This window comes from Spirosoma sp. 209 (assembly GCF_002006735.1).
Lineage (GTDB): Bacteria > Bacteroidota > Bacteroidia > Cytophagales > Spirosomataceae > Spirosoma > Spirosoma sordidisoli.
In genome coordinates, this window is record NZ_MVEC01000003.1 from 173,015 (window position 1) to 288,357 (window position 115,343).

The window sequence follows — 115,343 nt, forward strand, 5'->3', positions numbered from 1 at the left end:
GTTATGATTGTCGGGCTGATCCAGATTCAGGGAGTAGGTACTGTCGAAAACATAATCGGCGATGTATGGCTCATCATTAGCAATGACGAACCCACCCTGGGGAGTGTCCTTGATCCGGTTAATGGTTGCCTGCTGCCGCTCTACATTGGGGTATTTGGCCAGTTCGGCCAGTACAAAGCTGTAGAAATCGATGCCCCGCAGCATCTTGTACCGGTACTCGCCCAGTTCTAAAGGGCCGGTATAGGTTGTGCCATGAAAATGTACGGTTTGCCACGTCTTAAACAGAATCGACTCAAACGGGCCGGTTCCCCGCTCCCAGAAGCACCACGTTCGATCATTACGATCTTTCTGTTCGCGATCAAGAATCAGAATAGAATGGTTTCCCAGCGGAGATTGTGTCAGGTAGTAGGCCAGGCTTAATCCTGCCATACCTCCTCCGGCGATGATGAAGTCGTATTTTTTCATGCAGCAAATAAAAAGCCCGGACGCATAGCCCGGACTTTCGTTAGTAGGCAGTTAGTAGAACAAAGCAGGAAGTGGGCTGCTGCTAACAATACGGGCCTCCAGAGGCTACCGCCCGACAGCTTGCTATCACTACTACTCGATTATACATTCACATGTTTTTCGGCATGGTAACTCGACCGGACCAGTGGCCCCGATTCAACGTATTTCAGCCCCCGGCTTAACCCTTCTTCCTTGTACATGGCAAAGGTTTCGGGGTGGATCCACTCGATGACTTCGTGGTGCATTTTGGTCGGTTGCAGGTACTGGCCGAGGGTCAGCACATCCAGTCCGTTTGCCGCCAGATCGTCCATGGCTTTAAATACTTCGTCGTGGGTTTCGCCCAGACCCAGCATAATCCCGGATTTGGTACGCTGCCCATACTCTTTCGTGCGTCGGATCTGTTCCAGGCTGCGCTCGTAGCGGGCCTGGGGTCGTACACGCCGATACAGCCGCTCAACCGTTTCCATGTTGTGCGAGACGACTTCCTGGCCGGCAGAAATCATGCGGGTCAACGCTTCCCAGTTGCCTTTGGTATCCGGAATCAGCGTTTCGATCGTTGTTGCCGGCGACGCTTCCTTGATCAGACGAACGGTCTGATACCAGATTTCAGCACCCCGGTCTTTCAATTCGTCCCGGTTGACGGACGTAATCACCGCATGTTTCACCTTCATCAGCACGATGGCTTCGGCCACACGACGGGGCTCGTCCGTATCGTACTCGTTAGGACGCCCGGTAGCCACGGCACAGAACGTGCAGCTGCGGGTACAGACGTTACCCAATATCATGAACGTGGCCGTGCCGGCACCCCAGCACTCACCCATATTAGGGCAGTTACCACTTTCGCAAATCGTGTGTAGCTTATGTTCATCGACGAGCTTACGGACTTTGGCATATTCCGGACCGATCGGCAGCTTAACGCGCAACCAGTCTGGACGTTTCTTCCGTTGCTGTTCGGAGGGTATTACGGGTAGTTCGATCATGGCACCTCAATCCTTTCCAACAAAATTCGTTTTTCCGGCGTAAAGTTCATAAAAAAGCCAGAAAGGCGCCGGCGGAAGAGACGGGCCGGGAAAGCGATAGCCAACTCCCGAACCGTCTCTTCCGCCGGCGCCTTCCGGCGCGCCTGGCTTACTTCTTACTGCCAAAAAACAAGGTTAGATAGCCCGAGGTAAAGAAGCTGCGGTTGCCTATGCTTCGATCTCCGCCCTGTGTCTGATTGGGGATGATCACGATCCGCTGGGGGAATGCTTCGGCCAGAAAACCGATCTCGACGCCGGTTGTGTTGCTTCGGAAGGCACTCAATTCAAAACTGAGGGCGGCTTTAACGTTTACCCCCACGGTTAGCTTGGACTGACCAAACCCCTGAAAAAAACTACCGGCTCCGGTTACTGTTTCGCCGGTTGCGGTCGCGAAACCGTTTACTTCAGAGGCTGGCACCGATCGGGTCGTGTTGCCGAACGAAACTTCCAGGTAATAGGGTTTTATAATCCCCAGCGAAGGACCTGCTGCCAGGATACCGCTTACCGCGATGCCTTCATCATCGTCCCGCTGAAATAACTTCACCTCCCGACCATACTGTGGCCTCACAACAAACAGGTAATTCTCTTTGCCGCTTATATAACGCGACCCAACCGAATTGATCGACGACTGTATCTCCTTGGGATGCTTTACATTGACCACTTCCAGGCTGATGTAATGGTACTGACGCATACCCAGCAACTCACCCGAAGCGAGTCTCGACTGGCGAAACGAGAAGCCACCCACAATACCGGAATTGGTATTGGTCGTGATGCCAAACGTAGTAATGGTATTGTAGTTTTCCTCTTCCGTTTCGGCGGCTGATGGCCGGACGTTTTGTCCCAGCACAGACAGGCTGCTTAGTACGAGGCTAAATAAAACGTATATCGTTCGCATTGTCGTAAATTCCTGAATTAAAGCTAATCAATTTGCCCGTCTCCACAAAATCGGGTACGCTATTAGCGTAACCAATTCATAATTTATATGTTTGAGGAAAACACCCACAGCAAGGAAAAGACCTCCCGGCGGTAACCTCCTCAGTCTTTGTACATTCTCCCTTTTTCTATGGCAACCATTCACATAGCTTACGTAGGCGACCTGCGCACGGATTGCACCCATATTCAGTCAGGCACGCATATCAACACCGACGCCCCCACCGATAACCAGGGCCGGGGCGAAGCCTTCTCCCCCACCGACCTCGTAGCCAACGCGCTCGGCACCTGTATTATTACAACCATGGCCATCTTTGCCCGGCGCGATGGCATAGAGCTGGCCGGCAGCTCACTCGATGTGACCAAGATTATGAGCAGCCAGCCACCCCGGCGCATTGCCCGGATCGACGTTGATCTGGTTCTCCGCGCTGACCCGATGCCCGACGCCGACACATGCGCCCATCTGGAAAAGATAGCGCATACCTGCCCCGTGGCCATCAGTCTGCACCCGGATATAGAGCAGGCCGTCACGATCCGCTGGGAAGCCGTAGCCGACGTGGCCGCGGACTAGAAACCGGGTTTGCCAGCCTGGTATCAGGCTGGCAGTTTCCAGCCGTTCTGGTAGTTGGCTTTCAGCAGTGCATTGGCCTGCGGGTCGTTACTGAATTCTCCTTTTTCCATATCCCAGAACAGACGCCGACCCGTCCGGAAAGCAATATTGCCCAGATGCGAGTTCAACGCGGCTCCCTGCGCCACGTCGGTATTGCAGGTCGGCTGTTTCCGGGCTTTGATGCACTCGACAAAATTGACCGCGTGATTGTCGAGACCGTTCCCCTGTGGACTTTGCCGGGGAAGCTGTTCCAGTTTATACCTGACAATCCCTTTTTCAGTTACAGTTTCGGGGTAGAGTTCCCAGCCGCTCCGGTCAACAACCAGCGTACCGTTCTCCCCGATGAACGCTATGCCGTGTGGCCGGTTATAGTTGGCTCCGTTGATACCGATGGTATGCTCCCAACTCATTGTCACATCCCCAAAGTCGTAGATCGCCTGCTGAGTATCCGGTGTTTCGCGCGCATCGGTAGGGTACCCGTACTTACCTCCCAGCGACATAATTGATTTGGGGGCGGTTTGCTTCATTCCCCATAAAGCAATATCAATCAGGTGAACACCCCAGTCGGTCATCAGCCCACCCGCATAATCCCAGTACCAGCGGAAGTTGAAATGAAACCGGTTTATATTAAAAGGACGCCTGGGTGCCGGACCCAGCCACATGGCGTAGTCAACGCCGGGCGGTACCGGACCATCGGGCTGCCTGGGCACTTCACTTTTCCAGCCGATGTATGACCACACTTTTACGATCCGTAGCTTGCCCAGCTTCCCGGAATGCACGTAATCGATGGCGTTGTAAAAATGAGGACTGCTCCGCTGCCACTGGCCAACCTGCACAATTTTGTTGGTCCGTTTGGCAGCAGCCATCATTCGGTTACACTCCTCGATGGTATTGGCCAGCGGCTTTTCGACGTACACATCTTTACCGGCTTCACAGGCGTCGGTCATCATCAGACAATGCCAGTGGTCGGGCGTGCCGATAATTACGGCATCGATGTCTTTGTTTTCGAGCAGTTTCCGGTAATCGCCGTACGTCTGCGCTTTTTTACCGGTCTGTTTCTCCAGCTCAGCAGCCCGTTTTGTCAGTACGTTCTGGTCTACATCACAGAGGGCTACGACCTCAACGCCCGGCACTTTCAGATGCGCCTGCACATCGGACCAGCCCATGCCGTTTATGCCGATCGCCCCGATGCGGAGCCGGTCAGAGGGAGCAACAACAGGAGTGGCAGCTGTTGACGCGAGGGCTGGCAATGACAGCGCGGGCGCTGCTGCGGAAGCACTTAAGCTCGTTCGGAGAAAGTCTCGGCGGGTGGTCATGGTAGCGAAGATCGTGTGCGCTGATAAAGACCCGCCCGGTTTTATTTTACTGACCCGGCAGTGCGCTTTCGCAGGAGATAATAGTATCGTTCAGCAGCCCCATCCTTATCCGAATTTATATGCGACGATACCAGTTCCCAGCCATTACGGACCATAAAATTGAGCGCATCCATCGACGAGCCGAAACGAATCTGCTGCCTGTCGGTACCGCTGATTACCTGTCTTCGGGCGTAAGGAGACGGTTGCCCGTAGTCGATGTAAGCATAAGTTGAAGCCGTTGCCCGGGCAGAGCCTGTAAGCAGCTGGCAGTAGGTAATCTCTTCTTTACTAATATCTACCCCGTCGACAAAGACCTGGGCCGTAGCCCAGTAACTGAGGCTGGTGAGCCAGCCGATGAGAAAAACAGTTTTCATAGTCTGAATGCATTACTTGATTGAGGAAGGGAAATATTATCGTCGATTCCCGAATAGGTTGAACAAGCCTTTACGGCCTTTCAGCAAAGCAACCGGTTTATCGCGATTTTCGGAGTTGTAACGGGTAATGATGTCGACTTCAAACTGCCGAAAAAATTCAGGATCGAAGTTTGCCTGGGGCAGGTGCTCAATGACGTGCTTGATCGACTTCCCCTCCCGAATCCATTGTTGCCAGACGTCCTGCCGCTGCCGCAGGCCTAACACGTTCATGCCCGTTACGGCCTGATCGCTGACCCGGTAGTTAATCCGGATGGCTACATTCTCTGTAGCATGCTGCCAGTAGAACGACTCTTCAGGGCCGTCGTCAGGCAGGAAATTAGCCACATTCCCGTAGGTCTGGTACTCGATATCAAAGAATTTGGCCGAGTTGAAGAAGACCCCTGGCTGGTAGGGTGTGCGCGTACCCAGCAGGGTTTTGGCCACCGTTTCGCCCATAATTCGTCCTGTATACCAGATTTGCTCCAGCGGCTTCCGGCCCGCTGGTGGATGTCGGTGCTGCACACAGTCGCCGATAGCATACACATCGGGCAGGTTCGTTTCCAGGTATTCGTTTACCAGGATACCTCGGTCGGTGTCAAGGGGTGTCTCTTTCAGAAAGCCAATGTTCGGGCTGACCCCCACGGCAACGCCGACAAACTCGGCGGGTATTGTTTCGCCCGTTTTCGTGATGACGGCGTCGACCCGGCCCGCTCCATTGTCGCGCAGTTCAGCCATTTCGGTATCGATCCGCAGGTCGACATGATGGTCGCGGATGTGGCGGGTTACCATCGCCGACTCTTCGGGGGGAAGAACGCTGCTCCAGAACGTCTTTTCCCGAACCAGGAACGTAACCCGAATCCCGCGCGACAGCAGCATTTCGCACAGTTCGATGCCAATCAGTCCACCGCCTACCACCACCGCCTGCCGAATGCCCGCAGTAGAAGCTTCCATCCGATCCAGATCAGGTTTTCCATACAATCCCTGCACGCCCTGCAACTGCTGACCCGGCCAGTCGAAAAAATTGGGTTGCGACCCCACGGCCAGAATCAGGACATCATAGGTGAGCGTCTGACCGCCGGCGTACTGAATCAGTTTGTTGCTGAAATCGATGGTATCTACCCTGACCTGAAGGAGATCGATGCGATTTTTGGTCCAGAACCAGTCTTCGTAGGGTTTGGTATGCTGAAACTCCAGATGCCCCATGTACACATACATCAGTGCCGTACGGGAAAAGAAATGGGGCGTTTCGTCTGATACTACTGTAATCTGGTCATCAGTATGTTTTCGCAATTCACGGGCGGCCGTAATGCCTGATATACCGTTACCAAGAATAACGATGTGGCGCATAAAGTAAAGAGAAGACAGGCTGCAGAGTTTCGGTTGCGAAAACGTTGATTGGCAAACATACCGTAATTGCACAAAAAAAGCCACAATCCGTAGAAAGTGGCTTGCTTACTTATAGTAATCGGCAAAAAGGCAGCTAGTTCCGCTTCTCGCGGGTCATGGTAAGTGACGCACCCGTACCGCGCCGGGCCTGCATTTTATGCAGATGGGCTGCTTCCTGTTGCGAAACAAGCTGAAGAGCAGCGTATTCGGTCTTACCGGTAATCAGCGGAAAACCGGCTACCCGCTGCACCGACGAACAGGGCACGCAGGTACGGGCGGTAGGCAGCGCTTTCAGACGAGCATCCGGGATGGTAGTACCGCATTTCACACAATACATAAGGCGATCTGGTTAGTTATATAGATAACCAATCAGATGCCCGAATCGTGCAAAATTCAGGCTGAACCTACAGCATCAAACCACTGATTTACAGTATTTTGAAAATTATTTTTCAAAATACTAGTCTTCCCAGATCACGGTTTCGGTTCGGCTGAACCAGGGCTCCATATGGGGTTCGTAGTAAGACTCGATCACGTTTCGTTTAATTTTCATGGTGGGCGTCATGCGGTTGTTTTCGATAGTCCACGGGTCTTTTACCACCACCACTTTTCGAACGTGTTCGTACGCGTGCAGGCGCGGGTTGAGCTGCGACAGGGTTTGCTGAAGACTGGGTTCGACCACCTGACGACCCGCCTGACGCCCGGTCTCTGATAGTACCACCAGCGCAATGGGTTGGGGCAAATGCTGACCGCCCACACAGATCTGCTCAATGTAAGTGTTATCGGCAAATCCAAACTCGATCTGAGCCGGAGCAATGTATTCACCCTTCGGACTTTTATACATCTCCTTAACCCGACCCGTAATGCGCAGATAGCCGTCATCGTCGACCTCGCCCACATCGCCGGTAGCCAGCCACCCGTTCTTCAGAACCGCTTCGGTCAGGGCCGGTTCGCGGTAGTAGCCCCGCATCAGCCAGCCACAGCGGGTTAGCACCTCGCCCGTTCTGGAATCGATCCGGACATCGACACCCTCGTACAGTTGGCCAACGGTACCGTCTTTGACGCGGCTGACAGGCATGATCGACACAGCGCCCAGATTCTCAGTCATGCCGTAGGCTTCCTGGATGTGAATATCCAGCTTCCGGAACCAGCGGATCAGCGAAATCGGCATGGGGGCCGCGCCCGTGATGATTAGTTTGGCCTCGTTAAGGCCCAGTCCCTGGCGTATCTTTCGCTTGACGATGCTCGATAAGAAAGGAATTTTGAGCAAGGTATCGAGTTTGTGCTGTGGTAGTTTAGCCAGTACGCCCTGCTGTAGTTTCGTCCAGATACGCGGCACGGCCAGGAAATGGGTAGGGCGCGCGGCCGCCAGATTACGGGCAAAGGAATCGAGCGATTCGGTAAAGTAAACAGTACCTCCCGTTGCCAGACTGGTTGCTTCCACAATGTTCCGTTCGGCCACGTGGCACAGGGGCAGATACGAAAAGAAGCGGGTCTCAGGCAGGTCATGACCCATGCGGTAGCGCGTATGCCCAATAGCCTGACGTACCGCCCCATAATCAACCATAACCCCTTTCGGATTGCCCGTCGTGCCGGATGTATAAATGATCGTGAACAAATCGCTGTCGGCAGGTACGGGATGGCCGGGGTACGGTTGGTTCGTTGCCAGTATCTGGTCCCATTGTGCATAGTCGGGGTCCGGCGCGGAGCTGTTGGGGCGGTAATCCGGAAAAGCAATGCCGTGAACAGTCGGCGGAACACCTGGTTTGATAGCCTCCCAACTGTCTATCTTACCCACAAAAAGCACCCGGCACCCACTATGCTCGAGCACCTGTTTGAGCTGCTCAGCGGTAAGCGTTGGATAAAAAGGTACTGATACATGGCCACTTAGCAGGATGGCAATATCGGCAATGAGCCAGTGTGCGCAGTTTTTCGAAATCAGGCCGATATTACTCCGGGGTGGTAGCCCCAGCGAGTGGATATAAGTTACCAGCCGACGAGCCTGCTGACCAACCTCAGCCCAGGTAAAATCGATATAGGCATCACCCACGGGCTGGCGCAGGTACACTTTCCCGGGTTGCTGTTGTTCCCAGCGATAGAACGACTCGATCAATGTTTCGGCTCCCTGCCTTTCCGTGCTACCTGTGTTCATCTTCGTGCTTACATCTGGTGAAATGTAATTTTACACGAAAATAATTTAACAAAAAAAAGTCAGAGCGATATGTTATCACCATGCTTTACACAGCAATCATTGACGGCAGCACGGCCCCATTTCAGGTACACAAGACTGGTTATCAGCAGCAAACCTTTATATTAGTATCTCCTGACTACGTAGCCTCGTCGTACCGGTTTTCAACTTGCTGATAAAGCTACCTCACCCGGTCGTGACCGATTAGGCGGTTGGTATGGGAATTTCGGAGCAGGAGCCCAGAACAGCCACAATTACTTTTTCTGTTTTCTTTTCTTCCGCCAGTATTTTAGATCGGCGGTCAGGTTTTCCAGAAAGAACGAAGGACCCACTGAAATGTAGAAGCCGGTATAGTTGATCTGACTCGCCGGCACGTCTTTCTTCAGAATAAATCGATACCCACCCAACACGTTGAAGCCGAACCAATGCAGCGGGCGAAACCATCTGATTCGTGGAAACTGGTAGGCCGTCAGAACCCCCACGCCCAGTGGAATAAAGACACCACGCGCTACTTCTTCCTCGGTGCCCCCGTGGCGTTCGTAACGGGAATGGCCATAGCCTAACTCGAGCGGCAAACTTACCTCCAGCGCTTTTTTGCGGTAGAGATATCGTTCGTAGTAGGCCGTAGCGATGCGCAGATGCCGGGTAACCGACTCAGATGTATTGGGTAGCAGTCCGGGCCGGTTAATATCCTGGTTCACGAAATAGAACCCAAGTCCGGCTTTGAAGCTGGCCGAACGCCCTCCCGACAGCTCAGGGCGGGCGTCGTGGGGCGGAAACAGGAAGCCAGCCCGAATCCCGTATACGCTCACCGGTGTGCGTCGGCCATTTTCGTTTCGCGTGTCGCTGAAGAAGAAAAACCGCTGGTCGGTAGAGGCCGTGAAGGTAAGTGACATCGGCTTTACTGACTGCACAGACACCGTATCGGGCTGGTTGGTCCGTTTCAGATCGGTTGGTTTTCGGACGGTGACGTTGGTCTGGGCCAAACCGGTCAGGCTGGTAATAAGCCAGAGACAGACCAGCCAACCAAGCGGGTATAGGTTTACTTTATCTTTCATAACGTTCAGTGTGGACATAACTCAGCCGACGAGCAATGGTTACAAGCCAATAGGCAGAAACAAGCCCGCTGGCCTGGATGTTGCTAGCTCACAAATACCTGTCTATTCATGTTGCCAACGCCCCGACATCAGATGAACGCCCCTCCCCCCTGGACCCTTACTGGCTATGGTCTGATTCTGGTTGCCCATTTTCCGGAAGCCTTTGTTCGCCGGCATGGGTTTCTTCAACCCTACCAGCAAGTAGCCTATCGGGGCTGGTTAGGTACGGTCATGCTGGTGAACTATCAAACCTCTAACGTTGGCCCTTATGCCGAGCTGCTCTTCATACCGGGTCTGTTTCGCTTTGGAAATACAACCAGCTTTTCCATCGCCAAAATTTATGTTTCAACCGAGGAGAGCGTTGTGAATGGCCGGCTTAACTGGGGCATTCCGAAAGAGCGGGCCGACTTTGCTTTTTCAGAACCGGCCCGTGGCTATCAGCAGATCTCGGTCAGTCGCAGGGGGCAGCCGTTTCTGTCGGTACAGGCGAAAACGTGGGGGCCCCGTTTTCCGATTTCTACCGCCTTCGTGCCTGGCTTTCGGGTCGTGCAGGCGTCATTATTCGAGGCATCTGAGCCTGCGGCCAGTGGTCTGCTCTTGACGAACCCAACGGCATCGGGTTCAGCCAGACTAGCCTCGCTGACCAATGTGACTATTGATAGTACCTTTTTTCCAGATTTAAGTGCAATAAAACCGATTATTGCGCTGTCGGTAGAAAATTTCAGCATGCAGTTTCCCCATCCCAGGCAGATACGGGGCTGATTTTGTGGTTTTAATTCGAAGGCACCTGTCTAACCCCATGGATCAACGACAGGTGACATAAGTAGAACTCCTCAAAGCTCACCCTTTAAGACAAAAGTCAACATCTAAAACGTGCATCAGAAACCATACGCTGCCTACAGCGCCGAGGAGTTTGCCCTCGACGACCTGTTTGTCCGGTGGGTACAACACCCCGACGACGAAGAGGTAGTGGCGTACTGGGAGCAGTGGTTGCGTAATAACCCCGCCTGTTCAGAAACAGTTGATACGGCGCGCATCCTGGTCGAGACCGGTAGTCGTCCGATGCTTCCCTCACTCACGTCCGATGAGATTTCGACGGTTTGGGGACGCATCCGCGAATCGCTCGAAACGATGGAAGACGTTCGTCCGCTGCAACCCGATGTACGGGCCGTGGTTGGCTGGTGGTACTTTTTCCGGACCGTAGCCGCCACGCTGGGTCTAATCCTGCTAGTAGGCTGGGCGCTCTGGATGCAGTACGGCCCCGAGCAATCAGTACAGGTAGTACGAACAAATGGTGGCCAGACACGCAGTGTCCGGCTACCCGACAACTCAACGGTTACATTACATCCGAACAGCGTAGTTCGGTTTGCCCGCTGCTGGCACGACGAATCGCCGAGGGCGGTCTGGCTGCAGGGGGAAGCTGACTTCGCGGTTGTTCACAGACCTGATACCAGTTCGTCGAGACTGTTTCGGGTACATACAGCCGACCTGACCATCGAGGCTGTTGGTACCACGTTTCGTGTACGGCAACGGCCCAAAGGCACCCGTGTGGCGCTCCAGTCCGGCCAGGTTAATCTGCTGATCAGTCAACAACAATCTATTCGCCTGCAACCCGGCGATTCTGTTGAGGTTGCCGGAGGGTCGATTCAACCCTTACCCTGAGTTATATAATTTGTTGTCCTAAACCTGTCTAAACCTGTTCGTTTATGAAGTTAACAACTACCCAATTTATTGGGTTGTCGTGGCGTCCTGTTGCGATGCTAACGGCACTTACGTTGTTGGGTCAGCCTGCTTTCAGCGCCCCCCCTACTCATCGCTCTGTTCTTGTCGATCCGGCTCAGGAACGCGTCATTACCGGTCGCGTACTCTCGACCGATGACAACAACCCTTTACCCGGTGTCAACGTTGCCGTGAAGGGAACCAACCGCGGTACCACTACCGATGCCGAAGGCAACTACCGCATTGGGGTTCCCGCAGGCGGAACCGTACTGGTCTTTTCATCAGTGGGCTTTATCAGTCAGGAAGTTACGATTGGCAATCAGGCAACCATCAATCTAAGCTTGAAAACCGACGACCGCTCCCTGAACGAGGTCGTTGTTGTGGGGTATGGTACGCAGAAAAAGAGCCAGTTGACGGGTGCTATCTCGTCGGTATCGGCAAAAGAAATCGCTGAATTACCCATCACCAACGCGCGGCAGGCCTTACAGGGCCGGGCAGCGGGGGTTGACGTTATTCAGAACGGGAGCAAGCCGGGAGCCGGCGTAACCGTCCGGATTCGGGCCCGTCGTTCCATCAACGCCAGTAACGACCCCCTGTATGTACTGGACGGGATTCCGCTGGCCGGGAACATTGACGACGTTAACCCGAACGACATTGCGGGTATGGAGGTCCTTAAAGATGCGTCGGCTACGGCTATCTACGGATCGCGGGGCGCCAACGGCGTAGTTATCGTAACGACCAAACGCGGCAAACCAGGCGGTACCGTCGTGGCTTATGACGGCTACTATGGCACATCCACTTCGCTCGGCACCATCGACGTAATGGATGGCCCCCAGTTTGCTGAGTATAAGCGGGAGTCACGCCGGGCGGTCAATGCCTATACGACCGATGCAGCCCTGTTTGAGCCCATCGAGCTGGACGGCATCGCTAAAAACCGGACAACCGATTATCAATCCTATTTACTGCGTCAGGGCAGCATCCAAAGCCACAACGTTTCGGTGCTGGGTGGCTCCGAAAAAACCCAGTTTGGCCTGTCGGTCGGGTATTTCAACGAAAAAGGGATTATCTACAATCAGGACTTTACCCGGTATAACTTCCGGCTGGCCATTGACCACCAGATCAGTAAGAAAATCAGGGTGGGACTTACGTCGCTGGGCGCTTATGGCCTGCAGAATGGCGAAAACTTCAACCCCTACGGCGGAGCCCTCCAGGAAAACCCGCTCGGCAAACCGTATGATGACAACGGCAACCTGATTTTCCTGCCCACCTCAGACGGACTTCGGACGAACCCGATTGCCGAGATTATTCCGGGCGCCCAGATCGATCTGGTTAAACGAATCCGGATGTTCAACAGCCTGTATGGCGAGTGGAATATCATCGATGGCCTGAAATACCGGGTCAACTTCGGCCCTGACTTCACCAACCGGCGGGTTGGCCGCTTTGTCGGTAGCCAGACAAACGCCCGGCGCGGTGGCGACCCAACCGGCTTTACAGGCTATAACTACCAGTTCAACTACACGCTCGAAAACATCCTGTCGTACCAGAAAACCCTGGCCGACGTACACAACCTGAACATTACGGCGCTTCACTCGCTGCAGCGCGACGACGTGGAAGAAGGGACGATGAGCGTAACGGGTATTCCGGCCGAGACCCAGCAGTACTTTAACCTCGGTCAGGCCACCATCATTAACGGGATCGGGACCAACCTGACCCAGTGGACGCTGAACTCGTACATGGGTCGTATCAACTACGACTACAACGACAAGTACCTGCTCACGCTTACCGCCCGGGCCGACGGATCGAGCCGTTTCGGTGTCAACAACAAATACGGCTTTTTCCCCTCGGCAGCGGTTGGCTGGAACCTCAGCAACGAATCGTTCCTGAAAAGCAGTACCTGGGTCGATCTGCTGAAACTGCGGGTTAGCTACGGCTCAACCGGCAACACGGCCATTAACCCATACCAGACCCAGACGCTGCTTACCCGTACTACCTATGCGTTTGGCAGTACACCGGCCTATGGCTACCGTCCCAACAGCATTGGCAACCCGGATCTGAAATGGGAAACGACCACCACCGGTAACATCGGTCTCGACTTCAGCTTATACCGGGGTCGCGTGTCGGGTACGATCGAAGTATACCGGGCCAACACCCGCGATCTGCTGCTGTCTGACCAGCTTCCGTTTACCAGCGGCTACGGCAGCGTACTCCGCAACGTGGGTAAAACCCGTACCGAAGGGGTAGAAGTAACCCTCTCGACGGTCAACGTCAGCACAGCCGGCGGTTTCCGCTGGACAACCGACATCCAGTGGGCCCGCAACCGGGAATCCATTGTCGAACTCTTCAATGGAAAGGTCGACGACATTGGTAACGCCCGTTTTATTGGTCAGCCCCTGACGGCCTACTTCGACTACAAGAAGATCGGTATCTGGCAGCTCGGCGAAGAATCGGCCGCAGCCAGCTTCGGTCGTAAGGTGGGTGAAATCAAAGTAGAAGATAACAACGGCCGGGCCGCCGATGGTACGCTGACGGGCAAACCCGATGGCAAAATCAACGCCGACGACCGGGTCATTATCGGGTCGCAGGTACCTGAGTTTACCGCGGGTATGACCAACCGGTTCAGCTTTAAAGGCTTCGACCTGTCGTTCTTCCTGTTTGCGCGGGTCGGCAGCACCATCCGCAGCGGCTTCCATACGTCGTTCAACTCGCTGGCCGGTCGGTACAACAACCTCGATGTCGACTACTGGACGCCCAACAACCCAACCAACGAGTTTCCACGGCCCAACCAGTCGCAGGAAGCACCCGTATTCCAGTCAACGCTGCAGTACTTCAGCGGCAGCTTCCTGAAAGTCCGGAATATCAACATCGGCTACAACATTCCCGAGTCGGTTACCAAACGGCTGCGGATGAGTAGCCTGCGGGTATTTGCGTCGGCTCAGCAGCCGTTCATCTTCTCGGAATACCGGTCTAAATACAAAGGCATTGATAACGAGTCATTCGATTCGGTCAACGAAAGCCAGACGCCAGCCGTCAAGCAATTCACGTTCGGAGTCAACGCCAAATTCTAACTGCAACCTATCCATGAAAAAGTCATATCTATTGGTGAGTGCCTTGACAGCGGGCTTACTCTTCAGCACAACCTCCTGCAAAGACGTACTGGAAGAGGTACCTGTTTCGCAGGTAGGCGCTCAGTACATCAACAGCGCAGCCGGGTTCGAAGCCGCGGGCCGCGCAGCCTATTCAACCCTGCGCAACTTCTACGGTCGCGAGATCGGGATGAACCTGACTGTATTCGGCACCGACACCTATACGATGGGGGCCGATGGGAGTTACAAGTTCATGAACCAGTACCTGTCGCAGTTTGACGGGCGGGTCGACCTCATGCGCGACCTCTGGAACAACTTCTACGTGGGCATCAACACGATGAATATTGTCATCGATAATGCCGCTACGGTTACCGGTCTGGATGCGAACCTGGTCAAGCGCCGGGTCGCCGAGATGAAGTTTCTGCGGGCTCACCATTATTTCGTGCTGGTACAGACCTTCGGCGGTGTTGCCTTAACAACGAAAGGCAATCTGGAGCCAACTAAAGTGTTCACCCGGGCTTCGGTCAAAGATGTGTATGCTTTAATCACCAGCGATCTGGAATCAGCCATACCGGATCTGGGTACACCGACTTCAGACTACGGCCGGGCTACCAAAGGCGCGGCCGAGCATCTGCTGGCCCGTGTCTATCTGACCAAAGCGACCTCAGAAGCCGCTGCCGCCGACGACTACGCCAAGGCAGCTACCTACGCCACGAACGTCATCAAAAATTACAATTACGCGTTGTTGCCTGATTTCGCAAGCGTATTTGCTCAGGGGGGCGGTGAGATCAACAGCGAGGTTATTTTCGCTACCCAGTACACGTCTGATGCATTAACTAACATTGGCGTAGCCGGTGGCAGCCCTATTGATGGCAACAACCCGAACCAGGTTCAGGGTAACCAGACTCACCTGTATTTCGGTATGGAATACGATACGCAGGCGGGTATGCAACGCGACGTGCTGGGTGGCCGTCCTTTCAAACGTTACCGCCCAACGACGTACATGCTCGAAACGGTTTTTGCCCAGGCAAACCGGGTCAATGATTCGCGCTACAAAAAGACGTTTAAGGATACCTGGCTCAGCAACCGCCCTGGCACCTACACCAACATGTTCGACGATTCAAAAACGTCGGCCACCTTTGCCGCTGGCGACACCACGATTTTCATTCCGGGTTTCGAGATGTCGAAAGCGGATCGGGCCAAGCGTAAATACCAGGTGCTGGTGCCGAGCAACTACCGCCCCAACCTGTTCCCAACCCTTCAGAAGTTCCTGGACCCCCTCCGCCCCGACCGGACGTACGAGGCCGGTAGCCGCGACTTCCTGATGTTCCGACTGGCTGAAACCTACCTGATTCTGGGCGAGGCACAGTTCAGACTGGGTAAGCTCACCGAAGCAGCCGAAGCCATCAACGTAGTCCGTCGGCGGGCAGCCTGGCCAGGTCGGCAAACTCAGATGGAAATTACCCCCGCTCAGCTGAGTATCGATTTCATCCTCGATGAGCGCGACCGCGAGCTGGCCGGCGAAATGTTCCGCTGGTTCGATCTGAAACGGACGGGTAAACTGATTGAACGCGTAAAAGCCCACAACCCCGATGGCGGTCCGAACATTAAGGATTTCCACGTACTGCGGCCTATTCCGCAGGATCAGATCGACCGTACCACCAACGGGGCTACTGCCTTCCCGCAAAACCCAGGCTACTAATCGCGTTGGACCATAAGTAGTAAAAGCACCGGAACCCATTCGTTTCGGTGCTTTTTGCTTCTATCCCCGCCGGAATAAGTAGAAAAATGGCATTGGCGTCTTACACAGATGCATGGGCGTACAGCATGCTCTGTTTAACCATCAGTATTCGGTTCAGCCTATACTGATTATTCCTAACTCTTATCACTATGAATGAAACTGTAAATAGACGACAGTTTCTGAAAACCACTGGTATTTCGGCTCTGGCTCTCACAGCCGGAGCCGATTTTTTGCTGGCTCAGTCAGCAAAAAAGTCTGGTTTGCAGATCGCTTATTCAGCCATCACCTGGGGCGGCAACGACGCCCAGGCCATTGCCGACCTGGCCGCTCTTGGCTACCGGGGTGTTCAGTTGCGAGCCAATACCTTTGGTCCCTACAAAGCCAAACCGTCAGAACTGAAAGCGTTACTGGATCAGCATAAACTGAAGCTGGCCATGTTCTCGAGCGGTAACGTAGAGATCGATCCCGCCAAAGAACAGAGTACGATCGATATGCACGTGGCTCACGCCAGCTTCGTGAAAGCCCTAGGCGGATCGGCCATTCAGCTCACCAACAGTGTTCGGCCCAAAGATCGGCTTCCAACTACCGACGAGCTGAAACGGCTGGCGGCCGTCATGAATGAGATCGGCAAACAGACTGCCGATATGGGTGTACAGGCGGCCTACCATAATCACATGAATCAGCTCGGCGAAACGCCGGAAGAAGTTGATGTCATTGTGCAGGCCATGAATCCCAAATACTGCAAGCTGCTGCTCGACATTGCCCACTACAAACAGGGCGGTGGACAACCCGAACAGGCCGTGAAGCAGTACAAGGACCTGCTGTATGCGCTGCACCTGAAAGATACCATGTCGCCCCTGCCGGATAAGCCCGACAATCCTAAAGCTTACAAGTTCGTTGAGCTGGGCCGGGGGAACGTCAACGTGCCCGCCGTATTCAGTGCTCTCGACGAGATCAACTTCAAAGGCTGGGGCATCATCGAACTGGATGGCGTTCCAGAAAAAGACAAATCAGCGGCCCAGTGTGCCCAGATCAATAAAGACTACATTACCAAAACGCTTAAACACAACCTGTAAGCCAGTGCACCGGGGTTTACCTCTGGCGCCCGGACGTTAATCTGAACACGTATGAAACACCTTCTTGTAGCCGGCATCCTGTCGCTGAGTCTGATAGCTGCCGAAAAACCCCAAAGCCCCAATACCCTAACCGATAAAGAACGGAAAGAAGGCTGGAAGCTGCTTTTCGACGGTAAAACGACAACCGGCTGGCGCGGAGCCTACAAAGACAAGTTTCCGGATAAAGGCTGGTCCGTACAGGATGGTATGCTAAGTATTCAGAAATCAGACGGATCAGAGTCGCAAAGCTTTGGCGACATTGTTACGACCGGCGAGTACGGCGATTTCGATCTGACTTTCGATTTTAAACTCACCGACGGAGCTAACAGTGGCCTCAAATACTTCGTGGTTGAGCAGCAGCCGAAACCCAAAGGATCGGCTTTCGGTCTGGAGTTCCAGGTTCTTGATGACGACAAACACCCCGACGCCAAGATGGGTCGCGATGGTAACCGAACAATCGGTTCGCTCTACGACCTGATCACAGCCACCGGAAAAAAAGCCAACCCCATTGGCGAATGGAACACGGGCCGGGTGGTGTCAAAAGGGCAGCACGTTGAACACTGGCTGAACGGCAAAAAAGTGGTCGAATACGAGCGGGGCAGCGAAAAATTCCGGGAGCTGGTTGCGATGAGCAAATACAAAGCCCCCGAGTACAACGCCAACGGCCGGTTTGGCGAGGCCCCTAAAGGTCACATCCTGCTTCAGGACCATGGCGACCAGGTATCGTACCGCAACATCAAGATAAAGACCCTCTAAGACCGGGCACCTCACCCGAACAGGAGATCAGCCTTTTGCCACAATTCTGAGCATCAGCCAAGTAAAGCACCTGCCAGTCATGACTTTGTCTGAATAACGTCAGGCGAGTAACAGGCTGATGATGAAGTAACGGCATACAGCTTATTTTATAAACCAGAGATACTACGTCACTATGGAAAATCGTCGCGATTTTATTAAAAAAACGGCCGTGGCCGGCCTGGGCCTTGCGCTGCCGACGGCCAGCTTCTCGGCCAGCAGTTACGCTCGTATTCTGGGCGCAAACGACCGGGTTCGGGTAGGGATCATCGGTTTCTCGGACCGGTTCCGGCAATCGCTGGCGCCGTCGTTCATGAACCACGCCAAAGACATGAATTTTGCGTTTGTGGGCGTTTCGGACATCTGGAGCCGCCGTCGCGATGAAGCCGAATCATTTCTGAAAGGCAAGGGCTGGAACGACAGCGCCTTCTTCAAAGCCCGCAACAACGACGAGCTCCTGGATCGAAAAGACGTGGATGCGGTCATCATCAGCACTGCCGACTTCCAGCACGCGCTCCATTGCGTCGATGCCGTAGAATCTGGCCGGGATGTGTACGTCGAAAAGCCGTTTGCCGAATCGCTGGAAGATGCCCGCAAGGCCTTGAAAGCGGTTGAAAAGTCGAAGAAAATCGTACAGGTCGGTTCGCAGCGCCGGTCGGCTCCCAACTACCATGCCGCCAATGATTTTATTCGGTCTGGTAAATTTGGCGATATCAGCATGGTAGAGATGACCTGGAACGTAAACCAGCCTGGTCGGTGGCGCCGGGCCAAACTGGTTTCCGAAATCCGGAAAGAAGATACCGACTGGACCCGCTTCCTGCTCAACCGCCCCAAAGTAGACTGGGATCCGCGCAAATACCTCGAGTACCGCCTGTTCTACCCATACTCGTCTGGCATTCCGGGTCAGTGGATGTCGCACCAGATCGATACCGTTCACTGGTTCAGCGGTCTCGAACATCCGCGCTCGGTAGTCGCCAACGGGGGTGTGTATGTCTGGAAAGACGGTCGGGTAAACCCCGATACGTTTACGGCCGTGTTCGATTACGGTCCGGACAACGACAAAGCCAAAGGGTTTCAGGTGCTGTATTCATCGCGGATGCACAACGAAGCAGGTGGCACGAAAGAATATTACTACTCGAACGGCGGCATGATCAACCTCGACACCAACAAGATTACCTCGGAGGGTGGTTTGCAGGCAGGTCCGGCCAAAGAGATGGGAATGGAGCCAAACCTCCTGGCTACTACGGAGCTCAAATCGATGGGCCAGATGGCAACTGGTGCCAATACCGGAGCCGACCCCATGACGTCGCTGCACATGCGCAACTGGATGGAATGCGTACGGAGCCGTAAAGAGCCCAATGCGCCCGCCAAAGCAGGCTTTAACCACTCCATTGCCAATATCATGGCAACCATGGCGCTGCATACCGGTAAGCGTGTCACCTGGGATGCTACCAAACAGGATGTTGTAGTCAGCTAACCGACGGCTTACTCTATAAAAAAGCCGGGCCGTTGATGCGTAATAGCGTCAACGGCCCGGCCTTTTTTATGTCTGCTCAGGACAATCCTATTGCTTGACTACCTTAAGCACGACGGTCTGCTGACCGGCGGACAACCGCAGCAGGTACAGACCCGCGGGCCGACTACCCAGCCGCACCCGTTCCAGCTGATCAGCAGTGGTAACAGGTACCGAGGAGTCGACAAGGGCATTACCAGCCAGATCGGTCAGCACGATTCCGACGGTTTTACCCATCGCCCCGCTGATACGAACTGTAAACTCCTCGCCTACCGGATTCGGCAGCAGCGTAGCCGTCAGGGTGGTACCGGGTTCAGCCGCGGCCGCTAACCGACCATTTGGGTTGGTAAACGTTAGCGTAAACGAGGTGCGTACTGACTGACCAGCGCCATCGATGGCCGTTACCGTAATCACGCGCTGATCGGGCTGGCTGACGGTTCCCACGATGGTCTGGTTGAGGTACATCAGTCCACGGGGCAGGTCACTTACATCGATGCCCGCCACGGGGCCGGAGAACGTACCGGCCGGGATCGCAAAACTGAAGGGCTGGCCAACCGTACCGGTCTGATTGGGGATCGACTGCGCTACCGCCAGGCTTCCGCTGTTGCTACCCTGATTCGGGCTGGTAAACGTAAGCAGGAACGTTGTCTGCACCTGATTCCCCTGTCCATCAACAGCCGTTACGGTAATATACCGCTGGTCGGGCTGACTAACGGTACCATCGAACAAGCGGGTATCGCTGTAGTAAAACAGCCCGCGGGGCAGATCGCTTACATCAATAGCAGTAACCGGCCCGGAGAAGGTACCCGCCGGAATAGCGAAACGGAAGAACTGACCAACGGTACCGGTCTGATCAGGTATGGTCTGCGCTACGGCCAGACTTCCCTGAGCGCCCGTCGAGAACGTAAGCAGGAAACCGCTTCTTACGGTGTTGCCCTGGCCATCCGACGCCGTTACGTTTATGTACCGCTGGTCGGGCTGGCTAACCACCCCACTGATTGTCCGGGTGCTGCTTGTATACATCAGCCCACGGGGCAGATCGCTTACATCTACCGAAGCAACGGAACCGGAGAAGGCGTCGGCGGGAATCGTGAAGCTGAACGACTGCCCTACCAGAGCGGCCTGATTAGGAATCGGTTTATTCACCGCCAGTGCCCCATTTCCCGGGGTAGGCCCGGCCGCCGACTGAATCGTAAACACGAGCGTCAGGCTGTTGGCCCCGTTTTGCGGGTCTGTGGCCGTAATGGTTGCGGTGAAGCTACCCGCCTGGGTTGGAATGCCGCTGATCAGCCGCAGGTCAGGCGGGGTCTGGCTCAGACCGGCGGGCAAACCAGCCGCGCTCAGGGTCAACGGCTGACTTTCCGGATCGGAGAAGGTGCCATCGGGCAGCTTATAGCTGAAAAACTGGCCTACTGTACCCGTCTGGGCAGGTAATGTCAGGTTTACGGCAGGCGGCAGATTCGCTCCCTGCGTACGGCAATAAGCCCCGAAATCGAATTCGTACGTAACCTCGGCGCCACTCTGACGAGCCCGGAGCAGAATGGTGGTGCCGCTGTTGGGATCCGAGCGTTTCTCGGCATCGATCGTGCCGTTCGGGTTCGTTGTCCAGGTCGGGGTAATGCCCAGTCCGAAAAACTCGATGGGCGTACCATCGCCCCCGCTGGTTCGGAAGGTAATGCCCCCCGTCTGACAGTTGTAGAGCGGCATCGTAAGAGTCAGTGGCGTAGCAACCGGAGCCAGGTTGAAACGGGCAACGCTAGGGTCGTGATCGCTGTCCTGATCGTTGAACTCCGAGTTGATATGCACCACATCCATGCGGTCGAGCCGATTGCCGGTCAGGTTGTTACTAACCAGAATGTGGTCAATGGCCTGCGCGTTGCCTTCAAAATTATAGGTATAGCGTTCGTTGGCTGGCAAGGTCTCGATCAGCGCAGTTAGCGGAGCGGCCTTCAGGATATTGAGCGGACTGGCAAATTCAAAATCGTTCAGGTCACCAGCTACAATGACGTTGGCACTGGCATCGACGGCCAGAATAGCCTGCACGAAATCGCGTATCACCGTGGCCTGTTGATTGCGCTGGGTCTCACTACTCAATACGGGAGGCTGCACATTTCCGAACAGCGGATTGTCGCCCCCTTTCGATACCAGGTGGTTACCAATCACGAACACGGTCTGTCCGTTGAAGAGGAACTCACCAGCCAGCGGCTTCCGGCTTGCGCTGTTGGCGCCCCCCCCATCGAAGGCTGGGTTCGTGGGCTCAACCCGCCCCGGGCTGAACGACAGTTGTGGCTTTCCGCCAACGTTGTTCACGGTCGTGGCGCTGGTCGATGTGCCTCCCGGACGATCGACGAACGTAACCCGGGCCGGATTGAACAGAAAACCTACCCGAATATTGCCTCCCGGCTCTCCGCCATCCTGGTTGTTCACGGGGTTAATCTGTCGGTATTCGTAGGTGGGCCCACCAGCCGTAGTGATGGCATTGATCAGCAGGCCAAACGTCGTTGACGCATCTACAACCCCGTTATTCGTTGGGCCGCTGTTATCCTGAATCTCTTCCAGCAGCAGAATGTCCGGTGAGCGCAGATTGGTAACGATTCGACCCGCAATGGCCGAGAACGTAGCATCGCCCGGGTCCAGGTTCTCTACGTTGAAGGTGCCAAACGTCAGTTGACCGGTCGTACCGGTCAGATCAGTCACCTCTTTGGTCAGCGGGTTAGAGACCACCACCGGCAGGGATGTAGCCAGCACCTCGTAATTACCAGCCGCATAGTTGACAATCCCGGTAATCGTGTTGAACAAGGCGCCGGTGTTGACCACAGGCGTGACAAAACTATTGTTGGGCGGGTTCAGCAGGTTGTCGTCAATCTGGATGCGCTCCGGGTTGAAGTCAGCAGCGCTGATGACGATACCTCCCCGTGCTGATCGGCCGGTTACGTTAGCGCCATTATCGGCCAGCACCCATACTTCACCCTGGGCTGCCCCACTGGTGACTGTAGGACTGGCTGCAACCGGGTTGTTGATCTGTACCCGCATCCCTTCCAGACTCTCGTAGAAATCAATACCGTCGGTGGCGGGGTCGAAACTGCTGAAATTGTCGTCTTCGATGATGGTAGTCGGAATAGCCCGACCGCCGGCACCCACTATCGTTGCGGCTGGCAGCGTTTGACCTTCCGACAGCTCAGTTACCGTAGGGCTGGTAATCTGCGTAATGGTTAGGTTAGTGCCCGTGCCAAACTCGCCAACGACCCCGCTTACCTGCACGCCGTCACCAACCAAAATGGTAGAAGCCGGCGCCGTACCACTGCCCGTAAAAACGAATATCCCTTCTGACGTCCGGTCATCAGCGTCCGGCTCGGGATCCTGCATGTAAAACCCGTTCGACGCACGCGCCGTTACGATGCCGGTTACATTGGTAACCGTTTGTCCGAACAGGGGGGATCGATGTGAGGTACCCTGTATGGTCCGGATTCGGGTTACGGGCGCACTTTCATTATCAGTAATAACAACCGTTGCCAGGTTGTCAGGACTGGCCCCAACGGCATAGCTGGTCGAACTGGCCAGCGTCAGGGCAGCCGTCTCGGCGCCTTCCGAATCGGAGTCGTCAACGGGCGTTATGGTGATATCGGCAGAAGCTGCCCCAGCGGCAATGGTAATGGTGCCACTCAGAGTCGGGGTGTAGTCGGTGCCATTGATAGCAGTGCCTCCCACCGTATAAGTTACCGTCAGCGGATCCGTTGTAGCACCCGTACGGGAGAAACGAAACGTGCCGGGATCAGAACCGGCTTCCGCAGCGCTGGCGTCAATGGCAGCCAGGGTTACCGTTGGCAGGGCTACCCCACCGCCGGTCGACGCCGTTACCGTCAGATCATCAATGGCCAGACCGTGATCATTGCCTGTATCGTTCGCATCTGTCCAGCGAAGTAAAATTTGCTGACCAGCCTCAACGGGCGTTGCGAAGGTGATGGTTTGGGTCAGCGTTGTCCGATTGGCGGCCAAATTACCATCCAAAGCACTAGCCGCAACGCCTGATATGGGACTTATAAAATCAAGTGCGTCTACAGGAGTACCCGTTGAACTAAGCGTGGGCGAAGGCCCGACAATGTAGGCAAATGTTAACCGCTGAGGACCTGCGGGTGGATTGCCTCCCCCAACGCGCCACTGCTCGCCCGTGTAGGTGATGTTTAACGAGGTAATAGCGGTACCGGTGTTATTGGAAAAAACGACGCCGAAAACCGATTGCAGCGTTCCCGAAGCCAGCGCCCCCAACGCACGATCAGCATTGCCGGTTGAACCGTAGCTATACGTATCGCCCGTGTTTCCAGTGCCCGCATCGGCAGCATACTGTTCGTTATCACGGCCTCCTCCTCCGCTCTCCTGCAACAAAAACCCGGCAGGCAAATCCGCATTGGTAGTGCCACTGGTGGCCAGCCCGTTAAAATTCTGGGTGTAGGTCAGGTTGCCCGCCGACAAAGACACCTGAGCCCGGGAGTCGGCTGGCCTGAGCAGCGCCAGCACAAACAACCCGCCCACCATCGTTGATGAGAGTAGTTTGTAGATTTTATACATATTGTTTTGGGTAGAATAAACAACCAGGGTACGCTGGTCAGTTACAAAGGTATGCCGGAGGTCAGGACCTATCCGTTAATAAATCTTTACGTTTATAGTTTATGTATAGATTCTTAGCAGGTGGAACGCTGGTGTAATTTATCCTTTCAATAGTCCGGCCCCAATCTGGCAGCTGAGGCATTTCTTCTGGGTGCAGAACTCATTGTACAATTCTATACCCGCCTGCGAGTCGAAAGCTGTCTGAATGCCCATACCCAGTTTGTTCCAGCCTTCGGTCAGTCGGTTGTGTTCAGCGGGGAGCTGCTCCAGCAAAGCGATGGCCCGATCGAGATAGGCGGGTTGGCCCCGGTGATGAGCATAGGCAGCCAATAGTGGCACAACCGTATTAATAACAATATTACGACCCAGCGCCGGGGATCCCCTGTCGGTAGCTTTCCCGAACCGGTAATGTGTCTGCCAGTAGTCGGAGGGCGTAACCTGTAATGCCTGAAGGATTAGTTCAACATCGGTAGTTGCCACAAACAGCGAAAACAGACTCGCGTGCCGGGTAAGCAGCCGGGCCAGCTGAGCCAGCCGAAGCGTAGGAAAACTGGCCGGTCGCAGGCGGCCCCACTTCCAGGCGTGAGCCATCACCTGTAGCCCGGTCAGTTGGTATTTGGCGGCCAGAAACCGGTATTCCCGCTGCAACATGCCGCCGTACTCATCAGGATCGGTTAATTCATCGAGCAGGCCGGCGGCTCCAAACAACATGGCTTCGGCCTGAATAACCTTATCCCGATGCTTAAGAATAGCTTTCAGGGGGACAGCCCGGCTGAGCTGCTCCATCGGCTCCGCATTCAGCTTAAACCCCATGTTTACGGCCAGCATCCGATACGCCGTTTCTTCCCAGTCCGATCCTGTCTGGTCAAATATGGCCTGAACGGTGGCGGCTTTGCGCTCAAGCCGTTGCAGCATGGCTTTATCCAGCATCGACGTTATCCGCAGCGGCTGCACCGACCGAAACTGAGCAGCACAGGGAATTGGCGCAGCGGAATCGTGAAGCTGCCCGAACCGATCGATCAGCGCCCGGTCGGTGAGGGGTTCAAGAACCAGTGTCGGAAGGGGTGTGCCATCGGTGCGCTCGACCCGGCGACTGCTGGCCGGCTGATCATCCTGCCAGACAACATGCAGTATGACATTGTCGTAAGCGCGGTCGTGCTGATGCCGATGGGCCAGCCAGTCGGTGGTTCGGGTGTGCATCTCAACGGTGCCTCCCCATTCCTGTCCACCTATGAGCAGCCGCGCATTAATGAAATCGGGACCAGCCCCGTGGTTTCTGAAACCCGGATGCAGCACCTCAACCTGCTCACCATCGGTCGTGACGAGCAGGCTGGGGTTTATGTACTGATATTGCCAAAGGAAATACAGAAACGATTCGGGCACGATAGCTGGCTACTGACAAAAAAGTCAGTTACTGCAAATATACACAAACCTGAAATTAGCTCACTACCCTTAACGTATTGCCTGTAAATGACGGGCCATTTCCTGTTGCAGACTCACGGCTTCGGCCCGCGCCCGCCTGGCAAAGTCGGTACCGCCGGATGCGTACAGGATACTACGTGAGGCATTGACAAGCAGTCCGCCGTCGGTTGTCAGCCCATAGCGCGATACATCTTCCAGCGACCCTCCCTGCGCCCCTACCCCCGGCACGAGCAGAAAATTTTTGGGAGCCAGCTGCCGGATACGCCCTAACTCAGCGGCCTGGGTGGCGCCCACGACAAACATGATCCGGTCAGGGCCTGCCCAGCTGTTGGCGGTTTCTATAACGGCTTCGAACAGTTCCTGCTCGCCCAGGCTTTGCCGCTGAAAATCAGCACTCCCCGGATTAGACGTCAGAGCCAGCAAAATGACCCATTTTCCTTCGTAGTCGAGAAAAGGCGTTACGGAATCGTGGCCCATATAGGGCGCTACGGTAATGGAGTCGAAATGGAGCCCGGCGGCTGCAGGGTCAAAAAACGCCCGCGCATACAGGCCCGACGTATTGCCAATATCGCCCCGTTTGGCATCGGCAATGGTGAAGCAGTTGGCCGGGATATAATCGAGCGTTTTCTGCAGACTTTCCCAGCCCCGGGGGCCCTGTGCTTCGTAAAAAGCAATGTTGGGTTTATAGGCCACCGCGAGGTCGGCCGTGGCATCTATGATGGCCCGATTAAACGCAAAAACCGGATCGGGTTCTGTCAGCAGGTGATGAGGCAGCTTCTTGAGGTCAGTATCGAGGCCGACGCATAGGTAAGATTGCTTCTGTGCAATCTGTTCGCTTAACTCCTGGTAGGTCATTCTGATAAAAAAGCCATAGACTAAATAGCTTCCGCCCAAAAGTACGAACTACCAGTCCGGTTTCATACATTTGTAGAAGTCTCCTGTATTCGTATCTACCAAATCTCCTATGCAAGTTCGGCAAACGGCCATTGAGGGCCTGATAGAACTGATTCCACGCGTTTTTGACGATGAGCGTGGTTATTTCTTCGAATCATACAACAAGCCTATGTTTGCATCGCTGGGCTTACCCATGGACTTCGTTCAGGACAACCAGTCGTTTTCTGTGAAGGGGGTACTGCGTGGTCTGCACATGCAGAACGAGCCATTTGCTCAGGGAAAACTGGTTCGTGTCATTACCGGTCAGGTGCTTGACGTAGCCGTTGACCTCCGCCCCGATTCGCCTACGTTTGGCCAGTACGAAACGTTTCTGCTGGATGCGCGTCTGGCTAACATGGCTTACATTCCGGAAGGATTTGCCCACGGATTTGTGGCCCTCGAAGACAGCATTTTCAGCTACAAATGCACGAATGTCTACAACAAAGGGGCCGAATCGGGGATTCGCTGGGACGATCCCGATCTGAATATCGACTGGGGTGTCAGCAATCCTATCGTTTCCGAAAAAGATCAGGAATTAAAGTTGCTGCGGGAGGTTTTCCCGAACGTAGTGGTCTAGAACAGGAGGCACGGTATGCACCGTGCCTCTTTTATTTTTCATACATTTCTTCCATCACTTTCCGCCCTACTTTACGCGCCGACAGCGGGTTCTGGCCCGTTACCAGTCGTTCGTCTACCTCAATGTAGGGCAGAAATGGAATGATGCTTTTGCTATAAAGCGCGTTTTTCTGGCGCAGCGCATCTTCAAGTAGAAACGGCACCTCTTCATCGAGCCGAACGAGTTTTTCTTCCATGTTGGAGAAGCCGGTTATCTGCCGGTTATTCACCAGCAAAGACCCATCGGATAACTGCACGTTCAGGAGGCCGCATACGCCGTGGCAAACGGCGGCTACCATCCCCCCGTTTTCGTAGATATCCCGGGTAATTTCCAGCAACCGCGGGTTGTTCGGAAAATCCCACATGGTCCCGTGCCCACCCGTCAAGTACAGAATCTGATAGTTGGCCGGTTCTACGTCGTCGAGCCGGATCGAATTGTCGAGTTTATCCCTGAATACAGGGTTACTGTACCATTTTTCGTTGACGGTATCGCGCCGGTCCATACTTTTCTCATCGATCGGTACAGGACCGCCCAGAGGACTGGCTATGTCGTAGGGCAGGTTACGGTCAGCCAGCTCATCATAAAAGTGAGTGGCCTCGCTAAGCCATAATCCTGTTTTGTGCGGTTTGGTCGGATAATCGGTGTGATTGGTACACACGATCAGCGCGCGATAGATAGGGTCCATAGAGGGGCGGGTCTCGGTTATCGGTAGGCGGTAAAGTTAAGCGTGTTACATGAATCCAGCACAGGCTGTCTAAAAACTGGCAGGTCTGCTATATCTTCCGCGTCGCTACAGGCCCCAGTTCCAGATTTAACACGCCCCGCGGACAAACGGCGGAGCAGATGCCGCACCCTACGCAGGACGAGCGCACTATATCCTGACCGCGCTGGGCATAGGCCCGCACGTCGATTCCCATTTCACAATAAGCCGAGCAATTGCCGCAGGATATACACTGACCACCGTTGGTCGTAATACGAAACCGGGACTTAAACCGCTGTACCAGACCCAGATAGGCCGCCAGCGGACAACCAAACCGGCACCATACGCGGTTGCCCATCAGCGGGTAGAAACCGGTCCCAACAACCCCGGCAAACAGAGAGCCGATGTAAAAACCATAGGCCGAGCGCACGGAATAACTATCCAGAAAGCCCAGTATGGCAGGCTGTCCGGTAAAATAGGTATACAGCACCAGCAGGGTCATGCCGACTGCAAATACCAGCACACTATGCACAATTACCCGCTCCGCCTTCCAGGCTTTCAGGCTCTTGTCTGACAGATGGCGGTAGGGATCTCCCAGTGTCTCGGCCAGGCCGCCACAACCACACACCCACGAGCAGTACCAGCGCTTACCCAGGAAATACGTCAGTACAGGCACCGCCACCAGGGCCAGCACAATACCCCAGACCAGCATAAAGATGCCAAGTGAGCCGGCCTGTAGCTTTTCATTGATACGATAGTCGAAGAAAAAGGTATAGTCGAGAGGCCATATATTCTTCAGATCCTGATAAGGCTGGTTGAGCCGCTGCATGATTTCAGGGATCAGAAAGGCAAAGCTTACCTGAAAAAACATGACCGATACCGTGCGTAACTGCTGATAGCGGCTGTGCCGGTAGTTGACCAGCATGCGCACTCCCATGACCAGAATAACGAGGGTGTACAGAAACCCGTACAGAAACCACCGACTGGCCGCACCAGCGTTCAGGGCGCGACTAATAGGATCGACCAGTAGCACCCAGTTGGTCAGGTATTCAGGGTAAAAGTAAAGCGCTATGTAGAAACCAATCAGAAAAACGCCCACGCTGATCCCGATCCAGCCCCGGTCAGTAGCCGGGTGCCGGTATTGTCGGTTGTTGTCGATGCCGGGGAGCCGTTTCAGCCCCGTCAGCGCATAAACCAGCCCGCCGAGGGTAGCCAGCCCCAGACTCAGCCAGAACCAAAGCCAGACCTTACCGTCGTGTAATACCCCCAGCGAGGCATTTTTTGTTATGTCGAAAACGTAGTCGTCGTAAATGACTTTATCCCACGCCTTCTGCGCCCTTACCTCCTCATTGTACGCGTTGACAGCTCCCCGAAAGTCGCTGATAAAGGACCAGTTGTTGGTATATACTTTGTTGGCCATGAACGCGGTCCGCTGGCGCAGGATGTCGCGGTGCTCAGGTTTTACTGACGCATCGAGTATAGAATCCGTGAGCTGGAACTGGCTCAGGGTCAATGTAAAAATCCAGAGGGCAAATCCGGTCAGGAAAAGGGATAACCCCAGCCATTTGATGCGTGTCATGGTTGAGCAGATTTCAGACCTGAAAGTTACTGTAATTGTGCAATGCTTTTTGTATCCGGCCAATTGAGTTTTTATCCAGACGAATTAAACCTTTTTTGTACTATACCACTCTAATCATCGGCTAAACGACCATTTGACAGATTAAAATTTTACAATAGCAGGACTTAACCAACTATTAACTCAATAGGATCAGTATATTTGTTCAAACCGTAATGTACATATTCCATGAAAACCATCACCTATGAGTCGCTCCGGGCCGAGCATGCCTGGATGATCGTTTCAGATCAGCTTCAGCAGCGTAATAACATGCTGGCCAAAAGCATTTCTTACATGGAGCGCGACCCGGCCGAGCTGCCAATGGCCAGCCGGCTCATGATTCTGCGCTATCACCTCAAAATGAGTTTGCGGCAACTGACTCACGAGGCCCGTCAGACTAGCCGGTCGACCCAGGAAGTAGCTCAGCTGCATCAGCAATGGCTGCATGTTCACCAGTTATTCTTTCTGCTCCGACAGATCGATCGTGAGCTGAACCGGGCTACCGGCGAGAACGATACCTTACGCAACTGGATGCATCAGCTTGAAGGCCGCGTGTATCGATCAGCCCTTGTCCATCTGAATTAATACGTACCAGCCACAAAAAAGCGATACACCATGTATGGATGTATCGCTTTTTTGTGGCTGGTACATACCTTATCGAATTCTCGTAACCACAATAGTTACACACTTAGGCTGGCATTCGTTGGTTTTGGGGGCCTCCGCCACCGGGGTTACCGGAACCACGGGAGCTACCGGAACCACGGGAGCCTGGTTATCGGGCTGTTTGACCGGGACCGGGGTCGGGGTAACAGGTGGGACTATAACCTCCGTAACGGGCGAATTTATGGTTTCCGTTACCGGACCATTGGGAGAGGTGGATATCCACTCGATTTCGAGCCACCCGTTTACACGAGGCCCATCAGGGGCGGGCTGCAGCTCGATCTGCCCAATATTCTGGCTCATCCAGTTCTCATTCTTACTCAGATCGATCTCATAGGTATGGTACTGCCCGTCGTTGTCGAGCGCGAAATTCATTCGCCGATCATCCGTCCGCAGGAGAGCAACGTCATCTGGCCGGCGCCAGCTCAGGCGAAAAGGAGACTTAGTATCCTGACTCTCGTTGTTTCTGAATGCCGCCCGAATGTATATCTTGGGCACCTCCCTACCCTTCCAGAATACGAATGGCGATTTGATATGGTTATTGGGCGTGTTGTTCAGCAACACCCGTAGCTTACCATTAATTGGCCAGCCCGTATCCTGCGTATTGTAGTAATACCAGCCTTTACGCGACGTATCGAACCGATAGTTTGGACCGGCAACGGGGCGCGGCTGCGCGTACACGTACGATCGAATTTCGTTCAGATGCCCCACGATCAACGCGTAATCCCACTCATGGACAATATTATGATCGAGTAAAACGAAGTTGGTGGCAGCAATGTATGACGCAACCTGGCTATATTCATCGCCGTCCAGATCGGAACCGAAGTAGCCTTTCTTCCAGTCGTAATTGTTGGGTACATACAAGCCGACTCCATACTGGTTCACGTTGGTTGAGGCCATCCAGGGTTCGGTTGGATACACGTCGCCAAAGGGAACCCGCTCTTTGGGCGGCACGGGACGAATAACATCAGCAGAAGCGTTTGTAAACGGGTCGTTGCCTTTGTAGTACCACATGTTATGGTATTCGCCGTTCAGGTAAACACAGGGCATCTCCTGCTGACGGGCCTCGTACTGTGTCTTGTCATTTCGGGAAAGCACCACACGGGCATGTACTTTAACCACGTTTCCCTCCAGCCTGATCCAGTGTTCAATGGTGGCTTCTCCGTCTTCGTTGTTAAGGGCAAACTGCTTGGGTACGCACTTTACATAGAGCAGGTTATCCTGCTTCTCGAACGCCGTAACCCGGGATGGATTATTGTAGGTATCACCGGCCTGAATGGGATCCCAGCCCAGACCGGTCCAGGCCGGCGCCCCGTTCTTCGAATAGTCGAGCGGACCGCCGTACAACGCAATCTGTACCTGTCGACCCAGATCGGCATTGTTGATCATGTTGCGGGTACTGACTTTTCCGCCCTGGTCGTTCCGAAACGCCAGGTAGGTCATAGCCCCGCCGTAATTTAAATCGATACCGACTTCAACCTTATCATTTTTTATGGTGTGCAACCCGTCCAACGAGGCACCAACCCGGGTTCTGGGGGGTGCATATTTCGTTGTCGTGGCACGCGGCTGCGCCGATAGTGACCCCCAGACAATCAGGCAGGCAAAGAGACTACTACAAACGCGTGAGTACAGATTGAGAGAGAGCGTACAAGACATGCGGAACTTAACACATTTACGGGGTACGAAAACCCCCTGGTCAAATTATATGCCAAAGTACGCCTTTGTTTCAGAGCGGTTTGTAATTATTTACCAGTCGGTTGGCTGAACCCTGGCCGACGTTTTTCCCTTACCCGACTCAACAAGCAATCGATACCGGAACGTGACGGATTTGCCCGGGTCCAGTGTATAATTCATAGCCGGTGCTTTCCCATTTGTAAACACGCTAGGGCCCAGCGGATTAGCCGCAAAAAGGCCGTAACCCCTGGCGTGCCAGTAGGTCGGATAACCTACATTTTTGGGATGATCGAGCAGGGTAACTACCAGATTCTCAGAACCAATAACCCCCGACAGCGCAACCGAGTTAGCCCGCGTACCCCATACAGCATCCCCTTCTTTGTTCTCACTGCTCCGGTAAAGACCCGTTACGCCGGTATTGTCCAGCAGGGGCACTTTAGTAGCTACGCCCTGCGCATCGGTAAACACCTCTGGCTTGGTAGAAGGCTGTTCCAGCTGGCGCGCTACCCGGAGGGCAATCATCCCTTCTTTGTTGTCTTTGAAGACCACCTCTTTCCCGGCCGCCGTAAGCGTGGTTATACGGTCAATGGTACGACTGTCGGCGCTGGCCCCAAACCGGAAAGTAGTCGTTTCGCGCAGCATCAGCTGATTATCCTTGTCGAGCCAGTCGGCGGTGACGACCAGTTCGCCCTGCCCCTTTCCGCCCTTCATCGACGTAACCCCCGTATGCAGGATCGTGCCGAACGGGCCTTTATGCTCCGGGCCTACGTCTATCGAGTTATTCCAGAAGTCATGTCCGTTTACGTCGCCGTAATTGAACCACATCCCTACATGGTGCGGATGGTCGACCCGCTCACCCGGACGCGGATCGAGCGGCCAGCCACGGGTGATTGCGTTTCCGCCCGCCGACACGATCGGGTACAGCACCGGCTTCTTCAACACGGTTGGTCCGGGGTAGATATAAGCCGTAAACGGTTTACCATCGACCGTCACCGCGACCCGTTTGGCGGCCGGGTCATGTTTAATCTGAATTTGATGGGGTTGGGCTATAACCGCAGAGGCTGTCAGCAGAAGCAGGCATGCAAGTCGGAACATAAGTAGGAGAAACTAAGCTAATGATCGGTTTAGAAAGAGCAGACAAGAAAAATGCCCCGACCTAAGAAAGTCGGGGCACCTGGAATGCTACTGAAAGCGACTGACAGACTGGCCAAAAACCAATCATACGCATGGCCTAATTGCCCATCAGTATTTTGTTCGTCACATCCTGATCTATCGTGATGTAGCCCGGATAGTTGATCTGTCCACCCAGCAGATCGAGTGTCGGTTTGATCCGAATGGTCAGTTTGGAAGGTTTGCTGCTCGGCGAGCCCGAGAGGTTCTGTACCAGATCGCCGAATGCGTCGCGGGTTTTGGGATCGGTCAACAGTTGGTAGGCATTGGTATTAAGGCGAACCGGCACACGCGTTTTTCCTCCGCCGGGCTGCACCTCGATGCGCTGATTCAGAAATCCGTTGAACACCTCCTGGCCAGCCAGCAGCACCCTGTATTCCAGCTGATTGATACCGGCCAGCCGGTTTGTAGGGTTCGTGATTTCCAGATTGATGCGCGCATCCAGCGGTACGTTCCGGGTTAGCAAACCAGCCGCCAGCCGCGGAAACCGCGCGGGATTCAGGTCTTCGAGGTTGCGAAACTGTCGGACGTCGGTACCGGCCAGGTAAATGCTATCGGCCGACGCAATGGTATAGCGGCAGTCGCCGAGGGTTTTGGCCTGTGAAATCTGTTTGTTTACGCCACACTGGCTAAAGAATACGGGCAGGGCAGCAATCAGGAGCAAAGCAAATCCTTTTTTCATGTCTGGTTGTGAATCGTTTTTTGATAAACATCAGACACACCAGAAAGGGTTTAGTTTAATTCTTCCTGACAAAGACCATCTACACCCGATCAGCTTTGGCATTTTTCCGCCGGAAGTCGACCCATTCTTTATAGGCCGATGCCGGAAAACGGCCGCTATGCATCGACACATGTCTGTCTAAACCCCTTCTCCGGCAACACCCTACCATACAGGTAATTCACTGCATAAAGCTGTGCACCACCAACAGAAAACTGCTTGATTGTCAAGTATTTTTTTATCTTTGTATCAGGACATGCCCAAGACTTTCATGAACAAGCTAACCGCCGACGACCTGATTTACGGGTACATCAACGGTATCTTCCCGATGGCCGATGCCGACGGTACGCTGTACTGGTACGCACCTGACCCGCGCGCGGTCATCCCTATCCATAGCTACAAACCCGCCCGATCGCTGCGCCCCATCCTCAATCAACAACGCTTCGACATTCGTGTCAACTGTGATTTTGAACAGGTTATGCGCTACTGCTCCCTACCCCGGTCGGCCGACGATAGTACCTGGATTTCGGAGGAAATTATAGAAGCCTATACCGAGCTGCACCGGATGGGGCTGGCCCATAGCGTTGAAACGTATATGGACAACCGTTTGGTTGGCGGCTTATACGGTGTATCGCTGGGCGCTGCTTTTTTTGGTGAGTCGATGTTTCATCACGTCAACGATGCGTCGAAAGTTGCCTTTCATTACCTTATCATGACCCTACGGGAGCAGCAGTACGAACTCCTCGACACCCAGTTCATCAATGATAACGTACGGCGGTTCGGGGCCGTCGAAATTCCCAAAGCGGATTACATGAAGCAACTCAAGTCGGCTATCCGTAAAAAAGCCCGCTTCACCGAAAACGCGTTTGAACATCTCTTCAGAAACCACGCCGGCGATTAAGCCGATACGCCCCTGAATCTGGGCTAATGCCATACTTGCGCTATCTTTGCGCGCATGACAAAACCTGTACTTGTCCTCAAATTTGGTACGGCTTCCATTACCAAACCCACCGGCGAACCCAATGAGCCAATCATGGTCGACATTGCCCGGCAGGTGGCTGCGCTGCACGCGCGCTACCGGATCGTGCTGGTTTCGTCGGGCGCAGTCGGTGCCGGCAAAGGTCTCATTAACGACTACCGGGGCGATATTACCCAGCGTAAAGCAGCCGCGGCCGTAGGGAATCTGTTGCTGCTCAATCAGTATTCCCGTTTCTTTTCCATATACGGCATCGCCATTGCCCAAAGCCTGTGTGAGCGCCACCATTTTGCCAACCGCGATCAGTTTCTGCAGCTCAAGCAAACCTACGAAGAGCTCTGGGCCAACGGCATTATTCCGATCGCCAACGAGAACGACGTAGTGAGCAACCGCGAGCTGAAGTTTTCTGACAATGATGAACTGGCTACGCTCATTGCCGTCGGTTTCGGGGCCGAAGCCCTCATGCTCTGCACCTCGGTAGGTGGTTTACTGGACGCCAACGGCCAGGTTATCCGCCGGGTCGATACCTTCGATGAGCGAATTTTCGGGGTCGTCCGCACCGACAAATCATCATTGGGGCTGGGCGGCATGGCCTCTAAACTCACCTTTGCCAAACTGGCCACGCGCATGGGCATCCGGGTCATCATCTTCGGCCTGAACGAACCCGACAGCCTCGACCGGGCGCTCAGAAGCGAGGTAGGTACCGAATTTATACCGGCAGAAACAGCACTCTCGGCCCGCAACCGGTGGCTCGTCAGCGGCTCGCTCGTGGTGGGACGCATTCGGGTCGATGCGGGTGCCGTACGCGCCCTGCAACAACGGCGGAGCCTGCTGGCCGTGGGTGTTCGGGCCATTTTGGGCGAATTCAGCACGGGCGAAATGGTCGAGATCATCGACGAACACGATACGCCCGTTGCGGTAGCCCGGGCCCGGATTTCGTCCGACGTGCTGGTTCAACAGCTTCACCAACAAAACGTTGATGTGGCGAATGCCAACGATATCGTACTTTTGTGAGTATGACACCTATTACTCCGCTCCTGCAGGCTACCCAACAGGCCGCTGCCGCCGTTCGTCGGCTCAGCTCCGATCAGAAAACCGCCCTTATCAACCGGCTCGCCGATGTGCTGGCGGCCCAGGTGGAACCGATCGTTGCCGAAAACAGCCGTGATCTGGACCGGATGGACCCCACCGACCCCAAATTTGACCGGCTCAAGCTTACCGAAAGCCGGATACAGGGGCTGGTCGATAGCCTGCGGGTGGTAGCTACCCTGCCCGATCCAACGGGCGAAGTATTGATCGATCGAACCATCGAACAGGGTCTTAGCCTCCGAAAAATTGCGGTACCGCTGGGGGTAGTAGGCGTCATTTACGAAGCCCGGCCCAACGTAACGGTCGATGTGGCGTCGCTTTGCCTGCGTTCGGGTAATGCCTGCGTCTTGAAAGGCGGCAAGGAAGCCGACTTCTCGAATCGCTACCTGGTTGGACTGATTCAGAACGTACTGGTCGAGTTTGGCGTCCCCAAAGCAGCGGTTACCCTGCTCCCCCCCGACCGGGCCGTGGTGAACGAACTGCTGACGGCAGTACGCTACGTAGACATCATCATTCCGCGCGGCTCCGAATCGCTGATTCAGTTTGTCCGGAAACACTCACTCGTGCCCACGATCGAAACCGGCGCGGGCGTTTGCCATACCTACGTAGAAGCCACCGCCGACCTGGACAAGGCAGCGCCTATCGTTGTCAACGCTAAAGTGTCGCGGCCATCGGTCTGCAACTCGCTCGATTGTGTACTCGTCGACGCAGCCGTGGCCGACCGGTTTCTGCCAATGCTCACGGCCGATTTTGCCCAATGGAACGTAGAGGTTTTTGCCGACGAACCGGCTTATACGATTTTTCAGAAAGCCGGTTATACGAACCTGCAGCCCGCCCAGCCCGACGATTTTGGCCGCGAGTTTCTGGATTATAAGTGCGCCGTCAAAGTCGTTTCCGGCCCCGACGAAGCGCTGTCGCACATACAGGCCTATTCGTCGCGCCATTCGGAAGCCATTCTGTCGCAGAACCAGCCGGTCATCGATCAATTCCTGCGCGAGGTGGATGCGGCTGCGGTCTACGCCAACGCATCGACCCGTTTCACCGATGGCGGCTGCTTCGGACTGGGGGCCGAGATCGGCATTTCCACCCAGAAACTCCACGCCCGGGGTCCGTTCGCGCTGGAGAAGCTGGTCACCGAGAAATGGATCGTCACCGGCGACGGTCAGGTACGGTGGTAGGCGAAACTACCTACCGTCTGCTAAATTTAAAATCCAGTTAATCGAGTGGTTTTGACTGAAAAATGGAATAATAATAGATTGCAGCGTTCAACACATTTCAATCTATTCATCCATGAAAGTCAACGTTTCCCTGGTCGGCCTCTGTGGCCTGCTGCTGGTCTCTTCATTGTGGTCCTGCGAGGATCACCTGGTCGCTCCGCCAGCCAGTCCGCGATTTCGCCTAACAAAAATTATCCAAACCGGACTTCGGTACTACCAGTCGCACACACTTAGTTACAACACGGACGGTAACGTTAGCCAATACGTGGCTCGGGGAGGTACATCGGCTAGCAGCGCCGAGAGTTACCCGGGCGTTACTACCTTCCTACAGTACGACGCTCAGGGCCGCCTGATCACCTCGGAAACGCCAATCGTTCCGGGCAACACCACAACTGCAGGGCGAACTACCTACGACTATGATACGAAGGGAAATATGATTGCAGCAAAAAAATATTCGGCACAACAAGGCAGTGATTTTACAATCAACAGTCTGATAGCGGTGGAGTATAACAGCCAGAACCTGCCTGCAAAAACAGTTGAGACGAATTTTTATCCGATTGGTGATGCCGTTTACACCGCGTTATATTCGTACAACGGTAATTATCTAATCAAGACCGAACGTAGCTACTCGACAGGCCCTATCAGCAACCCGGTTACTACTTATCAATATGACAACAAACCCAATCCTTACTACAAGCTGGGCTATACATTAGATAGGATAGGTGTGTCGCCACAGCTGATCAGCCCCAATAATGTAATTCGTCCGGATGATCAGCTTACGTATGACAACAATGGTTTGCTCATCGAACGGGTAGATTACTATAAACTGGACCTACAGCAAGGCCGAACCCACTACACATTCCAGTACGAAGCATACTGAGTTATGTTGCTCCCGAATCACTGAACTGACAAGTAACAGGTCTATTTTTGGCATCCCTGCTGCACTGGCATGCCGGCTGGAATAACAAAAATAGACCTTATATACTAAGCCTTAAGCAATTAAAGGCGTATCCAGCTCGGCGAGTGACGCCAGGATTTCCTCCTGCGTAACTTCGTGTTCCACCAGTTTGCCGGATAAATACTGCTCATAGGCCGACATATCGAAGTGACCGTGGCCGCAGAGGTTGAACAGAATCGTTTTGGACGTTCCTTCTTCTTTGGCGATGAGCGCTTCGCGGATAACCGTTGCGATGGCGTGGTTGGCCTCGGGCGCCGGAATGATGCCTTCCGTGCGGGCAAACTTGATACCGGCGTCGAAACACTCGAGCTGGTTGAACGATTGCGCTTCGATCAGTCCGTCGCGCAGAAGCTGGCTGACGATAGCTCCCGCTCCGTGGTAACGCAGACCACCCGCGTGGATAGGTGCCGGAATGAAGTTATGGCCCAGTGTATACATCGGCAAGAGCGGAGTCATACCGACCGTATCGCCGAGGTCGTACCGGAATACGCCCCGGGTTAGTTTGGGGCACGAAGCCGGTTCGGCCGCGATACAGCGGATGTTCTTACCCTCTTCCAGATTATAACGCAGAAACGGAAACCCAATACCGGCAAAGTTGGAGCCACCCCCAAACGGCGCCACCACAATATCCGGGAAATCGCCGGCCTGCTCCAGCTGCCGGATGCACTCCAGGCCAATAACGGTCTGGTGCATGAGTACGTGATTCAGCACACTTCCCAGCGCATACTTGGTATGTTCGTCATGCAGCGCCATCTCTACGGCTTCTGAAATGGCAATACCGAGGCTTCCCGGCGAGTTGGCGTCCTGCGCCAGAATACTACGCCCGGCGTTGGTCCGGTCAGAGGGCGACGGATATACTGAGGCTCCCCAGGTATTCATCATCATTTTCCGGTACGGCTTTCCGTTGTAGCTGGCCCGCACCATGTACACTTCACACTCGATGCCGAAATGCTGACAGGCGAAACTCAGGGCACTTCCCCACTGGCCGGCACCCGTCTCGGTGGTAATTTTCGTGACCCCTTCCTGCTTGTTGTAATAAGCCTGCGGTACGGCGGTATTCGGCTTGTGCGATCCGGCCGGGCTAACTCCCTCGTATTTGTAATAGATTTTGGCGGGCGTGTCGAGCAGTTTTTCCAGCCCCGTGGCGCGGTACAGCGGGGTAGGTCGCCAGATTTTATAAATCTCCCGTACCTCTTCCGGAATAGGTACCCATTTCTCGCTAGTGACCTCCTGTTTAATCAGTTCCATCGGAAACAACGGGGCCAGCATATCCGGCCCGATGGGTTCTTTGGTACCGGGGTGCAGCGGAGGCAGCGGCTTGTTGGGCATATCGGCCACGATGTTGTACCACTGCTCCGGAATGTCGGATTCGGCTAAGATAAACTTTTTCTGTGCCATGTATTACTAAGGATTTAGATGGGTGGGTAAGATACGAAGACGACTACACTTTCGGTCAGGTATTCTGCGACAGACCCAGTTGCCAGCGCTTGAACACCTGCTGATAGAGCCGGTGGCGCTTTGGATCGGGCTCGTAGGTATCCCCAAACTCAACCAGCTTAGCCGCTTCGTCGAGGGTAGCTACCAGCCCCAGGGCTTTCATGGTCAGCAGGATGCCGCCCATCGAACCGCTTTCGTTGCTGGCGTTGAGCCGCACCGGAACGCCCGACATATCGGCCAGCATCTGCACCCAGAACCGCGACTGCGCGAAGCCACCATTGGCGTGGATAACGCGGGTCGGTCCGGTATGCTTCATCAGCAGTTCGTTGATGAGCATCAGGTTGAACAGTACCCCCTCCAGCGCAGCCCGCACAAAATGCGCCCGCGTGTGCTGCCAGTCTACGTGCAGGTAGGCCCCGCGCGCGTGGGCATCCCAGAGCGGAGCCCGTTCGCCCTGCAGGTAGGGCAAAAACAGCAGGCCATCCGAACCAGGCGCAATGGCGTCGGCCTCGGCCAGCAGCACGTCGGTTTCGGCCTGCGCCAGCTTTTCGGTGACCCACTCCAGCACGTTCCCCCCGTTATTGGTCGGCCCGCCAACCACGTAGTAGTCATCGTCCAGGATGTAGCAGAACAGCCGTCCCTGCTCGTCGCGGAGGGGTTTTCGAACGGTTTGCCGGATGGCCCCGCTGGTACCGATCGTGAGCGTAGTGGTTCCGCGCTTGATAGCGCCCGCTCCAAGGTTGGCCAGGCACCCGTCCGAAGCCCCGATCACCAGCGTTACGGCACTGGTCAGACCCGTACCGGCCGTTTGTCCACTCTCCCGAACCGGGTGCTGGTGGGTGGTAGGAACCGGGGTAGACAGTTGGTCGGCCCGAATCCCGGCATGGGTCAGGGCCAGCTCGCTCCACTGTCGGTTGGCCGCGTCGAACAGGCCGGTAGCGGTAGCAATGGAGTAGTCGATCGCGAACTCGCCCGTCAGCTTATGCCACAGGAACTCCTTGATCGCCCCGAAACAGGCCGTCCGGCGCAACAGGCGCGGCTCGTGTTCACGCAGCCAGGCCAGCTTACAGAGCGGCACCATAGGATGCATCGGAATACCGGTCTGCTGATAGAGCTGCCGCCCCAGTTCGGCCTGGGTAGTACGAAGGTCGGACGCCTGTTGTTCAGCGCGGTTGTCAGACCAGATGATCGCGTGGCTGAGCGGTTCTCCCTGTGCATCCATGGCCAGGAGGCTGTGCATCGCTGTACTGAAGGCCAGGTGGGTCATGGTATGCCCGGCCCCGGCCAGCTCCCGGTTCACTTCAGCCATCACCTGTACGAACGCCGACCAGATCTGGTCGGGGTCCTGTTCGGCAAAACCCGGTTTAGGATGAAGCGTTTCAACGGGGGCCGACGCATGTGCCAGCACCTGACTCAGGTCGGCCGGCAGGGCCAGGGCTTTTACGTTGGTTGTACCGACGTCTACGCCAACAAAGCAATTCATGGAGTGTCGAGAGTGGGTTATGGTATGCTAAAGCAACGCATTTTTTCGATTTGATGTTTGTCTGGCTGTCAAAGCCGGGTTGCTGTCGGTGAGCTATCCGTTTCGGGCTTATCTTTGTAAAAAGCCTTTTGTATGTCGTGGGTCCGGTTGGTAGGTGTTGTCTGCGGAAGTGTCATGCTGTTTGTGGCCTGCCAGTCTTCGAATAAAACCGACACCGCCCCTACGCCCCCCGCTCCTACCCAGCTCAGTGGTCAACAGCTGGCTCAGACCTACTGCGGCAGCTGCCACCTCCAGCCAGCACCGGCCTTACTCGATAAGGCCACCTGGCAAAACGGGGTGCTTCCTCAGATGGCCCTGCGCCTGGGTCAGTCGGATCGGCAAATGGAAGAAATCATGCGCTACAGCAATACCGACGAGCTGAAACGCCTGATCGAAGCCAACATATTCCCCGAACACCCAACGCTTCATCCGTCCGACTGGCAGAAGATTGTCGCCTACTATGTGGCGCAGGCCCCTGACTCGCTCCCGGCGCAGGCCCCCCATACCACTATTCAGTCAGCCTTGCCCCTGTTTGCGGCTCATGCTTCTGACCGTAGCGTCGATGGCCTGATCACGCTGCTCACCTACGACTCGCTGTCGCATCGGATCTGGGCAGCCGACGCCCGCGGTAATCTATTTGCCCTCAACAAGCGCCTGCAACGGACTGATTCGCTACGAACCAGCAGCCCGGTGGTCGACCTCCGCAGCCATCCGGACGGGCGTCTCGACCTGCTGACCGTGGGTATTTTGAATCCGAACGATCAGCCCGCAGGCAGCTGGGAAACCCGGTCGGCTGATCGTAGTCGCGCACAGGCCATGCGGGTTACCAACCTGCAACGGCCCGTTCAAACAACCATAGCCGACCTCAACCGCGACGGTCGGGAAGATGCGCTGATTTGCGAATTTGGTCACCACCTGGGTAAACTCAGCTGGCACGAACAGTTGAAAACCGGGTACCGGGAACATGTACTGGACGCGGTTCCTGGCGCCCGCGTAGCCTACGTGCGGGATGTGAACCACGACCAGTGGCCCGATGTGGTGGCGTTACTGACGCAGGGCGACGAGCAGGTGGCGGTGTACTACAACCAGCGAAACGGCTTGTTCCGCAAAGAAACCGTGCTTCGGTTTCCGCCAGTTTACGGCTCCAGCTACCTCGAGCTGATCGATCTGGATCGGGATGGCGACGACGACCTGGTCTACACCAACGGCGACAACGCCGACTATTCGCTGGTGCTGAAGCCTTACCACGGCATCCGCATTTTCCAGAACGACGGCCGGTTCCGGTTTCGGCAAACCTGGTTTTACCCGATGCACGGAGCCAGCCAGACCGTTGTCCGGGATTTCGATCAGGATGGCGATCCCGATCTGGCAGCCATCGCCCATTTTCCTGATTTTTCGCAGCGGCCCTATGCCGGGTTTATTTATTTTGAAAACCGGGGCAGCCAGTTGTTCATGCCGCGCTCTTTTCCGGCGGCTAACCGGGGGCGTTGGCTACGACTGGCCGCGGGCGATGTGGACCAGGATGGCGACGACGACATCCTGCTGGGCTCGTTTTTTCGCCCGACGGGTCCCGGCCATACCGACTTGATGGACTACTGGCGCCGACCCGGCAGCGGGATCATGCTACTCGAAAACAAGCTACGCTAGCCGATAAAAGCGGGTGGCGTTCTCGCCAAAGACCTTTAGGCGGACCTCGTCGCCCCAGGGTTCTACATAGTCTTCGATAATCGTTTTCACCTGGGTATAATTGGCCGCCACCAGACATACGGGCCAGTCGGAGCCGAACATCAGCCGGTCGGGACCAAAATGCTCGAAGGCTACGTCGAGGTACGGAAAAAAGTCGCGCTTACCCCAGTCCTGCCAGTCAGCTTCGGTAACCATGCCCGACAGTTTGCAGTGCACATTGGGCTGTTTAGCCATCTCCGCCATGAAGTTAGACCAGCGGTTGATGTCCCGCTTTTTGATGTATGGCTTGGCCAGATGGTCGATAACAAAATTAACTTCCGGCACCGCCCGAACCAGGTGTAGGGCGGCTTTCAACTGGCTGGGATAGATCAGTATGTCGTACGTCAGTCCAAAATCGGCCAGTTTACGGATCCCCTCTACTACGCCCGGGCGCGTCAGGAAATCGTCTGGCTCAGCCTGGGCTACATGCCGGTAGCCTTTGATGAGCGAATGCTGTGCAAAGTGAGCCAGTCGGTCAGACAGAGTCGGCGCTTGCAGATCGACCCAGCCAACAACACCTTTAACGATATCGTAGGCCCGGGCCAGCTGAACCAGAAATTCGGTCTCGGCTTCCGACTGGCTGGCCTGCACCGCCACGCAGCCGTCGACGCCGTTTTCGGCCAGTACCGGCTCCAGGTCGGCTGGTAAGAAATCGCGCCGGATGGCCGACATATCGTCGGTAATCCAGGCGTCGCGGACCGGCTCATACTGCCAGAAATGCTGATGCGAATCGATGATCATGGGAGAAACGAAAATACGAGTCAGACGAGCCTGATGACGTGAAAGGTGCTGGTCATCCTGCGTTGTTAATGGGAGTCTACCCTTTACTCAAGATCCTCTTTGTCATTCCGACGACAGGAACGGGCCGCCGGTATGACAAAGAAAAAACTGTTTTACAGGAACCTGATCTGACAATCCCCTCACGTATAGCTGACGGCGGTTTGCCGTTGCTCGCCCAGTCCTTCGATACCGAGCTCGATGACGTCGCCGGGTTTGAGGTAGCGGGGTGGTTTCAGACCAAGGCCTACGCCAGCGGGCGTGCCGGTCGAGATCACGTCGCCGGGGAGCAGGGTCATGAACTGACTGATGTAACTGACCAGCGTCGGCACGTTGAAAATCATATCGTCGGTGTTGGAATCCTGCAACCGCTCGCCGTTGACGCTGAGCCACAGATGCAGCGCATTGGGATCGGCAATGTCATCTTTGGTAACCAGAAACGGCCCCAGGGGCGCAAACGTATCGGCGCTTTTTCCTTTCACCCACTGCCCCCCGCGTTCAAGCTGGAAAGCCCGTTCAGAATAGTCGTTGTGCAGCGCATAGCCTGCTACGTAATCCAGCGCGTCGTCGAGTTCGACATAACTGGCCCGTTTGCCGATGACAATGGCCAGCTCGACCTCCCAGTCCGTTTTTTCGGAGCGCTTCGGAATAACTACATCGTCGTTGGGTCCGCAGAGCGCCGTGGTCGACTTGAAGAACAGGATCGGTTCAGCGGGGGTAGGTGCGTTCGTTTCGGCCGCGTGTTTGGCGTAGTTCAGCCCTACACAGACGATCTTGGAGGGTCGTTTTACGCAGGGTCCGAACCGGGCATCGGCCGAGACGACCGGACACGTGGGCGCGTGGGCCGACAGCCAATGCGCCAGCCGGTCGGGTCCGTTGCTGGCAAAAAATGACTCGTCATAATCTTCGCCAAAATGAGTAACGTCAAGGCGCTGGCCATTGGGTAGTTCAACGCCGGGGTGTTCGTGGTCGGGCAGGCCGAAGCGGAAAAGTTTCATAGTCAGTTTGTGGTCTTTCGTAAACGTATAGGCCCCCAGGTTCGGCCGGTGGCGAGGGGTGGGTCAGGTGTTCAGACGGGTAAACCCACCATCGAGCGGATAATCGCAGCCGGTGATAAATCCGGCCTCATCGGAGCACAGAAACAGCGCCAGCGCCCCCACTTCCTGCGGCTCGGCCATGCGGCCAATGGGCTGCGTTTTTGAGAGCCGCTCAAACATGTCGGCTTCCTGACCGGGGTAGTTCTTCGCCAGAAACCCGTCTACGAAAGGCGTATGAACCCGGGCGGGCGAAATACAGTTGCATCGAATCTTATCCTTCAGGTAATCCTTAGCCACCGACAGTGTCATGGTCAGAACGGCCCCTTTGCTCATCGAGTACGCAAACCGGTCGTTTAACCCCAGGGTTGCGGCTACCGATGCCATGTTCAGGATAACGCCCCCACCCGCAGCTTTCAGATGGGGAATGACGGTATGCAGGCAGTTGTACACCCCTTTGACATTGATCCGGAAGATCCGGTCGAAATCCGCTTCGGAGGTGGTTTCTACGGTGCCAACGTGCGCTACGCCTGCGTTGTTGACCAGTATATGAATAGGCCCTTCGGCAGCCAGTTGGTCGACCAGGGCGCGTACGGCGGCCTGATCCGATACGTCAATGGTATGGCTCGTCACCTGCCCCCCCTCCTGCCGGATACCTTCGGCAGCCAGGCCAGCCTGTTCGGGATTCAGATCAAAAATACGTACCAGCGCCCCGGCCTGTGCAAACGCCTTCGCGATAGCCAGTCCAATACCGCTGGCCCCACCGGTAACGATGGCGGTTTTGTTAGAAAGTGAGAACATAATCGTTACTAGAGTGAATCAGTGAGTAAGTGACTGCGTAGAACGGGTGCTGTTTATTCATCCATTCGCTCAATCACTCTTATAGCGACACCCCCCGTTTCCAGGGGATGAAATCGTCCTGACCGAGTCGTTCGGCTGCGGTTATGGTTTCGCCCGAGGCCAGCCGGACGATGTAGTCGAGCAGGGCATCGGCATTTTGTTCGATCGTCTGCTCGCCCTCAATGATCGGGCCGCTGTCGAAGTCAATGACATCGGGCATCCGGTTCAGGAGAGCAGTATTGGTCGATATTTTTACGACCGGGCACACGGGATTGCCGGTCGGCGTACCCAGCCCCGTTGTAAACAGGATCACGTTGGTACCCGAGCCGGCCATACCGGTTGTGGCTTCAACGTCGTTGCCGGGTGTGCAGAGCAGCGTCAGGCCGGGCGTATTGACCGGTTCGGCATAGTCGAGCACCTGGGCCACCGGAGCCGTTCCGCCTTTCTTGGCCGCTCCGGCCGACTTGATTGCATCGGTAATCAGCCCGTCTTTGATATTGCCTGGCGACGGGTTCATGTCGAACCCCGACCCTACGGCTTCGGCCTGGGCCGAATAGCCACCCATCAGGTCGATAAACTTCTGCGCATCGGCATCGTTGACGGTGCGGTTGATAAGCTCCTGCTCTACCCCGTTCAGCTCCGGAAATTCGGCCAGTACGGTTTTCCCGCCCAGCGTTACGATCACGTCGGACAGGTGCCCGATGGCGGGGTTGGCCGATATACCCGAAAAGCCGTCAGAACCGCCACATTTCAACCCGACGGTCAGCGCGCTGAGCGGAGCGGGTTGGCGGGTTAGTTTATTGATCTCGGCCAGTCCCAGAAACGTTTCTTTAACCGCCTGGCTCATCAGCGCGTACTCGGTACCGGCCTGTTGTTCGAACAGCAGCAACGGCTTGTTGAATTTCGGATTCTGCCGCCGGATTTCGGCCGAGATCATATCGGCCTGCAGGTGCTGGCACCCCAGACTCAGTACCGTTGCCCCCGCCACATTCGGGTTGTTGATCATCCCGGCCAGCAACGAGCAGAGTACGGCCGAGTCCTGCCGGGTTCCGCCACAGCCCATCTCATGAGTCAGAAACTTAATGCCATCCACGTTCGGGAATGGCCGGCCTGACTGCGGAGCGCTGGTATGGGTCAGGGTATGATTCTGACTAACATCGACAAAAGGCTGCATTTTTCGGATCACATCCATCTCGCCCGCCCGGTACAGGCTGAGTAGTTCGTGAACCTGCTGCCGGTACATCTCGGGTTGTGCGTAGCCGAGTTCGCGCTCAAACGCATCTTTCAGAATAAGCACATTCCGGTTTTCGCAGAACACCAGCGGCACAACGAGCCAGTAGTTGCGGGTACCAACCCGACCGTCGGCGCGGTGGTAGCCCATGAACGTACGGTCCTGCCAGCGCGAGACATCGGGCGGCTGCCAGCGGTAGGGCTGCTTTTTGGCCAGGCTATAGGGGTCCGCGTCATGCTTGAGATTAAACGTTGTAATTGGCTCTCCCCGCCGAATGGGCTGAGTGGCTTTACCCACCAGCACGCCGTACATAATAACAGGATCGCCGGGCTGACGGTCTTCGGTAACGAATTTATGTTTGGCCCCCACCGCATACGGGAGTGTATACGTTTGCGAATCAAAATCTATCTGTTCACCAGCCGCCAGGTTGCGCAGCGCCACGATCACATTATCGGCAGGGTGAACTTTTAAGACTATAGCGGGCATCAGTGCTTGTTTTTTTTGCAATAAAAGAGACGATCAGATTAAAATATACCAGTCCGGCCCGAAAAACTTTGCCATACTTATTGCGAATATGAGCACCAATCCCAACATTTGACAGTCCGACCCTGCTCTCCCCATGCTCACCCCTACGTCGCCCGGCCTCTCGTCCTCTGCCCCCGGCAGTCAGCACGCAGGTTCGTTTGGCACCGACCAGCCCCGGGCCAGCCGGCTCATGTCGATGGATGCGTATAGGGGGTTCGTTATGACCCTGATGGCGGCCGAACTCCTGCAGTTTCATCGGTTGCAGGAGAGTTTTTCGGCTAGTCGCTTCTGGTCTTTTCTGGCTTACCACCAGAGTCATGTGGAGTGGGCGGGCTGCTCGCTGCACGACCTTATACAGCCTTCGTTTTCGTTTCTGGTGGGCGTAGCCTTACCGTACTCGATGGCCGCGCGGGTTACGCAGGGGCAGTCGTTTCCGGCTCAGGCAGGACACGCTTTCCGGCGGTCGCTGATCCTGATTCTGCTCGGTATTTTTCTCCGTTCGGTTCATGCCGAGCAAACCAACTTCACCTTTGAGGATACGCTGACGCAGATTGGGCTGGGCTACCCCTTTCTGTTTCTGCTCGGCGCGGCCTCTTCGCGAACCGGCTGGATTACTTTTGGCGCCGTGCTGGTCGGGTACTGGTTTGCTTTTGTTCGTTACCCCCTCCCCGGTCCGGCTTTTGACTATGCCGCCGTTGGGGTTCCGGCCAACTGGCCCGAGCACTACAGCGGGCTTATGGCTCATTTCAACAAAAACAGTAATCTGGCCTGGGCGTTCGACACCTGGTTCTTAAACCTCTTCCCCCGCGAGCGTCCTTTTGTGTTCAACGGCGGTGGCTATGCCACCCTGAGCTTCATACCTACCCTCGCTACCATGATACTGGGGCTACAGACGGGTCGATGGATACGGTCGGGTGTGACCCGGCGCCAGCTCCTGACGCGGCTACTGGCGGCCGGCCTGACAGGTATACTGGCAGGTTTGGTCCTGCACTGGCTCGGTATTTGCCCGGTCGTTAAGCGTATCTGGACACCCGCCTGGGTGTTGTTCAGCGGAGGCTGGTGCTGCTGGCTGCTCGCCCTTTTCTACGCCCTGGTCGATGGGCAGGGACGCTGGCAGCCAACGGCCCGGCGCTGGACCTTTCCGTTTGTCGTTGTCGGTATGAACTCCATTGCCATCTACTGCCTGGTCCATCTGATCGATCGCTTCATCATCAATTCGCTTTACATTCATCTGGGACATCAACCGTTTCAGCTATTCGGGGCTGCGTATGAGCCACTGCTGGTTGGAGCCACCACCCTGGCTATTTTCTATAGTATGCTACGCTGGATGTATGCCCGCCATCTGTTTATACGCATCTGATTTATGATCACGGCCAATCTGCTGAATCTTTTTGACCAGACTATTTATTACGGAACCCTCACCTTCGAAAATGGGCGTATTGCCCGCATCGACCGACTCGGCCCTGAACGTCCTGGCGAACCCTATGTGCTGCCCGGTTTTGTCGATGCGCATGTCCACGTTGAAAGCTCGCTGCTAACACCCCCTCAGTTTGCCCGGCTGGCCGTTGTGCACGGCACCGTAGCCACCGTATCCGATCCGCACGAAATTGGTAACGTACTGGGCGTAGCCGGCGTAGAATACATGCTGGCCGAAGCCCGTCGGGTTCCGTTTAAATTCATGTTTGGCGCGCCCTCCTGCGTACCGGCCACAACCTTCGAAACCGCCGGTGCTACCATCGGCGTTCGGGATGTGCGCTACCTGTTGGGCCTGAAAGAGATCGGGTACCTGGCCGAGATGATGAACTACCCGGGCGTGTTGCACGAAGACGCCGACGTCATGGCCAAGATAGCGCTGGCCAAAGCCTTTAACAAACCCATTGACGGGCACGCACCGGGGCTCACGGGGCCTGACGCCCAGCGCTATATCGACGCAGGCATCAGCACCGACCATGAATGTTTTACCTATGAAGAAGGGCTCGACAAAGCCCGTCGGGGTCTTCATATATTGATTCGGGAGGGTAGCGCAGCCCGCAATTTCGATGCCCTGATACCGTTGCTGGCCGATTTCCCGAAGCAGATTATGTTCTGCTCGGACGACAAGCACCCCGACACCCTCGCCGAAGGGCATATCAACCAGCTGGTGGTACGGGCGCTGGCCGCCGGTCATGATCGCTGGCATGTGCTGCGGGCAGCCTGCCTTAATCCTGTACTCCACTACCGCCTACCGGTGGGCCTGTTACGCGAAGGCGACCCGGCCGATTATATCGTAGTCGATGACCTGGAGCGATTCATCGTTCGGCAAACCGTTATCAACGGTACGGTAGTTGCCGAAACCGGGCAGTCATTCATACCGGATCTCCGCAGCGAGTGGGTCAATCAGTTCAACTGCTCGCCCAAACAGGCAGACGAGTTTCAGGTCAGCGGTCAGGCAGGAGTTCCGATGCGGGTCATCGAAGCCCTGGACGGTCAGCTCATCACCAACGAGCTGCACATCGAACCAACGCTGGAAAACGGGCTGATTGTACCGGACACTGGCCGGGACCTGCTCAAACTGGTGGTTGTAAACCGCTACCAGAACGTACCCCCGGCGGTAGCCTTCATCCGCAATTTCGGGCTGAAGCACGGCGCCATTGCCTCATCGGTCGGGCACGACTCCCACAATATCACCGCCGTCGGCTGCGATGATGCCAGTCTCTGCCGGGCTATCAACCTGGTCATCGAAGCCAGGGGTGGGCTGAGTGCGGTCAGCGGGTCGTCGTCGGGGCAGGAATCAGTACTGGCCCTGCCCGTAGCGGGGTTAATGACCGACACCGATGGCTACCAGGTTGCCACCCAGTACAGCAATCTTGACCGGTTTGCCAAGACAGAACTTGGCAGTACCCTGTCTGCACCCTATATGACTTTATCCTTTATGGCCCTGCTGGTCATTCCTAACCTGAAACTCAGCGACAGGGGTCTCTTCAGCGGAGAGCAGTTCCAGATGACCAGCCTACAAATTGTTAAATAGTCCCACAAAAAAATTTTATTAACACACCTTTTTTAATTCAATTAATTATCAATATGTTTACAGACCTCAAGACCCTTATCAATTCCTACCAACCCGCCTAACCGCTCATGGCTCGTTCCCGTACAAAAACAGGTCCCGACGACGAAACCCTCTGGAATCAGTTCCGCGCAGGTGATGAAAACGCCTTCGCCCGCCTGTATCAGAACTACGTGCAGACGTTGTACCACTATTGTGCTCACTTCGCAACTGACCGGGCTCTGATTAAAGATTGTATTCACGACCTATTTGTTGAGCTCTGGAAGCATCGCACCACGATTGGCCCAACAACCTCAGTTCGGTTTTACCTGATGGCTTCCATCAAACGTAAGCTGGTCCGTCATCTGACGGCAGAGCAGAAACTGGTTAGTCAGGATGAAGTGACAAACGGCCGGCGCGTTGGCGACATGCTCTCCGGTGCTGATCCATCGCACGAAAACCTGCTTATTGCCCATGAAGAGGATTCATACATGAACGAATGCCTGCACCAGGCGCTGGATAAACTCCCCCGTCGGCAGCGGGAAGCGGTTCACCTCCGCTACTTCCAAAACATGAGTAACGAAGAAATATCGGCCCTCATGCAAATCAACATCCAATCTGTTTACAACTTGATTTTCGGCGCTATGAGCAACCTCAAGCGGTATGTAACGCCCGAAAATGTGTCTTTATAAACCCGACTACTCCTAACCCGACCCTGACCGGCGGCTCTCGAGCCGCCGGTTTTTTGTTGCCCGCCCGGATAACGTACCACCCACCGACTTTGCGTAATTTTGCCGGATGAATACTGACTCAACGCCCCTCCCCGAACGGGTTCGTCCGCGTACCCTCGATGACGTGATCGGGCAGCGAAAACTGATAGGCCCGGGCGGAGCCCTGCGCCGGGCGGTAGAGGCTGGCCGCTTACCTTCCATGATCCTCTGGGGGCCACCCGGCGTCGGCAAAACGACCCTGGCCCTGCTGCTGGCCGAAGCCGTAAAGCGACCCTTCATCGCCCTCAGTGCTATCAACTCGGGGGTTAAGGAAATTCGTGACGTACTCAGCCGCCCGTCGGGCATGTTCCCGCCGGTGGTGTTTATCGACGAGATTCATCGCTTCAACAAAGGCCAGCAGGACGCGCTGCTCGGTGCAGTCGAAAAAGGCCAGATTACGCTGATTGGGGCCACCACCGAAAACCCCTCGTTCGAAGTGAACGGGGCGCTGCTATCGCGGTCGCAGGTGTACATCCTGGAGCCGCTCAGCCGCGACGAACTGATCCAGCTCGTTGACCGGGCCATCGCCCAGGACGCGTTTCTACGGTCCAGACAGATTACCATTGAGTCGTACGATGCGCTGCTGCGTTTGTCGGGGGGCGACGGCCGGAAGCTGCTGAACCTGCTCGAACTGGTGGCTTCGGCGCATGTATCGGCCGACCCGCTGGTGCTGACCGATGAGGGGGTAACGGCGGTGGCCCAGCAGAATATTGCCCGCTACGACAAATCTGGCGAACAGCATTACGATATCATTTCGGCGTTTATAAAATCGCTGCGCGGGTCAGACCCCAACGCGGCCCTGTACTGGATGGCCCGTATGATCGTGGCGGGTGAAGATCCGGTTTTTATCGCCCGCCGAATGCTCATCCTGGCCGCCGAAGATATTGGCAATGCCAATCCAACAGCTCTGATCATGGCGTCGGAAGCGGTACAGGCCATCAAAGCCATTGGTATGCCCGAAGGCCGGATTGTACTCAGCCAGGTCGCCGTTTACCTGGCCACATCGCCCAAAAGCAACGCCAGTTATGTAGCCATCGATGCCGCCATTGCCCTGGCCGAACAGACGGCCCACCTGCCCGTACCGCTCCACCTGCGCAACGCCCCAACCAACCTCATGAAACAGATTGGCTATGGCAAAGACTATCAATACGCCCACGCCCACGAGGGAAATTTCGTGCAGCAGAATTTCCTGCCCGACGACCTCCGGGGGCATAAACTGTACGAACCCGGGCACAACGCGCGCGAAGCCGAAATACGGCGAAGTTTGCAGAAATGGTGGAGCGACTGGTACGGCTATTAGGATCTCCCTACTTTTTTATCAGGGTAGTAAATCAGCTTCTTACGCTTTCTTCCCTTTCGTGGTTTCCCTGTTGAACTGAGTATAAATACACATAGTGTTTACCTGTTCACCAGACCACCGGAAACCGACGAGCTGACCAGGTGTGTAAAGCGGGAACGAAGCAGCGAGTAAACAGCCGGGGCATACCCGATTTTACGAACTCACCCCAAACCGGAGACTGTATTCGTGAAAGACGTAGCTGACGACGTAAAAGAATGGCTTGTTCGGATTGCCCGGCACGATGACCACCGGGCCTTCCGGCTGCTGTTTGAGCTATTCTATCCCGAGCTGATCCGGTTTGCCCTGTTTTACGTCAAGGTTCGCGAAACGGCCGAGGAGATCGTGCAGGATGTCTTCCTGAAAATATGGCAGATTCGGGCTACGATCCTGGTTATACTCAACTTCCGGGCCTACCTGTTTTCGGCAACGCGCAACCATTGCCTGAACTACCTCCAGCGAAAAGGGAATCCGGCATTTACGTCTGTCGACGGCACAGCGGTAGCCGATACGGTTGGTACTGACGATAATCCGCAACAGGCGCTCGAGCTAGTCGATATGCAGCGTACCATTCAGGCCGCTGTAGATGCGCTGCCGCCCCAGTGCCATCTGATTTTTCAACTCGTAAAAGAACAGGGCTTTTCGTACAGGGAAGTTGCTGATTTACTGGCCATTTCGCCCCGAACCGTCGAAACTCAGATCAGCATCGCCCTCCGTAAAATAGCCGCTGCTCTGGGTCCGCTATTGGAATCGTAAAAAAAAATCTAAAAATTTTCACGCGTCCTTTACGGGATCGGTCAGCAAACACTGTCATTGCTTTTGAAACCCGAAAGCAATGCACGACTCTATAGACTGGACCCTGGTAGGCAGAGTATTGGCCAACGAAGCTACGGACGAGGAACGCCAGCAGCTGGCGCGCTGGCTGGCGGCCCATCCCGAGCAGCAGCCTGTCATCCATCAGCTGTACCAATTCTGGCAGACACCCAACGCCACGCCATCCGCCGATCGGACGGAGGTAGCGGCCGCTTATGAGCGGCTACAGCAACGGATCGAGGCCGAAGAAGCCCTGTCGGCTCAACGCGTTCGGCCGCTCTGGCCCTCGCGATCGTGGCTGAGCTGGGCTGCGGCTGCGGCTGTCATACTCCTGCTCGGCTTTCTGGGCTGGACCCGGCTGACCAACCCCGCCAGCACCACGGCGCTGCTCGAGCAGGCCAATCCGAAAGGCACCCGATCGCAGATCCGGCTGGCCGACGGAACAACGGTATGGCTCAACGCCGACAGCCACCTGCGCTATCCGAAATCGTTTACCGGCAACTTGCGCGAGGTATCGCTGGAAGGGGAAGCGTTTTTCAGGGTAGCCCATAATCCAAACCAGCCTTTCGTGGTCCGGCTCGCTACAGGATCGGTACGGGTGCTGGGCACCTCGTTCAACATCCGGGCCTACCCGGGCGATAGTACGGTTGAGACGTCGGTAGTAACTGGGCGGGTGGCGTTTGTACCCAACAAACCCGTTCGTCGTCCCCGGACCAGCCCCGGCGCTGCCCCACCGACACCGGACACGCTCTTCCTGACCCCCAACCTGAAAGCTATTCAGTCGCTAACGCGGCAGTCGGTGGCAACCCAGCCAACGGTAGCCACGAACCAGATTGCCTGGACCGAATCAAAGCTTGTCTTCCGAAACACGCCAATGGGCGAGGTAGCCAAAACGCTCGAACGCTGGTACGGCACCCCGGTAACCCTCGAACGGGAGTCGCTGCGACAGTGTCCGCTGACGGGCACGTTCCAGAACCAGAGCCTTCAGGAAGTCATGACCCTGATTTCGATGACCAACCGGTTTCAGTATGAATTGACACCGTCGCAGGTAACCATCAAAGGCCCCGGCTGCGATAGTGAATAATCCACCGCCCCCATTCCTGTTCCTTAAAACCATCCAATCAATGAAAAACCTCTCTACCCGCTGCCTGTTACTGGTTTCGCTGGGCATTGGGCCGACCCTATTGGCGCAGGATGTAGCCAGTACCAGTGCCGTCATGTCGCAGAAGCGGCCCGCCGACGCCACCACGGTAACGGTAGCCTCGGAAGGCCGAACCCTCGACCTGATTTTACGCGATCTCGAGCAGCAGACCGCCTACACCTTTGTGTACAGCAACGAACTCTTCCGGCAGCTCAGGCCCTCCCTTGTGGCGGTTCGGCAGCCACTACATGCCGTGCTGACGTCGCTGCTGAGCCCGTTGCGCGTTGCCTACCAGATTGTTGGCCATCAGATCATTCTTTCCAATGCCGACCGGGTGATTAGCGGTCAGGTAACCGATGCCAAAACCGGCGAAGGGCTACCCGGCGTAAACGTCACCATCAAAGGCACAAACCGGGGTACGACAACCGACAGCCAGGGCAATTATCGACTCAGCCTGCCCGAGCAGTCGGTCACCCTTGTCTTCAGCTATGTCGGGTATGCCCCGCAGGAAGTAGCGGCCGGCCGCCAGACAAACCTGGCCGTGCAGTTGGTGGCCGACGAGCGATCGCTGAATGAAGTGCAGGTGGTGGCTTTCGGTGAGCAACGCACCCGCGACCTGACCGGCTCTTTTGCATCGGTCAAGGCCGCCGACATCCGGCTGAGTACCGCCGTCAGCCCCGACGTAGCCCTGCAGGGCCGCACTCCGGGCGTACAGATCACGCAGGCCGGCGGAACGCCCGGCGGAGCGGTACGCATCAATGTTCGGGGGGTAGCCTCGATCAACTCCAACTCGCAGCCACTGATTGTGGTAGACGGTGTACCCATTCTGACCGGTGCCTTCGGGGCCGGGGGGGTAGCCATGAACCCCTTATCCGAGATCAACCCGGACGACATCGAAAGCATGGAAATTCTGAAAGATGCGTCGGCGTCGGTGCTGTTCGGGTCCAGAGCCGCCAATGGTGTCCTGCTGATTACCACCAAAAAAGGAAAGAAAGGAAAGCCGCGGTTCGATATCAGCTATCAGGAAGGCGTCAACACGGCGACCAACCGCATCGACCTGGTCGATAACGGAGCCGACCACCTGAATATTCTGAAGCGGTCGGCCCGCAACAACGTGCGGGCCGGGCTCAACCCCCAATCGACCAACCTGGTCAGCCTGCTGCCCACGGGGATTCTGCGCGGCACCCTGGCTCCGGCCCTGGACCCGCGGCTGGTCGACTCGACTACGCTTTACAACACACAAACCAACTGGCTGGATCAGGTACTGCGCCAGGGGCGATTCAGGCAGGCTACGCTGGGGGTAAGCGCCGGCACCAACAAGCTGTCGGCCTACGTGAGCGGTTCGTACCGGGGTGAAGACGGCATCCTGGTTGGGCAGTCGTTTCAGCGGGTCAGCGGCCGGGCTAACATCACCTACACACCCGCCCGGTTCCTGTCGATGGGCGTCAACCTGTCGGCCAATGGTATCGAGACCAACAACGTCCCCATCAACAACTCGTTCCGGTATGCGCTGGGCGGAGCGTTGCCAGCTTACCCGGTGCAACTGCCCGACGGCTCGTTCTTCAACGGGATTGCCAACGGTACCAACAACACCATCAGCCTGGGCACCAACCCCGTCTTTTTCCGCAACAACTACACGGATGTAGCCAGAACGTTTCGCAGTACCAACACCGGTTTCCTGGACATCAAACCCCTGCCCGGCCTGAGCATCCGGACCGAAGCCGGCTATGACTACCAGCGTACCCGTGCCGATGTTCTTCAGAACCAGACCCTGTATCCAACGGGGATTGTGGGTGCCGAACGGGGTGGAAACGGCCGCGCCGAAAACCGCGTCATTGCCAACCGAACGTTCAACCTGAATAACCTTGTCAGCTACACCCGTGTACTGGGCAAAGAGCACCGGCTCACGGTTCTGGCCGGTAACAACCTGCAAAGCACCCGCTCCGACAATGCCACCTACATTACGGAGAACGTGCCGGAGGGAGCGATACGGGGGCTGGATACGGCCCGCTCGGTCGTGTACGACAACGAAATCTCGTTCCGCTTCGTCTCCTACTTCGGCCGCCTGAACTACGCCTTTCGCGACCGGTATCTGGTCGAGGTCAGCGCCCGAACCGACGGGTCGAGCCGCTTCGGACCGGGTAATCGATGGGCCACTTTCCCCGGCGCTTCGGTAGGCTGGATCATCAGCGACGAGGAGTTTTTACGGAACGCATCGGTCATCAACTTCCTGAAACTCCGCGCCAGCTACGGGCTGACGGGCAATGCCGAAATCGGTAATTTCTCCTGGCAGAAGGTCTTCACCTACGTCGGCTACAACGCGGCTATTTACGGCGGGGTGCAGGGTGGGCAGTTCACCAGCCCCGGCAACCGCTCCCTGGGCTGGGAGTCGACCCGTCAGCTGGACCTCGGTGCCGACTTCCGGATTCTGGGCAATCGCCTGACCGGTACGATCGACTATTACAACAAAATATCGGATGGGCTGCTCCTCGATTATTCGCTCGGGCCACTGGCTGGCACCATCAACAACGTCATGACCATCAACCTCGGCTCGGTCCGGAACCGGGGCGTTGAGTTCAGCATCAGCTCGCGCAACATCGAACGGAAAAACTTCCGCTGGTCGACCGACTTCAACATTGCCCGCAACGAGAACCGGGTGTTGAGCACCTACGACGCGCCTTTCCTGAACTTCCCCTCGCAGCTGGTAAACGGCCCCAACATTGCCACCCCGGGTTATCCGCTGGGCAACTACTATATGGCCCAGTTTGCGGGTTTCGACCCCGTAACGGGCAACGAGCTATTCTACGAACGCGATCGGTCGGTCTTTGCCAATACGGGCCAGACCGTTCGGACGGGTAACCTCTGGGACGGCACGATCAACAACCAGGCAGGGGTCAACCAGTTCATTCTCGAGAACCGTACGCCCTACCCGACGTTCTTTGGCGGCCTGACCAACACGGTACAGATCGGGCAGTTCGACCTGAGTGCGTTGATCTATTTTCAAGTTGGCAACTGGATTTATGACCAGGGCGAACGCGCCCAGAGCTACCCGTTCACGGGTCAGGTGCTGCGCCAGACGATTCCGGGCATCGGCAACGTACAGCAGGCCATTCGTCAGGGCGACAATACCGCGCTGGACCGGCTGCAGTGGGCGTCGAACATGCGGGGAGCCGAATCGACCCGGTTCCTGCACAACGGCTCCTTCGGGCGACTCAAGAACGTACAGATCGGCTATAGTCTCTCTCCCGAAACCGCCCGCAAACTGAAGCTTCGCAGCCTCCGGGTTACGCTGACGGGCCAGAATCTGTTTACCGTCACCAAATTCCCGGGCTGGGACCCCGAAGTATTCCGGAACGGTGGGGCCGACGGGGCCAATGCCAACCTCTCCCCCGGCCTGACCAGCAACGATTTACCGCAGGTAAAAACCTATCAGATCGGACTTAACGTCGGTTTCTAACCCACTGAACGCTACCACTATGAAATATATACTCTCCCTATTTGTCCTGTTGGCGCTGGCTGGCTGCGAAAAGTACCTGGATGAGGTCTCTTCCAAACAACTGATTCAGGCGCAGAATGTCAGAACGGTTCAGGAGCTGGATATTCTGATGACCGGCGCCTATGCCGGTATTGCCCGCAACGTCGCCTTTGGCGGAAACGCGCTGATCATTGGCGAAACCTTTGCCGATCTGGTGACGGTGAACAACACGAACTACCGCACCAGTCCCGGCCGGTCGTCGCGGGTCTATACCTGGACCCACCGCGAGGAAGATTACGGGTTTCAGGCCGAATTTTTACAGTGGAGTACGTTTGGGCTCAACAACGCCAACAACGTGCTGGAGATTTTGCGGAGCGGTCAGGTACAGACTCCCAACGAGAGCAACCCCCGGCTCGATATTACCCAGCAACGCAACCGGCTCGAGGGAGAAGCGCGCTTCATCCGGGCCATGTGCGTATTCGAGCAGATGCGGCTGATTGCGTACCCCTGGGGTTATACGCCCGACAACAGCCACCCCGGCCCCATTGCGTCGTACCGGTCGCTGTCAGAATTTGGCGACTTGTCGTTTCCCCGGCTCAGTGTGAAGGCGGGTTACGACTCCGTACTGACGGACCTGCGACTGGCCGAGCGGCTGCTTCCCGATAGCTACGACCCGGCCCGCCACCTGCCCGACTACCAGCCCCGCGCCAATAAACATGCTGCTCAGGCGCTGCTGGCGCGCGTCTATTTTCAGCAGGACAACGTGGACAGCTGCCTGGCCGTTTGCAACCGGCTCCTGGGTTCAGGCACGAATTACCGGTTTCCGCTCGTAGCCGGCAATCAGATGCTGACCAGTCTTTTTCAACGTACGGGCATCACCCCAACGACCAATGCCGCCAGCCGCGACGAAGTTATTTTTGAGCTGGTCAACGTGGCAGGTCGTAACGTACAAACCACTAACAGCGCCCCCATCCGAACCCATTACGTACTGCAATCGCCCTATACGACGGCGCAGCTGGCCAACGTCAACACGCTCACCAGCGGGCCTAACCTGCGCCTGAGTCAGCGATTCAAAACCCTGGCCAGCTTTGACCGGACCCGCGACCTGCGCTACCGAACCCTGATCGACACCAGTCAGGCCAGCACTCCGGCTACCCTCTGGAATAGCCCTAACCGCCTGTGGTTTCCGCGAAAGTGGGGCGTTCAGGGCACCACCAACCTGGGTGCGGCTCAGGGGGTTAACACTAACGTAGTTCTTTACCGGTCGGCTGAGTTTATCCTGATGCGGGCCGAGATGAATGCGCGCAAAGGCAATACCGCAGCCGCACTGGCCGACCTGAACGCCGTCCGGGTGCGGGCCGGATTACCCGCCCTGGCTACCGCCCCAACCGATCTGCTAGCCGATATCAGGACGGAGATGGTACGCGAGCTCTTCGCCGAAGGCCAGCGGATTCATGACCTCAAGCGCCGGAAAGAATCCGTCGATCCGGCTGACCGAACCCTTTCGCCCGGCTCGGTCGACTGCACCGTTGCCGGCTGTCAGCCCGTTCCGTGGAACAGCCGCTTCACCGTATTCGTGGTGCCCCAGACCGTGCTGGACCGGAACCCGCTGATGGTACAAAATGACTAAACGAACTTAACCCGGTACTCTTCATGAAAGCACTGCTTCTCTTGCTGACGATCGTAACGCTGGCGGCCTGCCAGGACGATGCCTTACCCAACCTCAGGCCGGGCGACGATGCCCTTAAAACACAGCTACGCGGGGTCTGGCTGCCCAATCAGCTTCAGATCAAATACCAGGTTGGACTCATTCCGAACCAGCGCGACACGACCATTACCATAACCCCCGCTACGGCTCCGCTGCTGGTAGCGACCCGACCCAACGTGATTATGCCGTTTACCGACACCCTGTACATCGGCACCGTAGCAACGGCCCGCATCGACACGTTCTTTACCCGCAACCGGGGCCTTCGCCAGCAGGGTAATTTCTTCCTGACCACTGGAGCCGACAACGGGGCCGGGGTACTGCGCGTGGCCCGACCGACGTACACGCGTGGAACCCTGACCCGCTGGAATTATGATTTCGTTTTCCACGGAACGGTGCTGCCCAACGCCCAGAACCAACCCGCCTACAGCTATACCAGCTATCCCAACTATCCGCTTACCATTCGTGAAGTAAGCGGCAACCGGCTGGTCATTAGCTTCCAGACAACGGGAAATATCAATAACCTGCCCCAGGTAGCCATTACCCCGGCCAGCCAGAACCTCAATACAACCTGGGCGGGTCGAGTGGGCCTGATTACCGCAACCTTCACCAAACAATAGCCCGGCGTTTTCTGCATGCGTACCCGTTTTTTCTGGCTTTGGAGTTTACTGAGTGTCGGCGCCATGGCGCAGCCCCGGCCGGCAGACGATCCGTTCCTGCATCGGCTATACGACCGGCTGCACGCGTCGCCGGCACAAACCAAATACCGAACCATTGCCCCCATGCCCATTGGGGCGGTTTATGTGCAGCAGCCCGGCGAAGGCGAAACCGAGATGCGGGCCCATTTCCGCACCATGAAACAACTGGGATTCAACGCCCTCAAGCAGATCATGACCGTACCGGGCTGGACCATCGAGCAGGTTCAGCTGATTGCGCTCGAGGAAGGGATCATTCCCTGGTGGTATGGCGAAGGGGGCTGGCAATCCATCACCCCGGCGCTGCTCAAAACCCTCGACATTCCCGTCAGTACGCCCATGGCCGAGGTTCGGCAGCACCCGCGCATGCTGGCTTACCAGCAGGAGCTGTTACGCCAGCGTATCCTGAAAAGCGATGCGCTGATGAAAGCTACGGGAAAGCCGTTGAAAGACCGTAGTGTAGCCTACGAACCGGAACTGGGCGGGCGCGGATTCGACCTGACCGATCGCGGCAAACAGCTGTTCAGGCAGTGGGTACGGCAGCAGTACGGCACCATTGAGCGGCTGAACCAGGTCTGGAATCAGAACCATGCGGGGCTACAACCCGGCGAAGGCGATCCGTTTGCTTCCTGGGATGATTTCGAGAAGCGCTACGGCCAGCTGGGCAACAAAGAATACCGGCACCTGCATGATATTCTGGACTTCAAGGTAGAACACAGCCTCGAAAGCATCCGGCAAACCTGCGAACGCTTCCGCGCCTTCGACTCCAGCGCCGTATTCAGGGGCGGGGGCGAAATAGGCCTGTTTCATCCGCTGGCGTGGTATGGCGTAGACCTCGAACGCGTGGCGGATCTGATGACCCGGTACGGTTCGTTTTACCCCTCCATCCATTTTGCCTGGCATTACGGCGAAGTCAACTATGAACTCGTTCGGCCATTCTACATGCAGGCCTCGCTGGCCAACGACTTCTTCAAGGGGGGCTGGGCCGCTACCTGGGAGTCGACCGGTGGGCCGCAGCAGTTCAGCGGTGGCCGGGGTGGAGCCGACTTTACCGTTGACGAGGGCACGATTACCCAGTTTCTGCTGAGCCAGATTGCGGCTGGCTTCCGGGGCTGGGGTGCCTGGGCCTGGAACGCCCGCACAGCTGGCTGGGAAGCCGGCGAGTACGCCCTGCTCGACCGGCACAACCAGGTAACCGCCCGCGCCGTCCGGATGGGGCAGATTGGACAGGCAGCCAACCGCTACCGCGACGAGCTGTGGGCCGCCCACAAAGAACCGATTGTGGGCGTACTCTACGACTGGCATAACGAAGCCACCTGGGCCGCCATGAGCGAGTCGGGCCGGGAAGAATTTCGGCTACGGCCGATGCAGGCCAGAGTCGGCATCAGCCGGGCGCTCATCAACGCCAATATCCCGTTCGAATACGTCACGACGCCCGACCTGGCCAAAGGGCTGGGTGGCCGTTACCGGGTTCTCTACGTACCGGCCCAGGTCAGCCTCAGCCGCGACTTGGTCCGGCAGCTGGGTGAATACGTCAGGCAGGGCGGCCGGTTGGTGATGGATGTACCGTCGGGGTATTATGATGAATTTACCGCGCTGCTGCCCACGAAGGCGGGGAGCGAATTTGAGCAGTTGACCGGGGTTACCATCCGCGACTATCAGGGGTCGGGAGTCAACCGGACGTGCCGGCTTGGCGCCACGCCTGTTTCCGGGATGATTGCTACGCTGCAACCGACAACGGCCCGCGTCGTGAGCCGATTTGACGATGGCCAGCCCGCCATTACCGAACAAACAGCCGGCCGCGGAACAGCCGTGGTGCTGGGCTACGAGGCCGCCCGGATGTGCTTCAGGCCGGGACAGGCAGCGGCAGAGAACCAGTTGATCAGCCAGGTTCTGGGCACCAACCAGCCGCCCTACCGCTGCACTGATGCCATTGTGTACCGGCTGGCGGCACCCGCAGCCGACCATTACTTTTTTATCAACGATGGTCCGGCCCGCACGGCTTCCCTGACAACGGGTGCGATCCGGTACAAAGCGGTTGTGGACGCCCTGACGAATGAACCACTCGACCTGAACCGCCCTGTTCCGCTCGACGCCAACAGTGGCCGATGGATACGGGCCATCCGCTGATACGAACCCATTGCACGAATACAACCCATGGCCATGCAGACGCCCTATCAGAACCGACGTTTATTTCTTCAACAGGCGGCAACGCTGAGCCTGGGTGCCGCAGCGGGTTTATCGACCTCAGCCCAGGCCGCTCCGGCACCAGCCGCTGCGACACCGCCAACCGACACACCCCAGCCTACCGACGTACAGAAACGCTGGATGGACCTCAAATTCGGCATGTTCGTGCATTTTGGCATCAATACCTATTACGATACCGAATGGAGCGATGGCACGCTCGATCCGGTCCGGTTCAACCCCACCCGGCTCGATACGGACCAGTGGTGTCGGGTTGCCAAAGCAGCTGGCATGAACTACATCGTCTTCATTACCAAGCACCACGACGGCTTCTGCCTCTGGCCCAGCCAGCACACCCGCTACTCGGTGGCCTCGACCCCGTTCGGGCGCGATGTGCTGCAGCTGGCCGTAGCATCGGCACGCAAGCATGGTTTGAAAGTCGGTCTGTATTACTCGCTATGGGACCGTCATGAGAAAACGCACGACACCGACGACTGGGCTTATGTCGACTTCATGAAAAAGCAGCTGCATGAACTGCTTACTAACTACGGCGACATCGTGGAGCTATGGTTCGATGGCTTCTGGAAAAAACAGAAAACGGGCTGGACCAAAAAAGGAGAAATCGAGGGTGAGCTGGCGCCCAAAGACGCCCGGGCCAACCGGGATCGGGCCTTCATAGAGGCCTGGCGAAACGAGGGAGCCTACCGCTGGCAAATGGATCACGTGTACCAGTACATCAAATCGCTCCAGCCCGATTGTCTGGTGATGAACAACTCCACTACGGCATACCCGGGTGTGCCGCTGCATCCGGTCGATATTCGCAGTGGCGAGAAATACACCCGCCCCACCACCGATCAGAAAGTATGGAACTGGCTGGGCCGCGACCGGTTTCTGCCCATGCAGATCGAAACTACGATGTCGACAAAAGGCGATAAGCAGTTTCCGTCGGGCAACTGGTTCTGGCACGAATGGGATCATTCCGTAGCCTCGAAAGAACAGATAAAGGGCTGGCTGAATACAGCCGCCCAGATGCAGGCCAACCTGCTGCTGAACGTGGGACCGATGGCCAGCGGCCGGTTACGCCCCGAAGATGAGCAGGTGCTGCTATCGCTCTAGCCCTGACGCCGTCGCTCGATGGCGTCACGAACGCGGGCGGCACTTTCGTAATCCTCCTTCCGGATGATTCTGGCCAGTAACTCCTCCAGTTCGGCGAGGGTGTACTCCGCGTATGACCCTTTTTTATCCCGGACTTTATCGTCGGGGTAGTAGCCGGTCAGTTCCAGAACGGCCTGGGTAACCAACACCGGGCAGCTGGCCCGTACGGCCATCGCGATCGCATCAGAGGGTCGGGCATCGATCTGAAGCGGCCCCAGCGGTCCGTCGAGATACAACTGGGCAAAGAATACGTAGTCACTGTCGACCCGATCGATCAGTACTTTGGTGAGTCGGGTTTCGAGCCGTTCGAGTGTCTGGTGAAACAGGTCGTGGGTCATGGGCCTGACCGGGTTCATCTTCTCCATAGCCATGGCGATTGCCTGCGCTTCGGCCGGCCCGATGATAAGCGGGATTCGTCGTTTGCTGTGGGCATCTTCCAGCATCAATGCGTAGTTACCCGGCTTCGACAGGCTTTCCGACAGCGCCACGATGCTCAGTTCAATCGTCTCCATGCTCCTGATTTCGTTGAATAAACTGACACAACTCCCCTATATCGGTAAAGGGTGAAATTACAAATCCTTCGGCACTGAGCCGGTACAGATCGCGCGCTTCTACTTCGACCTCGAAGCCGTTCTCGAGGTAGATGTGCCTGCCGACCTGCTGCCGTACCCCTAGTTTCATTTCCTGTAAGGCATACAGCACAAAGTCTGTCTCGTCATAGGTATGCATCAGCCCGCCAGGTTTTCGTAAAGCACCTGTATACCCAACCCGATACACAACCCGGCCGATATAACGATCAGCCCCGTACGAACCCCCGGATTGGCCGTCAGCCGCACCGAAAACGGGATACTGAACGCACTGGCGGCTACCATCATACCGGCCATAGACCCCAGGCCGAACAGCAGCAGGTATACCAGCCCGGCCCCTGCTTCCCTGATCTGGGTGAGTACTGACAGCATCAACGCCCCGCTACCGGCCAGGCCATGTACCAGTCCCACACCGTACGCCAGCCGGTGGGTATGCGGCCGGGGTTGTCCGTTGTGAAGGTGGGTATGCCCAGTAGCCGGCCCATCGGGCAACAGCCGCAGCCGATACAACCGAACCATACCCAGAACGACCAGCATCAAGCCCACCCCGGCTTCCAGGTAGCGAAACGTATCTACCTGGCTGGCAACGCGTCCGGCGATGAATACGATGCCTACCAGCAGAATGGTTGAGGTATGACCCAGCCCCCAGAACGCGCCATCTTTCAGCGACAGCCAGATATTGTTCCGCTGGGTGACGATACTGCTTACCGCTACCAGATGATCAGCTTCAAACGCATGCGTAAACCCAACCGCCAGGGCTAACACGAAAGGGAGCAGAATGTCCATGCTACTGGTTAGTTATCAAGTTTCGTTTCATCTATCTGCGGTGCGACTACGCGTCCCGGTGCGGTCAGCGCCGTCACCGTTGCCCGCACAAGCTCAGCTTACCCACCGTGGTCCGTGTCCTCACGGACCACCCGTGCGTCAGCAAAAACCGTCCGGTTAGGTGGTCCGTGGGGACACAGACCACGGTGACTATTCTGATCTGCACCAGCCTCAGCTTATCACTAGCCGACCCAGTACGACGCGGTGGTTGCCCGTATCGGCAATGGCCAGGCGATCCCCGTCGATGCAGATCGAGAAAGGCCAGTATAGCTGCCGATCCGTACCGAAGCGGGTATTGACATTTTCGCTGCCGGTCTGAAAGTTGGCGTGCCCGATCAGTCCATCGGCCAATGGGTTACTGGCGCGCGGCACCCGGTCGAACCAGAGCAGTCGGCTGTTGCCGGTGTCGGCGACGAAAAGGCCTTTCCTGTAGAAAAAAGCATCGTAAGTCCAGTTCAGCGTATGCTGCTCGGGGCTAAGCCGAAACTGGTTCTGCCCGTTCGCATCGAAGTCGGGTTGCCCGACCAGCGCGTCGGCGGGCTGCGTAAACGCCGAATGCCAGTCGTTCCAGAGCAGCGTCCGGTAATACTGCGTATCGGCAATGGCCAGCTGCCCGTCCGGGCCGACCCGCACCGAATAGGGCCAGACGGGTTCGTGGTTTTCATAATCCCGCTCGGTAAAGCCCGGTTTGCCAATCACCCCGTCGGCGCGGGCGAACGATTGGGTAGGTATCTGCTCGTAAAACAATACCCGCCGGTTACCGGTATCCGCAATCCAGAGCCGCTCGCCATCCGAAAAAACACCGTAGGGCCAGTTTAATGACTGCGCATTCGGCGCCGTTCCGATGCCCCCCACGTTGGGCTGATTACCGTTGAAATCAGGCTGCCCCAGCACCACATCGGCCGGCTGGCCCGAACAGGTCGGGAACGAGAGCCAGATCAGGACACGGTGGTTCCAGGCATCGGCCACCACCAGCCGCTCCCCATCCGACCAGAGCCCCGACGGATACTGCAACGTGCTGGCTCCGGTGCTGCCACCGGCATTACGACCCGTATCGGCCGAATCGGGCTGGCCCAGTACCAGATCAGGTTCGGCAAATTCCGTTTCGGGCAGTCGATGCCAGATGAAGACCCGATTTTGGCCGGTGTCGGCTACGAAGAGCGTACGGCCAGCCAGCCAGACCCCACGCGGAGCCAGAAACGGGTTGCCCAACGCGCCCCGAAACACACGACTGTCGGGAAGCAGGGGTGCCAGATTCAGTAGCGAGGCAGGGGGCGGCTGGCTGGTCATGGATTAGCAGATTCGGGGAAGTTGTTCGCCCACCAGCATACTCACCACCCGACGACCACCAATCCGGCTGGTGAGAACAACCTGACCGGGATGCTCGGTGGTAACACGGCCAATGACCGCGGCCGACTCGCCATAGGGCAACGTTTGCAGCCTGCCTACGAATCGCTCGGCGACGTCGGCCGCGACGATAGCCAGAAAAACGCCTTCGTTCGCTACGTACAGCGGATCGAGCCCCAGCAGTTCGCAGGCACCGGCGACCTCTTCCAGAACGGGCAGACTGGCTTGCTGAATGTCGATACCTATCCGGGTCGCGCCAACGTTGCGGTCGCGGGCAATCTCGTTGAGCACCGTTGCCACGCCCCCCCGCGTCGGATCGCGCAGCAGGTGAATTGCCGGACCAAATTCATCGAGTAAGGTCCGAACGGTATGGTTCAGGGGAGCGGTGTCGCTTTGCAGGCTGGTTTCAAATTCCAGTCCTTCGCGCACCGACATGATAGCCATGCCGTGGGTAGCGATGTTGCCGCTCACGATCAGTTTATCGCCCGGCTGTACGCGGCCAACGCTGATATCGGCTTTCGGGTGAAGCATTCCAATACCCGCCGTATTGATAAAAATCCGGTCGCCTTTACCGCGCTCCACCACTTTGGTATCGCCCGTTACGATTTGCACACCGGCCTGATCGGCGGCTGTTTTTATACTGACCAGCACCGCCCAGAACTCGCTCATGGTCAGCCCCTCTTCCAGAATAAAACTGAGCGACAGATAGCGGGGTATGGCTCCGCACATGGCCAGGTCATTGACGGTGCCGTTGACCGCCAGCTCGCCAATGGTACCGCCCGGAAAGAACGGGGGCGAAATCACGTAACTGTCCGTCGTAAAAGCGGTCTTGCCCGTCAGGTCGAGAATAGCGCCGTCGTGGTGCGTGTCGAGCAGGGGGTTTTTGAGCAGGTCGAACACGCCCGCTTCGAGCAGTTTATGGGTCAGGGTACCTCCGCTTCCGTGGCCGAGCGTGATAACATCGAAATCCAGTTTGGGCATCGGGCAGGCAAGTTGCATAGCGTATCGGTTGGGTAGTACGAGGAACGGACGAATGACAACGAACTGAGCGTCATTCGACACAGTCACTCAGAGCTGACGAAAAATGATAATAAGCCGCGCAGGCTCCCTCTGACGAGACCATGGGCGCACCCAGCGGACGTTCGGGGTTGCAGCGCGTGCCAAACTGGGTACATTCGTTCGGCTTCCGGATTCCTTTCAGCACCAGCCCGGCAATACAGTCGGGGCACTCGGGCACTTTAGCGATAGACACCGAAAACTTACGATTGGCGTCGAAGCTGGCCAGCTCCCGACGTACCTCCCAGCCACTCCGGGGAATGGTACCGATACCGCGCCACTCCCGGTCGACAACCTCGAACACCTGATCGATAACCCGTCGGGCATCGGGGTTGCCTTCGGCCCGCACCACACGGGTATACTGGTTTTCGAGCTTGTGCTCACCCCGTTCCAGCTGCCGGATGGTCATCAGAATACCGTGCAGCAGATCGACCGGTTCGAAGCCCGTTACGACGATGGGAAGCCGGTATCGCTCGGCCAGCGGAGCGTACTCGCCGGTGCCCATGATGGTACATACGTGGCCTGCCGCCAGAAACGCCTGAATATTGGTATCAGGGTCGTTCATCACGGCTTCCATGGCGGGAGGCACCAGCACGTGCGAAGCCAGGATCGAATAGTTCGTCAACCCCAGCTGGCGGGCCTGTACCACCGACAGCGCATTGGCCGGGGCCGTTGTTTCGAACCCCACCGCGAAGAAAACTACCTCCCGATCGGGGTTGTCGCGGGCCAGCCGGACGGCTTCCAGGGGCGAGTAAAGGATACGGACATCGGCCCCACCGGCTTTGGCTTCGAGCAGGCTCTTGCCGGAGCCGGGTACCCGAATCATGTCGCCAAATGAACACAGCATAACCCCTTTTTCTTCAGCCAGGTATACAGCTTTGTCGATCAGGTTAACCGGCGTGACGCAGACCGGACAACCCGGCCCGTGTACCATGGTAACCGCTTCGGGCAGCAGGTTCAGGATGCCGTTTTTGACGAGGCTGTGGGTTTGCCCACCACACACTTCCATAATTGTCCAGGGGCGGGTAACGGTGCGGTGAATTTCCTGCACGTACTGGGCCACCTGGTCGGGGTCGCGGTATTCGCTGAGGTGTTTCATCAGTGGTTACGGTCAATCTGGCTGCTCTCTACCAACTCATCCAGCTCCCCTATTTCGGCCAGGTACTGGAACGACTTCTGGGCCTCTTCCTCGTCGACGACACTAATGGCTACGCCCACATGTACCAAAACATAGTCTCCCACGTCGGCATGAGGAACCATGTCCAGACTAGCTTCTTTCGTGATGCCGCCAAACGACACCTGGGCCATACGCACCAGCCCATCGTACTGGTATCCAATGGATTTTATTTTACCGGGAATGGCTAAGCACATAATCAGTTTCGGTTTGTACAGGTGAAAATTGGTCCGGTTGCCGGGTAGATCGAATCAGCTGCCCGAACGAAATACATTCGTCGTTGGGCGAGAGCTGCCGGTGAAAATAAAGTTGGTAAGCAGCGTCCAGGTCGTGCCGGATCCAGTCGACCAGCAGGGCATTCTGAAACACACCCCCGCTAAACGCCAGCTGATGCACGCCCTCACGCCGGGCTACCGCCGATACCGTAGCCACGAGGGTGGCATGAAACCGGGCGGCTATCGCAGCGGTGGGTTTTCCGGCCAGCACATCGGTCATGACCCCGCCGATAATAGCCCGGGTTGGTATAGTCGGCCCCGTCCATGACACCGGCAGATACGACCGCGCGGCCTGAAACCCGTACTGCCGTATGTAACGGCCTGCCTGTTCTTCGAGCAGCAGAGCGGCTTCGCCCTCGTAGCTCACCCGATCAGCCAGCCCCACCAAAGCCGCCACGGCATCGAATAAACGGCCTACGCTGCTGGTCGAGAGCCGATGCGCGGTCAGTAGCTTGTGGTACAACGTCCACTCGGCATGGGTAAATTTTTGGCGAAGCAGGGTATCGGCGCCGGGCATTTCGTAGGCTAGCGACAGGGCAGACAGCCGGGGTTCGCGGGGCATTTTATCCCCCAGTAAAGCCGGGAAATAATCAAAATGGGTAACCCGATCAATTACTCCATGCTGGTACGACATGAATTCACCGCCCCATATTTGCCCGTCGGTGCCATAGCCGGTACCGTCCCAGATAATACCCAGAACGGGATCGGGACTGGTGAGTACATCATTCTCGGCGAGCACAGCCGCCAGATGCGCTTCGTGATGCTGCACCAGCGTAAGCGGAATACCCCAGCCAGCCGCCAGTTCGCGAGCCAGCTGCGTGGAGAAATACCCGTCGTGCTGATCGGCCACCAGCCGGTCGGGCCGGGCGTCGAACAGGCGCAGGAAATGATGCAGGGTAGCGCGAAAATTGGTTTGTGTATCGTAGCTCTCCAGATCACCCAGGTACTGGCTGACGTAGGTATTTCCCCGCAGCTGCCAGGCAAACGTGCTCTTCATCGAGGCTCCCAGGGCCAGTACGTTGGCCGTCCCTGAACCGGGTTCGCGGAGAAAGGTCGGCGCGAAACCCCGCGATCGGCGTATCATAATTGGTTGCCGGTACACCCGCGACAGACGCACAACCGAGTCGTCCTGCGGCACCACAATAGCCCGGTTGTGGGTCAGGATATAATCGGCCACGGCCGGTAACTGACCAATAGCCTGCTCGTCAGTGTAGGCAATAGGCGACCCGCTGATATTGCCACTGGTCGCTACCAGCGGCCTGCCAAACTGCCGGGCCAGCAGAGCCAGCAGGGGCGCATAGGGTAACATAACCCCCAGTTGCCCCAGAGCGGGGGCCAGAGCCTCCCAGGCTAGTTCCGAGGCCGGTTTAGCCAGTTTGTCGAGAAGTACAATGGGCGAGGCTTGGCCGCGCAACCAGTTCAGCTCGTCGTTCTGACACGAGCAATCCTGCCGAATTGCCTCCGCCGACGGGTACATCACCGCCAGGGGTTTCGTTGGGCGATGCTTCCGTCGGCGGAGCTGAGCAATAGCGTCGGGGTTGGCGGCATCGCACAGCAGCAGGTACCCGCCTATTCCTTTTACCGCAACCGTATGTCCGGTTTTTATCTGCGCCACAGCCTGCTCAATAATTGTCGTCTGATCGGCTGAGACGCATTGCCCCGCCTGGTCGTAGAGGCTCATCGTAACGGCGCAGTCCGGGCAGGAATTGGTTTGTGCGTAGTACCGGCGGTTGGCGGGATCCTGATATTCAGCTTTGCAGGTAGCACACAGGGCAAAGTCGGCCATCGTTGTAGCCGGACGGTCATACGGCAGCGCATGACTGATTGAATACCGCGGTCCGCAGTGCGTACAGGTTGTAAAGGCGTAGTTGAACCGACGGTTAACGGACTCCGTCAGCTCCGTCCGGCAGGTATCACACAAGGCCAGGTCGGGGGTCAGGAGTAAGGACGCCTGCCCCCCCGACTGGCTGTGGATGATCGAGAAGTCCGGGTAAAGACGAGGAGTGGTTAGATTTACTTTAATAGACTGAATACGAGCCAGTTCTGGCGCTTCGGCCAGTATGCGCAGCTTAAACTGCCGGGCGGTATCAGCGTCTGCATTCAGGTAGACATGGACGCCATCGGGGCCGTTGCTGACGGTACCGGTAAGTTCCATGACGCGCGCAAGCTGCCAGACGAAGGGCCTGAACCCTACCCCCTGAACCAGGCCGGTGATATGCAGATGAAACGTCATGGAGTTATGTACCGCTATACGCCGGGCTATTGTTTACAGAACGAGTACGGGCAATCAGGCAACCGGGCTGGTCAATACCCCTTTTTTCTCGGCTACTTTCGTCAGCAGCCAGTCGCACCAGGCATCGATTCCTTCGCCGGTGAGGCTGGAAATAGTCAGTACGTCGATATCCGGATTCACCTCGCGGGCATCCTGAACTACGTTGGCCACGCTGAAGGGTACGTACGGCAGCAGATCTGCTTTCGAGACCACCATCAGTTCGCTGGTCAGGAACATACGCGGGTACTTTTTGGGTTTGTCGTCGCCTTCGGTCGATGCCAGCAGGGTAACGCGCAAGTCCTCGCCCAGATCGAACGCAGCCGGGCAAACCAGGTTGCCGACGTTTTCGATAAAAAGCAGATCGACTCCCGTCAGATCGATATGATCCAGCGCCTGATAGATCATCTGGGCTTCGATGTGACACATGCCGCCCGTAACGATTTGCAGCGCGTTGATGCCTACCTCCCGCATCCGGATAGCGTCGCGTTCGGTTTCCGGATCACCGACCAGAACGGCCATGTTGAGTCGGTCGCGCAGCCGCTTGCCGGTCTCCTGCATGAGGGTGGTTTTGCCGCTCCCCGGCGATGAACAGACGTTGATGACGAGTATGTCGGGCAGCCGGTCGCGTATGGCCCGGGCCACGAAATCGTTTACTTTAAGCAGGTTAAGCGTTGTATTTTCGCACTGTACAGACCCGACAGAGGCCTGATTGGATTTTGGTTTTACGGTGGTCATGGCTGGTCGTTATTAGCTGACTGAAAACCAGGTAGCGGGCTGAACGGGCTGCCCCATCCCTGGTTCCGGGTACTCAATCGTCAAATTCTACTTTACTGATGAGCAGCTCTTCGCCCTGTATGACGTTGCGACTGGGTTTGCCACACGTACAGATGAATCGATACTGTTCTACCTGGGTTGTTTCTCCGCAGTCGTCGCAGCGGATCAGAATCGGCAGTACCTCAACGTGCAGACTCGTCTGCTGGTACCGGGGCTCATCTGCCACCACGGCCTGAAACGCATTCTGCATCAGGATAGGCTGCACGTTGGCCAGCAGCCCCGCCTTCAGATAGATACCCCGAACCCGGTCCATCTCAGCCGGAAATTCATCTTCGAGCGTCCGGAAAATAGTCCGGACCAGCGATATCTCGTGCATGGCAGCAACTGGTAATGGGTAAAGTTAATCTTTGATTAGTGAAATATACGCAAAACGGACGCGTGATTAGAAAAATTTTTCTAATCACGCCCGATAAATACACCGCTCTGCAGTGCCTGCCTCTACACAGACAAAATATCCCGTTGAATATCAGCCAGTTTAAGCAGATGCTGGTCAGCGTCCCGAATCAGGTTTTCGTCCTCGACCAGACTGCTTACCTCCCGCGCTTTTCGGACCATATCTGCGTAGAGCGCCTGTTGGTGCTGCGGATCATCTTCGCCGACGTACCAGCCCGCTTCCAGGTAGTTCAGAATAGTCAGTGCCCGCTCATATGGGTATCGGTCTGCCGTACGGATCGTCAGCGCATCGCGGTATAATCCAATGGCTTTGGCATAATTATCAGACCGGGCCGCCTGCGGATAGTTGGTTATGGCATTGGCGAAGTGGTTGCAGATCGTGGCGTATTCGTACGGAAACGCTTCTTTGGTATAGTAGGCCAGCGCGTGTTTGAACGAACTCGACGATATAGCGGCCCAGATGCCTTTTTTACGGGCTTCGTCGGGAATCTTGGCGTAAATCACACCCAGATGATGCTGAATGTCGGCAAAGATGGCGGGTGCGTTTTGCTGGGTAAACAGCTTGAGCGCTTCCTGATACGCTTCCATGGCTGGCCGGTAAAACTGCGGATTGCCATTCTGCGCCCAGGTGTACAGTAAAATCCCTTTCCGGTACTGGGCGTTAGCCACCAGTTCGGGCAGCTCTTCTTCCCGAAACAGGTTGATGGCACGGCTCAGGTAGCCCAGCGCTTCGGCAAAGCTGTTCTGGAAGTTAGCCACCTGAGCCGCGTCGAGGAGCAACATGCCCACCTGCGCCAGTCGGTGCTGCCCTTCGTAGTGTTGCAGCACCCGCCATAAACCGTCTTTGGTTCGGGTCAGCAGCGCTTCATCGTACGGAACGGTGAGCTGCTGCAGCCAGATACTCGTCTGCACAGCCAGCAACTCGATTGCGGCATCGTTAGACAGATCCGCTTCTGTAACCTCGGTTATCAGCTGATCGGCTTCGGCAAGCTGACCCAGATCGGCCAGAAAGGTAGCATAGTGGCGGGCTGTAAACGCCCGATGCCCGGCGTCGGGCGCCTGGCTGACAGCCATCTGGTAAGCCTGCCGGATGGTCTCTTCGGGCGTATCGATATGCCCGTAGTGAGCCGCCACGGCCCGGTTATGCCACCGCCGATAGGTGTCAAAACTCCCGGACCCATTGACGGGGGCAGCCGGTAATTCAACCGAAACGCCCGCCTGTAGCCGGTTGATCAGGTCAAGGGCGTCGGCCAGGGGACGATCGTGTTGGGCGTGTTCGTATACGTTTTCCCAGTTGTCGAGGTGGAGGTACACAACGGCCAGCAGCGTATCGGGCGTACAGCGCAGGGGGCTGGGCAACAGCACGGGCGGTAACCGCTGCGCCCAGTCGAGGGGGTGCTCGATGGTTTCCTCCCGGATTGCCAGGCTGTCGGGCTGTGCCTCGGATAAGGAGCAGACCGTTACCAGTTCGTTCAGCCGAAATTCGGCATCTATAATGGATTGAACACTCGTCGGCTTATCGGTAGCCAGGGTCAGATAAATCATGATGAATCAGAAGCGCTAGAGGTGAACGGATAGAATACCCGTCGTCTTCAGGTCGTAGGTGAGTTCCCGGTCGGTATCGTCGAGGTCGTGATCGATCAGGATCTCTCGCAGGAGTATTGTTTTGTCGCCCAGCAGGTTCCGGTCTTTCAGTACGACCCAGTCAGTTTTATGCATCTTCTCGAAAAACGCTTTCGATTTGCCGGCAACCAGTAAGGTCTGCCGGTCGGGATAATACACCAGACTCACCTGCGGATCGTTACCGAAAGCCGTCCTGACTACCGATGCATCTATATGCAGGTGGCTGTTTTTCAGTCGTACCATTGGTCAATGATGTCATGTCGTGTCTGTTCACTCTGCTGCCGAATCGGCGATTCAGCCTGGAACCATATCGTCCAGAATCAGGTCAACGACCCGATCGCCGGCGGCCCGGACCGATTCGGAGAGGTCAACGTCCAGGCGGGTATTGTCGACCGCGATCAGGTAGACCTGTACATCGTCGGGGTATTGATCGCGCAGGATTTTGCGGGCATACGACAGCGCTTGGTCCCACTTGAGGCTGTGCAAGAACACCATCGGATCGTCCTGAATGGCCGCTTCCACTGCCTGGGCCGGCACTTTGTAAAGCGTACCCGGTGGTTCACCGGTGTTTACGACGGCATCTACGATCAGGATGCGCCCGTGGCCCTGCAGCAGGAACAGTACCTCGAAAGCCGACGTACCCATGTCGAACAAACTAACGTCATCAACCGACCCGAGCGTGGCCCGGAGCCGGTCGATGACGTAGCAACCAATCCCGTCGTCGCTCCGAACGGGATTTCCAAAACCCATGATGGCGGTTTTCATAGAGGAGTGATTGGGTGAATGAGTGATTGAGTAGCATAGTCCAGCGCCACTCAATCACTCATTCACTCATTCACAATTTAAAGTTAGCTAGCTCCTTGCCGGACTGGGCATCGTGGGCGTGGACGGTACAAACCAGGCATGAATCGAACGAGCGGGCCACCATACCGACCTCGACGGGGTCGTGTGGGTCTTCGATCTCAGTACCTTCCAGCGCGGCTTCGATCGGGCCGGGGTTGCCCCGGTCGTCGTTGGGACCAACGTTCCAGGTAGTGGGTGCCATGACCTGGTAGTTCTTGATCACGCCATTTTCGATCTCGATCCAGTGGGCCAGCGCGCCCCGGGCCGCTTCGGTGGCGCCAAATCCTTTGCCGTCTTTTTCTTCGGGCTTGATATAAAACTCGCTGTTCAGATCGATCTGCCGGAGCCATTCATCAATCAGCGTATACAGCCGCGGGGCCTCGTGCAGGCGTGCCAGGGTACGGGTAAACACGTTAGCGCCCAGCTGTTTGTACACATCGCCGAAGAGCGGATCATAAATCTGGTGCGACAGTAGATTGTCGGGGTTCGCGTTCATGAGCACCCGCGACAGGGGCCCGGCTTCAGCCGCGTAATCCATGTAGCGGGGCGCCTTCGACCAGCTGTATTTCCCGCCGAAATCGGTACTGTGCAGGTTCTGCGACGGCAGGGGCGTTGGCAATGGCTCTTCCCAGGGGTGTGCCGGTGGCACGTCTTCAAACCAGGTGTGCAGCACGTGCTCCTTAATTTTCATGTGGTCGAACACGCTATAGTTCGTGCCATCGAAGAAGCCGCTCCGACTGATGAGAGCCGCGTTCCGTCCATCGACCGTTGGTTTCTGATAGTGGTCTTTATGCAGATAGGTACCGTAGGCAACGAATTTGCCGACGCCCTGTCCAAACTTGTGCAGTCCGAACTCCAGACTGGCCCTTACGAACAGGCCCAGGTCGGAGTTGCGCTGCGATTCGTTCTCGTCGATATACGCCAGCAGGTCGTCCCAGCTTTTCACCTGCATATACCGCTCGATGGGTGCGCCCAGCCAGATACTCTCGAGCCAGTCTTTCCGGAACTGGTTCATGATGGCATGGGCCCGGGTAATGTCCTTGAGTGTGGGCGCGCACATTACCCCGCCCGGCACCATATAGCTGGAGTGTGGCCACTGCCCCCCGAAGAGCGCGTACACCTCTACGGGTCTGCCGCTGGCCGTTACGCCTTTCTGAAACGAGGTTCCCACGTAGGCCGCAAACCGGCGAACGACCTCATCATAAAGCGGCTTGTTGGCAAACTTCTTATTGGCCATGTCGGTAGCGAAGATGGCGTAGAACCAGCGCGGAATACTCTGAATGGTTTCCGTTGCCTGCCCAATGGCCCGCAGCAGCAACGCATTGGGCGGCAGGGTGGTTTGCCAGGCCGTATCGAGCGCCGACGAAGCGCAGTACAGGTGCGAACCGCCACAGATGCCACAGATGCGGGGGGTGACGATCAGGCCCGACTGCGGGTCCTTGCCTTCCATGATTTTCTCGAAGCCCCGGAACATGGCCGCCTGCGTATGCGCCCGCGTTACCACGCCATCTTCCATATATACCTTTACGTCGAGGTCGCCCTCAACCCGCCCTACGGGCGAAATATTCAGTTCTTTCTGGGTTGCCATTATTGGTTGTTCTTTACGGAGTGAATGCATGAATGAACCGCCGACAGGTCGTCAGCAGCGCAACCGGCGGGTTACGTCAATCACGCAACGGTTCATTATTTGGATGAATCGAACTGGGGTTGTTTCACACCCAGGGTACGCTCGGTACCGGAGACCACTTTTTCGAAACCTGCCCGTAGGTAGTAGCCTAGTTTAGAGGTACCGGTGGGGGTGTCTTTGGGCAGAAAGCCGAGGTAATGCATGGTTTTGAATACGCTCCCCTTCTGAAGGTCATGGTGCGGAAAACCCGGCTCCGTACAGCCCAGGCAGGGATGGTTAGCGCGGGTTTTGCTCGACTGCCGGTTCCAGAGAATCCGGTTGCAGCTGGCGCGGGTCATTGGCCCCCGGCACCCCACTTCGTAGAACAGGCAGCCGCCCCGCTTGCCAAAGCCACCGTCAACTTTCTGGGCAAAGCTGATCACGTTGGTGCAGCCGGTCTGTACAAAATCCGTAAAAAACGTCTTGGGCCGGTGGTAATCGTCGAGCAGCACATCGCCGATCCGCCCCGTTGCAATGGCGACCAGTATCTGGGTAATCCAGTCGGGGTGGGCCGGGCAACCAGGAATGTTGATGACGGGCAGGCCTCCCTTCGATACGTAGTTCGCTCCCAGAAAACCGCCCTTTGCTGTTTTCAGAAACTGCATCCCGGTTGATTCGCTCGGGTTGGGGGCCACCGCCGGAATGCCGCCCCAGGTGGCGCAGTCGCCAATGGCCACTACGTACCCTACCACTTTAGAGAGTTCCATGACCCAGTCTTTCATGGGCCGCTCACAGAAGTAGTTCATCGTGCCGGTATTCTTCGGTCCCTGAATGATACTGCCTTCGTAAACGAGGATGTCACACTGTACCCGGCCGGCCAGGATGTCCTGCAGCAGATGCGTGACCTGATCGCCGATTTCTAAACCGATGGACGGATGCCATAGAATATTGACGCCGAAATCGGTCACCAGATCGACGACCGTCGGTTCTTCGGCGTTCAGGAACGACATAGTATTACCACTACATGCGCCCCCCTGCAGCCAGAGTACATTAGCCATGAAAGTACGGGTTTAAGTACAGTTAATTATTGAACTTTATAAAGCACAAATGTAATTTTTATTTTTAATTAGAAAAATTTTTCTAATTCTTTTTCATGGCGATACCTACCTCGCTGTCAGCAGGTTTCAGGACGAATCGATGGACAAATTGGGGCTTGTGGCTAGTAGCTCAGCAGGGGCACCACGTCGGCCTGGTATTCGGCCAGGCCCTGCTCGGTGAAATAAGGCCGGATGTGACTCCAGACGGCCTGTTTGTAGCTTGTTTCGGTGCTGGGCAGCCCGCGCATGGTGCTGAAGATCGGCGAAAAAACCAGCGACATCCAGAGCGACTGCGCCAGCTGATCATAGAAACCGGGCGCTGGTTCGGGCTTGAGCACTTCCCGTTGCTGATGAAACAGAAGCCAGCTTCGGAGCTGAAGCAGCATTTTATTGACTGCCTGCTGCCAGGCCACCGTATGATCGCCCGGGGTCGTGCTGGCTTTGAAAAATTCGGCCAGGTAGAACTGATTGGCCTGGAAAAACTGGTAGTACAGGCTCAGCTGCTGATCAAAGTCGGCCAGTTCGGGGCTTTGCAGGTACTGCCGAAAAATATGGCTGAACTCATCGATGACCTGTTCATAAACCGATTCGATGATGGCGTCTTTCGATTTGTAATGGTAGGCCAGATTACCAACACTGATCCCGATCTCTTCCGCAATCTGCTGTAACCGTACGGCATCGACGCCATATTCGTTGAAGAGTTTGACGGATGCATTCAGGATACGTTGCTTGGTAGACAGCATAGCGAATGGTAGATCAGTTGAGACAGGGGTTAAGCTGATCGGCCGAAACGGTCAGGGTACCGCGCTGGTCTTTAGCCGCCAGTCGACGCATAAAATGAGCCTGCTGAGCCGCCCGCTTCGGACAGACATGGGAAGTGATATGCCGCTTCAGAAACTTAAGCGGGTTGTAAATGGATGCGAACAGCAGATCGACCTGCCACTCTCCTTTCGACCGGGTCAGCTGTTCGATAACGGCCGTATCGGCCAGCCACTGGTCGTTGCTGTACAGGTGAAAATCGGACAGATTTCCTTTTCGCTCGGTAAAATGCAGGTTATTAATACCCGCCAGCAGGTTAGCATAGGCAGCCTGGTCGATACTAAACGGCTTTTTTCTCATACACAATGGTAGTGAAGCGGGTAATGGAGAAGCTAAAGTACAACTATAATGAACGTTTGCCTAACCCCGCCGTTAAAAACCAGCCTGCAACGAACCCGCTGACAGTCAAACCAATGCGCCGTCGGGGCGGGGCTAGACCAGCGCGAACAGGTCCTGTACCCCCAGCATACGCTTCGTTACAAAACCCTCGCCAAACTCAGCTCCGATCATGTGTCCATGTTCGCGGGTGCGGGCTTCGAGAAACTTCATAAACGGCTCACCCGAAATATAGCTCTGTGGCTCATTGCTGTCCGGATTGAAAAACTGACTCTTGTAGGCTTTGATAGCGGCTATCTTCTGATCCCAGTAGGCCGAAATGTCGACCACGAAATCGGGGCGGAGCGAGCGATCCTGAATGAAGTGATAAATAAAATCGGGGCGATGAGCTTCCTGCGGCTGGCCATCTTTGCCCACTGTCTTGATCTGCCGCAGACCGGCGTAAAACGAAGCTTCAATCACCAGCTGCGCAGCCCGGCCATGATCGGGGTGACGGTCGTCGGGCGTGTTGGTCAGCACGATTTTGGGGCGGTAATGCCGAATAATGGGGATCAGCGCCATCTGGTGTTCTTCGTCGTTGCGGAAGAACCCATCGCGGAACCCCATGTTCTCCCGGGCCGACAGTTTCATGAGCCGGGCACCTTCGGCCGCTTCCTGCAACCGGATCTGTGGTGTGCCGCGGGTACCCAGTTCGCCCTGGGTCAGGTCAACGCCTGCCACCGTTCGGCCTTTTTCGATCAGCGACAGCACGGTGCCGGCGCAGGTCATTTCAATATCATCGGGGTGGGCGGCAATAGCCAGTACATCTACGGTCATGGGGCAGTGTGTGAACGGAAATCGTTGTTCAGATCGGGTGTCTTTACTTAGTCTATCAATCATTGTTGTCTGATTTTTGTTCACGAGCGATCCGATGCCCTGTCATTTTATCGGCGAAAGCCGTTATTTTGGCGGTACCCATCCCACTCACTCATGTCATACAAAGCCCTGGCCCTTCAACTGACCTGCCAGACCGTTAACGCCCTACAGACCCGCGACGAAGCCGAAGCGGCCATGCTTCGAACCATCGAACGCCTTGAACAACAGATTGCCGCTTCTATCAACTTCATTGGCAAAGACACCCTGCTGGTTGTGGTACCGGAGTCTTTCCTGACGGGTCCACCGCTTAGCGAAACCACGGAACAGTGGCGCGAAAAAGCCGCCCTGGAGATCGACGGACGCGTGTATGAGGCTCTGGGCGCTATGGTACAGCGGCAGCAGATCTATTTTTCGGGCAACGTCTACGAACAGGATGCTTTTTTCCCGGAGCTGTACTTTCAGACCAGCTTCATCATGGGCCCTAACGGCGATGTGCTGCTGCGCTACCGGCGGCTGAACGCCATGTATACCCCCACGCCCCACGACGTCTGGGAGCTGTATCTGGATGCGTACGGCTACGATTCGCTTTTCCCGGTCATCAAAACAAACATCGGCACGCTGGCCTGCATTGCCTCCGACGAGATTCTGTTTCCGGAAGTGGCGCGCTGCCTGACCATGCGCGGAGCCGAAGTGCTTCTGCATGCTACGTCCGAAGTGAGCAGCCCCCTGGTCAGTCCGAAAAATGTGGCTAAACAGGCCAGAGCCATCGAGAATATGGCCTATGTCGTATCGGCTAACGCGGGCGGGGTTCTCGATAGCCCAGTTCCCTTCGCGACCCATAACGGTGGGTCCAGAATCATTGACCCCCGCGGTATGATCCTGGCCGAAGCCGCCCAGGGCGAAAGCCTGGCGGCCACCGCCGATATCGACCTGGCGGCCCTGCGCGAGTTCCGGCAACGGCCCGCAGCTGGCAACCTGCTGGCCCGCCAGCGCAATGAACTGTATGCCCAGAGCTACGCCCAGACCAGCATCTATCCCCCCGACACCCTGCTGAGCCAACCCGCCGAACGCCCCCACTTTGTTCGAACGCAGCAGGAAGTGATCAAGAAACTCTACTCCTGATTCACCCAACCGAAAAAGGGCCTGCCAGGCCCTTTTTCGGTTTTCCAGACAAACCAGTAACTGATCAGACCCGTCCGCCAACCACCAGGCTGTCGGCCTGCAACCGGTCGGGTACCGCAGACCGGGGGTTACCACTGCATACTTCTGCCAAACTTGGCGTATTTTTGCGGGTTATTACATTATGACCGCAAGCATCCGCGACATCGCCTATCAACTGCGGCAGGGCCAGCTTATTGCCCTCGCCGACGAAACCGGCTGGTCGGTAGCCGCCGATCCGACTCATGACGCAGCCGTTCTTTCGCTGCTCAGCCTTCGGACGAGCCTGCCTGCCCAGCTGCAGCCCACCGTGCTCATTCAGCATACCGATCAGCTGGGTCTCTACGTGGCTAAAGTGCCCGATGTAGCCTTCGATCTGGTTGAGTTTGCCGAAAACCCGCTGATTGTCGTCTACGATCAGGGCAAAAACCTGGCTGCATCGGCCCTGGCTGATACGCCTACGGTGGCCGTTCGGCGGTCGCTCAATCCCGACATACAGCGGCTGATCGGCAGTTTTGGCCGCGGTTTGCTGACCATTCCATTCGAGTCGCTGAGCCTGCCACCGGCGGCTGAATCACTCGTCGCTGAGCGGTTCGGAACGCTGCCCGGCATGCCCAGATGGCCCCGCATCATGCGGCTGGGGGTAAATGGCGAGGTGCAGTTTATACGAAAATGAATTTTAGCGACATACTCCATAAAAACCCGATTTTCGAGACCATCGCCCAACAGGCTGATTCGATGGGCGTAAAAGCCTACGTAATTGGCGGGTTCGTACGCGATCTGGTGCTGGGTCGCCCGTCGAAAGATATCGATGTGGTCTGCATAGGCAGTGGCATTGCGCTGGCCGAAGCCGTGGGTCAGGCGCTGCGCACGCCCGTTGCCCTATTCCCGAACTTCGGCACCGCGATGCTGCGGACAAACCAGCCCGGCAGCCCGACCACTACCGACAGCTGGGAGGTTGAGTTTGTCGGCGCCCGGAAAGAATCGTACCGGAGCGACTCCCGCAAACCGATTGTTGAAGACGGCACCCTCGAAGACGACCAGAACCGCCGGGATTTTACCATCAACGCTATGGGCATCAGCCTGAGCCAGACCGACTTCGGCACCCTGCTCGACCCATTTGACGGGCTGAAAGACCTGAAACGGAAAACCATCCGGACCCCGCTCGACCCGGCCCTTACGTTCTCCGACGACCCGCTTCGGATGATGCGGGCCATCCGGTTCGCGTCGCAGCTCAACTTCGATATCGAGCCCGATACCTTCGATGCCATCGTCAGGATGAACGAACGGATCAGCATCGTGTCGCAGGAGCGCATTACCGACGAGCTGAACAAGATCATTCTGTCATCAACACCTTCGTATGGGTTCAAACTGCTGTACCACGCGGGGCTGCTGGAGCGTATTTTCCCGGAATTGATTGCCCTGAAGGGGGTAGAGACGGTAGAAGGGAAAGGCCACAAAGACAACTTTTACCATACGCTGCAGGTCCTCGACAACATTGCCAACCGCTCGAAAAAAGACGCCGTCGCCCCCGAAAACGAGCTGTGGCTCCGGTGGGCCGCTCTGTTGCACGACATTGCCAAACCCGCTACCAAGCGGTTCGACCAGAAAGCAGGCTGGACCTTTCACGGCCACGAAGACCTGGGGGCCCGCTGGGTACCGCGTATTTTCCGAAACCTGAAGCTGCCGCTCAACGAGCACATGCGGTTTGTACAGACGCTGGTTCGTTTGCATCTGCGGCCCATTGCGCTCACCAAAGAGCAGATTACCGACTCGGCCCTGCGCCGGCTCCTGTTCGACGCGGGCAACGACCTCGACGGGCTGATGGCGCTCTGCCGCGCCGACATTACCTCGAAGAACTACGAAAAGGTCCAGAAACACCTGCGTAACTTCGATAAGGTCGAACAGAAGCTGCACGATCTGGAAGAGCGCGACAAACTGCGCAACTTTCAGCCCGTCATAACGGGCGAACTTATCATGGAAACCTTCGGCCTGCCGCCCTCCAAAGAAGTGGGCGAGCTGAAAACCGTGGTTCGCGAAGCCGTACTAGATGGACTTGTTCCCAACACGCTCGATCAGGCGCTGCCGTTTTTGCTTGAAGAGGGACGAAAGCGCGGGCTGGTTGCCAAAACAATCGTGAACAATGAACAATGAATCCGCTTATTTTGAGCATCCATTGTCCTCATTCCCTGTTTATCATTCATCGTTTATTCAGTTAACACCGTGGAGAATAATACCAATTTCCGGCGCTTCTTTGGCGCAACGCTGACCATCCTGGGGGTTGTCGTCGTCCTGTTTGCCCTCGTGGCCTTTCTGTCTGATGGCAAACCCGTTCTGGGAATGAGTGTCAACAAGGCCGAGTCGGCCGCCCCGTTCATCGTCGGCATGATTTTTCTGATTACCGGCGTCAACCTGGTGCGGGAGTCATAATAACCACGGCCAACAATTTACAGACAGGCGGGTTACTCTTTCGGGCTGGTGGGTTGTAAACACCGGCTCTCCGAGTCAGCACACACCCAAACCCGTCTATCCGTGGCCATTCCCGACGAAGCCTTTACCCTGGGCGTTGAAGAAGAGTATCAGATTGTTGATCCCGAAACCCGGCAGCTACAGTCCGACGCGCAGCTCATTCTCCCGGAAGCGCGGGCTACCGTTGGCGATCAGGTAACGCCCGAGATGTACCGATCGCAGATCGAAATTGGCACCCCCGTCTGCCAGACCCTCGGCCAGGTACGCGACGAACTGAACCGGCTGCGGAGCGAGCTGATTACGGCCGCCGAGAAAACGGGAAATCGCATCGTGGCGGCTGGCACCCATCCTTTTTCGCACTGGGAAGACCAGAAGCTGACCCGGCGAGCCCGTTACCGCGACCTGGCTACCGACTTTCAACAGCTCACCCGCGAGCAGCTGATCTTTGGCTGCCACGTGCATGTCGGCATCCCGGACCGGGAAATCGCCATACAGGTCATGAACCGGTCGCGCCCCTGGTTATCGGTCCTGCTGGCGCTGGCGGGTAACTCGCCCTTCTGGCTCGGCACCGATACCGGCTACGCCAGCTTCCGCACCGAGATATGGGGACGCTGGCCCACCGCCGGTATCCCGCAGGTCTTCGACGCCTGGGCCGACTACGAGCAACTAGTCAACGAGCTTGCCTCTACGGGCATCATTGCCGACGCCAGCAAGATCTACTGGGATGTTCGGCCGTCGTCGCATTACGACACGCTCGAGTTCCGGGTAACGGATGTTTGTTTAACCGTCGACGAAGCGGTTCTGATTGCCGGACTGGTGCGCGCCCTGGCCCGAACCTGCGCCTGGGACGCCGAGCGATACGCCCCCTTCCGCCACGTCAGAACCGAACTGGTACAGGCGGCCAAATGGCAGGCCGCGCGCTTTGGCCTGACCGACCAACTCATCGACGTACAGGCAGCCCAGGCGGTTCCGGCCCGGCAACTGGTTGATCAGCTGCTGGCCTACGTAAGCCCGGCGCTGGACGTTTACGGCGACCGAAACGAGATAACGAAGCTGATCGATAAAGTCTTTGGGGAGGGCAACGGGGCTAGCCGGCAACGGGCCGTTTTTGAGCAGACCGAGAAGCTGGAAGACGTTGTCGACTACCTGATTGCCGAAACGGCCAGGTAACCTTACCGGCTCAGCCGGGCCGAAAGCAGCCAGCTGTAGGTATTGAGCGGCAAAGGAAGACCGTCGGGCTGTATCTGTAAATACATCAGGTGCAGGTGCGTCGGCGACCGGCTTTTGTAGGCATTGAACCCCGTTCGGCCCATTTCGCCAATTTTCTGCCCGGCCTGTACCCACTGCCCCGGCGCAACGGTGATGTGGCTGTTGTGCGCGTAGTAAAAAAGGCCATGCAGGGTTGGATCATATATCCAGATCCAGTTGCCCCCCCGGTATTCGGAACCCGGTAACCAGCCCGTTTCGATTCCCAGCACCAGGCCGTTGCTCATCGACAGAATATCGACCGGCTGCCGCGTCCGGTCGTCGAGGTAATCCTGATTTCGGTCTGAAATGAATATATCCTGGGCCGGATGGCTCCCACGCACGTTGTAGTCGAACAAATCAAAGCCGTTTCCCCGGTACCCTTCGCCGTGAGTGCCGCCGATGGCGCTGGGCGCATAACCACGCAGTGGAAACGCAAAGTAACGACCCGTCCGGCGCAGACTGTCGCGTTGGGCCGAATCGGGCTGGAAGCTGTCAACACTCCTGAAACGCTCCTGCAGTCCTTTCATGATGCCACTAAAAGCCATACGGGCCGAGTCGGGCGCTACCCGCTGTTCACGAATCAGGGTGTATAGGGTTTGAAATTGCTGGCAATAGGCGTAAACGGTTGGCTCTACCGAATTGGCCGATACAACCTGCGATGAAGCTACGTTTAAACTCCCGATCACAATTGCTCCCAGAATGCCTGCTACCCGCATGAACGACAATACGTCAACTTTCACTACCTGTTACATTAAGGTCAAGTGCCCAAAAATACGGAAAGTAGCGGTAAATAAGGCCGTCGGCCCCGGAGAGCTGCCGATGCAGTATACGCTCCTTAGCCAATCAGGCACCTCCAGGCCGCTCTCCACCGGGCCGGGCGTTCCGGCTTACGGTTCGCTGGTGTACGTTCTCATCCGCCGGGTACGAGATCGGTCATGCGGTAATTGGCCTGATACCATGGCAGTTCTGAGCAGACCCGTGCCATCAGGCATAAGGCGTCTTTTTTCGGCCAGGCTCCCATCAGCCAAAAATGTCGGCCTGAAAAAATAATGTAAAATCAAGGCTTCTGAAGGAAGCAAACCTGTAGTTTATCCTATTATTTTGTCTTATTGGTAAATACTATAAGCCCTGTTCCAGAATGAATCGACGAAACGCGCTTTCTCATATCTCGCTGCTACTCGGAAGCACCCTCTCGGCCCCTACCCTGCTGGCCATGAACCGTCGGGACCGGCACGAACGGGCTCCGGGCGGGTTTACCCTGACCTCAGACCAGCGCAGTCTTGTTGCCACGGTGGCTGAGTTAATTATTCCAAAAACCGACACGCCGGGCGCTATAGAAGCCGGCGTACCGGCTTTTATCGAAATGATGCTGCAGGACTGCTATCTGCAACCCGAACATCAGAGTTTTGTGGCGGGGGTTGAGCAGCTCCAGCAGGCTGGTTTTCTGAGCCAGTCAACGGCCGATCAAACCGAAACGCTTCGGCGGCTCGAAGCGGAGACCAAAGAGCTGATGAAAGCCTATCAGGTGCAGCAGACGAAAATGGGCGATAATGAAGACAAAGAACTGATGAAAAAACAGGCTACGGGGCTACCCTTCTGGCGGCTTATGAAGGAACTGACGCTGCTGGGCTACTTCACGTCCGAAGCAGGCCTGCAGGCGTCGTTCAACTATGTACCGATTCCGGGCAAGTACGAACTCGTCAAGATTAAGTCCGGTCAGAAAGTCTACGCCTACTAACCCCTACCTACCTTTATGAATCTAAACCTGACGACGGATAAAACCCATCGCTACGACGCTATTGTGGTGGGGTCGGGCATGACTGGCGGCATCGCGGCCAAAGAACTAACCCAGAAAGGCCTGCGTGTGCTCGTGATCGAGCGCGGCCGCGAGGTGAAGCATATCGAAGATTACGATACGGCGATGAAGGCGCCCTGGGAGATTCAGCACCGGGATAAAGTCCCCGTCCGCTCGGCCGAAGAGTTATGGGCCAACAACCGGTTTGTGGGCATGGCTCAGGACGACAAAGCCGGATTCATGACCAACGACCAGCAGAACCCGTACGTCGAAAAACGGCCGTTCGACTGGATTCGGGCTTATCATACGGGCGGCAAGTCCATGCACTGGGGTCGGCAAACCTACCGCTGGAATCCCGCCGACTTTGAAGCAAACGCGAAAGAGGGCATCGGAGTCGACTGGCCCATTCGTTATACTGATCTGGTCCCCTGGTACAGCTATATCGAGAAGTTTGTGGGCGTAAGTGGGCAGGCCGAGCAGCTGGCGGTACTCCCCGACAGTCATTTTCTACCGCCCATGCCGATGTCGCCCCCCGAGCGCTTTTTTCGGGAGGCCATGAAGCAGAAGCTCAACCGTCCGGTAACCATTGGCCGCGTGGCCAACCTGACCCAACCGCAGTCGTGGCATACGGCACTGGGCCGGGCGTCGTGCCAGTTCCGTAACAAATGCAGCCGGGGCTGTCCGTATGGAGCCTACTACAGCTCGCTATCCGGAGCGATTCCGGCGGCCCGGGCTACCAACCGGCTGGACATTCTGCACGACAGCATTGCGGCTGAGCTGATCTACGACGATAAAACAGGCCGCGCCACCGGCGTTCGGGTTATTAACCAGCACACGCTGGCCGTTACCGACTACTCGGCCCGGATTATTTTTCTCAACGCCGGCTCGATGAATACGGCCGCGCTGCTGCTCAACTCCCGGTCGAGCCGGTTTCCGAATGGCCTTGGCAACGACAGTGATCAGGTCGGCCGCAACATCATGGACCACCATCTGGGAGCCGGTGCCAACGCCACCATCGAGGGGTTCGACGAAGACCTGATGTATGGCCAGCGACCCAACGCCCTGTATATTCCCCGCTTCCGAAACTGGGGCAGCGACCGGCAGACTACCTACCTGCGGGGCTTTGGGTACCAGGGCGGAGCAAGTCGAAGCGACTGGAAACGGGGCGTGGCCATGGACGGCTTTGGCGCATCGTTCAAACAGCAAATGACACAACCCGGCGCCTGGACCATCGGGTTCGGTGGCTTCGGCGAGGTATTACCCAACCCGAATAACCGCATGTACCTCGACCCGGTAAAGAAAGATAAATGGGGCGTTCCCCTCATCGTGTTCGATGCCGCCTTTGGCGAGAACGAGATTGCCATGCGTAAAGACATGATGAACTCGGCCGCCGAAATGCTCGATGCCGCCGGTTTCAAGAATATTACGGGCAACAACCGGCAGGATGTTCACCTGGGCCTGGGTATCCACGAAATGGGGACGGCCCGTATGGGTAAAGACCCGAAAACGTCGGTGCTGAACAAATTCAACCAGGTCCACGACTGCAAAAATGTGTTCGTCACCGACGGAGCCGCCATGGCCTCTTCATCCTGCGTGAACCCATCGCTGACGTACATGGCACTCACCGCCCGCGCGGCCAATTATGCAGTAGACCAGCTGACTAAGAAGAACCTGTAGAGACGCCATGAACAGAGACGCGAGGGCCGGGACGCCGGTGCGATCGCGTCTCTACAGGCATCATAAGAAACGTGATCAACAGAGACGCGAAGGCCGGGACACCGGTGCGGTCGCGTCTCTACGGGCAGAAAATCTTGTAGAAGGTATAACTGACCATGATGCCGGTATAGGTGTAGCTGTCGCGCAGGGCGGGGTTTCCCTGGGCGTTTTTAGCGGTTGTGACGCCGTAGGTAACGTCGCCGAGGCCGTCCAGATAGTCGCTGTTCGTGAACCGGGTTCCAAACTCAGCCCCGATGCTCCAGGGGCGTTTGATCTCGTATTTTACGCCAATCCCAATCGGAAAGGTCATGTACCCTCTGGCGCGCACCACCGAGTTCCGGACGCTGAAGAGGCCGATTCCGCCGAAGACGTAGGGTGTCCAGTTGCGGACCTTGGGCTGCGGCTTGTAGGAAAAGAAGTTGTACTGAATGTCGATCGTTGCTTCGCTGACCCGGCTGTTGAACGAGTAATCGCGGGCCAGCTGAAGCGGATCGCGGCTCACCCGATCTTCACCTTTGATACCACCGATGGCCAGTCCGCCCCGGAACGATACGGATCGGGTGGCATTATACCGGAAGAACATATTGGCCGCCGGCATGTAAAAGCGGGGGTTGAGACTGGGCGACACGTCTCCCTTGTACAGCATTCCCCCCAGCCCACCGCCAATCTCGGCTTTTTGCGCCAGTGTAGTCAGACTGATAAAAAGCCCGGCTATGAGCAGCCAGGCCAATTTGATTCTATGCCTCATAGACGTGTGGAGAAACCCAACCGGTATTACTTGATGGGTGGGCACTTGATCCGACCCGGAATAATGTAACGAACGGAGAAATTAGTCAGCAGGTAGCCATCTTTCAGGACGGTGTTAGCCCCGCGAATCTCGCTCTGGAAAGGACTGGGATCGGCGGCAAACAACTCCTGCGCTACCGTGTACCGATCCGTATTGACGCGGGCGGCATCACGCTCGAAGCGCCGGTCGGCCATGATAGCGCCAAGCCCCTGCACGGCTTCCGGGCTGGCATAGTTGCCGCCTACATCGTCAAGATAGTCGGTGAACGTAAGCCGGAACCCGATTTCGGCGCCCAGGTCGAAGTTATCGTTCAATCTGTAGCGAGCGCCAAAGCCTACCGGCACGGCCAGCGTTACCAGCGAGTAGGGCTTGTCGTAGCCGGGCTGACCCTGTCCTTCCGTACGAAGCGGCTGTAGCTTTACCCATTTACGGGCTTCGTACTCGCCATTGTTGTTGTTGGTTTCGGTAGGCGTGCGGGCTTCCGGTGCATGGGCCAGCAAGGCCAGGCCACCAAAGAGGTAAGGCGTGAATTTGGCCCGTGCGTTCGAGTTGCGTCCGTCTTCGATAAAATTATAAATGCCCGTTACGGCAAACTCTTTCAAGTCGTTTCGGAAGTGGAGGTTTCGGGCATACTGAGCCGCGAATAACGTGGGATTCACCTTGCTGAACGTGTAATCGTCGCCCGAAATGCGGGCCCAGGTAAACGATGCTCTGGCTGCAAAATGGGGCGTAAACTGACGCGTATAGCCAAGGGCCACGTTCCAGCGGGGCATGATAAACGTAGCACGCAGCGGCTGCCGGTAACCGGCCAGCTCACCGTAATAATGCGAGGAACCGACGCCCAGGGAGACGGCAGAGTAAGGGGCAAAACGAGTGTTTGGTCGGCGTTGGGCTACACTATCCGTAGCCCGGGTTGCCAGTAAAATAAGAACCGCAACGCCTGCTACTACGTACTGATATGTTTTCATAAAGCGTAAAATACGTGAATCAACCCCCACTGGCCCCAAAAGCCAGCCAATTCCCAAACGGAGGTATTGTTAAAATTATTGGCGAAAAGACAAAAAATGTACGACAGAGCGCCTGTCAAACCATTGATTGGACCATTAATTGACTAAAACGGCCGTCTGGTTTCAATTCCGGATATCCCAGCCCCAGTTAAGTTTGCTCCGGAGGGTGTTCAGGAAATTATCGTCACCGAGCTTAACCAGCCGGGCTTTGAACGCTTCCTTCTGTACGCTGATCCGCACCGACGTTTCAACCGTAAACGACCGGGAGTCGAGGGCGGCCAGAAAGTTTCCACTCCGGCTCTCAACCTCAAACGCCAGCTGACAACTGTCCATCACAATCATGGGCCGCACGTTCAGGTTATGCGGGCTGATCGGGGTAATGATAAAATTGTTGGTTTGCGGCAGCAGCACCGGCCCGCCACAGCTGAGCGAGTAACCCGTAGAACCCGAGGGCGTAGAAACGATCAGCCCGTCGGCCCAGTACGAATTCAGGAATTCGCCATCCAGATAGGTATGCACCGTAATCATAGACGAGGTCTGGGTGCGGGTGATGGTGAAGTCGTTGAGCCCGAACGGAAGCTGGCCGAATATCTCCTGGCTCGACCTGACGCTGACCAGGGTTCGCTCATCAATGCTGTACTGCTCGTTGAAGAGCGCGTCGATCATCAGTCGAATCGACGAGGGCGCTACCGTTGCCAGAAAGCCGAGCCGCCCAATGTTGATACCGATGATCGGAATCTGCCGGGGTCCAACGTGGGTTACGGCATCGAGCAGGGTTCCGTCGCCCCCCAGACTAAAGATGAAATCGGCATCGGCAAGGCCTTCGTCAACGGTATAGGTAGCGGTGCTGTAATGAGTAATGCCAGCGTTGTCGAGAAACTCGCGATACCCCTGCGAGATAAGCACGTCGGCCTGCCGTTTTGCCAGTTCTTCAAACATAGACTGGATATACGGTCGGGCCTGTTCGGGAAAGTTACGCCCGTGAATGGCGATTTTCATGGAAGAGCGTTTATAGTTTTCGGCATGGGGTTCCGGAAGCGGATGACACCCGCGTTTTCATCCAGGTGAAGGCTGACCAGAACCAGGGGCGAAACTACCAAAACTAGGTGTTTAAATAACGAAGCAACGAATCGAGCCGCTCCTGATCGATACTTTCGACGGGTGTGTTGGCAAAAGCCGCTTCGATCTGATACCCGAACCGTTCGAGCGTTGAAATCACGAGGGTGATATCGCGTCGGTTCAGCTTGAGCGTCAGTCGCGAGCGGTCGGGTTGCCCGTAGGCCGCGCTGGAAAAATAGCTGCTGACAATTTTGGTGTTGTTCGATTCGATCAGCCGGCTGATCTCGGCCATTGAATAATCGCGTTCGTTCAAACTCAGGATCAGAATGGCGCCGGCTTCCTGAACGCCCAGCTCCTGCGCAAACTGCCGGATCAGTTCGTTGGCCGAGACCGTTCCGATAAATTCACGCCCCTCGTTCAGTACCGCCACGACATCCATCCGGTTCTGAATCACGAGACTCAGAATCTCATACAAATGCTGATTATCGAACACGTAAATCTGTTCAAAAAGCCGCATTACATCGCTCAGGGGCTGCTCTTCGTCGGCCACATCCATGAGCAACTCTTCGGTTACTACGCCCCGGTATTCGCTCTGATCAGTCAGCACGAGTTGCCCGATGCGGTGCTCCTGCATCCAGTCCAAAGCCTGTCCGACAGAGTCAGACGGTTTCAGCGCCGGGAGCATGGGGTCAATAAGTTCGGCAGCCAGCATATGAATGGTGTCTAAGAAAACTGTATGCCAGAAAACTACAGAATTTCCGGCATAGTTTCCAAATCTTATTTAAAAGGCCGGGCGCGTAGAGTATAGGCCGGGCTACGAACCTGCGCCCCGGCCCCCGGGCCCTATTCTACCAGTTCGCCAACCGGATGGCGGGCCAGCCAGCTTTCGAGCAGCTCGTTGAAACGGGCCGGGCACTCCATCATCGGCGCGTGGCAGCACTGGTCGATGAAGTAGAGTTCTGAATGGGTAATGAGCCGGTTGAACTCATGACCCACGTTGGCCGGGGTAATGGTATCGTTGAGCCCCCAGACCAGCAGCGTCGGTACCTGAATCTGGTGCAGATCCTTACCAACGTTGTTGCGCTGGGCCGACTTGGCAATCGACACGATGCTCATGCACTTGGGAATGCTGCTGGTGATCTCAAACACCTCGTCGATCAGCTCTTTCGAGGCCACGTTGGGATCGTAGAATGTGTAGGCTACCCGCTCAGCAATGTAGTCGTAACTGCCACGCTTGGGAAACGAGCCACCCATGCCGTTCTCGAACAGCCCCGAGCTGCCCGTCAGCACCAGCCGACGAACCTGATCGGGATTTTTGAAGGTGTACAGAATCGCCAGATGGCCACCGAGCGAGTTACCCAGCAACGTCAGGTCCTGTAATCTTTTCTGGGCAACAAATTTTTCGATGAACGCTACGAGCCCTTCCAGGCTGGCCTGCCGGATCGGCATTTCGTAGATCGGCAACATCGGAATAACTACCCGGTATCGGTTCGAGAAGGTCTGGATTACGTCGTCCCAGTTACTGAGCGCGCCGAATAAACCGTGTAATAACAGCAGCACTTCGCCCTCTCCTTCGTCAACGTAGCGGAACCCCGCTTCTTCTCTGATTGTGTACTTCATGCGCATTAAACAGTTAACGATGCGGTAGATACTGGTTTTGGGTTAGTTTTTGAACAATTTTGATCCAGTTGGTCAGTAACGGAAGCCCCCACTCGGTCAGTACGGCTTCCGGGTGAAACTGAACCCCCCAGAGCGGTAACGTCCGATGCCGGATCCCCATCACCTCGCCCGACTCGGTTTCCAAGATACAGTCCAGACTGGCGGGGAGCTGGGTCAGCACCAGCGAGTGATAGCGCGTAACCGAAAACGAATCCGGTAGGCCGGTCAGCAGCGGATCAGGGTGTTTACCGACCCGCACCCGCGACACTTTGCCGTGCATCGGCTGAAGGGCCGGACTCAGGCTGGCCCCAGCCCATTCGCCGATGGCCTGATGGCCCAGACAAACCCCCAGCATAGGCACCCGCCGGTGGTAGTAGTCAATAATATCCAGCAGCCGCCCGGCCTGTTTGGGACGACCCGGCCCCGGCGACAGAACAACACCATCGACCGGCTGGGCTACCAGACGCTCGAACGGCTCGTCGTTGCGCACCACCCGACAGTCGGCCCCCGCCTGTCGTAGATAATCGACCAGCGTGAAGGTAAACGAATCGTAATTGTCGAGCAGCAGCAACTTCATGTTTCTGTAACGCAATCTGGTATCGCAAAATTAATAGTTTCCCCAAAAAGGCAAAATCAAATATATAATCATTATTGATTTACAGACGTTTAACATTTAATTAACTTGATTTTATTCAATTTATCCAAAAATAATACTACGCATTTAGTGGATAACTCGCTGGTTAGGAGCCGGAACGTTTATTTTTGGTGCAGAATTCATCGACTCCATTACCTGATCGTATGCCTGCCGAATTACCTGTTGTTATTGTTGGTGCCGGGGTTGCCGGCCTGAGTTGCGCTGTCTATCTCAAACAGGCGGGTATCGACGCACTCGTGCTCGATGCGGCCGATGGTGTGGGCGGGCGCGTTCGTACCGATATCGTAAACGGTTTTCAGCTCGACCGGGGCTTTCAGATTCTGCTGACGGCCTATCCGGAGGCCCGGCGGCTGCTGAACTACAACGCGCTCGACCTGCGGCCGTTCCGTTCCGGCGCGTTGATCCGCCATCAGGAACCCAATCAGGCTGCCAGCTGGATGAAACTGCTGAATCCCTTCCAGGAGCCACTGTCGGTATTCGCTACGCTGGCCTCGCCCGTAGGCACCCTGGGCGATAAACTACGGATTGTCGAGCTGATGCGCCGGACCCAGTCGCTATCCGTGGCCGAGTTATTTCAGCAAACGCCCACCACGACGCTGGCCCTGCTGGACGACATCGGTTTCTCCGATCAGATGATTACCCGGTTCTTCCGGCCGTTTTTTGGGGGCGTTTTCCTCGAAGACGCTCTGGTTACGTCGAGTAACTTTTTCGAGTTCTGCTTCCGGATGTTCTTTGAAGGCGAAGCCGCCGTACCGGCCCGGGGTATCGGGGCTATCGCTGATCAGCTGGCCGGCCGACTCGCTCCCGATCAGATCCGGCTGAAGACGCTGGTTCGGCGAATCAGTGGCTCAACGGTCGAGCTGGCCTCGGGCGAGAGCCTGGTAGCGGGGGCGGTGGTCATGGCCGTGGATGCGGACCAGGCGGCCCGGCTAACGGGACAGGCGCCCCCCATCAGTCGCTCGTTCAACCATACGACCTGTACCTACTTTGCGGCACCCGCCAGTCCTAATCGGGAAAAACTGCTCATGCTGAACACGCACCGCAGTGCTGCCATCCATAACATGGCCGTCATGAGCGACGTAGCGCCCGGCTACGCCCCGGACGGGCAGGCCCTGATTTCGGTCAGTACCCAGGGGTTGGAAACGGTCATCGAAGAGGCCCTGACCCGGCGAATTCGGCAGGAGCTGACGGAGTGGTTTGGCGCCGACGTGGCCAGCTGGCAACACCTGCGTACGTATCATCTGCCGCAGGCCTTACCGGCCTACGATCCTACCGTTGTTCACCAGCCGCTGCAACTGGCCGAAGGGCTCTACCAGTGTGGCGACCAGACGGCGTACCCATCGCTCAACGCAGCCCTGCAGACCGGCCGTAACGTAGCCGAGCAAATCGTGATGAACCATCGCTAACCCAACTCCCCCGACCCTATGCTCTGCCGCCTGCTTCTCCTGTTGCTCACCCTGCCGGGTTGCCAGACCGATCCGCCGTTTCGGTATATGGGTCCAATTCTGAAAGGGGTCAATCTGGTGGCACCACCGCGTCAGCCCGACTCAGCCGCCCTGGCACCCGTTCGGGCGGTAAACGCAGACTGGGTGGCCATTGTGCCCTACGGCTTCTGCCGCAAAGACGACCCCCATTTCTTTTTCAGTGAGAACCGGCCGAAAGAGAGCCGGAAATACGGGCAGTGGTGGGGCGAAACGCCCGCTGGTGTAGCGGAAACGATTCGGATGGCGCAGAAACAGGGGCTTAAAACCATGCTCAAGCCGCACGTCTGGATGCAGGGCGGCTCGCACCTTGACCTGGAGTTCAGGACCGAAGCCGACTGGCAGTCGTTCGAGAAAGACTACCGCCAGTATGTGCTGTTTTTTGCGCGTATGGCCGACTCCCTGCAGGTTGATCTGTACTGCATCACCACCGAGCTGGACCGCTTTGCCATAGCGCGCCCGGCCTTCTGGAACCAGCTGATCACAGACGTACGGAAGCTGTACGGCGGTAAACTGACCTATGCCGCCAACTGGGACCGGTACGAATCGATTCCGTTCTGGAACCAGCTCGACTACGTTGGCGTCGATGCCTATTTCCCGCTGTCCGACGACCGCAACCCCTCGGTAAACGCGCTGGTTCGGGGCTGGAAACCCCATCTGAACGCCCTGCAGAAAACAAGCGATCGGCTGCAGAAGCCCATTTTATTCACCGAATTTGGCTATCGTGCCTGCGATCATACGGCCCGCCGTCCGTGGGAATCGGAGACCGACTGTACACCCAATCTGCAGGCGCAGGCCAACGCCTATGCGGCCCTGCTCAGTGCCACCCGCCCGCAGGCCTGGTTTGCCGGTGGTTTCGCCTGGAAATGGTTTATGGATAGTGAACCGCGCCACCGCGAACGCGACCAGTACAGCCCGCAGGGACGCATGGCCGAACAAACCCTCAAAAAGCAGTGGCTATCCAATGCAAACTAAACGCTGGGAATTAGCCCGACGACCATGAGAGTTAATAGATGAAGCAAGATAAGCCCAACTCAGCTGCGTTGCCACTTTTTGGGTGCCGCTCAGGCTAGCCAGAGTGTTTCCTATCCACGGTAAGTGGCCCCCGCAAGCTGACCGACGACTCTAATCTACTCGTCGCTTTAACAAGTCGTATATGTCCTTGCGTGGGCCTACAGCAACAATCGTAACGACGATTACATCATCTTCAATCGCGTAAACAATTCGGTAATCACCACTTCGAAGGCGAAATAATTTGTCATAGCCTTTGAGCTGCTTGATGTTGCCTGAGCGAGGGGACTCTCCTAACCGGCTAATAGCTTTGATAAGCTGTTGTTGGATCTTTTTGGGCAGTTTAAGCAAATCTTCCAGCGCAGCTTCATCATATTCAATGCGGTAAACAAGACTCATGCAAGTATCAATTGGGGAGCCTTTGCTTATAGCCCTAATCGGGCTTTCACTTCCTCAGTGGAGTATCGCCTGCCCTCCTTAGCCAACCGAGCAGTGGCTAGTTCACCATCAAGCTTATCTTCCAATTGCTGATAAAACTCGTAATCGTCAAAGGAGATGACGGCAGCTACGTTCTTGCCAGAGCGTGTAATGATAGTAGCCTCCTTAGCAAAGGCGGCTTTACTAATAATCTCCGAAAAGTTCTTGCGCGCATCCTGAGTGCTGCTAACTGACCGTGACATGATCTTTGAGAAGTTTATAAGATGACAACTTATAACGAAGATCGTAAGTTCTGTACAGAATGTAAAGTCTGTACAAAAAATCAACGTTCAGTCCACGGCTGATTGATTTGTCCGACCACGCGATATACGCCACCCAAAAACCAACTATTGAACGGACACCGAACTGTCGACAGGCACGTAGCAAATCCGAAAAAATTCTCACTGTCAGACTATTAACCTGTCGACTAAGACGCGCCCACGCCATTTGAATGGACGAACCGCCCAACGCCACGAAGGGCTGATGGTGAGCGCACAAAACGCACAAGCTGCTTTTCAGACCAGCGCGGAGCCTTCGGTACATTTCTATCAGACTCCTTAATAGGGGTATTTCTGATGTCGGACGCTATGTGGCAAACCCACTTTTTGACTCCGCTTGTCAGGGCGATTCTTGTGTCGCAGGCGACCCAAAACTACCAAACCGGGGCGGTCACTTTGTCAACCCAAGCCGCCTAACGAGCCAAACTGCCCGCCTTTTGAACGCGCTGACGGTCGCACGAAAGCTCACAAACGAGCACTATTTTTTGGCGCATCACCCAACGCCAACAGGTGTTGAAGGTGAGCGAAGAACTTCACTGAACACATGTACCTAAACCTTTACACACTCGTTTGGTTGAGCTGTCATTCTAACCTCGGGACGTGCATCCTGTCGCCGGAACAAAGACAGACGCGAAGAAGACAACAACGCACCAATCCGATTTTAGACCGAGCGCGAAGCTGTTGGATTGTTGTTGATCAAGCGGCTTTGTTTGTCGGCTATATAAATAGCCAAAAGGGGCTCCCATTTCAATAGGAGCCCCGATTAGTGTACATAACTGTCTGTAAAACAGATAGAACATGATTAGATTCGGATGTCTCGCATTTGTTTTTGGTTAACGTTGTTACAGTGAAAACCTATAACTAAGGTAAAATGTTAATTATAACTGGCAAAATTTATTTTATTAAAATTTATTAAATGTCAGGTGATAAAGATAATCCATGTTTAAACTCACCTTTCATTATATACTTAGAGGGTTTATAGTACTTTTTTGTAAACACACCAGAAAGACCACTAAGACCATGCCGAACTATAACTTGTAGTTGTAAATATTGGTTTCTTTGAGCAACTAAAGGTCTAATGTCCGTCGTTGTTGTGAAAATACAGGCGCAGGGGGAATTTTTATCTACTAGGCTACACCCCTTGATAACAGACTCAATGTAAAATAGATCGCTCCTTACAAGTGGTACGTCTTGAATAACTATATCGTTTTTGCCGCTAGCGACTTCCTCAGTTACAGACCATAGGTTTAGGTTGACATCAAAAGCCTTAAAAAAAATAGAACTATTTATAATTTTAAATGAGAAAACGGCTTGATTGGGGAATCTTGAATCTTTATCTGTCTCCATAATATAGGAGGATATGAGTATCTTGGGCTTGAGAAGAACAAATATCATTGGCAGAAAAACGGCGGATGATACTAGATTCGTAATTAGACCCAGCCTTGCAGTATTATCATAAAATACCTTCTTAACCCCTTCCTGACCAAACCATATACTTACAGCCGTAATCAAAAGCCAAACAGAGGGCCAAATAATTGCCTTTCCCATAGATAATAATACTTACAAAGCTTAGTGTGTTCGGACGAGTATGCTACTTGTGCATTCTGTACAATTTACTTTCAACATAAGTACAATTAATAAAAGTATAATGCTGACAAGCCGCCACTTTATTTAACGGCATATAAACAGTCGATTACTAGGCATTTATGCAATTTGCAAAGAGACAGGTTCCTTGTCGCTCGGCAGGGTAAAAACAGCGTACCTTTCATTCAAAACCAACTTGCGAAGCTTAGCTGACCAATTTTACTCAGGGCGCGAAGTTCAAAACACGTTTGTCGGGGCGGCTAACTTGTCGCACGCTACGTAGCAAACCCACTTTTTGATTCTCATAACTGGGGTGTTTCTCGTGTCGACCGAAGATCGCCTAACGAACCAAACTGCCCGCCTTTTGCACACGCTGACGGTCGCACGTAAGCCCACAAACGAGCATTATTTTTTGGTGCATCACCCAACATAGTATTGTACGCAACACCACTCACTATTAATCTATTGATTACTAACAAATTAATAGTAAGTGTAAGCAGTAACAACTACGCTTATAATGACTCTTGCCAAAGAAAGGGAGTTACTGACACATTTCAAAAAGATCATACGTGGGCAGTTGGGCGTTTTTAGGCAACGGTGGTTTAGCCAGCCAGGGCACGCCGGTACGCGCTCGGCGTCTGGCCCGTCACGCTCCGGAAGGTCTTGTTGAAATGCGAGAGATTGTTGAACCCAACCGACAGGCCAATGTCGGCCACCGTGCGCGCCGAATGCAGCAGTCGCCGGGCCTGGCTGATCCGGTATTCGTTCAGGAAATCGGTAAACGTCTGGTGGGTCATCCGCTTGAAATACCGACAAAAAGCCGGTACGGTCAGGCTGGCCAGGTCCGCCACCGCCCGGATGTCCAGGTCTTCGGCATAATGCTGCTCGACGTACTGACAAACCCGGTTGATGCGCTCTTTTTCCTTTGGGTTCAGGTCGAAGCGAACCCCGTCGGCGTGAAGCGGCTCTACATCAGTAGCGTCGGCCAGGTAGTGCAACACCCGCAGCAGACTCAGCATTCGTTCGAAAGGGGGCTGCTGGGGCAGCTGGGTCAATAAGGGGCCAACGCGCTGCCGGGTTTCATCGCCGAAGAGCAGTCCCGAATGCGACCGTTCAAACAGACGGCGGACCTGAGCCAGCTCCGGTTTTTGCAGAAAGTGCTCGCCCATAAAATCCTCGCGCATCTGCACAACGATCTCCTCGTACTGCCCCTCGGTTCCGTAGCTGAAGTTCAGGTGAGGCAGATTGGGGCCAATGAATACCAGCTCGCCGGCTTCGTAGCGGGAATGACTTGTGCCGATGCGTCGCTGGCCGCTGCCCACCGGAATGTAGACAATTTCATACTCGGGGTGGTAGTGCCAGTACACCCAGCACGGCTCGGCTTCGGTACTGTGAATAACCCGAAACGAACTCCCGGCTTCGGGTTCTATTTTTTCGAACTGGAGTTTCATAAGGACCAGCGAAACAGGCCGTTTGGAGGGAAACCGCTTTTCGCTTTATAACGTTTATAGATCAACAGCTTGCTCATTCATAAAACACCATGAACCGAATCCTTCTTTGCTTACTGAGTCTGATCACGCTGGCCGGTCTGGCTCAGGGTCAATCTACCGATTACGCCTTCGCCAAATTACCCGCGCCGAAACCCGGCGAAGCCGTAGCCACCTTGGCGGGCGGCTGCTTCTGGGCACTCGAAGAGGGAATGGACCAGCTCAAAGGCGTGCGCGAGGTCGTCTCCGGTTATTCGGGCGGCTCGGTCAAAAACCCAACCTACAAACAGGTAGGCACCGACCGGACCGGCCATGCCGAATCGGTACAGGTTTACTACGATCCCAAAGTCATCAGCTACGCCCAGCTGCTCGACGCTTTTTTTGCCGGCCATGACCCCACGACCCTCAACCGCCAGGGACCGGACGTTGGCCGCGATTACCGGTCCGTCGCGTTTTACCGCACCCCCGCCGAGAAGGCCGAAATCCTGGCCGCCATCAAACGGGTCAACGACTCGGGCCATTATTCGGGCAAGGTGGTCACTGAAGTAGTGGCGTTTCAGGCTTTCTACCCCGCCGAGAATTATCACCAGAACTATTTCGCCCTGCATCCTGATCAGCCGTACATCCAGCGGGTATCGCTGCCCAAGGTCGAAAAGCTCCGCAAAGCAATGGCCGGACGGCTTAAAAATAATACGTCGTTAACAATGAATCGCTAATTAGCGGCATCAAAAAGACAATACAGCATCAGCAGCGGATAATAAAAACACAGAATAGCCGGCTACCACCGGCTATTTTTGCAGCATGAATACACCGGTAACGCTCAACAAATCACACCTAAACCTACTCGTTCGAAATGTACTGTCGTTCTTCACGAACCGACAGGCGCTGGCCGTTGGGTTGGTCTTTGCGTCAGACAGCCTGCTGTTCGGCAGCTGGGTTTCTCACATTCCATACGTAAAACAGAAGCTAAGTTTATCGGAAGCCGAGCTGGGCCTGGTTCTGTTTGCCATGCCCGCCGGTTTGCTGGTGATGAACCCGCTGACAGGCCGAATCATTGGCCGGCTTGGCGAAGCGCGGTCCTGTTTCTGGTCGGCGGTCGGGCTGGCTATCTCCATGTGCATCCCGATTAACGCGCCCAATACGCTCGTGTTGACCATTGGCCTGTTCCTGGTCGGGCTGGCCGCAGCGCTCATCAACGTGGCCATGAACACCAGCGCCACCAACCTGGAACGCCACCAGGGCAGCGTGATCATGTCGTCCTGTCACGGCATGTGGAGCCTCGGTGGCCTGCTGGGTTCGGGTATTGCGGGAGCCGTAATAGCCCTGCACGTACCGCCCCCGGTTCATATCATGGTAGTATCGGTGCTGATCCTGCTGGCTACGTTTCTGATACAGCCCATGCTGGCCCGGATTCCGTCCAGCAGCCGCACCGAAACCGGCGAGAAGGCGGGCTCCTCCTTCGTTATGCCGACCTTCGACCTGCTGCTGATGATCCTCATCGGGCTGGCCCTAGCCATGGGCGAAGGAGCCGCTTTCGACTGGAGCGCCGTCTACCTGCGCGAAACCCTGGGAGCCAGCAGTCAGATTGCCGCCCTGGGTTTTGCCAGCTTCTCGCTCACCATGACCGGATTCCGTTTTCTGGGCGATGCCATCATCCCGAAAATTGGCGGCAAACGCTGGCTGCAGATCGGTGGCGTGCTGGCCGCGCTGGGCCTGGTTATCGCCATCGCGCTGCCCTACCCGACCACGGCGCTGCTGGGTTTCGGGCTGCTGGGGGCAGGCTGTTCGCTGGGGGCACCGGTCCTGTACGCGGCTGCCCTACGGGTACCGGGTATTCCGCCCGCGGCTGGTCTGGCTACCTTTGCCACGTTTAGCTTCATCGGTTTTCTGGCAGGCCCACCGCTGGTTGGCTTCATTGCCGAAGGGTTCGGCCTTTATTTCGGGCTGGGCTTTGTGGCACTGATGCTCCTGATTTCGGCGGGCCTGGCCCGACTCGTAAACCTGTTTTAACCCGACGAACAGACAACGGAACCCCGCCCTGGGGCGGTTAGTGTCCCTGCGTTCGCTTCTTCTCTTACTCAGTTATAGTGCATGAAAGCAGTTATTTTTGATATGGACGGGGTGATTGTGGATACCAATCCGCACCACCGCATTGCCTGGCGTGAGTACTACCAGCGCAACGGGAAAACCCTAAGCGACGCCGACTTCGTGGAGCATGTGTCCGGTAAGCACAACACCCATATCGTTGCCCATCTGTTTGCCAACCAAACCCTGACGCCCGACGAGGTACTCCGGCTCGGCAACGAAAAAGAAGCCCTGTTTCGGGAGCTGTACCGCCCGGTCATCACCCCCGTTGCCGGTCTGGTCGACTTTCTGAAAGCCCTGAAAGCGGCCGGGATCCGTACCGCCGTAGCCACGTCTGCCCCGATCGAGAATCTGGAGCTGGTCATCGACACGCTTGAGCTGCGGCCTTATTTCGATGCCCTTCTGAACGAAAGCATGGTCAGCCATCCCAAACCGGACCCGGAAATTTACCAGAAAGCCATGCAGCAACTCGGCGTCGATCCGGCCGATAGCGTGGTGTTCGAAGACTCCATGACCGGCATTCAGGCGGCCCGGGCTGCGGGGGCGCAGGTGGTGGGCGTAGCCACTACCCTCTCGTTCGACGATCTGCGGTCTTTTGTCGACGACAGTATCCACGACTTTACCGACATGGACATCGATCGGCTACAGCGCCTGTACGGGGTAGCGTCTTAAGTTTTTTTAACGTCCGTTTGTCGGGGCCCTGCTCCGAAACTTGTAGTTTTACGGAACTGTTATTCAGAACCAGTTGGGTAGTGAATCGTGCGGCAACTTCCTATCTTGCCACTGCTCACCAGCCAGCTGGTTCTGACCCGTTTTAGCTATGTCGCATCCGAGCCGTTTTTTCCTGGTACTGGCCGTTGCCCTCTGCAGTTTGACTGACTTGTGGGCACAGGGGAAATACGTGATCGGAACGGTCATCGATCAAACGACGCAAAAGGGGGTTGACCGGGCAACGGTCATCAACCAGCGCACCCGCCAGCGGGCCCGAACCAACGCAGCCGGTCGTTTTTTTCTAACCATCCAGCCCGGCGATTCGCTCATCCTGAACAGCCAGCTCTACAACCGCACCGCCATCCGGTACGACGGCTCGGACAACCCGACCATTGTGGCCAAATCGTTGCCGCCCATGCCCTATCGGGTGGTCGATCTGGCCGAGGTAACCGTAACGGCCAAGCGGTATGAAGAGGTAAAACGCGAGATTCAGCAGGTGCTGGCCGAGCCCACCGCGTCCCGAAAAGTAACGGGCGAACAGGCTTTCGACCGGCTGGCCGATGGCGCGGGCGTCACCCTGATTTATGAACTGTTTGGCAAACGGCCCAAGTCAGACCGCAAGGCGTATTATATCATGCAGCAGGACCGTCGGCATGCGCTGGCGCTCGAACGGTTCCGGCTGCTGGTCGATCAGGCGACCGACCTCAAAGGCGATGACATCGACCGGTTCTACGACTTCTGCGATCTGGACGACGAGTTCCTGCTCAAGGCCTCGGACTACGATCTGATCAACACCCTGCAGCAACTTCGCAACCGCTTCCGCTACGGGTTTAACCGCCCCAGCCGCCTGCGGGCCGACCCCGACGCGCCCCGCCAGTAGCCAGCCCCAACCCGGTCAGTGCAGCACGACAACCGGATCGCCGGCTCCGATCGTTCCGCCCTGAATGACTTTAGCCGTCAGCCCGCCGTGGCCCCGCATGGCGTTATACCCACCGGGACCGAGCGCCGTCTCCATCTTGGAACAGGGATGACACTGGCCGGTGATCTGGAGTACTACCCCCCCGCTGGCCGGGTCTCCGAACTGGAGCCGGTGGTCTTTCAGGGCCAGCAGGTTTATGCCCGATATAACCAGATTCCGACGCAGCAGGGCCGGATCGAGAGCATCGCGCCCCGTGAGAGCCGCCACCACCGGTAGGTGTTCGGCCTGGATCAGGGTAACATGGCGGTTCCCGCTCTGCCCGCTGTAGTGATCGCCGGCCAGCCCCCCTTTCGTGGATACCTCGACCGACTCGACGACACTGACCGCGCCCCGGCGCTCGGGCCGAATACCGATCCACTCCACCCGACCGGCGCGCGGAAATACCTCAAACAGGTCTTTGATATTTTGCATACGTGTCTCTGCGCCCGGATGAACCAGACAAAGAGATAACCTAATAGCTGAGGTAGCGGTTCTCGACCGAGCCGTCGTCGTACAAATCGACCAGTGCGTACCCGGCGGATGTATGATGATACCGGCCAAACCACCAGGCTCCGCTCACGGCGCCGTTGCAGTAGTACGAAACGCCGTTATAGTCGACCCGGTCGGTGAGGTGAATATGACCGCTCAGGGCCGCTTTCACGTTCGGATACTGGTTGAAGAGTCCCGTTAGTCGAACGGTATCGCTGTGCATCCAGCGCGACGGCACGTTCCAGTGGTCGCCCTCGAAGCGTTTGCCGTCGAAGAACACACAGGCGGCCAGGATGGGCACGTGCGATACGATCAGGATGGGCGTACTGGCGGGGGTGGCTTTCAGTTCGGCTTCGAGCCAGGTGTACTGTTCCTCGTCGAGGTGGGCGGTATACCAGCTGCCATCGGCTTTGGGCTGTACGCTGTCCAGCACGATGATCTGCCAGCCGTTGCGGTTCAGGCTGTAATAACGCCGGGTCAGCCGCAGCTCATCCATGGCCCACTGCCGCCCCGACAAAAACGACCCGTTCCGATCCTGATGGCACCAGATGTCATGGTTACCGATGCAGCTGAGTACCGGCAGGGCATTTTCATTCGTCAGCACCTTGTTGTAGAGGCTCCACTGGCGTTTAACGCTCTCCTGGCTGCGGCCGTGGGCTTCCATGATGGCGTCGCCCCCGTTCAGGATCAGGTCAGGCCGATCGGGCAACTCCTGGAGGTGGTGCAGGCACCGCTCAAACCCTTTGGCCGCGCCAATGACGGGCTGCATGTGAACATCGGTCAGGTGAGCAATGCGCAGGAGTCGGCGCTTGGGGGCCGCAACGGGCCGGGCAGAAACAAGGTGAGGGGTCGAAAGGGCGGCCAGGCCCGTACTAACTCGTTTGACAACGTCGCGACGATTCATGCGTCATGATGGTTTGCCAAAAGTACAGACTTGCCGACCCTTGCCCGTTACGCCGACTTTACCCTTTTGTTAGCGAATCGTGTAGGCAACAGCGTCCTTGTTCACATCCGGTCAATACCGGCGGAGTAGCGCCAGCATTTTCTCGTCGAGCTTCATGCCCTTGTAGCGCTTGTACTCGATGTCGGTCCGGTCGCTGTCGAGGATACCAAACGCGCCCCGGAAGTTCCAGAGCGACCAGCCCCAGCCGGCCTGTTTCCAGAGTTTGAGCTGGTCTTCCATCCAGCGCAGTGCCACGTCATGGGGGGTTTTGTTGTAGCAGCCCCACTCGCCCACATGTACACCCACGCCCTGCTTCTGCAGTTTCTGCCAGGGCTCGATCGCGATCTTCCGCAACGAATCGGCACTCCAGGTGGTGTTCATCCACTGGGCCGGCCAGGTAGGCGGGGGCGTATCTTTCAGCATGGGCACCCACTCGGCTTTGTAATGGCTGACGTTCATGGGCAGATACCCCCGGGTACTTTGCCCCACCCTCAAGTCGGCCAGCTTGAAAACAGGCTGGTTGCCGTATTGCAGCCCATCGGCAATGATCAGCCGGTCCGGATCAACCGAGCGAATCCCTTCGACCAGCGCCCGCACCACCCGCAGGTAGTTGGCTTCGTCGGTGGTAGGTTCGTTGATGAGGTCGAAGGAAACCTCCCGGTTGGGCAGGCCTTTGTAGCGTTCAGCCAGGTGTTTCCAGTGAAAAACGGCGGCTTCGAGCGCCCGCTCATCGGTCCACAGATCGAGTGGCTCGGCGGGTGGGTTCACGCAATAGCCCGGAATCCGGTGCAGGTTCAGGTTAACATGAATCTTGTACTGCCGCCCGAAGGCTACGGCTTCGTCGATCTCTTTCAGCACCTTTTCGTTGAGCTCGGTCCAGTGGGCCGGATCGGGGGTGGCCCAGCAGTGGTACGACATGGGCAGCCGCACAAAATTGAACCCCCAGTTGGCAATCATGTCGAAGTCGCGCTCCTGATACGGCCCGGCTGGCGTGGGCCCGGTGTTGCCGGCTACGAACTTTTCGAGCAGGTTGAAGCCGCGCCAGCGGGGTAGTTTGTTGGGTGTTGGTTCGGGGAGAGCCATGGGTACCGCCAGGCTCAGCTGACTAAGGCCAGCTGCCGCCGAGAGCGAGGTTTGGATAAAGGAACGACGATGCATAACGGAAACGTGGATAAGATGCCCTGCCGGCAGCCCGCCCAGCCAAAGACGCTGTGATATGCCGACGGGTAATACTGTAACCCGCCGTTTCGGTAAAAGTTGGCCCAATGGCAGTATGCGCCCGCGCTAGCGCCCGAAGTTGAGCGTAGTACCCAGCCGGTAGCCCAGCCCTTTGTAGGCCCCATCCTGAAACTGCCCGATGACCTCTACCCGAAAAAACGGTAGAATTTTAGGAACAAGCCCGTTTAGCCCGTACCCCACTTCGGTATAGTTCTTCAGCGACGGGGTGGTCAGGTAGTTGACAAACAGGTTCTCGCGCAGGTCGAGCAGCCGCAGTACGGTCACCTGGGTGAGGATGAACTTCCGGAACTCGCCGAACACGTGGGCTTCGGCAAAGCGGTTGGCAGTGCTGTAGCGGTAATACGGCAACATGCGGAACACCGTTACCGGGTCGCCTTGCTGGAACCAGAATTCGTTGCCCATGAAGTGCTTGAAGTCCGGGAAAAACAGCTTCCGATCCTGCACGAATGCCCCGGCCGATACCGCGTAGCTGAGTCGGCTGCGGATACCCGTCTCAAGCGACTGCCGGGCCGAGACCTGCAGAAAATCATAATCTACGTCGCCCAGGCCACGCCGGTAGTTCAGGCTCAGCACGGGGGCTTCGTCATCGACCAGCCGGTACCGAACCCCGTTGCGCACCCGGTACCGAATCGTTCCCAGGTTAAGATGGCCCCACAGATCGAGCGTGAGGGCGTTGTGGGTCGGGAAGCTGGTAGTAGCCACCTCGACGTTATCGGGGCGGTTGGGCGTAAAGGTGCGGTTCTTCCAGTCGATCCACGGTCTGATCGATTCTTTAAAGTTGGCCAGCTCGCTGCGTTGGGCGTATTCGAAACTTCCCGCCAGCGAGAGCCGGTCGTTCAGCGTCCGCACGTCGCCCCGCAGCTTCGCAAAATCCTTGGCGTACAGCTTCATGAAATTCTGTTCGAACACCAGCGTCGTCAGGCCGTTCAAAATTGGACTGATCGGGTTGGCCGGGTTAAACTGGTAAAAATACCGCCCGCCCGAGGCATCCAGACTGCCTTTCGCAAACCGCACCCCCGTTTGTCCGTAGCCGACCAGCGCCCGGGGTCCAAACTGATAGCGCCCCACGGCCCGCACGTACCAGCGCGGTGTGGATCGGAACACAGTCGGCGTTTTGAGCGAGTCGGCCTTGCTGGCCAGCTGGTTCAGCCGCAGGCCACCCTCGATGGCGTAGCCCTCCACGGTATTGTACTCGATGTTGGATACCGGACTCGTCCAGACCAGCCGCGTGCGGGGCCCCAGCCGGAAGGTAGAGCCAGACAGGACAAAACCGACCGGCGAGAACTTGTCCTTCTTTTTGCCTTTGATGCTGTCGGCTTTCATTTTCACCTCGCGGGTGATCCGCAGGCTATCGTTTTTGGCGTAGCTCGTTATTTCGGCCGTGGTCAGCGGCACCGCCCGGATCGAATCCCAGAAAGCCGTGGAGCGCTTACCCGCCAGCGAATCGATAGCCGTCGAGTCGTTCCGCACCACCTGCACATCGTCGCCCTTCCGCTTCCGCTCCTTAAACTGCTGCTTTTCGTATTCCTTGATGAGCTGTTTGAAGTTCTTCGTGGTCAGCTCTTTCTGTTTCTTCACGGTCTGCTCGAACGACTGCCCTTTGATATCGCGCTGGCTCAGCACCGAAGCCGGCTTCTCTTTTTTCTCGTCGATGACTGGCACATCGTCCACGAAGGCCGGGTTAACGGTCAGCTGATTATAGGTCTGGCTGATGGCACCCTGGGCCGTAAAGTCAACCCCAAAGAAGCTGCCTTTGCTCTCGAACCGGAAGTTCACCGGCACCCATACGTTCTTGATGGGCGAGAGCGTGGCGCGGGTGTTGGTCGTGAAGCCCTGACTGCTGCGGTATTCCAGCTGAAAACTATGCATGGCCCAGGTGTTCTCGATGATGTAAATCACCCCCCGAAAAACGCCTTCGCCCCAGGAGCGCGGAATAACCCGAATCTTACTGATTTCGATCTCCTGCCCGTTCGGACCCGGTTCGCGGAAGGTCCCCTCGTATTCAAATTTGTAATACGCAAACGCACTCGGCGACAGGGGCGACACACAACCGGCTATCTTGGGCGCGTAGAAAGAGCCCAAGTAAAACGAAGCCGGCACGACCTGATCAATCTGCGAATTCCGGGATGCAATGATCCGCCGTTTGTAGGAAGCCGGCTGCCGGAACGTCACCTCCGACACGGTCTCGTACAGGATCGGTCGACCTACTTTAAAGTTAGCTTCACGTTCGGCCTCGGCCAGCTGTTTCTTGAACATATTGGCGATGGCCGGCAGCTTCAGCACCACAAACGACGCTTTTCCGTAGTTACGGGCCGTAAACTGCTGCACCTGCAACTGGTGGAACCGGCTTTTGGCAATGGCCCGGCGCATGATGGTATAGGCCGGGTCTTCGTTGCCGGCTTTGGCCTGCACTTCGGCCAGCCGGAAGGCCTGCTCTTCCAGTACCACATCGATAGTCTGGAAGCCGTTGGTAATCTCTACCGTTTTCTGAACGGCCTGGAAGCCCAGGTACTGAAAGGTAACGGCGTACTGCCCCGGCGTCAGCGCCAGTTCATAGCGCCCTTCGTCGTTGGTGATCGTCCCCTGCGAACGATCGGTAGCGGCACTACCTTTGACAATAATAGCCGCGTAGGGTAAGGCGTCTCCCTTTGCGTTTTTTACCGTACCCCTCAGCCCTGACTGGGCTAGGGCAGCTAGTGAAGTAAGAATAAAGAGGCCAAGCAGCAAGAATGGTTTCATGAACAAAACGGCGAAGTGGGTAGGTGTGATCGGTAGTCTAAGGTAGTGAAGGAACGAAAGAAGGCCATTCTTCGCGCCATAAATAGCTGATTTTTGGCCGGATTGACCGCTTTTACCCCGCTGCGTCCGGCATGACGGGCAGCCAGTAGTCGATCATGGGCCTGTTTCTATCCTTTTCTCGCCGGAACGTATACGGCGTTGACAGCCGCAGCCGGGCAGCACCAGAATGGACAGGCCGCCAAATTACAACGACCCGACTAGTACGGGATATCCGTTAAGGTAATTTAAGAATTCGGCCGGGTTGGCTCGCGGGCGAACCCGGTGGGGAGGGCTGGGCGTAGAAGCCCGCTTCGTCTGAAACGGGAGCGTTTGGCCCGATGCGTCCAAACGACCGAACGCTGTACCCAAGGGCGTAGAGACGCCAGTCAGCCGCAACCTGGGAGTGAACGGAATACTCTGGACCGTTCACCCAGCGGCCCCGGAGGTCGATGGGCTTTACCTAACTAGCCAGACAGCTCATCAATACCACCGCTACATGCGTACGCCTGGTTGGCTATCACTTTCCGCATGAGTGGGCTTCGACTGACGGGAAGCCCCCTCACGAAGGATCAGATGGGTCACTCGACTGTCAATGCCGCAATCGGGAAAACATCGCTCAATAACGTGCCTGACGAATCAAACCATTGACATTTCACCTGTTCTTTGTCCTCCACAAGCGTTTTCAGGATGGAACCGTCTCCGTATTTTTTCCCATAACCCGTGACTGTCATTTGCGGACTGCCAGATTTAAGTTTAACGACGCTGCCAATTGTAATTTGTTCCATTAGGTCGGGTTGAAAAATGCATGGATGAAGCGCGAAGCTACAAACTAAATGTTGTCGTTAGAGCAATCACACAAAGCCTACATACATACGCTTTACACTTTTTCAAGGCTTGACCACTGCCTGCGCCCTGGTCAGAATTTGCTCGGCCAGGGCCAGGAGATTGGCTTTACTGCCCGATGCAGCAAAAACAACCTCTTTCTCGCCCTGAGACACTACACCTTTAACAGTGATACCATCACCCTGCACCGTGTAGAGGCCACTAATAACATAAGCACCCGGATAGTCTTTGGCTTCTACATAAGCCACTGGCGCGTCGGCTCCACGGGCACTGAGATCAATGAGGGCAGTACGCACCTGGTTACTCAGATCCAGCACATCGCGTAGGCGCGCGTTGTCAAGAAACCCCTCGACCACCAACACGGGCTTGGGATTAGCAAGTTGAATCTGCCCCTGAACGGCGGGTGTCACCTTCCCCACATCGAAGGTTGCCGAGACCTTGCCCCGGTTCACAGAGTTGTCAAGATTCTTAGGCCGAAAGAAAGGTTTCTGAATACCACCCAAGCCCCGAGCCAGTTGGGGAACCACCTTGACAGCATGGCCCAGCCAACCTTCTACGTCCAGAAATTTGTCCACGCCCTCCTGCCGCAGTGAAGCTCCCCTCATGCCCTGCAACAGAGCATAGGTCAGCAGACCCTGCCCATACACACTCGCTTCATAACTCACAGCATCGGCCGCAGACCCCGCCAGCACATACATATTGGTGCGTTCGTACAAATCATCCAACGCTCGTTTTTGACTCGCTGGGACGTCGCGGGCCATCGTCAGTATCTTCTCGGCGCCCCGACCGGCCGCGCACACGTCCAGAATAACTACCTTCTTTTTGGCTGGAATCTGATTTAAGTAGTCAGCGATTTCCCCGCTCGACAGGGTGTAGTGCTCCCGAGTAAACCGATCGTTCAGATATTCGCTATCCGTTGAGGTGGCGCCAGCAGTCAGGTAGTATAAATCAGGCTCGGTCTGGTCAGGATTACGGTAGTTCACACCATGCCCCGACAGATACAGCACAAAAATATCGTCCAGGCTTAGGGTTTGCGCTGCTTTCAGGGCTTCGATCAGTTGCTGTCGACTCGTTTGTTGCGGGCCATTGGTATAGCTGGTCAGCAGTGAAATCGACACATTGGCCGCTCCCAACAGTTCGCCCGCTGACAGGCGCAGCCCGTTAGCGATCTGTTCGGCATCTTTGTGGGCATAGCGCAGCCCCACGTTGGAGGTGCCGGCAACCACGGCCATCAGCCGAGGGGTTGGGTGGGATGTATTATTGGCGGTTTCTGATGCCACCACACCTTTAGACAAAACTGTCGGACGATAGACAACTCGTTCGGGACGACTACGAATCCAGTTTTCACCGTTGTTGGCGATAACACTAATGACGTTGGCCGTGTCTAACCGATTCTGAAAGCGCGACAGATCCAGGGTAAGCGACAGGGTTTGGGGATGGGGTTTAGGGGAAGATGTGGTCCTTAGATCGTTCACCGCTTCGACGCCCTCGATGAACACCGAGACCTTGCCGATGCCGCCATTGCGGTTCTGTAGCTGCACATGCAATAGACTCCCCTGAAGACTCAGACGAATAGTGGGGGGCAGCGGCACCTGAATAAGCGTGTCTACTTCCCGCAACGGGTTTTTGCTGTAGCCCATCAGAATAGGCAGTAGACCGGGCTGATAGTAGCGTCGTTTAAGCTGGTCGAGTTCAACTATTTTCCAGGGTTCCTGATGGTCGGTAGAATCGTTGACCACATAGTGCAGTAGCTTCATAGCCACTGGCGAAGCGTCGAACAGGCCGGTGGGGGTCGTCACGACCCAATCGGTATAGTCAACAGCGATCAGCGTAGCTATTTCGTCGCCGGTAGCGATGTTCCAGAGTTTGGTGGTGGTATCCCAGGATCCAGAAACGATAAAGCGACTGTCGGGCGAAAAGGCTACTGTTTCAACCTGATCCGTATGCCCCCTGAAGGTGCGAACGGGTTGGCCTGTCTGCGTATCCCACAGCTTGAGCGTGTTATCCGCTGATCCCGACAACAGATAACGGCTATCTGGTGAGAAGGCCACCGATTTGACCATACCTGTATGCCCTTTAAAGGTACGAACGGGTTGGCCCGTCTGCGTATCCCACAGCTTGAGCGTGTTATCCGCCGACCCTGACAGTACATAGCGACTGTCAGGCGAGAAGGCTACCGATATAACCATATTTGTATGCCCGGTGAAGGTGCGAACCTCCTGCCGAGTTTGCATATCCCACAGCTTGACAGACTTGTCATGTGACCCCGACAGCGCATAGCGACCATCGGACGAGATCGTCACTGTTCTGACGCCATTCGTATGCCCGGTAAAGGAGTGAACTGGCTGGCCCGTCTGTATATCCCAAAGTTTGAGTGTGTTGTCCGATGCCCCTGACAGGGCATAGCGCCCATCGGGCGAGATGGCTGCTGAGTAAACCTGAGCCGTGTGCCCGGTGAGGGTACGAACGTCCCGCCCTGTTTCTACTTCCCATAGCTTGACAGTTTCATCATATGAACCCGACAGGGCGTAGCGCCCATCGGACGAGATGGCTACGGAATGAACGGCATTCGTATGCCCGGTGAAGGTGCGCAGGAACTGACCCGTCTGCACATCCCAGAGTTTGAGCGTATTATCTCTCTCATTTGACTGCCGACTGTAAGCTCCGCCCTTCGCATCACCCATTAACAGGAACTGACCATCGGGCGAGAAGACGACCGATTCGACCATATTCGTATGCCCTCTGAAAATGCGAACTTGCCTCCGCATTGGCACATCCCAGAGCCTGAGGGTGTTATCCGATGATCCCGACAGCGCATGGCGACCATCGGGCGAGAAAGCCACAGATTCAACATGATCTATATGCCCCCTGAGTGCGCGAAGTTGTTGCCCTGACTCAATATCCCAGAGCCCCAGCGTGTTATCCCATGACCCCGACAGCGCATAGTGACCATCGGGTGAGAAAGTCACTGATCTGACAATACTGGAATGCCCTCGAAACGTGCGAATTTCCTGACCCGTCTGTATATCCCAAAGTTTGAGTGTGTTGTCCGATGCCCCTGACAGGGCATAGCGACCATCGGGCGAGAAAGCCACTGAGTAAACATGATCCGTATGCCCGGTGAAGGTGCGAACTGCCCGGCCTGTCTTTAAATTCCAAAACTTTAGGGTCTTGTCCAATGACCCCGATAACACATAGTTGCCATCGGGCGAGAAGGCCACTGAGTAAACCTGATCCGTGTGCCCTTTGAACGTGCGAACTTTCCGGCCCGATTGCACCTCCCAAAGCTTAAGTGTCTTATCCTTCGACCCCGACAGAATGTAGCGCCCATCGGGCGAGAAGGCCACTGATCTGACAATACTGGAACGCTCTCGAAACGTGCGGATTTCCTGACCACTTGCTATGTCCCAGAGCTTGATGGTATTGTCCCATGACCCAGACAACGCATAGCGACCATCGGGTGACAGGGCTACGGAGACGACCTGATCCGCATGCCCCGTAAAGGTGCGAACCTCCCGCCCTGTTTCTACTTCCCAGAGCTTGACAGTTTTATCATATGAGCCCGACAGGGCGTAGCGCCCATCAGACGAGAGAGCCACCGAGAAGACATGATTTGTGTGCCCAATTGGTACGACCAGCTGTGGTTTTTGGGCGTAGCCCATCATCGTACCTACGACAAGCAGCGTGCAAATCAGATAACGGGTCATATAGGAATAAACAGGGTATTGTCTGAGAAGATACGTACTATCCGGCGCTGGCCAGCGAATGGGTCAGATAGGGCAAATTGTTCGTACGCCTGGTTATTCCATAACCTGAAGAAAAGTAACAGAACCGCTCTACTTTCAAGAGACTTGCTGACTGAACGCATGAACTGTCGACATTACTACCCACCGTTCGGCTTTCCTTTGCTGGCGAGTCCCCTATCGCCCCATAGTCAATCCACACCAGGCGTATACAAAGTACGTTCCCAGCCTTAACACGAACAGGCGAATCTCGACAATGCAATACTATCCACTTTCTTACTACCGGGCGCGATACCCAAGCCTACACAGCTGGGGCGTCTGCATTGTCGAAATAGAAGCTAAAAGCTTCACCTCTGGGAGCGCTGACTATCGCCGAGACATTGGCCCACAAACAAAACCTGTTTAACCGGGCATTCCCTGTGTCAGTTGGACCCCGCCGAACGAGCAAAAGCTTGATACATGCGGCCCGTTTCCTGTCGCCCGACAAGCCGCCTACGTGGAGTGTTGGGCTTATTTAATCTCTACCTTATTACCACTACCCGACACCGAAACATCGGCTTTTCCTGCATCCGACTTGACCTTTACCTCGTTCCCGGCTGAATCGACCGCTACTGAATCCGTGTACCCCTGCCCATTGATGGTCACTTTCGATTGTTGCTCATTTTTGATTGGCAACCGGCCAGTAGTAAAGCGACAAACAGAAACGTTTTCATTTTAGCATGACAGATGACCCATCTGTTAGGGGAAGTACCAAGTCAAAGATGGTTGCAACGAATAAAAATATCCTAACGAACGCTTCAGCTTGTCGAAGACAACTCACCTAACGAACAAAAGCCAAACTTGCGGGGCTCTTACCTTGTCGCACGAACGCTGGACCGTTAAAATAACGCAGCCTACCCAAAGGGTTTTGTCGACAACACGCTGAAATGTAATCCCATTTTGGCGTGCTTACCCAACACCCGCAGGGGTTGATGGATGAGGATGCTACGTCCCTGAACACGAACAGCTTCCAACCTTTTCACTTCCTGCTGATTGGGCTGCCCGCTCCCCCTCGGGACGTGCTGCCTGTCACACGAAAATGCTCAAATCCAAGAGTTATTGTATAGAGCATTAAGCATTATTCTAATTGACTTCTTAGCGAATTGCTCTAACTTATTTTCATGATATTCAGGCCTTACTAACAAATCAGAGTCATTAGATGGGTCTTTAACATGTACCCAAGTATTTCTGAATTTTCTTAATTCATGAAGTTCATTCTTTAAATCACTGCTCAGTGAGGAGTTTTCGATTAACTGGTAAAATCCCCAGCCCTTTGATTGTTCAAGAGTAAAATAATCAAATCTTAAATGTGACTCGATTGCGGCTTGACAAGCTAATATGGAAGATAAATTAGCATGTCCGCAAAAAGCTATCTCAGCGTCTTTAGCTAAAAAAGTTGTCCATTCAGATAACATAACACCGCCCTGAAGTAGCTCTTCGTCTAAGCTGTTAATATAGTCCCATTTTTCCTGCTCTGTCATAAATCCACAAAACTTAAAATTTCATATTTGGGCAAACCCTAACACACCGAACCATGTACCCTGTCGCACGGATGCTGATTAGCAAACCAAAACTTGCCTAACAGGGGCGTTTCTCGTGTCAAACGAAACCCACCTAACGAGCCAAAACTGCCCTGTCGAGCCGAGCGATCTGTCGACTGCAAGCTCACCGCTACGTTTTTTTCTGTTTACTTCATCACCCAACGACCGAAAAGGCTGATGGCGAACGAGTTATTTGCCTGAACACGAGACTCTTGCTACCTTTACACCCTTTCGCTTGTTGGGCTGCAAACTCTCCTGCGTGGCGAGCACCCTGTCGCAGGAAACACGCCCCAAAGAGTAATTCTTATTCGAATAACGGACTGATAAGCTGTAATATAAATCCAACTACAAGAAGAATTAAGCCAATATTAGTTAACCATTTTGCATTCTTCAAAGTTGATTTACGATGCTTATCTAAACCTCCAAAGGATACAACATCACCACCGCTTAAAAACGTATCCTTAAAATGCTCTAATGCAGTGATTGATATATTGAGCATCTTTGTAGTTTGATTTAAAGCGATAGCTAAGATCACAGAACCAACGGTATTGAAAATAAGACCAACGATAGACAGCATTGTCATGTGAGTGAACCAAGGTTATAAAATTGATATTAAGCAAGTTCTCTTTGTCAACCGAATGCTAGCTAATGAGCCTAAGCTTGCCCGATTGAGATGTTCGCTCTGTCGGCTATTTCCCAGTGTTAATAATTCTATCAATTTCCATTATTTCAATTTCTTCTTGTGTAGCGGAGCTTAAATCCCAAGCATAACAATTAATCTTACAGTTTTTACATTTCTTACCTACTGTTTCGGCTTCCAAATTGCAAACTCTGCATTTGACACTTAATTGAATACTATTAGCCGCATTTGTTTTTGCAAGAACTTCTTTTAAAGATTCACTTCCGAAATTCGTAGCAATGCTTTTTACAATTTGTCTTACCACTAGAGGCTGTAAAAG

At 55.9% G+C, this 115,343-nt stretch carries 101 protein-coding genes (2 of these 101 running past the window's edge); 39 read left to right on the forward strand and 62 right to left on the reverse strand.

Features of this window, described 5'->3' with window-relative positions; translation table 11 throughout:
- From B1C80_RS06425 to B1C80_RS06435, 3 genes are all read right to left on the reverse strand, one after another.
- On the reverse strand, positions 1-465 hold the start of the coding sequence (locus B1C80_RS06425) for a lycopene cyclase family protein (RefSeq protein ID WP_077920244.1). The gene continues 687 nt to the left of window position 1, outside the view; only the first 465 of its 1,152 coding nucleotides appear in the window; it begins with the start codon at positions 463-465; the stop codon falls past the left edge of the window.
- A 140-nt stretch (positions 466-605) separates the two neighbouring features.
- Positions 606-1,484, reverse strand: a complete 879-nt coding sequence (gene lipA, locus B1C80_RS06430) for a lipoyl synthase (RefSeq protein ID WP_077920245.1) — start codon at positions 1,482-1,484, stop codon at positions 606-608.
- Positions 1,485-1,632: 148 nt separating this feature from the next.
- Positions 1,633-2,418, reverse strand: a complete 786-nt coding sequence (locus B1C80_RS06435) for a hypothetical protein (RefSeq protein WP_077920246.1) — start codon at positions 2,416-2,418, stop codon at positions 1,633-1,635.
- A gap of 168 nt (positions 2,419-2,586) precedes the next feature.
- On the opposite strand from B1C80_RS06435, the gene B1C80_RS06440 reads away from it, so the two are divergent.
- Entirely contained in the window at positions 2,587-3,024 is a 438-nt protein-coding gene (locus B1C80_RS06440) for an OsmC family protein (RefSeq protein ID WP_077920247.1), read from the forward strand.
- 23 nt (positions 3,025-3,047) lie between these two features.
- Here B1C80_RS06440 and B1C80_RS06445 read toward each other — a convergent pair whose 3' ends face one another.
- The 6 genes from B1C80_RS06445 to B1C80_RS06470 form a co-directional block, all read right to left on the reverse strand.
- Positions 3,048-4,379 (reverse strand): Gfo/Idh/MocA family protein, encoded by a 1,332-nt coding sequence (locus B1C80_RS06445; RefSeq protein ID WP_077920248.1) that lies wholly within the window; start codon positions 4,377-4,379, stop codon positions 3,048-3,050.
- A 41-nt stretch (positions 4,380-4,420) separates the two neighbouring features.
- The gene (locus B1C80_RS06450; RefSeq protein ID WP_077920249.1) at positions 4,421-4,792 is read right to left on the reverse strand and encodes a hypothetical protein; all 372 of its coding nucleotides are present in this window, start codon (positions 4,790-4,792) and stop codon (positions 4,421-4,423) included.
- Between the two features lie 36 nt (positions 4,793-4,828).
- Entirely contained in the window at positions 4,829-6,178 is a 1,350-nt protein-coding gene (locus B1C80_RS06455; RefSeq protein WP_077920250.1) for an NAD(P)/FAD-dependent oxidoreductase, read from the reverse strand.
- A 133-nt stretch (positions 6,179-6,311) separates the two neighbouring features.
- A complete protein-coding gene (locus B1C80_RS06460; protein WP_077920251.1) occupies positions 6,312-6,554 on the reverse strand; it encodes a TraR/DksA C4-type zinc finger protein in 243 nt (80 codons plus the stop codon).
- A gap of 120 nt (positions 6,555-6,674) precedes the next feature.
- Complete coding sequence (locus B1C80_RS06465) at positions 6,675-8,366, reverse strand: AMP-binding protein (protein WP_077920252.1); 1,692 nt, start codon at positions 8,364-8,366, stop codon at positions 6,675-6,677.
- A 290-nt stretch (positions 8,367-8,656) separates the two neighbouring features.
- Positions 8,657-9,460 carry a hypothetical protein gene (locus B1C80_RS06470; protein WP_236648657.1) on the reverse strand — a complete coding sequence of 268 codons (804 nt, stop codon included), beginning with the start codon at positions 9,458-9,460 and terminating at the stop codon, positions 8,657-8,659.
- Between the two features lie 132 nt (positions 9,461-9,592).
- On the opposite strand from B1C80_RS06470, the gene B1C80_RS06475 reads away from it, so the two are divergent.
- The 7 genes from B1C80_RS06475 to B1C80_RS06505 all read left to right on the forward strand — a co-directional run bounded on the left by B1C80_RS06475 (position 9,593) and on the right by B1C80_RS06505 (position 19,426).
- Positions 9,593-10,261, forward strand: coding sequence for an acetoacetate decarboxylase family protein (locus B1C80_RS06475; RefSeq protein WP_161492720.1), 669 nt, complete (start codon positions 9,593-9,595; stop codon positions 10,259-10,261).
- Positions 10,262-10,372: 111 nt separating this feature from the next.
- Positions 10,373-11,161 (forward strand): FecR family protein, encoded by a 789-nt coding sequence (locus B1C80_RS06480; protein WP_077920254.1) that lies wholly within the window; start codon positions 10,373-10,375, stop codon positions 11,159-11,161.
- A gap of 44 nt (positions 11,162-11,205) precedes the next feature.
- Complete coding sequence (locus B1C80_RS06485; RefSeq protein ID WP_077920255.1) at positions 11,206-14,283, forward strand: TonB-dependent receptor; 3,078 nt, start codon at positions 11,206-11,208, stop codon at positions 14,281-14,283.
- 13 nt (positions 14,284-14,296) lie between these two features.
- Complete coding sequence (locus tag B1C80_RS06490; RefSeq protein WP_077920256.1) at positions 14,297-16,003, forward strand: RagB/SusD family nutrient uptake outer membrane protein; 1,707 nt, start codon at positions 14,297-14,299, stop codon at positions 16,001-16,003.
- 188 nt (positions 16,004-16,191) lie between these two features.
- Positions 16,192-17,118: a sugar phosphate isomerase/epimerase gene (locus tag B1C80_RS06495; protein WP_077920257.1), complete on the forward strand. Its 927-nt coding sequence runs from the start codon at positions 16,192-16,194 to the stop codon at positions 17,116-17,118.
- A 51-nt stretch (positions 17,119-17,169) separates the two neighbouring features.
- The gene (locus tag B1C80_RS06500) at positions 17,170-17,913 is read left to right on the forward strand and encodes a DUF1080 domain-containing protein (protein ID WP_077920258.1); all 744 of its coding nucleotides are present in this window, start codon (positions 17,170-17,172) and stop codon (positions 17,911-17,913) included.
- Positions 17,914-18,085: 172 nt separating this feature from the next.
- Positions 18,086-19,426, forward strand: a complete 1,341-nt coding sequence (locus B1C80_RS06505) for a Gfo/Idh/MocA family protein (protein ID WP_077920259.1) — start codon at positions 18,086-18,088, stop codon at positions 19,424-19,426.
- 87 nt (positions 19,427-19,513) lie between these two features.
- Here B1C80_RS06505 and B1C80_RS06510 read toward each other — a convergent pair whose 3' ends face one another.
- From B1C80_RS06510 to pyrF, 3 genes are all read right to left on the reverse strand, one after another.
- A complete protein-coding gene (locus tag B1C80_RS06510; RefSeq protein ID WP_077920260.1) occupies positions 19,514-24,028 on the reverse strand; it encodes a putative Ig domain-containing protein in 4,515 nt (1,504 codons plus the stop codon).
- Between the two features lie 138 nt (positions 24,029-24,166).
- Positions 24,167-25,450, reverse strand: a complete 1,284-nt coding sequence (locus B1C80_RS06515; RefSeq protein WP_077920261.1) for a DUF2851 family protein — start codon at positions 25,448-25,450, stop codon at positions 24,167-24,169.
- 69 nt (positions 25,451-25,519) lie between these two features.
- Positions 25,520-26,344, reverse strand: coding sequence for an orotidine-5'-phosphate decarboxylase (gene pyrF, locus B1C80_RS06520; protein ID WP_077920262.1), 825 nt, complete (start codon positions 26,342-26,344; stop codon positions 25,520-25,522).
- 109 nt (positions 26,345-26,453) lie between these two features.
- Here pyrF and rfbC point away from each other — a divergent pair, with 109 nt between their 5' ends.
- Positions 26,454-26,999, forward strand: a complete 546-nt coding sequence (gene rfbC / locus B1C80_RS06525; protein WP_077920263.1) for a dTDP-4-dehydrorhamnose 3,5-epimerase — start codon at positions 26,454-26,456, stop codon at positions 26,997-26,999.
- Positions 27,000-27,030: 31 nt separating this feature from the next.
- Here rfbC and B1C80_RS06530 read toward each other — a convergent pair whose 3' ends face one another.
- Both B1C80_RS06530 and B1C80_RS06535 read right to left on the reverse strand, forming a co-directional pair.
- Positions 27,031-27,723 carry a type 1 glutamine amidotransferase domain-containing protein gene (locus tag B1C80_RS06530; protein WP_077920264.1) on the reverse strand — a complete coding sequence of 231 codons (693 nt, stop codon included), beginning with the start codon at positions 27,721-27,723 and terminating at the stop codon, positions 27,031-27,033.
- 88 nt (positions 27,724-27,811) lie between these two features.
- The gene (locus tag B1C80_RS06535; RefSeq protein ID WP_077920265.1) at positions 27,812-29,317 is read right to left on the reverse strand and encodes a 4Fe-4S binding protein; all 1,506 of its coding nucleotides are present in this window, start codon (positions 29,315-29,317) and stop codon (positions 27,812-27,814) included.
- A gap of 225 nt (positions 29,318-29,542) precedes the next feature.
- Here B1C80_RS06535 and B1C80_RS06540 point away from each other — a divergent pair, with 225 nt between their 5' ends.
- The gene (locus B1C80_RS06540; RefSeq protein ID WP_077920266.1) at positions 29,543-29,938 is read left to right on the forward strand and encodes a hypothetical protein; all 396 of its coding nucleotides are present in this window, start codon (positions 29,543-29,545) and stop codon (positions 29,936-29,938) included.
- 69 nt (positions 29,939-30,007) lie between these two features.
- On the opposite strand, the gene B1C80_RS06545 is transcribed toward B1C80_RS06540, so the two are convergent.
- From B1C80_RS06545 to B1C80_RS06555, 3 genes are all read right to left on the reverse strand, one after another.
- Positions 30,008-31,456 carry a hypothetical protein gene (locus B1C80_RS06545; RefSeq protein ID WP_139361598.1) on the reverse strand — a complete coding sequence of 483 codons (1,449 nt, stop codon included), beginning with the start codon at positions 31,454-31,456 and terminating at the stop codon, positions 30,008-30,010.
- 303 nt (positions 31,457-31,759) lie between these two features.
- Complete coding sequence (locus B1C80_RS06550; RefSeq protein WP_077920268.1) at positions 31,760-32,782, reverse strand: PmoA family protein; 1,023 nt, start codon at positions 32,780-32,782, stop codon at positions 31,760-31,762.
- A gap of 136 nt (positions 32,783-32,918) precedes the next feature.
- Positions 32,919-33,539 carry a hypothetical protein gene (locus B1C80_RS06555; RefSeq protein WP_077920269.1) on the reverse strand — a complete coding sequence of 207 codons (621 nt, stop codon included), beginning with the start codon at positions 33,537-33,539 and terminating at the stop codon, positions 32,919-32,921.
- Positions 33,540-33,846: 307 nt separating this feature from the next.
- Here B1C80_RS06555 and aat point away from each other — a divergent pair, with 307 nt between their 5' ends.
- From aat to B1C80_RS06575, 4 genes are all read left to right on the forward strand, one after another.
- On the forward strand, positions 33,847-34,476 hold the full coding sequence (aat, locus tag B1C80_RS06560; protein WP_077920509.1) for a leucyl/phenylalanyl-tRNA--protein transferase: 630 nt from the start codon (positions 33,847-33,849) through the stop codon (positions 34,474-34,476).
- 54 nt (positions 34,477-34,530) lie between these two features.
- A complete protein-coding gene (proB, locus tag B1C80_RS06565) occupies positions 34,531-35,565 on the forward strand; it encodes a glutamate 5-kinase (RefSeq protein WP_077920270.1) in 1,035 nt (344 codons plus the stop codon).
- A gap of 2 nt (positions 35,566-35,567) precedes the next feature.
- Positions 35,568-36,818, forward strand: a complete 1,251-nt coding sequence (locus B1C80_RS06570) for a glutamate-5-semialdehyde dehydrogenase (protein WP_077920271.1) — start codon at positions 35,568-35,570, stop codon at positions 36,816-36,818.
- A gap of 112 nt (positions 36,819-36,930) precedes the next feature.
- The gene (locus B1C80_RS06575) at positions 36,931-37,737 is read left to right on the forward strand and encodes a hypothetical protein (protein ID WP_077920272.1); all 807 of its coding nucleotides are present in this window, start codon (positions 36,931-36,933) and stop codon (positions 37,735-37,737) included.
- 111 nt (positions 37,738-37,848) lie between these two features.
- Here the strand turns inward: B1C80_RS06575 and B1C80_RS06580 are convergent, their stop codons facing one another.
- Both B1C80_RS06580 and B1C80_RS06585 read right to left on the reverse strand, forming a co-directional pair.
- The gene (locus B1C80_RS06580) at positions 37,849-39,213 is read right to left on the reverse strand and encodes a TrpB-like pyridoxal phosphate-dependent enzyme (RefSeq protein ID WP_077920273.1); all 1,365 of its coding nucleotides are present in this window, start codon (positions 39,211-39,213) and stop codon (positions 37,849-37,851) included.
- 55 nt (positions 39,214-39,268) lie between these two features.
- Positions 39,269-40,735: a gluconokinase gene (locus B1C80_RS06585; RefSeq protein ID WP_077920274.1), complete on the reverse strand. Its 1,467-nt coding sequence runs from the start codon at positions 40,733-40,735 to the stop codon at positions 39,269-39,271.
- Positions 40,736-40,867: 132 nt separating this feature from the next.
- On the opposite strand from B1C80_RS06585, the gene B1C80_RS06590 reads away from it, so the two are divergent.
- Complete coding sequence (locus tag B1C80_RS06590) at positions 40,868-42,421, forward strand: VCBS repeat-containing protein (RefSeq protein WP_077920275.1); 1,554 nt, start codon at positions 40,868-40,870, stop codon at positions 42,419-42,421.
- Here the strand turns inward: B1C80_RS06590 and B1C80_RS06595 are convergent.
- The 4 genes from B1C80_RS06595 to B1C80_RS06610 all read right to left on the reverse strand — a co-directional run bounded on the left by B1C80_RS06595 (position 42,413) and on the right by B1C80_RS06610 (position 46,867).
- Entirely contained in the window at positions 42,413-43,240 is an 828-nt protein-coding gene (locus B1C80_RS06595; protein WP_077920276.1) for an amidohydrolase, read from the reverse strand. The genes B1C80_RS06590 and B1C80_RS06595 overlap by 9 nt on opposite strands.
- 179 nt (positions 43,241-43,419) lie before the next feature.
- Positions 43,420-44,274 carry a fumarylacetoacetate hydrolase family protein gene (locus B1C80_RS06600; RefSeq protein WP_077920277.1) on the reverse strand — a complete coding sequence of 285 codons (855 nt, stop codon included), beginning with the start codon at positions 44,272-44,274 and terminating at the stop codon, positions 43,420-43,422.
- Between the two features lie 63 nt (positions 44,275-44,337).
- Positions 44,338-45,111: an SDR family NAD(P)-dependent oxidoreductase gene (locus tag B1C80_RS06605; RefSeq protein ID WP_077920278.1), complete on the reverse strand. Its 774-nt coding sequence runs from the start codon at positions 45,109-45,111 to the stop codon at positions 44,338-44,340.
- A gap of 79 nt (positions 45,112-45,190) precedes the next feature.
- Complete coding sequence (locus tag B1C80_RS06610; protein ID WP_077920279.1) at positions 45,191-46,867, reverse strand: UxaA family hydrolase; 1,677 nt, start codon at positions 46,865-46,867, stop codon at positions 45,191-45,193.
- A gap of 235 nt (positions 46,868-47,102) precedes the next feature.
- Here B1C80_RS06610 and B1C80_RS06615 point away from each other — a divergent pair, with 235 nt between their 5' ends.
- The 11 genes from B1C80_RS06615 (at position 47,103) to B1C80_RS06665 (ending at position 63,163) form a co-directional block, all read left to right on the forward strand.
- Positions 47,103-48,266, forward strand: coding sequence for an acyltransferase family protein (locus B1C80_RS06615; RefSeq protein WP_077920510.1), 1,164 nt, complete (start codon positions 47,103-47,105; stop codon positions 48,264-48,266).
- Positions 48,267-48,269: 3 nt separating this feature from the next.
- Positions 48,270-49,913 carry an adenine deaminase gene (ade, locus tag B1C80_RS06620; RefSeq protein WP_077920280.1) on the forward strand — a complete coding sequence of 548 codons (1,644 nt, stop codon included), beginning with the start codon at positions 48,270-48,272 and terminating at the stop codon, positions 49,911-49,913.
- Positions 49,914-50,020: 107 nt separating this feature from the next.
- Entirely contained in the window at positions 50,021-50,620 is a 600-nt protein-coding gene (locus B1C80_RS06625; RefSeq protein WP_077920281.1) for an RNA polymerase sigma factor, read from the forward strand.
- Positions 50,621-50,726: 106 nt separating this feature from the next.
- On the forward strand, positions 50,727-51,998 hold the full coding sequence (locus B1C80_RS06630; RefSeq protein WP_077920282.1) for a replication-associated recombination protein A: 1,272 nt from the start codon (positions 50,727-50,729) through the stop codon (positions 51,996-51,998).
- Between the two features lie 225 nt (positions 51,999-52,223).
- Positions 52,224-52,790, forward strand: a complete 567-nt coding sequence (locus tag B1C80_RS06635) for an RNA polymerase sigma-70 factor (RefSeq protein ID WP_161492721.1) — start codon at positions 52,224-52,226, stop codon at positions 52,788-52,790.
- 79 nt (positions 52,791-52,869) lie between these two features.
- Positions 52,870-53,931 (forward strand): FecR domain-containing protein, encoded by a 1,062-nt coding sequence (locus B1C80_RS06640; RefSeq protein ID WP_077920284.1) that lies wholly within the window; start codon positions 52,870-52,872, stop codon positions 53,929-53,931.
- Positions 53,932-53,971: 40 nt separating this feature from the next.
- Positions 53,972-57,445, forward strand: a complete 3,474-nt coding sequence (locus B1C80_RS06645; protein ID WP_077920285.1) for a TonB-dependent receptor — start codon at positions 53,972-53,974, stop codon at positions 57,443-57,445.
- Between the two features lie 19 nt (positions 57,446-57,464).
- The gene (locus B1C80_RS06650; protein WP_077920286.1) at positions 57,465-59,093 is read left to right on the forward strand and encodes a RagB/SusD family nutrient uptake outer membrane protein; all 1,629 of its coding nucleotides are present in this window, start codon (positions 57,465-57,467) and stop codon (positions 59,091-59,093) included.
- A 23-nt stretch (positions 59,094-59,116) separates the two neighbouring features.
- Positions 59,117-59,788 (forward strand): hypothetical protein, encoded by a 672-nt coding sequence (locus B1C80_RS06655; protein ID WP_077920287.1) that lies wholly within the window; start codon positions 59,117-59,119, stop codon positions 59,786-59,788.
- 15 nt (positions 59,789-59,803) lie between these two features.
- Positions 59,804-61,993, forward strand: coding sequence for a beta-galactosidase trimerization domain-containing protein (locus tag B1C80_RS06660; protein WP_077920288.1), 2,190 nt, complete (start codon positions 59,804-59,806; stop codon positions 61,991-61,993).
- Between the two features lie 33 nt (positions 61,994-62,026).
- Entirely contained in the window at positions 62,027-63,163 is a 1,137-nt protein-coding gene (locus B1C80_RS06665; protein WP_161492722.1) for an alpha-L-fucosidase, read from the forward strand.
- Here B1C80_RS06665 and B1C80_RS06670 read toward each other — a convergent pair.
- From B1C80_RS06670 to bshB1, 18 genes are all read right to left on the reverse strand, one after another.
- Entirely contained in the window at positions 63,160-63,714 is a 555-nt protein-coding gene (locus tag B1C80_RS06670; RefSeq protein WP_077920290.1) for a bifunctional nuclease family protein, read from the reverse strand. The two genes, B1C80_RS06665 and B1C80_RS06670, sit on opposite strands and share 4 nt — an antisense overlap.
- The gene (locus B1C80_RS06675; RefSeq protein ID WP_077920291.1) at positions 63,701-63,931 is read right to left on the reverse strand and encodes a hypothetical protein; all 231 of its coding nucleotides are present in this window, start codon (positions 63,929-63,931) and stop codon (positions 63,701-63,703) included. Before B1C80_RS06675 ends, B1C80_RS06670 begins: the two co-directional genes overlap by 14 nt.
- Positions 63,931-64,575, reverse strand: coding sequence for an urease accessory protein (locus tag B1C80_RS06680; RefSeq protein WP_077920292.1), 645 nt, complete (start codon positions 64,573-64,575; stop codon positions 63,931-63,933). The genes B1C80_RS06675 and B1C80_RS06680 overlap by 1 nt, the downstream gene beginning before the upstream one ends.
- Before the next feature lie 210 nt (positions 64,576-64,785).
- A complete protein-coding gene (locus tag B1C80_RS06685; RefSeq protein ID WP_077920293.1) occupies positions 64,786-65,904 on the reverse strand; it encodes a hypothetical protein in 1,119 nt (372 codons plus the stop codon).
- 3 nt (positions 65,905-65,907) lie between these two features.
- A complete protein-coding gene (gene hypE, locus B1C80_RS06690) occupies positions 65,908-66,960 on the reverse strand; it encodes a hydrogenase expression/formation protein HypE (protein WP_236648659.1) in 1,053 nt (350 codons plus the stop codon).
- A 52-nt stretch (positions 66,961-67,012) separates the two neighbouring features.
- A complete protein-coding gene (gene hypD / locus B1C80_RS06695; RefSeq protein WP_077920295.1) occupies positions 67,013-68,116 on the reverse strand; it encodes a hydrogenase formation protein HypD in 1,104 nt (367 codons plus the stop codon).
- The gene (locus tag B1C80_RS06700) at positions 68,116-68,388 is read right to left on the reverse strand and encodes a HypC/HybG/HupF family hydrogenase formation chaperone (RefSeq protein ID WP_077920296.1); all 273 of its coding nucleotides are present in this window, start codon (positions 68,386-68,388) and stop codon (positions 68,116-68,118) included. The genes hypD and B1C80_RS06700 overlap by 1 nt, the downstream gene beginning before the upstream one ends.
- Positions 68,366-70,699: a carbamoyltransferase HypF gene (gene hypF / locus B1C80_RS06705; RefSeq protein WP_077920297.1), complete on the reverse strand. Its 2,334-nt coding sequence runs from the start codon at positions 70,697-70,699 to the stop codon at positions 68,366-68,368. The genes B1C80_RS06700 and hypF overlap by 23 nt, the downstream gene beginning before the upstream one ends.
- Before the next feature lie 54 nt (positions 70,700-70,753).
- On the reverse strand, positions 70,754-71,473 hold the full coding sequence (gene hypB / locus B1C80_RS06710; protein ID WP_077920298.1) for a hydrogenase nickel incorporation protein HypB: 720 nt from the start codon (positions 71,471-71,473) through the stop codon (positions 70,754-70,756).
- Positions 71,474-71,546: 73 nt separating this feature from the next.
- Positions 71,547-71,888, reverse strand: coding sequence for a hydrogenase maturation nickel metallochaperone HypA (locus B1C80_RS06715; RefSeq protein ID WP_077920299.1), 342 nt, complete (start codon positions 71,886-71,888; stop codon positions 71,547-71,549).
- Between the two features lie 122 nt (positions 71,889-72,010).
- Positions 72,011-73,510, reverse strand: coding sequence for a hypothetical protein (locus B1C80_RS06720; RefSeq protein WP_077920300.1), 1,500 nt, complete (start codon positions 73,508-73,510; stop codon positions 72,011-72,013).
- A gap of 15 nt (positions 73,511-73,525) precedes the next feature.
- A complete protein-coding gene (locus B1C80_RS06725; protein ID WP_077920301.1) occupies positions 73,526-73,831 on the reverse strand; it encodes a hypothetical protein in 306 nt (101 codons plus the stop codon).
- A 51-nt stretch (positions 73,832-73,882) separates the two neighbouring features.
- Positions 73,883-74,353 (reverse strand): hydrogenase maturation protease, encoded by a 471-nt coding sequence (locus B1C80_RS06730; protein WP_077920302.1) that lies wholly within the window; start codon positions 74,351-74,353, stop codon positions 73,883-73,885.
- Between the two features lie 70 nt (positions 74,354-74,423).
- The gene (locus B1C80_RS06735; protein ID WP_077920303.1) at positions 74,424-76,019 is read right to left on the reverse strand and encodes a nickel-dependent hydrogenase large subunit; all 1,596 of its coding nucleotides are present in this window, start codon (positions 76,017-76,019) and stop codon (positions 74,424-74,426) included.
- Between the two features lie 95 nt (positions 76,020-76,114).
- Positions 76,115-77,095, reverse strand: a complete 981-nt coding sequence (locus B1C80_RS06740; RefSeq protein WP_077920304.1) for a hydrogenase — start codon at positions 77,093-77,095, stop codon at positions 76,115-76,117.
- A gap of 161 nt (positions 77,096-77,256) precedes the next feature.
- Positions 77,257-77,877: a TetR/AcrR family transcriptional regulator gene (locus B1C80_RS06745; protein WP_077920305.1), complete on the reverse strand. Its 621-nt coding sequence runs from the start codon at positions 77,875-77,877 to the stop codon at positions 77,257-77,259.
- Between the two features lie 13 nt (positions 77,878-77,890).
- Positions 77,891-78,253 carry a hypothetical protein gene (locus B1C80_RS06750; protein WP_077920306.1) on the reverse strand — a complete coding sequence of 121 codons (363 nt, stop codon included), beginning with the start codon at positions 78,251-78,253 and terminating at the stop codon, positions 77,891-77,893.
- Between the two features lie 132 nt (positions 78,254-78,385).
- Positions 78,386-79,105 carry a bacillithiol biosynthesis deacetylase BshB1 gene (gene bshB1, locus B1C80_RS06755; RefSeq protein WP_077920307.1) on the reverse strand — a complete coding sequence of 240 codons (720 nt, stop codon included), beginning with the start codon at positions 79,103-79,105 and terminating at the stop codon, positions 78,386-78,388.
- Positions 79,106-79,258: 153 nt separating this feature from the next.
- Here bshB1 and B1C80_RS06760 point away from each other — a divergent pair, with 153 nt between their 5' ends.
- The 5 genes from B1C80_RS06760 (at position 79,259) to B1C80_RS06780 (ending at position 83,941) form a co-directional block, all read left to right on the forward strand.
- Positions 79,259-80,266, forward strand: coding sequence for a nitrilase-related carbon-nitrogen hydrolase (locus B1C80_RS06760; protein ID WP_077920308.1), 1,008 nt, complete (start codon positions 79,259-79,261; stop codon positions 80,264-80,266).
- A gap of 181 nt (positions 80,267-80,447) precedes the next feature.
- On the forward strand, positions 80,448-80,978 hold the full coding sequence (locus B1C80_RS06765) for an L-threonylcarbamoyladenylate synthase (RefSeq protein ID WP_077920309.1): 531 nt from the start codon (positions 80,448-80,450) through the stop codon (positions 80,976-80,978).
- The gene (locus B1C80_RS06770; protein ID WP_077920310.1) at positions 80,975-82,456 is read left to right on the forward strand and encodes a CCA tRNA nucleotidyltransferase; all 1,482 of its coding nucleotides are present in this window, start codon (positions 80,975-80,977) and stop codon (positions 82,454-82,456) included. The genes B1C80_RS06765 and B1C80_RS06770 overlap by 4 nt, the downstream gene beginning before the upstream one ends.
- 69 nt (positions 82,457-82,525) lie before the next feature.
- Positions 82,526-82,732 (forward strand): hypothetical protein, encoded by a 207-nt coding sequence (locus B1C80_RS06775; RefSeq protein ID WP_077920311.1) that lies wholly within the window; start codon positions 82,526-82,528, stop codon positions 82,730-82,732.
- 102 nt (positions 82,733-82,834) lie between these two features.
- Positions 82,835-83,941, forward strand: coding sequence for a carboxylate-amine ligase (locus B1C80_RS06780; protein WP_236648660.1), 1,107 nt, complete (start codon positions 82,835-82,837; stop codon positions 83,939-83,941).
- A gap of 2 nt (positions 83,942-83,943) precedes the next feature.
- Here the strand turns inward: B1C80_RS06780 and B1C80_RS06785 are convergent, their stop codons facing one another.
- Positions 83,944-84,735: a M23 family metallopeptidase gene (locus B1C80_RS06785; RefSeq protein WP_170315649.1), complete on the reverse strand. Its 792-nt coding sequence runs from the start codon at positions 84,733-84,735 to the stop codon at positions 83,944-83,946.
- A 422-nt stretch (positions 84,736-85,157) separates the two neighbouring features.
- Between B1C80_RS06785 and B1C80_RS06790 the strand changes: the two genes are divergently transcribed.
- Complete coding sequence (locus B1C80_RS06790) at positions 85,158-85,757, forward strand: gluconate 2-dehydrogenase subunit 3 family protein (RefSeq protein WP_077920313.1); 600 nt, start codon at positions 85,158-85,160, stop codon at positions 85,755-85,757.
- A 15-nt stretch (positions 85,758-85,772) separates the two neighbouring features.
- Positions 85,773-87,491, forward strand: coding sequence for a GMC oxidoreductase (locus B1C80_RS06795; protein ID WP_077920314.1), 1,719 nt, complete (start codon positions 85,773-85,775; stop codon positions 87,489-87,491).
- A 118-nt stretch (positions 87,492-87,609) separates the two neighbouring features.
- Here B1C80_RS06795 and B1C80_RS06800 read toward each other — a convergent pair whose 3' ends face one another.
- From B1C80_RS06800 to B1C80_RS06825, 6 genes are all read right to left on the reverse strand, one after another.
- Positions 87,610-88,278: a DUF6089 family protein gene (locus tag B1C80_RS06800; protein ID WP_170315640.1), complete on the reverse strand. Its 669-nt coding sequence runs from the start codon at positions 88,276-88,278 to the stop codon at positions 87,610-87,612.
- 26 nt (positions 88,279-88,304) lie between these two features.
- Complete coding sequence (locus B1C80_RS06805; protein ID WP_077920315.1) at positions 88,305-89,285, reverse strand: DUF6089 family protein; 981 nt, start codon at positions 89,283-89,285, stop codon at positions 88,305-88,307.
- Between the two features lie 162 nt (positions 89,286-89,447).
- The gene (locus B1C80_RS06810) at positions 89,448-90,323 is read right to left on the reverse strand and encodes an NAD kinase (RefSeq protein WP_077920316.1); all 876 of its coding nucleotides are present in this window, start codon (positions 90,321-90,323) and stop codon (positions 89,448-89,450) included.
- A gap of 103 nt (positions 90,324-90,426) precedes the next feature.
- Entirely contained in the window at positions 90,427-91,095 is a 669-nt protein-coding gene (locus B1C80_RS06815) for a CBS domain-containing protein (protein ID WP_077920317.1), read from the reverse strand.
- A gap of 131 nt (positions 91,096-91,226) precedes the next feature.
- Complete coding sequence (locus B1C80_RS06820; protein ID WP_077920513.1) at positions 91,227-92,003, reverse strand: alpha/beta fold hydrolase; 777 nt, start codon at positions 92,001-92,003, stop codon at positions 91,227-91,229.
- Positions 92,004-92,016: 13 nt separating this feature from the next.
- Complete coding sequence (locus B1C80_RS06825; RefSeq protein ID WP_077920318.1) at positions 92,017-92,619, reverse strand: aminodeoxychorismate/anthranilate synthase component II; 603 nt, start codon at positions 92,617-92,619, stop codon at positions 92,017-92,019.
- Between the two features lie 221 nt (positions 92,620-92,840).
- On the opposite strand from B1C80_RS06825, the gene B1C80_RS06830 reads away from it, so the two are divergent.
- Both B1C80_RS06830 and B1C80_RS06835 read left to right on the forward strand, forming a co-directional pair.
- A complete protein-coding gene (locus B1C80_RS06830; RefSeq protein ID WP_077920319.1) occupies positions 92,841-94,103 on the forward strand; it encodes an NAD(P)/FAD-dependent oxidoreductase in 1,263 nt (420 codons plus the stop codon).
- Between the two features lie 18 nt (positions 94,104-94,121).
- Entirely contained in the window at positions 94,122-95,153 is a 1,032-nt protein-coding gene (locus tag B1C80_RS06835; RefSeq protein WP_077920320.1) for a hypothetical protein, read from the forward strand.
- A 150-nt stretch (positions 95,154-95,303) separates the two neighbouring features.
- On the opposite strand, the gene B1C80_RS06840 is transcribed toward B1C80_RS06835, so the two are convergent.
- The 4 genes from B1C80_RS06840 to B1C80_RS06855 form a co-directional block, all read right to left on the reverse strand.
- A complete protein-coding gene (locus B1C80_RS06840) occupies positions 95,304-95,588 on the reverse strand; it encodes a type II toxin-antitoxin system RelE/ParE family toxin (protein WP_077920321.1) in 285 nt (94 codons plus the stop codon).
- 26 nt (positions 95,589-95,614) lie between these two features.
- Positions 95,615-95,869, reverse strand: a complete 255-nt coding sequence (locus B1C80_RS06845; protein WP_129599956.1) for a type II toxin-antitoxin system Phd/YefM family antitoxin — start codon at positions 95,867-95,869, stop codon at positions 95,615-95,617.
- A gap of 987 nt (positions 95,870-96,856) precedes the next feature.
- Positions 96,857-97,492, reverse strand: coding sequence for a hypothetical protein (locus B1C80_RS06850; RefSeq protein WP_077920323.1), 636 nt, complete (start codon positions 97,490-97,492; stop codon positions 96,857-96,859).
- Positions 97,493-98,130: 638 nt separating this feature from the next.
- Complete coding sequence (locus B1C80_RS06855; RefSeq protein ID WP_077920324.1) at positions 98,131-98,979, reverse strand: AraC family transcriptional regulator; 849 nt, start codon at positions 98,977-98,979, stop codon at positions 98,131-98,133.
- Positions 98,980-99,068: 89 nt separating this feature from the next.
- Between B1C80_RS06855 and msrA the strand changes: the two genes are divergently transcribed.
- The 4 genes from msrA (at position 99,069) to B1C80_RS06875 (ending at position 102,691) form a co-directional block, all read left to right on the forward strand.
- On the forward strand, positions 99,069-99,731 hold the full coding sequence (gene msrA / locus B1C80_RS06860; protein WP_077920325.1) for a peptide-methionine (S)-S-oxide reductase MsrA: 663 nt from the start codon (positions 99,069-99,071) through the stop codon (positions 99,729-99,731).
- 85 nt (positions 99,732-99,816) lie between these two features.
- A complete protein-coding gene (locus B1C80_RS06865) occupies positions 99,817-101,025 on the forward strand; it encodes an MFS transporter (protein WP_077920326.1) in 1,209 nt (402 codons plus the stop codon).
- 81 nt (positions 101,026-101,106) lie between these two features.
- Positions 101,107-101,772, forward strand: coding sequence for an HAD family phosphatase (locus B1C80_RS06870; protein WP_077920327.1), 666 nt, complete (start codon positions 101,107-101,109; stop codon positions 101,770-101,772).
- 148 nt (positions 101,773-101,920) lie between these two features.
- Positions 101,921-102,691, forward strand: coding sequence for a hypothetical protein (locus B1C80_RS06875; RefSeq protein ID WP_077920328.1), 771 nt, complete (start codon positions 101,921-101,923; stop codon positions 102,689-102,691).
- A 15-nt stretch (positions 102,692-102,706) separates the two neighbouring features.
- Here B1C80_RS06875 and B1C80_RS06880 read toward each other — a convergent pair whose 3' ends face one another.
- The 10 genes from B1C80_RS06880 to B1C80_RS06920 form a co-directional block, all read right to left on the reverse strand.
- Complete coding sequence (locus B1C80_RS06880; protein ID WP_077920329.1) at positions 102,707-103,201, reverse strand: MOSC domain-containing protein; 495 nt, start codon at positions 103,199-103,201, stop codon at positions 102,707-102,709.
- 40 nt (positions 103,202-103,241) lie between these two features.
- A complete protein-coding gene (locus B1C80_RS06885) occupies positions 103,242-104,162 on the reverse strand; it encodes a metallophosphoesterase (protein ID WP_077920330.1) in 921 nt (306 codons plus the stop codon).
- Positions 104,163-104,273: 111 nt separating this feature from the next.
- Positions 104,274-105,359 carry a glycoside hydrolase family 5 protein gene (locus B1C80_RS06890; RefSeq protein WP_077920331.1) on the reverse strand — a complete coding sequence of 362 codons (1,086 nt, stop codon included), beginning with the start codon at positions 105,357-105,359 and terminating at the stop codon, positions 104,274-104,276.
- Positions 105,360-105,485: 126 nt separating this feature from the next.
- Complete coding sequence (locus tag B1C80_RS06895; protein WP_077920332.1) at positions 105,486-108,179, reverse strand: DUF5686 and carboxypeptidase regulatory-like domain-containing protein; 2,694 nt, start codon at positions 108,177-108,179, stop codon at positions 105,486-105,488.
- A 617-nt stretch (positions 108,180-108,796) separates the two neighbouring features.
- Positions 108,797-109,003 (reverse strand): DUF2158 domain-containing protein, encoded by a 207-nt coding sequence (locus tag B1C80_RS06900; RefSeq protein WP_077920333.1) that lies wholly within the window; start codon positions 109,001-109,003, stop codon positions 108,797-108,799.
- A gap of 102 nt (positions 109,004-109,105) precedes the next feature.
- Positions 109,106-112,768, reverse strand: a complete 3,663-nt coding sequence (locus tag B1C80_RS06905; protein ID WP_077920334.1) for a cytochrome D1 domain-containing protein — start codon at positions 112,766-112,768, stop codon at positions 109,106-109,108.
- 546 nt (positions 112,769-113,314) lie between these two features.
- A complete protein-coding gene (locus B1C80_RS28365) occupies positions 113,315-113,479 on the reverse strand; it encodes a hypothetical protein (RefSeq protein ID WP_161492724.1) in 165 nt (54 codons plus the stop codon).
- A gap of 407 nt (positions 113,480-113,886) precedes the next feature.
- The gene (locus B1C80_RS06910; protein WP_077920335.1) at positions 113,887-114,324 is read right to left on the reverse strand and encodes a hypothetical protein; all 438 of its coding nucleotides are present in this window, start codon (positions 114,322-114,324) and stop codon (positions 113,887-113,889) included.
- 364 nt (positions 114,325-114,688) lie between these two features.
- Positions 114,689-114,961: a hypothetical protein gene (locus B1C80_RS06915; protein ID WP_139361599.1), complete on the reverse strand. Its 273-nt coding sequence runs from the start codon at positions 114,959-114,961 to the stop codon at positions 114,689-114,691.
- A 112-nt stretch (positions 114,962-115,073) separates the two neighbouring features.
- Positions 115,074-115,343: the 3' portion of a hypothetical protein gene (locus tag B1C80_RS06920; protein WP_077920337.1), read on the reverse strand. Its footprint extends 279 nt past the window's final position; the window shows 270 of its 549 coding nt (coding positions 280-549); its start codon lies beyond the right edge, outside the window; the stop codon is at positions 115,074-115,076.

Excerpts from the sequence above, each read along its gene's own strand:
- B1C80_RS06645 (WP_077920285.1), top strand. The coding sequence starts at position 53,972 with ATGAAAAACCTCTCTACCCGCTGCCTGTTACTGGTTTCGCTGGGCATT.
- msrA (WP_077920325.1), top strand. The coding sequence starts at position 99,069 with ATGAACCGAATCCTTCTTTGCTTACTGAGTCTGATCACGCTGGCCGGT.
- B1C80_RS06490 (WP_077920256.1), top strand. The coding sequence starts at position 14,297 with ATGAAAAAGTCATATCTATTGGTGAGTGCCTTGACAGCGGGCTTACTC.
- B1C80_RS06570 (WP_077920271.1), top strand. The coding sequence starts at position 35,568 with ATGACACCTATTACTCCGCTCCTGCAGGCTACCCAACAGGCCGCTGCC.
- B1C80_RS06585 (WP_077920274.1), bottom strand. The coding sequence starts at position 40,735 with ATGAATTGCTTTGTTGGCGTAGACGTCGGTACAACCAACGTAAAAGCC.
- B1C80_RS06810 (WP_077920316.1), bottom strand. The coding sequence starts at position 90,323 with ATGAAAATCGCCATTCACGGGCGTAACTTTCCCGAACAGGCCCGACCG.
- B1C80_RS06790 (WP_077920313.1), top strand. The coding sequence starts at position 85,158 with ATGAATCGACGAAACGCGCTTTCTCATATCTCGCTGCTACTCGGAAGC.
- B1C80_RS06550 (WP_077920268.1), bottom strand. The coding sequence starts at position 32,782 with ATGTTCCGACTTGCATGCCTGCTTCTGCTGACAGCCTCTGCGGTTATA.
- B1C80_RS06895 (WP_077920332.1), bottom strand. The coding sequence starts at position 108,179 with ATGAAACCATTCTTGCTGCTTGGCCTCTTTATTCTTACTTCACTAGCT.
- hypD (WP_077920295.1), bottom strand. The coding sequence starts at position 68,116 with ATGAAACACCTCAGCGAATACCGCGACCCCGACCAGGTGGCCCAGTAC.
- B1C80_RS06660 (WP_077920288.1), top strand. The coding sequence starts at position 59,804 with ATGCGTACCCGTTTTTTCTGGCTTTGGAGTTTACTGAGTGTCGGCGCC.
- proB (WP_077920270.1), top strand. The coding sequence starts at position 34,531 with ATGACAAAACCTGTACTTGTCCTCAAATTTGGTACGGCTTCCATTACC.
- B1C80_RS06805 (WP_077920315.1), bottom strand. The coding sequence starts at position 89,285 with ATGAAAACATATCAGTACGTAGTAGCAGGCGTTGCGGTTCTTATTTTA.
- B1C80_RS06535 (WP_077920265.1), bottom strand. The coding sequence starts at position 29,317 with ATGACACGCATCAAATGGCTGGGGTTATCCCTTTTCCTGACCGGATTT.
- B1C80_RS06675 (WP_077920291.1), bottom strand. The coding sequence starts at position 63,931 with ATGCATACCTATGACGAGACAGACTTTGTGCTGTATGCCTTACAGGAA.
- B1C80_RS06730 (WP_077920302.1), bottom strand. The coding sequence starts at position 74,353 with ATGAAAACCGCCATCATGGGTTTTGGAAATCCCGTTCGGAGCGACGAC.
- B1C80_RS06915 (WP_139361599.1), bottom strand. The coding sequence starts at position 114,961 with ATGCTGTCTATCGTTGGTCTTATTTTCAATACCGTTGGTTCTGTGATC.
- B1C80_RS06840 (WP_077920321.1), bottom strand. The coding sequence starts at position 95,588 with ATGAGTCTTGTTTACCGCATTGAATATGATGAAGCTGCGCTGGAAGAT.
- B1C80_RS06870 (WP_077920327.1), top strand. The coding sequence starts at position 101,107 with ATGAAAGCAGTTATTTTTGATATGGACGGGGTGATTGTGGATACCAAT.
- B1C80_RS06880 (WP_077920329.1), bottom strand. The coding sequence starts at position 103,201 with ATGCAAAATATCAAAGACCTGTTTGAGGTATTTCCGCGCGCCGGTCGG.
- B1C80_RS06910 (WP_077920335.1), bottom strand. The coding sequence starts at position 114,324 with ATGACAGAGCAGGAAAAATGGGACTATATTAACAGCTTAGACGAAGAG.
- B1C80_RS06685 (WP_077920293.1), bottom strand. The coding sequence starts at position 65,904 with ATGACCAGCCAGCCGCCCCCTGCCTCGCTACTGAATCTGGCACCCCTG.
- B1C80_RS06465 (WP_077920252.1), bottom strand. The coding sequence starts at position 8,366 with ATGAACACAGGTAGCACGGAAAGGCAGGGAGCCGAAACATTGATCGAG.
- B1C80_RS06725 (WP_077920301.1), bottom strand. The coding sequence starts at position 73,831 with ATGGTACGACTGAAAAACAGCCACCTGCATATAGATGCATCGGTAGTC.
- B1C80_RS06875 (WP_077920328.1), top strand. The coding sequence starts at position 101,921 with ATGTCGCATCCGAGCCGTTTTTTCCTGGTACTGGCCGTTGCCCTCTGC.
- B1C80_RS06665 (WP_161492722.1), top strand. The coding sequence starts at position 62,027 with ATGCAGACGCCCTATCAGAACCGACGTTTATTTCTTCAACAGGCGGCA.
- B1C80_RS06470 (WP_236648657.1), bottom strand. The coding sequence starts at position 9,460 with ATGAAAGATAAAGTAAACCTATACCCGCTTGGTTGGCTGGTCTGTCTC.
- B1C80_RS06595 (WP_077920276.1), bottom strand. The coding sequence starts at position 43,240 with ATGATCATCGATTCGCATCAGCATTTCTGGCAGTATGAGCCGGTCCGC.
- bshB1 (WP_077920307.1), bottom strand. The coding sequence starts at position 79,105 with ATGACCGTAGATGTACTGGCTATTGCCGCCCACCCCGATGATATTGAA.
- B1C80_RS06825 (WP_077920318.1), bottom strand. The coding sequence starts at position 92,619 with ATGAAGTTGCTGCTGCTCGACAATTACGATTCGTTTACCTTCACGCTG.
- hypB (WP_077920298.1), bottom strand. The coding sequence starts at position 71,473 with ATGACCACCGTAAAACCAAAATCCAATCAGGCCTCTGTCGGGTCTGTA.
- B1C80_RS06445 (WP_077920248.1), bottom strand. The coding sequence starts at position 4,379 with ATGACCACCCGCCGAGACTTTCTCCGAACGAGCTTAAGTGCTTCCGCA.
- B1C80_RS06625 (WP_077920281.1), top strand. The coding sequence starts at position 50,021 with ATGGCTCGTTCCCGTACAAAAACAGGTCCCGACGACGAAACCCTCTGG.
- B1C80_RS06720 (WP_077920300.1), bottom strand. The coding sequence starts at position 73,510 with ATGATTTATCTGACCCTGGCTACCGATAAGCCGACGAGTGTTCAATCC.
- B1C80_RS06440 (WP_077920247.1), top strand. The coding sequence starts at position 2,587 with ATGGCAACCATTCACATAGCTTACGTAGGCGACCTGCGCACGGATTGC.
- B1C80_RS06745 (WP_077920305.1), bottom strand. The coding sequence starts at position 77,877 with ATGCTGTCTACCAAGCAACGTATCCTGAATGCATCCGTCAAACTCTTC.
- B1C80_RS06760 (WP_077920308.1), top strand. The coding sequence starts at position 79,259 with ATGTCATACAAAGCCCTGGCCCTTCAACTGACCTGCCAGACCGTTAAC.
- B1C80_RS06655 (WP_077920287.1), top strand. The coding sequence starts at position 59,117 with ATGAAAGCACTGCTTCTCTTGCTGACGATCGTAACGCTGGCGGCCTGC.
- B1C80_RS06545 (WP_139361598.1), bottom strand. The coding sequence starts at position 31,456 with ATGACCTACCTGGCGTTTCGGAACGACCAGGGCGGAAAAGTCAGTACC.
- B1C80_RS06890 (WP_077920331.1), bottom strand. The coding sequence starts at position 105,359 with ATGCATCGTCGTTCCTTTATCCAAACCTCGCTCTCGGCGGCAGCTGGC.
- B1C80_RS06630 (WP_077920282.1), top strand. The coding sequence starts at position 50,727 with ATGAATACTGACTCAACGCCCCTCCCCGAACGGGTTCGTCCGCGTACC.
- B1C80_RS06865 (WP_077920326.1), top strand. The coding sequence starts at position 99,817 with ATGAATACACCGGTAACGCTCAACAAATCACACCTAAACCTACTCGTT.
- hypF (WP_077920297.1), bottom strand. The coding sequence starts at position 70,699 with ATGACGTTTCATCTGCATATCACCGGCCTGGTTCAGGGGGTAGGGTTC.
- lipA (WP_077920245.1), bottom strand. The coding sequence starts at position 1,484 with ATGATCGAACTACCCGTAATACCCTCCGAACAGCAACGGAAGAAACGT.
- B1C80_RS06905 (WP_077920334.1), bottom strand. The coding sequence starts at position 112,768 with ATGACCCGTTATCTGATTTGCACGCTGCTTGTCGTAGGTACGATGATG.
- B1C80_RS06845 (WP_129599956.1), bottom strand. The coding sequence starts at position 95,869 with ATGTCACGGTCAGTTAGCAGCACTCAGGATGCGCGCAAGAACTTTTCG.
- B1C80_RS06715 (WP_077920299.1), bottom strand. The coding sequence starts at position 71,888 with ATGCACGAGATATCGCTGGTCCGGACTATTTTCCGGACGCTCGAAGAT.
- B1C80_RS06555 (WP_077920269.1), bottom strand. The coding sequence starts at position 33,539 with ATGAAAAAAGGATTTGCTTTGCTCCTGATTGCTGCCCTGCCCGTATTC.
- B1C80_RS06650 (WP_077920286.1), top strand. The coding sequence starts at position 57,465 with ATGAAATATATACTCTCCCTATTTGTCCTGTTGGCGCTGGCTGGCTGC.
- B1C80_RS06485 (WP_077920255.1), top strand. The coding sequence starts at position 11,206 with ATGAAGTTAACAACTACCCAATTTATTGGGTTGTCGTGGCGTCCTGTT.
- B1C80_RS06735 (WP_077920303.1), bottom strand. The coding sequence starts at position 76,019 with ATGGCAACCCAGAAAGAACTGAATATTTCGCCCGTAGGGCGGGTTGAG.
- B1C80_RS06615 (WP_077920510.1), top strand. The coding sequence starts at position 47,103 with ATGGATGCGTATAGGGGGTTCGTTATGACCCTGATGGCGGCCGAACTC.
- B1C80_RS06495 (WP_077920257.1), top strand. The coding sequence starts at position 16,192 with ATGAATGAAACTGTAAATAGACGACAGTTTCTGAAAACCACTGGTATT.
- pyrF (WP_077920262.1), bottom strand. The coding sequence starts at position 26,344 with ATGACCTACCAGGAGTTAAGCGAACAGATTGCACAGAAGCAATCTTAC.
- B1C80_RS06750 (WP_077920306.1), bottom strand. The coding sequence starts at position 78,253 with ATGAGAAAAAAGCCGTTTAGTATCGACCAGGCTGCCTATGCTAACCTG.
- B1C80_RS06605 (WP_077920278.1), bottom strand. The coding sequence starts at position 45,111 with ATGTTCTCACTTTCTAACAAAACCGCCATCGTTACCGGTGGGGCCAGC.
- B1C80_RS06680 (WP_077920292.1), bottom strand. The coding sequence starts at position 64,575 with ATGGACATTCTGCTCCCTTTCGTGTTAGCCCTGGCGGTTGGGTTTACG.
- B1C80_RS06850 (WP_077920323.1), bottom strand. The coding sequence starts at position 97,492 with ATGGGAAAGGCAATTATTTGGCCCTCTGTTTGGCTTTTGATTACGGCT.
- B1C80_RS06700 (WP_077920296.1), bottom strand. The coding sequence starts at position 68,388 with ATGTGCTTAGCCATTCCCGGTAAAATAAAATCCATTGGATACCAGTAC.
- B1C80_RS06600 (WP_077920277.1), bottom strand. The coding sequence starts at position 44,274 with ATGAAACTTTTCCGCTTCGGCCTGCCCGACCACGAACACCCCGGCGTT.
- B1C80_RS06590 (WP_077920275.1), top strand. The coding sequence starts at position 40,868 with ATGTCGTGGGTCCGGTTGGTAGGTGTTGTCTGCGGAAGTGTCATGCTG.
- B1C80_RS06820 (WP_077920513.1), bottom strand. The coding sequence starts at position 92,003 with ATGAAGTACACAATCAGAGAAGAAGCGGGGTTCCGCTACGTTGACGAA.
- B1C80_RS06855 (WP_077920324.1), bottom strand. The coding sequence starts at position 98,979 with ATGAAACTCCAGTTCGAAAAAATAGAACCCGAAGCCGGGAGTTCGTTT.
- B1C80_RS06900 (WP_077920333.1), bottom strand. The coding sequence starts at position 109,003 with ATGGAACAAATTACAATTGGCAGCGTCGTTAAACTTAAATCTGGCAGT.
- B1C80_RS06450 (WP_077920249.1), bottom strand. The coding sequence starts at position 4,792 with ATGAAAACTGTTTTTCTCATCGGCTGGCTCACCAGCCTCAGTTACTGG.
- B1C80_RS06670 (WP_077920290.1), bottom strand. The coding sequence starts at position 63,714 with ATGGAGACGATTGAACTGAGCATCGTGGCGCTGTCGGAAAGCCTGTCG.
- B1C80_RS06795 (WP_077920314.1), top strand. The coding sequence starts at position 85,773 with ATGAATCTAAACCTGACGACGGATAAAACCCATCGCTACGACGCTATT.
- B1C80_RS06540 (WP_077920266.1), top strand. The coding sequence starts at position 29,543 with ATGAAAACCATCACCTATGAGTCGCTCCGGGCCGAGCATGCCTGGATG.
- B1C80_RS06435 (WP_077920246.1), bottom strand. The coding sequence starts at position 2,418 with ATGCGAACGATATACGTTTTATTTAGCCTCGTACTAAGCAGCCTGTCT.
- B1C80_RS06785 (WP_170315649.1), bottom strand. The coding sequence starts at position 84,735 with ATGCGGGTAGCAGGCATTCTGGGAGCAATTGTGATCGGGAGTTTAAAC.
- B1C80_RS06770 (WP_077920310.1), top strand. The coding sequence starts at position 80,975 with ATGAATTTTAGCGACATACTCCATAAAAACCCGATTTTCGAGACCATC.
- B1C80_RS06460 (WP_077920251.1), bottom strand. The coding sequence starts at position 6,554 with ATGTATTGTGTGAAATGCGGTACTACCATCCCGGATGCTCGTCTGAAA.
- B1C80_RS06835 (WP_077920320.1), top strand. The coding sequence starts at position 94,122 with ATGCTCTGCCGCCTGCTTCTCCTGTTGCTCACCCTGCCGGGTTGCCAG.
- B1C80_RS06765 (WP_077920309.1), top strand. The coding sequence starts at position 80,448 with ATGACCGCAAGCATCCGCGACATCGCCTATCAACTGCGGCAGGGCCAG.
- B1C80_RS06830 (WP_077920319.1), top strand. The coding sequence starts at position 92,841 with ATGCCTGCCGAATTACCTGTTGTTATTGTTGGTGCCGGGGTTGCCGGC.
- B1C80_RS06740 (WP_077920304.1), bottom strand. The coding sequence starts at position 77,095 with ATGGCTAATGTACTCTGGCTGCAGGGGGGCGCATGTAGTGGTAATACT.
- ade (WP_077920280.1), top strand. The coding sequence starts at position 48,270 with ATGATCACGGCCAATCTGCTGAATCTTTTTGACCAGACTATTTATTAC.
- B1C80_RS06500 (WP_077920258.1), top strand. The coding sequence starts at position 17,170 with ATGAAACACCTTCTTGTAGCCGGCATCCTGTCGCTGAGTCTGATAGCT.
- hypE (WP_236648659.1), bottom strand. The coding sequence starts at position 66,960 with ATGCAACTTGCCTGCCCGATGCCCAAACTGGATTTCGATGTTATCACG.
- B1C80_RS06580 (WP_077920273.1), bottom strand. The coding sequence starts at position 39,213 with ATGGCACAGAAAAAGTTTATCTTAGCCGAATCCGACATTCCGGAGCAG.
- B1C80_RS06510 (WP_077920260.1), bottom strand. The coding sequence starts at position 24,028 with ATGTATAAAATCTACAAACTACTCTCATCAACGATGGTGGGCGGGTTG.
- B1C80_RS06640 (WP_077920284.1), top strand. The coding sequence starts at position 52,870 with ATGCACGACTCTATAGACTGGACCCTGGTAGGCAGAGTATTGGCCAAC.
- rfbC (WP_077920263.1), top strand. The coding sequence starts at position 26,454 with ATGCAAGTTCGGCAAACGGCCATTGAGGGCCTGATAGAACTGATTCCA.
- B1C80_RS06575 (WP_077920272.1), top strand. The coding sequence starts at position 36,931 with ATGAAAGTCAACGTTTCCCTGGTCGGCCTCTGTGGCCTGCTGCTGGTC.
- B1C80_RS06530 (WP_077920264.1), bottom strand. The coding sequence starts at position 27,723 with ATGGACCCTATCTATCGCGCGCTGATCGTGTGTACCAATCACACCGAT.
- B1C80_RS06885 (WP_077920330.1), bottom strand. The coding sequence starts at position 104,162 with ATGAATCGTCGCGACGTTGTCAAACGAGTTAGTACGGGCCTGGCCGCC.
- B1C80_RS06800 (WP_170315640.1), bottom strand. The coding sequence starts at position 88,278 with ATGAGGCATAGAATCAAATTGGCCTGGCTGCTCATAGCCGGGCTTTTT.
- B1C80_RS06475 (WP_161492720.1), top strand. The coding sequence starts at position 9,593 with ATGAACGCCCCTCCCCCCTGGACCCTTACTGGCTATGGTCTGATTCTG.
- B1C80_RS06610 (WP_077920279.1), bottom strand. The coding sequence starts at position 46,867 with ATGCCCGCTATAGTCTTAAAAGTTCACCCTGCCGATAATGTGATCGTG.
- B1C80_RS06815 (WP_077920317.1), bottom strand. The coding sequence starts at position 91,095 with ATGCTGGCTGCCGAACTTATTGACCCCATGCTCCCGGCGCTGAAACCG.
- aat (WP_077920509.1), top strand. The coding sequence starts at position 33,847 with ATGAACAAGCTAACCGCCGACGACCTGATTTACGGGTACATCAACGGT.
- B1C80_RS06505 (WP_077920259.1), top strand. The coding sequence starts at position 18,086 with ATGGAAAATCGTCGCGATTTTATTAAAAAAACGGCCGTGGCCGGCCTG.
- B1C80_RS06455 (WP_077920250.1), bottom strand. The coding sequence starts at position 6,178 with ATGCGCCACATCGTTATTCTTGGTAACGGTATATCAGGCATTACGGCC.